This window comes from Streptomyces sp. NBC_01341, from assembly GCF_035946055.1.
Lineage (GTDB): Bacteria > Actinomycetota > Actinomycetes > Streptomycetales > Streptomycetaceae > Streptomyces.
Genome location: NZ_CP108364.1, coordinates 3321040 through 3430922, shown reverse-complemented (window position 1 = coordinate 3430922; position 109883 = coordinate 3321040). Strand labels below are relative to the sequence as shown.

Annotated in this window: 111 protein-coding genes, 1 tRNA gene, 2 pseudogenes and 1 riboswitch (1 of these 115 running past the window's edge); of the genes and pseudogenes, 61 read left to right on the top strand and 53 right to left on the bottom strand. The window is 71.5% G+C overall.

All coding sequences use genetic code 11. From position 1 onward, the window contains the following. The 3 genes from OG206_RS15020 to OG206_RS15010 all read right to left on the bottom strand — a co-directional run. A protein-coding gene (locus tag OG206_RS15020; protein ID WP_327116236.1) for a ferredoxin reductase crosses the window boundary here: on the bottom strand, window positions 1-344 show its start. It extends 361 nt beyond the left edge of the window; only the first 344 of its 705 coding nucleotides appear in the window; it begins with the start codon at window positions 342-344; its stop codon lies beyond the left edge, outside the window. A 3-nt stretch (window positions 345-347) separates the two neighbouring features. Continuing rightward, window positions 348-947, bottom strand: a complete 600-nt coding sequence (locus tag OG206_RS15015; protein WP_327116234.1) for a molybdopterin-dependent oxidoreductase — start codon at window positions 945-947, stop codon at window positions 348-350. Window positions 948-1264: 317 nt separating this feature from the next. Next, on the bottom strand, window positions 1265-1429 hold the full coding sequence (locus OG206_RS15010) for a hypothetical protein (protein WP_327116232.1): 165 nt from the start codon (window positions 1427-1429) through the stop codon (window positions 1265-1267). 259 nt (window positions 1430-1688) lie between these two features. Between OG206_RS15010 and OG206_RS15005 the strand changes: the two genes are divergently transcribed. The 4 genes from OG206_RS15005 to OG206_RS14990 all read left to right on the top strand — a co-directional run bounded on the left by OG206_RS15005 (window position 1689) and on the right by OG206_RS14990 (window position 5469). Beyond that, window positions 1689-2618, top strand: coding sequence for a GntR family transcriptional regulator (locus tag OG206_RS15005; RefSeq protein ID WP_327116230.1), 930 nt, complete (start codon window positions 1689-1691; stop codon window positions 2616-2618). A gap of 51 nt (window positions 2619-2669) precedes the next feature. Continuing rightward, window positions 2670-3449 carry an HAD family hydrolase gene (locus OG206_RS15000; RefSeq protein WP_327116228.1) on the top strand — a complete coding sequence of 260 codons (780 nt, stop codon included), beginning with the start codon at window positions 2670-2672 and terminating at the stop codon, window positions 3447-3449. 67 nt (window positions 3450-3516) lie between these two features. Then, complete coding sequence (locus OG206_RS14995) at window positions 3517-4617, top strand: aminoglycoside phosphotransferase family protein (RefSeq protein WP_327116226.1); 1101 nt, start codon at window positions 3517-3519, stop codon at window positions 4615-4617. A 219-nt stretch (window positions 4618-4836) separates the two neighbouring features. After that, the gene (locus tag OG206_RS14990; protein ID WP_327116224.1) at window positions 4837-5469 is read left to right on the top strand and encodes a TetR/AcrR family transcriptional regulator; all 633 of its coding nucleotides are present in this window, start codon (window positions 4837-4839) and stop codon (window positions 5467-5469) included. A gap of 37 nt (window positions 5470-5506) precedes the next feature. On the opposite strand, the gene OG206_RS14985 is transcribed toward OG206_RS14990, so the two are convergent. Both OG206_RS14985 and OG206_RS14980 read right to left on the bottom strand, forming a co-directional pair. Beyond that, on the bottom strand, window positions 5507-5854 hold the full coding sequence (locus tag OG206_RS14985; RefSeq protein ID WP_327116222.1) for a deoxyxylulose-5-phosphate synthase: 348 nt from the start codon (window positions 5852-5854) through the stop codon (window positions 5507-5509). 263 nt (window positions 5855-6117) lie between these two features. Beyond that, window positions 6118-6711, bottom strand: a complete 594-nt coding sequence (locus OG206_RS14980) for a DinB family protein (RefSeq protein WP_327116220.1) — start codon at window positions 6709-6711, stop codon at window positions 6118-6120. A gap of 165 nt (window positions 6712-6876) precedes the next feature. On the opposite strand from OG206_RS14980, the gene OG206_RS14975 reads away from it, so the two are divergent. The 4 genes from OG206_RS14975 (at window position 6877) to OG206_RS14960 (ending at window position 9288) form a co-directional block, all read left to right on the top strand. Further along, a complete protein-coding gene (locus tag OG206_RS14975; RefSeq protein WP_327116218.1) occupies window positions 6877-7413 on the top strand; it encodes an HAD domain-containing protein in 537 nt (178 codons plus the stop codon). Between the two features lie 145 nt (window positions 7414-7558). Further along, window positions 7559-8062: a helix-turn-helix domain-containing protein gene (locus OG206_RS14970; protein ID WP_327116216.1), complete on the top strand. Its 504-nt coding sequence runs from the start codon at window positions 7559-7561 to the stop codon at window positions 8060-8062. A gap of 27 nt (window positions 8063-8089) precedes the next feature. Further along, window positions 8090-8767, top strand: coding sequence for a hypothetical protein (locus OG206_RS14965; RefSeq protein ID WP_327116214.1), 678 nt, complete (start codon window positions 8090-8092; stop codon window positions 8765-8767). A 188-nt stretch (window positions 8768-8955) separates the two neighbouring features. Beyond that, window positions 8956-9288 carry a DUF2516 family protein gene (locus OG206_RS14960; protein ID WP_327116213.1) on the top strand — a complete coding sequence of 111 codons (333 nt, stop codon included), beginning with the start codon at window positions 8956-8958 and terminating at the stop codon, window positions 9286-9288. Here the strand turns inward: OG206_RS14960 and OG206_RS14955 are convergent. The 3 genes from OG206_RS14955 to OG206_RS14945 form a co-directional block, all read right to left on the bottom strand. Then, window positions 9270-10607, bottom strand: a complete 1338-nt coding sequence (locus tag OG206_RS14955; protein WP_327116211.1) for a PP2C family protein-serine/threonine phosphatase — start codon at window positions 10605-10607, stop codon at window positions 9270-9272. The genes OG206_RS14960 and OG206_RS14955 overlap by 19 nt on opposite strands. 300 nt (window positions 10608-10907) lie before the next feature. Beyond that, on the bottom strand, window positions 10908-11975 hold the full coding sequence (locus tag OG206_RS14950) for a C40 family peptidase (protein ID WP_327116209.1): 1068 nt from the start codon (window positions 11973-11975) through the stop codon (window positions 10908-10910). 261 nt (window positions 11976-12236) lie between these two features. Further along, on the bottom strand, window positions 12237-13022 hold the full coding sequence (locus tag OG206_RS14945; RefSeq protein ID WP_327116207.1) for a class I SAM-dependent methyltransferase: 786 nt from the start codon (window positions 13020-13022) through the stop codon (window positions 12237-12239). 184 nt (window positions 13023-13206) lie between these two features. Between OG206_RS14945 and mshA the strand changes: the two genes are divergently transcribed. The 3 genes from mshA (at window position 13207) to OG206_RS14930 (ending at window position 16158) form a co-directional block, all read left to right on the top strand. Then, window positions 13207-14556 (top strand): D-inositol-3-phosphate glycosyltransferase, encoded by a 1350-nt coding sequence (gene mshA / locus OG206_RS14940; RefSeq protein WP_327116205.1) that lies wholly within the window; start codon window positions 13207-13209, stop codon window positions 14554-14556. 76 nt (window positions 14557-14632) lie between these two features. Beyond that, window positions 14633-15139 (top strand): YbjN domain-containing protein, encoded by a 507-nt coding sequence (locus OG206_RS14935; protein WP_327116203.1) that lies wholly within the window; start codon window positions 14633-14635, stop codon window positions 15137-15139. Window positions 15140-15378: 239 nt separating this feature from the next. Continuing rightward, on the top strand, window positions 15379-16158 hold the full coding sequence (locus OG206_RS14930; protein ID WP_327116201.1) for a hypothetical protein: 780 nt from the start codon (window positions 15379-15381) through the stop codon (window positions 16156-16158). Window positions 16159-16257: 99 nt separating this feature from the next. Here the strand turns inward: OG206_RS14930 and OG206_RS14925 are convergent, their stop codons facing one another. Continuing rightward, window positions 16258-16500 (bottom strand): hypothetical protein, encoded by a 243-nt coding sequence (locus tag OG206_RS14925; RefSeq protein ID WP_327116199.1) that lies wholly within the window; start codon window positions 16498-16500, stop codon window positions 16258-16260. After that, complete coding sequence (locus tag OG206_RS14920; RefSeq protein ID WP_327116197.1) at window positions 16497-16745, bottom strand: hypothetical protein; 249 nt, start codon at window positions 16743-16745, stop codon at window positions 16497-16499. The genes OG206_RS14925 and OG206_RS14920 overlap by 4 nt, the downstream gene beginning before the upstream one ends. Before the next feature lie 399 nt (window positions 16746-17144). Here OG206_RS14920 and OG206_RS14915 point away from each other — a divergent pair, with 399 nt between their 5' ends. Then, on the top strand, window positions 17145-17420 hold the full coding sequence (locus tag OG206_RS14915) for a ribosomal protein L7/L12 (RefSeq protein ID WP_327116195.1): 276 nt from the start codon (window positions 17145-17147) through the stop codon (window positions 17418-17420). Between the two features lie 101 nt (window positions 17421-17521). Here OG206_RS14915 and OG206_RS14910 read toward each other — a convergent pair whose 3' ends face one another. After that, window positions 17522-18283, bottom strand: a complete 762-nt coding sequence (locus tag OG206_RS14910; protein WP_327116193.1) for a phosphoglyceromutase — start codon at window positions 18281-18283, stop codon at window positions 17522-17524. A 197-nt stretch (window positions 18284-18480) separates the two neighbouring features. On the opposite strand from OG206_RS14910, the gene OG206_RS14905 reads away from it, so the two are divergent. Beyond that, window positions 18481-19845: an MDR family MFS transporter gene (locus tag OG206_RS14905; protein WP_327116191.1), complete on the top strand. Its 1365-nt coding sequence runs from the start codon at window positions 18481-18483 to the stop codon at window positions 19843-19845. 75 nt (window positions 19846-19920) lie between these two features. Here the strand turns inward: OG206_RS14905 and OG206_RS14900 are convergent, their stop codons facing one another. Both OG206_RS14900 and phoU read right to left on the bottom strand, forming a co-directional pair. After that, window positions 19921-20061: a hypothetical protein gene (locus OG206_RS14900; protein WP_327116189.1), complete on the bottom strand. Its 141-nt coding sequence runs from the start codon at window positions 20059-20061 to the stop codon at window positions 19921-19923. Between the two features lie 302 nt (window positions 20062-20363). Continuing rightward, window positions 20364-21041, bottom strand: coding sequence for a phosphate signaling complex protein PhoU (phoU, locus tag OG206_RS14895; RefSeq protein WP_327116187.1), 678 nt, complete (start codon window positions 21039-21041; stop codon window positions 20364-20366). 199 nt (window positions 21042-21240) lie between these two features. Here phoU and OG206_RS14890 point away from each other — a divergent pair, with 199 nt between their 5' ends. Both OG206_RS14890 and OG206_RS14885 read left to right on the top strand, forming a co-directional pair. Then, window positions 21241-22509, top strand: a complete 1269-nt coding sequence (locus tag OG206_RS14890) for a sensor histidine kinase (RefSeq protein ID WP_327116185.1) — start codon at window positions 21241-21243, stop codon at window positions 22507-22509. After that, window positions 22506-23186 carry a response regulator transcription factor gene (locus OG206_RS14885; protein ID WP_327116183.1) on the top strand — a complete coding sequence of 227 codons (681 nt, stop codon included), beginning with the start codon at window positions 22506-22508 and terminating at the stop codon, window positions 23184-23186. Before OG206_RS14890 ends, OG206_RS14885 begins: the two co-directional genes overlap by 4 nt. A gap of 93 nt (window positions 23187-23279) precedes the next feature. On the opposite strand, the gene OG206_RS14880 is transcribed toward OG206_RS14885, so the two are convergent. Then, complete coding sequence (locus tag OG206_RS14880) at window positions 23280-23942, bottom strand: DUF461 domain-containing protein (protein ID WP_327116181.1); 663 nt, start codon at window positions 23940-23942, stop codon at window positions 23280-23282. 705 nt (window positions 23943-24647) lie between these two features. Between OG206_RS14880 and OG206_RS14875 the strand changes: the two genes are divergently transcribed. The 6 genes from OG206_RS14875 (at window position 24648) to OG206_RS14850 (ending at window position 31461) form a co-directional block, all read left to right on the top strand. Next, on the top strand, window positions 24648-25130 hold the full coding sequence (locus tag OG206_RS14875) for a CarD family transcriptional regulator (RefSeq protein ID WP_006380568.1): 483 nt from the start codon (window positions 24648-24650) through the stop codon (window positions 25128-25130). A gap of 368 nt (window positions 25131-25498) precedes the next feature. Next, on the top strand, window positions 25499-26263 hold the full coding sequence (gene ispD, locus OG206_RS14870) for a 2-C-methyl-D-erythritol 4-phosphate cytidylyltransferase (protein ID WP_327116179.1): 765 nt from the start codon (window positions 25499-25501) through the stop codon (window positions 26261-26263). After that, the gene (gene ispF, locus OG206_RS14865; protein WP_327116177.1) at window positions 26253-26768 is read left to right on the top strand and encodes a 2-C-methyl-D-erythritol 2,4-cyclodiphosphate synthase; all 516 of its coding nucleotides are present in this window, start codon (window positions 26253-26255) and stop codon (window positions 26766-26768) included. The genes ispD and ispF overlap by 11 nt, the downstream gene beginning before the upstream one ends. A 159-nt stretch (window positions 26769-26927) precedes the next feature. Further along, window positions 26928-28328 carry a cysteine--tRNA ligase gene (gene cysS / locus OG206_RS14860; RefSeq protein ID WP_327116175.1) on the top strand — a complete coding sequence of 467 codons (1401 nt, stop codon included), beginning with the start codon at window positions 26928-26930 and terminating at the stop codon, window positions 28326-28328. Window positions 28329-28434: 106 nt separating this feature from the next. After that, window positions 28435-29391 (top strand): 23S rRNA (guanosine(2251)-2'-O)-methyltransferase RlmB, encoded by a 957-nt coding sequence (gene rlmB / locus OG206_RS14855; RefSeq protein WP_327116173.1) that lies wholly within the window; start codon window positions 28435-28437, stop codon window positions 29389-29391. 429 nt (window positions 29392-29820) lie between these two features. Beyond that, window positions 29821-31461: a DoxX family membrane protein gene (locus OG206_RS14850; RefSeq protein ID WP_327116171.1), complete on the top strand. Its 1641-nt coding sequence runs from the start codon at window positions 29821-29823 to the stop codon at window positions 31459-31461. 79 nt (window positions 31462-31540) lie between these two features. Here OG206_RS14850 and OG206_RS14845 read toward each other — a convergent pair whose 3' ends face one another. The 3 genes from OG206_RS14845 to OG206_RS14835 form a co-directional block, all read right to left on the bottom strand. Further along, on the bottom strand, window positions 31541-32260 hold the full coding sequence (locus OG206_RS14845) for a nucleotidyltransferase family protein (protein ID WP_327116169.1): 720 nt from the start codon (window positions 32258-32260) through the stop codon (window positions 31541-31543). 36 nt (window positions 32261-32296) lie between these two features. Continuing rightward, complete coding sequence (locus tag OG206_RS14840; RefSeq protein ID WP_327116167.1) at window positions 32297-32710, bottom strand: hypothetical protein; 414 nt, start codon at window positions 32708-32710, stop codon at window positions 32297-32299. Between the two features lie 226 nt (window positions 32711-32936). Next, the gene (locus OG206_RS14835) at window positions 32937-34073 is read right to left on the bottom strand and encodes an ABC transporter ATP-binding protein (RefSeq protein WP_327116165.1); all 1137 of its coding nucleotides are present in this window, start codon (window positions 34071-34073) and stop codon (window positions 32937-32939) included. 176 nt (window positions 34074-34249) lie between these two features. Here OG206_RS14835 and OG206_RS14830 point away from each other — a divergent pair. Continuing rightward, window positions 34250-34323, top strand: a tRNA-Thr gene (locus tag OG206_RS14830). Between the two features lie 93 nt (window positions 34324-34416). Here OG206_RS14830 and OG206_RS14825 read toward each other — a convergent pair. From OG206_RS14825 to OG206_RS14815, 3 genes are all read right to left on the bottom strand, one after another. After that, on the bottom strand, window positions 34417-34782 hold the full coding sequence (locus OG206_RS14825; RefSeq protein WP_327116163.1) for a hypothetical protein: 366 nt from the start codon (window positions 34780-34782) through the stop codon (window positions 34417-34419). A gap of 76 nt (window positions 34783-34858) precedes the next feature. Further along, entirely contained in the window at window positions 34859-35545 is a 687-nt protein-coding gene (locus OG206_RS14820; protein WP_327116161.1) for a TNT domain-containing protein, read from the bottom strand. 329 nt (window positions 35546-35874) lie between these two features. Continuing rightward, on the bottom strand, window positions 35875-37284 hold the full coding sequence (locus OG206_RS14815; RefSeq protein WP_327116159.1) for an NAD(P)/FAD-dependent oxidoreductase: 1410 nt from the start codon (window positions 37282-37284) through the stop codon (window positions 35875-35877). Window positions 37285-37347: 63 nt separating this feature from the next. Here OG206_RS14815 and OG206_RS14810 point away from each other — a divergent pair, with 63 nt between their 5' ends. After that, entirely contained in the window at window positions 37348-38256 is a 909-nt protein-coding gene (locus tag OG206_RS14810; protein ID WP_327116157.1) for an aminoglycoside phosphotransferase family protein, read from the top strand. 40 nt (window positions 38257-38296) lie between these two features. Beyond that, window positions 38297-38773 (top strand): GNAT family N-acetyltransferase, encoded by a 477-nt coding sequence (locus tag OG206_RS14805; protein WP_327116155.1) that lies wholly within the window; start codon window positions 38297-38299, stop codon window positions 38771-38773. A 185-nt stretch (window positions 38774-38958) separates the two neighbouring features. Here OG206_RS14805 and OG206_RS14800 read toward each other — a convergent pair whose 3' ends face one another. Then, on the bottom strand, window positions 38959-40158 hold the full coding sequence (locus OG206_RS14800) for an FAD-dependent oxidoreductase (protein ID WP_327116153.1): 1200 nt from the start codon (window positions 40156-40158) through the stop codon (window positions 38959-38961). A gap of 98 nt (window positions 40159-40256) precedes the next feature. Between OG206_RS14800 and OG206_RS14795 the strand changes: the two genes are divergently transcribed. Continuing rightward, a complete protein-coding gene (locus OG206_RS14795) occupies window positions 40257-40952 on the top strand; it encodes a pentapeptide repeat-containing protein (RefSeq protein WP_327116151.1) in 696 nt (231 codons plus the stop codon). A 49-nt stretch (window positions 40953-41001) separates the two neighbouring features. Here OG206_RS14795 and OG206_RS14790 read toward each other — a convergent pair whose 3' ends face one another. From OG206_RS14790 to OG206_RS14780, 3 genes are all read right to left on the bottom strand, one after another. Next, the gene (locus OG206_RS14790) at window positions 41002-41499 is read right to left on the bottom strand and encodes a hypothetical protein (RefSeq protein WP_327116149.1); all 498 of its coding nucleotides are present in this window, start codon (window positions 41497-41499) and stop codon (window positions 41002-41004) included. A gap of 135 nt (window positions 41500-41634) precedes the next feature. Then, window positions 41635-42282, bottom strand: coding sequence for a response regulator transcription factor (locus OG206_RS14785; RefSeq protein ID WP_327116147.1), 648 nt, complete (start codon window positions 42280-42282; stop codon window positions 41635-41637). Then, window positions 42279-43583, bottom strand: a complete 1305-nt coding sequence (locus tag OG206_RS14780; protein WP_327116145.1) for a sensor histidine kinase — start codon at window positions 43581-43583, stop codon at window positions 42279-42281. The genes OG206_RS14785 and OG206_RS14780 overlap by 4 nt, the downstream gene beginning before the upstream one ends. 244 nt (window positions 43584-43827) lie before the next feature. On the opposite strand from OG206_RS14780, the gene OG206_RS14775 reads away from it, so the two are divergent. Further along, window positions 43828-44385 (top strand): GlcG/HbpS family heme-binding protein, encoded by a 558-nt coding sequence (locus OG206_RS14775; protein WP_327116143.1) that lies wholly within the window; start codon window positions 43828-43830, stop codon window positions 44383-44385. A 113-nt stretch (window positions 44386-44498) separates the two neighbouring features. Then, the gene (locus OG206_RS14770) at window positions 44499-45917 is read left to right on the top strand and encodes a M1 family metallopeptidase (RefSeq protein WP_442805846.1); all 1419 of its coding nucleotides are present in this window, start codon (window positions 44499-44501) and stop codon (window positions 45915-45917) included. Between the two features lie 28 nt (window positions 45918-45945). On the opposite strand, the gene OG206_RS14765 is transcribed toward OG206_RS14770, so the two are convergent. Both OG206_RS14765 and OG206_RS14760 read right to left on the bottom strand, forming a co-directional pair. Continuing rightward, window positions 45946-47523: a M4 family metallopeptidase gene (locus OG206_RS14765; protein ID WP_327116141.1), complete on the bottom strand. Its 1578-nt coding sequence runs from the start codon at window positions 47521-47523 to the stop codon at window positions 45946-45948. A 206-nt stretch (window positions 47524-47729) separates the two neighbouring features. After that, window positions 47730-48305, bottom strand: a complete 576-nt coding sequence (locus OG206_RS14760) for a TerD family protein (RefSeq protein WP_327116139.1) — start codon at window positions 48303-48305, stop codon at window positions 47730-47732. Between the two features lie 173 nt (window positions 48306-48478). Here OG206_RS14760 and arfB point away from each other — a divergent pair, with 173 nt between their 5' ends. After that, window positions 48479-48913 carry an alternative ribosome rescue aminoacyl-tRNA hydrolase ArfB gene (gene arfB / locus OG206_RS14755; RefSeq protein WP_147964033.1) on the top strand — a complete coding sequence of 145 codons (435 nt, stop codon included), beginning with the start codon at window positions 48479-48481 and terminating at the stop codon, window positions 48911-48913. A gap of 45 nt (window positions 48914-48958) precedes the next feature. Here arfB and OG206_RS14750 read toward each other — a convergent pair whose 3' ends face one another. Beyond that, window positions 48959-49465, bottom strand: a complete 507-nt coding sequence (locus OG206_RS14750; protein ID WP_327116136.1) for a flavin reductase family protein — start codon at window positions 49463-49465, stop codon at window positions 48959-48961. A gap of 345 nt (window positions 49466-49810) precedes the next feature. Between OG206_RS14750 and cdgB the strand changes: the two genes are divergently transcribed. Then, window positions 49811-51448, top strand: a complete 1638-nt coding sequence (gene cdgB, locus OG206_RS14745) for a diguanylate cyclase CdgB (protein WP_327116134.1) — start codon at window positions 49811-49813, stop codon at window positions 51446-51448. Between the two features lie 132 nt (window positions 51449-51580). Further along, a complete protein-coding gene (locus OG206_RS14740; RefSeq protein ID WP_327116133.1) occupies window positions 51581-52609 on the top strand; it encodes a carbohydrate-binding protein in 1029 nt (342 codons plus the stop codon). Window positions 52610-52768: 159 nt separating this feature from the next. Here the strand turns inward: OG206_RS14740 and OG206_RS14735 are convergent, their stop codons facing one another. The 3 genes from OG206_RS14735 to OG206_RS14725 form a co-directional block, all read right to left on the bottom strand. Beyond that, window positions 52769-53701: a 1-phosphofructokinase family hexose kinase gene (locus OG206_RS14735; protein ID WP_327116131.1), complete on the bottom strand. Its 933-nt coding sequence runs from the start codon at window positions 53699-53701 to the stop codon at window positions 52769-52771. Window positions 53702-53863: 162 nt separating this feature from the next. Beyond that, window positions 53864-55018 (bottom strand): N-acetylglucosamine-6-phosphate deacetylase, encoded by a 1155-nt coding sequence (nagA, locus tag OG206_RS14730; protein WP_327116129.1) that lies wholly within the window; start codon window positions 55016-55018, stop codon window positions 53864-53866. Then, window positions 55018-55950 carry an ROK family protein gene (locus OG206_RS14725; protein ID WP_327116127.1) on the bottom strand — a complete coding sequence of 311 codons (933 nt, stop codon included), beginning with the start codon at window positions 55948-55950 and terminating at the stop codon, window positions 55018-55020. Before OG206_RS14725 ends, nagA begins: the two co-directional genes overlap by 1 nt. Window positions 55951-56193: 243 nt before the next feature. Here OG206_RS14725 and OG206_RS14720 point away from each other — a divergent pair, with 243 nt between their 5' ends. The 4 genes from OG206_RS14720 (at window position 56194) to otsB (ending at window position 59747) form a co-directional block, all read left to right on the top strand. Continuing rightward, window positions 56194-57411 carry an ABC transporter substrate-binding protein gene (locus tag OG206_RS14720; RefSeq protein WP_327116125.1) on the top strand — a complete coding sequence of 406 codons (1218 nt, stop codon included), beginning with the start codon at window positions 56194-56196 and terminating at the stop codon, window positions 57409-57411. 10 nt (window positions 57412-57421) lie between these two features. Next, the gene (locus OG206_RS14715) at window positions 57422-57655 is read left to right on the top strand and encodes a DUF3263 domain-containing protein (protein ID WP_327116123.1); all 234 of its coding nucleotides are present in this window, start codon (window positions 57422-57424) and stop codon (window positions 57653-57655) included. 120 nt (window positions 57656-57775) lie between these two features. Beyond that, window positions 57776-58768, top strand: a complete 993-nt coding sequence (locus OG206_RS14710) for a DUF389 domain-containing protein (protein ID WP_327116121.1) — start codon at window positions 57776-57778, stop codon at window positions 58766-58768. 130 nt (window positions 58769-58898) lie between these two features. Next, window positions 58899-59747, top strand: coding sequence for a trehalose-phosphatase (gene otsB, locus OG206_RS14705; protein WP_327116119.1), 849 nt, complete (start codon window positions 58899-58901; stop codon window positions 59745-59747). Window positions 59748-59799: 52 nt separating this feature from the next. On the opposite strand, the gene OG206_RS14700 is transcribed toward otsB, so the two are convergent. Continuing rightward, window positions 59800-61176: an alpha,alpha-trehalose-phosphate synthase (UDP-forming) gene (locus OG206_RS14700; RefSeq protein ID WP_327116117.1), complete on the bottom strand. Its 1377-nt coding sequence runs from the start codon at window positions 61174-61176 to the stop codon at window positions 59800-59802. Window positions 61177-61261: 85 nt separating this feature from the next. Next, window positions 61262-62212 carry a glucosyl-3-phosphoglycerate synthase gene (locus tag OG206_RS14695; RefSeq protein ID WP_327122275.1) on the bottom strand — a complete coding sequence of 317 codons (951 nt, stop codon included), beginning with the start codon at window positions 62210-62212 and terminating at the stop codon, window positions 61262-61264. Window positions 62213-62365: 153 nt separating this feature from the next. Beyond that, window positions 62366-62493, top strand: a riboswitch (SAM riboswitch). A gap of 18 nt (window positions 62494-62511) precedes the next feature. On the opposite strand from OG206_RS14695, the gene thrC reads away from it, so the two are divergent. From thrC to OG206_RS14665, 6 genes are all read left to right on the top strand, one after another. Further along, entirely contained in the window at window positions 62512-63810 is a 1299-nt protein-coding gene (gene thrC / locus OG206_RS14690; protein WP_327116115.1) for a threonine synthase, read from the top strand. 28 nt (window positions 63811-63838) lie between these two features. After that, complete coding sequence (locus tag OG206_RS14685; protein ID WP_327116113.1) at window positions 63839-64114, top strand: MoaD/ThiS family protein; 276 nt, start codon at window positions 63839-63841, stop codon at window positions 64112-64114. 467 nt (window positions 64115-64581) lie between these two features. Then, window positions 64582-64788 (top strand): cold-shock protein, encoded by a 207-nt coding sequence (locus OG206_RS14680; RefSeq protein ID WP_003967346.1) that lies wholly within the window; start codon window positions 64582-64584, stop codon window positions 64786-64788. 320 nt (window positions 64789-65108) lie between these two features. Beyond that, window positions 65109-66731, top strand: a complete 1623-nt coding sequence (gene groL, locus OG206_RS14675; RefSeq protein ID WP_327116111.1) for a chaperonin GroEL — start codon at window positions 65109-65111, stop codon at window positions 66729-66731. 175 nt (window positions 66732-66906) lie between these two features. After that, window positions 66907-67416 (top strand): DinB family protein, encoded by a 510-nt coding sequence (locus tag OG206_RS14670; RefSeq protein WP_327116109.1) that lies wholly within the window; start codon window positions 66907-66909, stop codon window positions 67414-67416. Between the two features lie 128 nt (window positions 67417-67544). Beyond that, on the top strand, window positions 67545-69569 hold the full coding sequence (locus OG206_RS14665) for a glycosyl hydrolase family 28-related protein (RefSeq protein WP_327116107.1): 2025 nt from the start codon (window positions 67545-67547) through the stop codon (window positions 69567-69569). Between the two features lie 84 nt (window positions 69570-69653). Here the strand turns inward: OG206_RS14665 and OG206_RS14660 are convergent, their stop codons facing one another. From OG206_RS14660 to OG206_RS14645, 4 genes are all read right to left on the bottom strand, one after another. Then, entirely contained in the window at window positions 69654-70211 is a 558-nt protein-coding gene (locus tag OG206_RS14660) for an ATP-binding protein (protein WP_327116105.1), read from the bottom strand. A gap of 170 nt (window positions 70212-70381) precedes the next feature. Next, complete coding sequence (locus OG206_RS14655) at window positions 70382-71152, bottom strand: anti-sigma factor (protein WP_327116103.1); 771 nt, start codon at window positions 71150-71152, stop codon at window positions 70382-70384. Next, window positions 71149-71730: an ECF RNA polymerase sigma factor SigK gene (sigK, locus tag OG206_RS14650; protein WP_327116101.1), complete on the bottom strand. Its 582-nt coding sequence runs from the start codon at window positions 71728-71730 to the stop codon at window positions 71149-71151. The genes OG206_RS14655 and sigK overlap by 4 nt, the downstream gene beginning before the upstream one ends. Window positions 71731-71910: 180 nt before the next feature. Further along, entirely contained in the window at window positions 71911-72900 is a 990-nt protein-coding gene (locus tag OG206_RS14645) for a hypothetical protein (protein ID WP_327116099.1), read from the bottom strand. A gap of 204 nt (window positions 72901-73104) precedes the next feature. On the opposite strand from OG206_RS14645, the gene OG206_RS14640 reads away from it, so the two are divergent. The 3 genes from OG206_RS14640 to OG206_RS14630 all read left to right on the top strand — a co-directional run bounded on the left by OG206_RS14640 (window position 73105) and on the right by OG206_RS14630 (window position 75321). Beyond that, entirely contained in the window at window positions 73105-73236 is a 132-nt protein-coding gene (locus OG206_RS14640) for a hypothetical protein (RefSeq protein WP_327116097.1), read from the top strand. Window positions 73237-73378: 142 nt separating this feature from the next. Beyond that, window positions 73379-74098: a hypothetical protein gene (locus OG206_RS14635; protein WP_327122274.1), complete on the top strand. Its 720-nt coding sequence runs from the start codon at window positions 73379-73381 to the stop codon at window positions 74096-74098. 89 nt (window positions 74099-74187) lie between these two features. Continuing rightward, window positions 74188-75321: a glycosyltransferase gene (locus OG206_RS14630; protein ID WP_327116095.1), complete on the top strand. Its 1134-nt coding sequence runs from the start codon at window positions 74188-74190 to the stop codon at window positions 75319-75321. A 144-nt stretch (window positions 75322-75465) separates the two neighbouring features. Here OG206_RS14630 and OG206_RS14625 read toward each other — a convergent pair. Together OG206_RS14625 and OG206_RS14620 are read right to left on the bottom strand one after the other, a co-directional pair. Next, window positions 75466-75660: pseudogene (locus OG206_RS14625) on the bottom strand (DUF397 domain-containing protein); the annotation flags it as partial. 2 nt (window positions 75661-75662) lie between these two features. Further along, window positions 75663-75940 (bottom strand): annotated as a pseudogene (locus OG206_RS14620) (Scr1 family TA system antitoxin-like transcriptional regulator); the annotation flags it as partial. Window positions 75941-76096: 156 nt separating this feature from the next. On the opposite strand from OG206_RS14620, the gene OG206_RS14615 reads away from it, so the two are divergent. Then, window positions 76097-76297, top strand: a complete 201-nt coding sequence (locus tag OG206_RS14615) for a hypothetical protein (protein ID WP_327116093.1) — start codon at window positions 76097-76099, stop codon at window positions 76295-76297. Then, the gene (locus OG206_RS14610; protein ID WP_327116091.1) at window positions 76287-76523 is read left to right on the top strand and encodes a hypothetical protein; all 237 of its coding nucleotides are present in this window, start codon (window positions 76287-76289) and stop codon (window positions 76521-76523) included. Before OG206_RS14615 ends, OG206_RS14610 begins: the two co-directional genes overlap by 11 nt. Window positions 76524-76931: 408 nt before the next feature. Here the strand turns inward: OG206_RS14610 and OG206_RS14605 are convergent, their stop codons facing one another. Then, window positions 76932-77756: a hypothetical protein gene (locus OG206_RS14605; RefSeq protein ID WP_327116089.1), complete on the bottom strand. Its 825-nt coding sequence runs from the start codon at window positions 77754-77756 to the stop codon at window positions 76932-76934. A 922-nt stretch (window positions 77757-78678) separates the two neighbouring features. Between OG206_RS14605 and OG206_RS14600 the strand changes: the two genes are divergently transcribed. Continuing rightward, complete coding sequence (locus tag OG206_RS14600) at window positions 78679-80760, top strand: TOMM precursor leader peptide-binding protein (protein ID WP_327116087.1); 2082 nt, start codon at window positions 78679-78681, stop codon at window positions 80758-80760. A gap of 103 nt (window positions 80761-80863) precedes the next feature. Next, window positions 80864-81883, top strand: a complete 1020-nt coding sequence (locus OG206_RS14595) for a SagB family peptide dehydrogenase (RefSeq protein WP_327116085.1) — start codon at window positions 80864-80866, stop codon at window positions 81881-81883. A gap of 81 nt (window positions 81884-81964) precedes the next feature. Here the strand turns inward: OG206_RS14595 and OG206_RS14590 are convergent, their stop codons facing one another. From OG206_RS14590 to OG206_RS14570, 5 genes are all read right to left on the bottom strand, one after another. Continuing rightward, window positions 81965-82318 (bottom strand): PRC-barrel domain-containing protein, encoded by a 354-nt coding sequence (locus OG206_RS14590; RefSeq protein WP_327116083.1) that lies wholly within the window; start codon window positions 82316-82318, stop codon window positions 81965-81967. Between the two features lie 189 nt (window positions 82319-82507). Next, complete coding sequence (locus OG206_RS14585; RefSeq protein WP_327116081.1) at window positions 82508-82678, bottom strand: hydrophobic protein; 171 nt, start codon at window positions 82676-82678, stop codon at window positions 82508-82510. A gap of 137 nt (window positions 82679-82815) precedes the next feature. After that, window positions 82816-84330: a PTS transporter subunit EIIC gene (locus OG206_RS14580; protein ID WP_327116079.1), complete on the bottom strand. Its 1515-nt coding sequence runs from the start codon at window positions 84328-84330 to the stop codon at window positions 82816-82818. A 32-nt stretch (window positions 84331-84362) separates the two neighbouring features. Continuing rightward, complete coding sequence (gene murQ, locus OG206_RS14575; protein ID WP_327116077.1) at window positions 84363-85322, bottom strand: N-acetylmuramic acid 6-phosphate etherase; 960 nt, start codon at window positions 85320-85322, stop codon at window positions 84363-84365. A gap of 77 nt (window positions 85323-85399) precedes the next feature. Further along, on the bottom strand, window positions 85400-86317 hold the full coding sequence (locus tag OG206_RS14570) for a MurR/RpiR family transcriptional regulator (RefSeq protein WP_327116075.1): 918 nt from the start codon (window positions 86315-86317) through the stop codon (window positions 85400-85402). Window positions 86318-86418: 101 nt separating this feature from the next. Between OG206_RS14570 and OG206_RS14565 the strand changes: the two genes are divergently transcribed. Then, window positions 86419-86787, top strand: coding sequence for a hypothetical protein (locus OG206_RS14565; protein ID WP_327116073.1), 369 nt, complete (start codon window positions 86419-86421; stop codon window positions 86785-86787). Next, window positions 86784-87056: a DUF4031 domain-containing protein gene (locus OG206_RS14560; protein ID WP_327116071.1), complete on the top strand. Its 273-nt coding sequence runs from the start codon at window positions 86784-86786 to the stop codon at window positions 87054-87056. The genes OG206_RS14565 and OG206_RS14560 overlap by 4 nt, the downstream gene beginning before the upstream one ends. Here OG206_RS14560 and OG206_RS14555 read toward each other — a convergent pair. Beyond that, window positions 87007-88236, bottom strand: a complete 1230-nt coding sequence (locus OG206_RS14555) for a Cmx/CmrA family chloramphenicol efflux MFS transporter (protein ID WP_327122273.1) — start codon at window positions 88234-88236, stop codon at window positions 87007-87009. The two genes, OG206_RS14560 and OG206_RS14555, sit on opposite strands and share 50 nt — an antisense overlap. Before the next feature lie 99 nt (window positions 88237-88335). Next, a complete protein-coding gene (locus tag OG206_RS14550; protein ID WP_327116069.1) occupies window positions 88336-88980 on the bottom strand; it encodes an HD domain-containing protein in 645 nt (214 codons plus the stop codon). Between the two features lie 91 nt (window positions 88981-89071). Here OG206_RS14550 and OG206_RS14545 point away from each other — a divergent pair, with 91 nt between their 5' ends. The 5 genes from OG206_RS14545 (at window position 89072) to OG206_RS14525 (ending at window position 94695) form a co-directional block, all read left to right on the top strand. Next, a complete protein-coding gene (locus OG206_RS14545; protein WP_327122272.1) occupies window positions 89072-89821 on the top strand; it encodes a LamB/YcsF family protein in 750 nt (249 codons plus the stop codon). Continuing rightward, entirely contained in the window at window positions 89818-90453 is a 636-nt protein-coding gene (locus OG206_RS14540) for a 5-oxoprolinase subunit B family protein (RefSeq protein ID WP_327116067.1), read from the top strand. Before OG206_RS14545 ends, OG206_RS14540 begins: the two co-directional genes overlap by 4 nt. Next, window positions 90450-91310 (top strand): biotin-dependent carboxyltransferase family protein, encoded by an 861-nt coding sequence (locus OG206_RS14535; RefSeq protein ID WP_327116065.1) that lies wholly within the window; start codon window positions 90450-90452, stop codon window positions 91308-91310. Before OG206_RS14540 ends, OG206_RS14535 begins: the two co-directional genes overlap by 4 nt. Window positions 91311-91540: 230 nt before the next feature. Continuing rightward, window positions 91541-92230, top strand: a complete 690-nt coding sequence (locus OG206_RS14530) for a copper homeostasis protein CutC (protein ID WP_327116063.1) — start codon at window positions 91541-91543, stop codon at window positions 92228-92230. A 116-nt stretch (window positions 92231-92346) separates the two neighbouring features. Then, window positions 92347-94695, top strand: coding sequence for an MMPL family transporter (locus tag OG206_RS14525; protein ID WP_327116061.1), 2349 nt, complete (start codon window positions 92347-92349; stop codon window positions 94693-94695). Between the two features lie 101 nt (window positions 94696-94796). On the opposite strand, the gene OG206_RS14520 is transcribed toward OG206_RS14525, so the two are convergent. After that, window positions 94797-96779, bottom strand: coding sequence for a HelD family protein (locus OG206_RS14520; protein ID WP_442805949.1), 1983 nt, complete (start codon window positions 96777-96779; stop codon window positions 94797-94799). A gap of 471 nt (window positions 96780-97250) precedes the next feature. Between OG206_RS14520 and OG206_RS14515 the strand changes: the two genes are divergently transcribed. Next, a complete protein-coding gene (locus OG206_RS14515; RefSeq protein ID WP_327116057.1) occupies window positions 97251-97442 on the top strand; it encodes a hypothetical protein in 192 nt (63 codons plus the stop codon). 42 nt (window positions 97443-97484) lie between these two features. On the opposite strand, the gene OG206_RS14510 is transcribed toward OG206_RS14515, so the two are convergent. Then, window positions 97485-99128 (bottom strand): DNA repair helicase XPB, encoded by a 1644-nt coding sequence (locus OG206_RS14510; protein WP_327116055.1) that lies wholly within the window; start codon window positions 99126-99128, stop codon window positions 97485-97487. Window positions 99129-99285: 157 nt separating this feature from the next. Between OG206_RS14510 and OG206_RS14505 the strand changes: the two genes are divergently transcribed. After that, window positions 99286-100083 (top strand): uracil-DNA glycosylase, encoded by a 798-nt coding sequence (locus OG206_RS14505; RefSeq protein WP_327116053.1) that lies wholly within the window; start codon window positions 99286-99288, stop codon window positions 100081-100083. A gap of 148 nt (window positions 100084-100231) precedes the next feature. Here the strand turns inward: OG206_RS14505 and OG206_RS14500 are convergent, their stop codons facing one another. Then, window positions 100232-102706 (bottom strand): helicase C-terminal domain-containing protein, encoded by a 2475-nt coding sequence (locus OG206_RS14500; protein ID WP_327116051.1) that lies wholly within the window; start codon window positions 102704-102706, stop codon window positions 100232-100234. A gap of 64 nt (window positions 102707-102770) precedes the next feature. Here OG206_RS14500 and OG206_RS14495 point away from each other — a divergent pair, with 64 nt between their 5' ends. The 3 genes from OG206_RS14495 (at window position 102771) to OG206_RS14485 (ending at window position 105119) form a co-directional block, all read left to right on the top strand. After that, window positions 102771-103895, top strand: coding sequence for a hypothetical protein (locus OG206_RS14495; protein WP_327116049.1), 1125 nt, complete (start codon window positions 102771-102773; stop codon window positions 103893-103895). Window positions 103896-103984: 89 nt separating this feature from the next. After that, a complete protein-coding gene (locus OG206_RS14490; protein ID WP_327116047.1) occupies window positions 103985-104566 on the top strand; it encodes a sugar O-acetyltransferase in 582 nt (193 codons plus the stop codon). Window positions 104567-104573: 7 nt separating this feature from the next. Then, a complete protein-coding gene (locus OG206_RS14485) occupies window positions 104574-105119 on the top strand; it encodes a TetR/AcrR family transcriptional regulator (RefSeq protein ID WP_327116045.1) in 546 nt (181 codons plus the stop codon). Between the two features lie 98 nt (window positions 105120-105217). Here OG206_RS14485 and OG206_RS14480 read toward each other — a convergent pair whose 3' ends face one another. From OG206_RS14480 to OG206_RS14470, 3 genes are read right to left on the bottom strand one after another with little or no spacing between them, the layout of a single operon-like run. Continuing rightward, entirely contained in the window at window positions 105218-106099 is an 882-nt protein-coding gene (locus tag OG206_RS14480; protein ID WP_327116043.1) for an ABC transporter ATP-binding protein, read from the bottom strand. Beyond that, window positions 106096-107181 carry a FecCD family ABC transporter permease gene (locus tag OG206_RS14475; RefSeq protein WP_327116041.1) on the bottom strand — a complete coding sequence of 362 codons (1086 nt, stop codon included), beginning with the start codon at window positions 107179-107181 and terminating at the stop codon, window positions 106096-106098. Before OG206_RS14475 ends, OG206_RS14480 begins: the two co-directional genes overlap by 4 nt. Continuing rightward, window positions 107178-108188, bottom strand: coding sequence for a FecCD family ABC transporter permease (locus tag OG206_RS14470; protein ID WP_327116039.1), 1011 nt, complete (start codon window positions 108186-108188; stop codon window positions 107178-107180). Before OG206_RS14470 ends, OG206_RS14475 begins: the two co-directional genes overlap by 4 nt. A gap of 177 nt (window positions 108189-108365) precedes the next feature. Here OG206_RS14470 and OG206_RS14465 point away from each other — a divergent pair, with 177 nt between their 5' ends. Beyond that, window positions 108366-108983, top strand: a complete 618-nt coding sequence (locus tag OG206_RS14465; protein ID WP_327116037.1) for an HAD family hydrolase — start codon at window positions 108366-108368, stop codon at window positions 108981-108983. Window positions 108984-109096: 113 nt separating this feature from the next. On the opposite strand, the gene OG206_RS14460 is transcribed toward OG206_RS14465, so the two are convergent. Continuing rightward, window positions 109097-109333, bottom strand: coding sequence for a hypothetical protein (locus OG206_RS14460; RefSeq protein WP_327116035.1), 237 nt, complete (start codon window positions 109331-109333; stop codon window positions 109097-109099). Window positions 109334-109498: 165 nt separating this feature from the next. Here OG206_RS14460 and OG206_RS14455 point away from each other — a divergent pair, with 165 nt between their 5' ends. Further along, entirely contained in the window at window positions 109499-109882 is a 384-nt protein-coding gene (locus OG206_RS14455) for a cold-shock protein (RefSeq protein WP_327116033.1), read from the top strand. Window position 109883: the final 1 nt, after the last annotated feature.

Sequence of the window (109883 nt, the reverse complement as noted above, 5' to 3'; positions counted from 1 at the left end):
GCGACCAGCAGGACGGGATCCTCCTGCTCGGGGCGCCAGACGAACCAGCCGCCGAGCGGCCCCTTGACCTCCACCTCGGCACCCACGGGCAGGTCCCCGGCGAGATAGGGGGACACCTCGCCGCCCGCCGCGGCCTGCACACCCAGCTCGATACGGGTGCCCTTGCTCGGCGCGGCCAGCGAGTAGCTGCGTACCGCCTGGTAGCCGTCGTCCGCGCTCAGGCGGACATCCACGTGCTGGCCGGCGAGGTGGCCGGGCCAGTGGGGCACGTCGAAGTGCAGTGACCGGCCCGTCGTGGTCAGCTCCGCGCGCTCGACGAGCCGGGCGTTCCTCCAGGAGCCCATCGCTCAGTCGCTCCAGGTGCGCTGCTCGCGCCAGGGGTCGCCGTAGTCGTGGTAGCCGACCGATTCCCAGAAGCCTGGCTCGTTCTGCGGCGTGAGGGAGATGCCCTTGACCCACTTCGCGGACTTCCACAGGTAGTGCTGCGGCACGAGCAGCCGCACGGGGCCGCCGTGTTCGGGGGACAGGTCGTACCCGTCGAAGGTGTGCACGAGCCATGCCTTGCCGTCCGTCAGGTCCTCCAGCGGCAGGTTGGTGGTGTACCCGCCCTCGCTGTGCACCAGCGCGAAGTCCGCGGAGGTCTCCACGTCCTCGAGGAAGGCGTCCAGGGAGACCCCGCGCCAGGAGGTGTCGAACTTCGACCACCGCGTCACGCAGTGGATGTCGACGGTCAGGTCCTCCTGGGGCAGCGCCATCATCCGGTCCCAGTCCCAGTAGTGGCGCTGTCCGGTCTCCGTGGTGATGCCGAAGTCCCAGGTCTCCGTGAGCACCTTGGGGGTCGGTCCGGCGGAGAGGACCGGGAAGGACTCGGTGGGGTACTGGCCCGGGGGCAGGCGCCCCTCGAAGCGGTTCGTACGCCCGTGAAAGCCCGGGGAGAAGTTGTCCACGATCTGCTCACCCTCGCGTCGAAGCCCCCCTGCCGGCCGGACCTCGTGACCGTCCTGGGCGGCAGGCCCGCCGTCTCCGGAGGCCCGCCGGGCGGCGGCCGATGCGCGGTGACGCCATCCGGCCCTCACCTGCTTCCATCTTCCACTCCTGCGGGGCACGCGCATCTCGACGCCGCACCCCCGGGGGCCCGGGAACCGGGAGGGGCACCAGCGGGGAGGAATCTGCCCGCGACGCTCCCCGTACCGGGGGCGGTATCGGTATCCGGGACAGTTCGCCGGCGACTCGTTCCGCCGGCCCGACCGCCGGCGGAACGGTGTCAGTCGGCCGGCGCGAACAGCAGGGCCAGGATGAGGGCACCCGCACAGGCGACGTTGGGGTTGCCCGCTTTGAGGCCGAAGCTCAGCAGGGTGACACCGAAGGTCCCCATGACGCCGTACTTCCACTGGATGATCTGCTCGAGGCCCAAGGTGAACAGGGGCATGGCGCTCACTCCTTCCCGGGTGCGGGATCGGCGCGAACGCGCCGCTGGTGGGGGAGGCCGGCTGCTGTGCGCGACGCTGCGCAGTAACCTGACAAGTGCCGTACAAGTCCCCCGTTTTGACTTATCGTACGTATGCCCTGTAGGGGTGACGTCGCAAACTTGTCTGGTTGTTCGGTTAGTTGTAGGTCTTGTGGACATATCGAGGTGCCGCACTGCGTGTCATCTCAACGTGCACCAAAGGAAGTTGTAGGGTTGCAGGGTGACAAGTCATGGATCTGCCCCGCGTGACACCAAGTTCCAGTACAGGTGGGTCGCCGACGAGCTGCGCAAGGAGATCAACAGCGAGTCCCGTCAGCCGGGCGAGCGCCTGCCCACGCAGGAGGATTTGGCCACGCGCTTCGGTGTATCGCGGGCGACGGTCAATCAGGCCCTGTCCCTCCTGCGCAAGGAGGAGCTGATCGTGACCCGGCAGGGCAGCGGTTCCTTCGTGGCGTCGGAGACCGGGGAGAGCCGTCACGTGCCGAGGCCCACCGTTCACCCCGAGGGTGACGTGTGGGCCGTCGTGTCCGAACGCGTGCCGCCCGTGCTGCTCAAGCCGTACCTCGTGGAGGCGTTCGAGGCCAACGTCGTCCGGCTCGACGTCTTCTCGATGACGACGGAGTCCCTGGCCGCACGGGTCGTCGACCAGAAGGACCGGATCGTCGCCGGCGAGATCAGCCCGCCCCGCAGCGTCACCGCCCGTCTGCTCCTCCCGAACACCGAGTCGCCGTCGCTGGCGATCCCCCGGCAGGTGACCGGTGAGGACGACCCGCGGGTACGGGCCCGGCTCGGCGGAATCCTGCACAGCCACGTGACGATGCTGCGGTCCGCGCTCTACGAACTCCGCCGGCTCAAGCTGGTGGAGGAGGTCGACGTACAGGTGCGCCTCGTCCCCTTCTCGCCGCAGATGAAGTTGTACATCCTGAACAACCGGGTGGTGCTCCAGGGCTTCTACATCCCCGAGGAGGGCACCGCGACCCTGCCGGACGGGGAGGACGTCGCGACGTACGACGCCTACGGCACGGGGGCCACGCTGTATCCCTTCCGGGCCTCGGCCGACTCCACCCCCGAACAGGCCGGAGTGGTGCGGGCGGCGCGTAAGTTCTTCGACGCCACGTGGGACAACCTGGCCACGAAGGCGCCCTTCTGACCGTGCCCGGCACGACGACCCGGCGACGGCCCTGGTGAACGGATCGACTGCATGAGTGTTCGGCGCGCTGCCACCCCTGACGGTGCCACGGCGTCCGGCCCCACCGCCCTGCTCGCGGCGGCGGAATGTGTCCTCTTCGACTTCGACGGCCCGCTGTGCGACCTGTTCGCCACCCGCCCGGCGACCGGGGTGGCGACGCGGCTGGCGGCAGAACTGCGCAGGACCGGCTGCGACCCGGAGGTCGCCGCGTCCGGCGGGGGCGACCCGCTGGCCCTGCTCCAGGCGGTCGGCGCGCACTACGGAGCCGGGGAGAGGACCGTGCGGGCCGAGCGCTGCCTCGCCGAGGAGGAGATCGAGGCGGCCACCGGTGCCACACCGACGGAGCACGCGCTGGAACTCATCGGAGCCCTGGACGCCGGCGGCTGGAGACAGGCGGTCACGACGAACAACTCACCCGCCGCGGTCATCCGTTTCTTCGACCGGCACGAGTCCGCGGCACTGACGGGCGAGCACATCCACGGACGCACGCCGGATCTCGCACTTCTCAAGCCCGATCCGCACTGCCTGCTCCGGGCCCTGGAGTCGACCGGCTGCCCGGACCCGGCGGCCGCCGTCATGATCGGGGATTCCCCCGCGGACTGGCTTGCGGCCAGGGCGGTCGGTGTACCGTTCATTGGCTATGCGGTGAACGACCGCAAGCGCCGTGCCCTCGAGGAAGCCGGGTGTCGGTGGGCGGTGCGTTCACTGCGGGGCCTCGTGGAAACGGCACGCGGGCGCGTGCCGTCGAGCGCGCCGGGAATGGGACAACTGACGGCCGGCGTCCGCGGGTAGAGGCAGGCGCCCGCAGAAGGAGCCGCTCGGCGATCGCTCGGGCCCCTCATGGTCGAAGGAGCGGGCGGTGACGGTCGACACCACGGTGGACGTGCGCGGAGTCCCGACGGGCCGCGAGGGCGCGGGTGGTGACGCGACGGTGATCGAAGGGCCTTTCAGAGGCCACTACCGTGAGACGTACGTCTTCGCGCTGCCGGACGGGCCGCTGCGCTGCAAGGTGCACGAACCGCGCTCGGAGCTGTTCAGGTTCGACCGCAGGTGCTTCCTGTCCGAGGACCGGCTGCTCCTGGACCTGCGGGGCCGGGTGAGCCGGATACCGGGGATCCTGGTCCTCGACGAACACGTCCTCCTCCAGGGGTTCATCGAGGGGCGCACGCTCGGGCGCGGCACGGCGGGGGCCCTGTCGGAGCGGCACGCCGCACAGTTGGGCCGGCTCTTCGGTGAACTCGTGGCGCTGGACACCGCCTCCATCGGCGCGCCGCGGCTCTGTGCCCCGGCGGACCATCCGGGCGACGGTGACTCCGCGGCCTTCCTGGAGAGCCTGATCGACTTCACCGAGCACGAGGTCCACGGCCGGCACGCCGGCCGTTTCGGCTCGCTGCTGCGCGAACTCGGTGTGCGGGACGGTGCGCTGGACGGCATCAGACGCCGGGCACGGGGGCTGACGGACCGGCCCTTCACACTCGTCCACGGCGACCTGCACCGGCTGAACTTCATCGTGGACGGGGTTGGCGACCTCTGGACCATCGACTGGGAGCTGTCCATGATCGGTGATCCGCTCTACGACCTCGCCACGCACCTGCACCTGATGCGGTACTCCGCCCGGGAGACCGCGCGGACCGCCCGACTCTGGGCGGCGGCGGTGCGGGCCGTGCGCCCCGAGTGCGCGAAGGGCTGGCGCGAGGACCTGGACGTGCTCCTGGCGTACAAGCGCGCCCAGTCGGTCTACACCGATGTGATCCGCGGCGCCATCGCGCTGGAGCAGCCGGGTGCGGGACCCGCCTGGAGCAGGCTGCCGGTGACCGCGCACCGCGTGCGGGAGGTGCTGGAGCGGGCGCGGGAACCTCTCGGTCTCGACGCCGTCCCGTCGCTGCGCGAGGTCATGGCGGCCTACACGAGGTGGCTCCGGGGCCGGGAGGCGGCCGGCGTCACCGCGTCGGTGTCCTGAGACCGTCCGGGCGCGCGGGCCGGGCGTCGGGCATCCCGTGGGCGCGGCCGGGATGTGTGCTTCGGCCGTGACGCCATGGCGGAGCCCTTCTGCGTATGTTGTACGCGCGAGCCGGACGAACCCGACCACGCGTTCGTGTTCGGCGGCGAACGACTGCCGGACGGGGGTCGAGGCACTGATCGGCGGGCACGGAGTCGTGAACACACGGGAAGCGGAGTCATGAGCACGGAGCAGCCCGGACTGCGTGAGCGCAAGAAGCGGCAGACCTACCAGGCCGTCTCCGACGCGGCGATCTCGATGTTCCTCGAGCGCGGCTTCGACAAGGTCTCGGTCGCCGAGGTGGCCGCCGCGGCGGAGATCTCCAAGCCGACGCTGTTCCGCTACTTCCCGGCCAAGGAGGACTTGGTCCTGCACCGGTTCGCGGACCACGAGGACGAGCCGGCCCGCGTGGTCTCCGGCCGGCCGGCCGGCACGACCCCGCTGGACGCCCTGCGCCGCCACCACCTGGACGGCCTGGAGCGCCGCGACCCGGTGACCGGCCTGTGCGACGTCCCCGCCGTGCTGGACTTCCACCGGCTGCTGTACGGGACCCCGTCGCTCGTCGCCCGCCTCTACGGATACCAGAGCCGGTCCGAGGTGGCGCTCGCCCGTGCGCTCGACCCCGCGACCCCGGTTGCGGCGAGGCTCGCGGCGGGCCAGATCGTCGCCGTACTGCGCATCCTGGCCGAGGAGAACTGGCGGCGGATCGACGCGGGTGAGAGCGCCGGGCAGGTGTACGACGACGCGGTGGCGGCAGCCGGGACCGCCTTCGCGCAGCTGGCGGACGGCCTCGGCGGACCTGCGCCACGATGAGGCCGAGCGGCCGGTGCGGATCGCGGGGGAGGGGACGTCACCGGGGCAGCTCCGCCCTGACCAGGGCGTGCGCGAACGGCTCACCGGTGGCTTCCGCGTACACCATCCGCTCCTTCACCTCGCGCAGGGTGCGCGGCCGGTAGCCGGGGCCGCCGCAACAGCTCTTGTGGAAGCGGATGCCCGCGTGGAGCAACACCGCGAGTGTGCGCCACGCAGCGGTGTCCCGGCGGCGCGGAGCGGCGAACGCCGACCCGACGTGGATCAGCGCACCCGCGCACCGGGGGCACACAGGCCGGTGCGGGACCCTCTCGTGGTGCGGCTCGTAGCGACGCTTGTACGAGGCGCGGCACGGCAGGCACACGTACGAGGTGTTGGCGTGGGACATGGAGGCAGGGTAGGGGTGCGCAGGGCGCCTGTTCGACCGGATTTACGGGTACGGGGCCGGGTCCGACGCCGTGGCTCCAGGGATGCACCTGCCGGGTCAGGCCGCTCGGACCCGGCACTCGCGAAAGCGGCGGCCACGGACGAGGCGCTGGGCCTTCCGCGCAGGGCGCCGCAGACAGTGCTTCCCGTCTCCGACCATTCCGGAGCCGGACCCTGGCCGGTTGTCGAGAGGTCCGTTCCAGCGGTCCCTCCGTCCGGCATCCGCTATGCCTTCCCGTCGGCTTCCCGGGCGACGTGCTCCAGGCGGTCCCGGTGCTTCTCCCAGTAGGCGGGGCCGCCCGGCGCCATGCTGTCGTTGCCCTCGCCCATTCCGACCGCACCGTCCAGGAGCTCGCGGACGATGTCGGCGTGCCCGGCGTGCCGGTGCGTGTCCGCGATCACGCGGATCACGGCATGATGCAGCGTCACTTCGGCACGATGGCTCGGCCACCAGGGCACCCTGCCGACCGTGTCCAGCGCGAGCGCCTCGATCGTCGCGTCGGCGTGCGCCCACGCCCGGTGGTAGAGCGCCACGATCTGTTCCCGTGACTCGTCGGGGGTGGCCCACATGTCCGCGTTGGGCTCGGCGTCCGGCTCGACCCAGGGCTGTGCTTCACCGGATGGGCGTCCGAAGGTGTCGCCCAGGTAACCCAGTTCGATGCTCGCCGTGTGTTTCACCAGCCCCAGGAGGTTGGTCCCGGTGGGCGTCAGCGGGCGGCGGGCGTCGTACTCCGACAGGCCGACGAGTTTCCACAGCAGCGCGTCGCGCGCCGACTGCAGGTAGAAGTGGAGGTCGGCCTTGGCATCCGGTGAGGTCATGGCGGCCAGTCTGCCGCCCGCGCGACCTCCGGCGTGGGCTTTTCCGTGCCGCTCCTGCCGCCCTGGCGTGCGACCGGGGCGGGCACCGTTCCGGCAGGCCCGCTCAATCCCACGGGCGGCCGTCACCGGAGCGGCAATCCGGCCGAGGGCGGTTACCGTGCACGCGTGACCGGTCCGCATCAGCGCCCTCTTCTCTTCCTCGACGTCGACGGCCCTCTCATCCCGTTCGGGGCGACGCCGCAGCAGCTCCCCCGGGGCTACCCGAGGTACCGCCCGGCCTCCGGCAGGCCGTCGGCGGGGAGGAATCCGCTGGTCGCCAGGATCGATCCGGCGCTGGGGCCGAAGCTGACGGCGCTGGGGTGCGAACTGGTGTGGGCGACGACGTGGCTGGACAGTGCGAACGAGTGCGTCGCGCCGTGGCTCGGGCTGCCGGCCCTCGCGGTGGTGGAGTGGCCGGAGGATCCGGCGGACATGATCAGCGGCCTGCACTGGAAGACGCCTCCCCTCGTCGACCGGGCCGCCGGGCGCCCCTTCGTCTGGGTGGACGACGAGATCTCCGCCGTCGACCGGGCGTGGGTGGGCCGCCATCACGGGGGCAGGGCGCTTCTCCAGCGGGTCGACCCTCGTATCGGCCTCACGGACGCGGACTTCGCGGCCATCCGGGCGTGGCTGCGCGCGGGGGAGAGCCGCTCGGGCGGATGAGGCCGGGGGGCGGGGCTCTTGGACCCTTTGACAGCGCGCGGGAAGTGACAGTTGTCGACGCGAGTGACATCCGCCCCGGCATGAGGCGGAACACTTTTGCAAGCAGGCGCTTGCAAAAGTTAGCAACGGTCGGCAGTATCGAGGCATGGCATCACTCAACGTCGGCAATCTCGGCGAGTACCTGCGTGAGCAGCGGCGTACCGCGCAGCTCTCCCTGCGGCAGCTCGCCGACGCCGCCGGAGTGTCCAATCCGTATCTCAGCCAGATCGAGCGAGGTCTGCGCAAGCCGAGTGCCGAGGTGCTGCAGCAGGTCGCCAAGGCCCTGCGGATCTCGGCCGAGACGCTGTACGTGCGGGCCGGGATCCTCGATGAGCGGGAGCGGGAGGAACTGGAGACGCGGGCGGTCATATTGGCCGATCCGTCGATCAACGAGCGGCAGAAGAACGTTCTTCTGCAGATCTACGACTCCTTCCGCCGAGAGAACGGATTCGATGTCGCGTCCGACACCGACGCCGGGATCCACGGTGCCGCCGCCGCGGAGAGCAGAATCGACGCGGAGAGCGGCGCCGGCGACGCGACCGACGCCGGCACGGACGACCGCGGCCCCCGCACGGCCGGCGGCAGTGATGCAGACCCACCCCTCAACTGACTTCGATGTTCCGGGAGGACCACAGTCATGGCCATCACCGATGACCTGCGCAAGACCCTCACCGACCCGACCCCCCTCTACTTCGCCGCCGGCACGGCCGATCTCGCCGTCGAGCAGGCGCGCAAGGTCCCGGCCCTGATCGACCAGCTGCGGGCCGAGGCGCCCGAGCGGATCGAGGCCGTGCGCAACACCGACCCCAAGGCCGTCCAGGAGCGGGTCACCACGCAGGCCAGGGAGGCCCAGGCCACCGTCCAGGCGAAGGTGAGCGAGGTCTTCGGGTCGCTGGACACCGACCTGAAGAAGTGGGGCGAGAGCGCTCAGGACCTGGCGCTGCGGAGCGTGGGTGTGGCCGCCGAGTACGCGGTCCGTGCCCGTGAGACGTACGAGAAGGTCGCCGAGCGCGGCGAGCTCACCGTGCGCACCTGGCGCGGCGAGACGGCCGACGAGATCGTGGAGATCGCCGCCGTCGTCGAGGCGGAGCCGAAGGCGGTGCCGAAGCAGAAGTCCGAGACCGCCGTGAAGGCGACGCCCGTGAAGGCGACGCCCGTCAAGCCCGCGACGCAGGCGAAGCCGGCGACCCCCGCCGCGAAGAAGCCCGCGCCGAAGGCCGCCGAGTCGAAGGCGGCGCCCGTCGCGTCGGCGAAGAAGCCCGCGCCCGTGCGCAAGCCCGCGGCGAAGAAGACCACCCCGCCGTCCGCGAAGTAGCGGAAGCGGTCCCTGGCTGCCGACGGACGGGCTGTCGAAGACGACTGCCGAGAGACGGCTGCCGGAAGAACGGGCTGCCGGAAGAACGGGCCGCCGGAAGAACGGGCCGGGCACCTTTGAGGGTGCCCGGGTCGTTGTCCCGGTACCTTGGCCGCGAGGGCTCATCCATTGATTAGGCGGTGCTCACCGTGTTGCTCGAAGCATTCGGCTCGATCCTCCAGATGCTGTACCTGGCCATGCTCGTCCTGGCCGTGGTCGCGCTGGTCTTCGCGGTGACGGCGCGCGAGGACGCCTACCGCGCCGCGGACAAGCAGAAGAAGTCCTTCTGGCTGATCATCCTCGGGATCACCGTGTTCGTGAACCTGGTCATCCCGATCCTCTTCCTGCAGATCGCGGGCGTGGTCGCGTCCATCGTCTTCATGGTGGACGTGCGGCCGGCGATCAAGGCCGTGTCGGGCGGCGGCCGTCGCGGCGGTTCGAGCAGCGACGGGCCGTACGGTCCCTACAACGGCGGGCGCTGAGCGCGCGCGGGCGAAGCCGTACCGGGGCGGGAGCGCACGGCGCTCCTGCCCTTCCGGCGTATCAGGGCCTCGTCGCGTTCCAGCAGCAGGACCGCCACGTCGTCGGTCAGCTCGCCGCCGTTCAGTTCCTGCACCTGGGTGACGGCGGCCTCCAGCAGCGCCTCGCCGCCGAGTCCCTGGTCCAGCCGCCCGTTGATCATCGCGACCATGCCGTCCTGGCCGAGCCGCTGGGTCCTTTCGAGCCCGACGCGGCCCTCGATCAGCCCGTCGGTGTACATCATGAGGCTCCAGGAGCCGCCGAGCTCGACCTGCCGGCGAGGCCAGCGGGCGTGCGGCAGCAGCCCGAGCGCGGGGCCGCCGTCCTCGTAGGGGAGCAGGTGGGCCGCCCTGCCCTGGCGGGCGATCAGCGGCGCGGGGTGGCCCGCGATGCACAGTCCGGCGCGGCGGCCGTCGGGGGCGATGTCGACGGTGCAGAGCGTCGCGAAGATCTCCTCGCTCTGCCGCTCGTGCTCCAGCACCTGCTGCATCGTGGACAGCAGGGCGTCGCCGCAGAGCCCGGCCAGGGTCAGCGCACGCCAGGCGATGCGCAGTTCGACGCCGAGCGCCGCCTCGTCCGGGCCGTGTCCGCAGACGTCGCCGATCATCGCGTGGACCGTGCCGTCGGGGGTGCGCACCGTGTCGTAGAAGTCGCCGCCGAGCAGGGCGCGGCTGCGGCCCGGACGGTAATGGGCGGCGAAGGCGAGGTCGGAGCCGTCGAGAAGCGGGGTGGGCAGCAGTCCACGTTCCAGCCGGGCGTTCTCCTGGGCCCGCAGCCGGGACTCGGTCAGCTGGTGCTGCGCGATGTCCGCCCGCTTGCGCTCGACGGCGTACCGGATGGCGCGGCTGAGGAGGCGGCCGTCGAGCTCGCCGCGGAAGAGGTAGTCCTGGGCGCCGACGCGCACGGCCTCGGCGGCCCGCTCCGCGTCGTCCTCCGCGGTGAGTGCGAGGACGGCGTGGCGCGGTGCGATGCGCAGGACGTGCTTGAGCGTGGCCAGCCCGTCGGGCTGGGTGCCGGTGCCCTCGCGTGCGCCGACGGGCAGTGTCGCCGACTCCAGCTCCAGGTCGAGCAGGATGCAGTCGACGTCGTCCGTGAGCAGTCGTCCGGCCTCGGTGAGGTTGCGGGCGGTCCGGACTCGGATCCGTGCCCCGGTGGTCGACGACAGCTCGGGGACGGTGAAGGTGCCCGCAGGGTCGTCCTCGATCACCAGCAGTGTGAGGTCGGCGCCGTGAGTGGTCTCCGCAGCGGGAACGGCACGTTGCTGCGGTACGGGTACGGGCATCGGTTCGGGTTTCCTTCCCTCCCCCCGAGGGCGCGGCGGGACGACGATCGACGACCCGCCGACGGGGACGATAGCGGTCCGCGGCCGGTGAACGGAATGCCGCAGGGTGATCTTCGGGTGTCATATGCGCGGCCATAAGCCGCGTCCCACCACGGATCCGGCGTGATGGGCGCACATGAAACGGACATGAGGTCATGACGAACATCACGCCTCGCACACACGATCCACGCGCGGTCGTGCGGCTGGGATGCGGTGTGCGTCACGCGGTCCCCGGCACGGGCGGTCTCCCGCGCCGGGCGCCTACTTGTCGGGGCGGACCACGCCGAGGATCTGCATCGAGCCGGCGCCCGCGAGCGTGACGTTCCTGCCGGGCCGCGGGGCGTGCACGATCGAGCCGTCGCCGACGTACATCCCGACGTGGCTGGCGTCGCTGTGGTAGATGATCAGGTCGCCCGGGCGCATGTCGTGGATGGGAATGCGGGGCAGCCGGCGCCACTGCTCCTGGGACGTCCGGGGGATCGGCCGCTTCGCCGCCGCCCAGGCCTGCGAGGTCAGCCCCGAGCAGTCGTACGATCCCGGGCCCTCGGCTCCCCATACGTACGGCTTGCCGATCTGGGCGGTGGCGAAGGCGAGCGCCGCCTTTCCGCTCGCGCTCGCCTCACGGTTGATGTCGTCGAGCGCGCCGGAGGAGAGCCAGGCCGCCTGCGCCGTCGACGCGGCGTCCTTCTCCAGCTGGAGGAGCCTGGCCTGCTCCTCCTTCGCGAGCTGCGACTCGATCTTCTTCGCGGCCGCTATCTGCGCGTTGATGCTCTTCTTCGCCTTGGCCTGCTTGAGGCGACCGGCTTCGAGCTTCTCCCAGTTGAGGTTCGCGTCCTGGGTGTACGTCTCCAAGTCCTCCTGGGCCTGCTCCAGTTCGGTGAGCATGCCCTTGGTGGCCTGCTGGCCCTGCCTCGCCTGGTTGATGCCGTCCAGGAAGAAGTACGGGTCGCCGCTCAGCACGAGCTGCGCGCCCGGGGGGAGTCCGCCGCTGCGGTACTGCTCGCGGGCCTGCGCTCCGGCCCTGTCCTTCAGCTCGGCGATCTTCGTCCGGCCTTCGGTGATCGACTTGGTCAGCCGGACGATCTCACCGGACTGCTTCTCGGCCTGCTCCTCGGCGAGGTTGTACGCGTCCGTGGCCGCCCCGGCCTTGCGGTAGAGGGTGTCGATCTCCTGCCGCACCTCTTCGAGGGTCTTCCCTCCGGCGGTGGGTGCCGTGGCGGTCGGCGTGGGCTCGGGTACGGGGGCGGCCATGGCCTGGACCGGCGCGGTCAGCAGGGCCAGTGCGCAGACCAGAGTGATCGCGGCAGCGGCACAGTGGCGTCGGTTCACGAGCTCCCCCTCCGGGCGAATGGCAACGAAAGCCATATCGCGTACATGTGACTTACCGTCAGTAACGTTTGAGTGACGACGCGATCGTGCCATGTTGCCCCGTAAAGCAACAGAGGTCCGCCGCGCCGGGCCCGTCACACTGGTGACGAACGGTGATCCACCGGGGTTCCCGGATCCGGCCGGTTTCCGCCGGTTGCCGCCCTCCGTGCGCGCCGGTTCGTCTGCACCCGGCCAGGCGTCCTGCCGGCATTCAGCCGGAGTTCAAGGTGGCCCGGGACGCAGTGCCGACCAGAGGACCGTGATCTCTCCCTGCCGCCATCGGCGTACTCCGTCCGTCAGGGGCCAGTCGGCGGACACGGTGCGGGCGGCCGCGATCCAGCGCTGCCGCGCGCCGAGCGACGCGTAGGGAGACGCGGTGGCCCACGCCCGGTCGAGGTCGCGCAGGAAGGCGTGGACCGGCTCTCCCGGGACGTTGCGGTGGATCAGGGCCTTGGGCAGGCGCTCGGCGAGGTCGGAAGGGCGGTCCAGGGAACCGAGGCGCGTGGCGAAGGTGACCGTGCGCGGCCCCTCGGGTCCGAGTGCGACCCACACGTGGCGGCGGCCGATCTCGTCGCAGGTGCCCTCGACCAGCAGGCCGTCCGGGGCGAGCCGGGCGCACAGCCGCCGCCAGACGGCGGCGACCTCGCCCTCGTCGTACTGGCGGAGCACGTTCGCCGCCCGGATGAGGGTGGGGCGGCCGGGCAGGGGGATCTCGAAACCGCCGTGGACGAAGGTGAGGCCCTCGCGCTCGTAGGGCCGCGCCGCGGCGACCCGCTCCGGGTCGATCTCGATGCCGGTGACAGTGGTGCGGGGTTCGGCGGTACGCAGCCGCTCCAGCAGTTCGACCGCGGTCCAGGGGGCTGCCCCGTAGCCGAGGTCGACCGCGGCCGGGGCGTCGCTGCGGCGCAGGGCGGGGCCGTGGGTGGCGGCAATCCAGCGGTCCATACGGCGGAGCCGATTGGGGTTGGTGGTCCCGCGTGTCGCGGTGCCGATGGGGCGCTGGTGCATGACAGGGAGCGTATGCGAAGCGCCGACGGGCAGGTGTGGCGACGAGTGGCGGGCGGCGAGGCGCGCCGAGCGAATCGTAATGATTCGGCAAAGCGGAAATGAACGAGCCAGTTCCGCTGTTCTGGTCCCCGAAGGGGTCGTGTGCCCCGTACGTGTCATGCCCCGAGCGAGGAGGAGCGGGACCGTGAGCCAGTACGTCTCCCGGCTCGGCAGCGGCCGTGCGGCACCCCGGATCCGCTTTCCGGGCGGTTTCGCGGGCGGCCACCGCAAGCCGCGCCGCGTCGCCATGCTCTCCGTCCACACCTCGCCCCTGCACCAGCCCGGCACGGGCGACGCGGGCGGCATGAACGTCTACATCGTCGAGCTGGCCAGGCGTCTCGCCGCGATCGGCATCGAGGTCGAGATCTTCACGCGTGCCACCACCGGCGGGCTGGCGCCGACGGTCGAGATGGCGCCCGGCGTCCTGGTCCGCCACATCGACGCCGGGCCGTACGAGGGCCTCGCCAAGGAGGAGCTGCCTGCCCAGCTCTGCGCCTTCACACACGGCGTGATGCAGGCATGGGCCGGCCAGCGCCCCGGCTACTACGACCTCGTCCACTCGCACTACTGGCTCTCCGGACAGGTCGGCTGGCTCGCAGCCCAGCGCTGGGGCGTGCCCCTCGTCCACGCCATGCACACCATGGCGAAGGTCAAGAACGCCGCACTCGCCGAGGGCGACACCCCCGAGCCCGCCGCGCGTGTCATCGGCGAGACCCAGATCGTCCACGCCTCCGACCGCCTCATCGCCAACACGGCGGGTGAAGCGGACGAACTCATCCGCTTCTACGACGCGGATCCGGCCTCGGTCGCCGTCGTGCACCCCGGGGTGAACCTGGAACGTTTCTGCCCCGCCGACGGTCGCGCCGCCGCCCGGGCCCGGCTGGGGCTGCCCCAGGACGCCCTGATCCCGCTGTTCGCCGGGCGCATCCAGCCGTTGAAGGCGCCGGACGTGCTGTTGCGAGCGGTGGCCGTGCTCCTCGACCGCGACCCCTCGCTGCGCTCGCGCATCGTCGTCCCCGTCGTCGGAGGCCCCAGCGGCAGCGGTCTCGCCAAGCCCGAGGGCCTGCAGAAGCTGGCCGCACGCCTGGGTATCGCGGATGTCGTCCGCTTCCACCCGCCGGTCTGCCAGGACCAGCTCGCCGACTGGTTCAGGGCGGCGTCCGTGCTGGTCATGCCCTCCTACAGCGAGTCCTTCGGACTCGTCGCCATAGAGGCACAGGCGACCGGTACGCCGGTGCTCGCAGCGGCCGTCGGCGGCCTGCCGGTGGCGGTCCAGGACGGCACCAGCGGTTTCCTCATCCCCGGCCACGACCCGGAGGCGTACGCCCAGGCGCTGGGCCGGTTCGCCGGAAGCCCCGAGCTTGCCGGACGGATGGGGGCCGCGGCCGCCGCCCACGCCCAGTCGTTCGGCTGGGACGCGGCGGCGTCGGCCACCGCCGACGTCTACACGGCCGCGATGCAGCACCGACGTCGCGCCCGCTCGCACCACCACTGAGCCGTCGCCCCGCCGAGCAGCCCGGCCGTCGCACCGCGGCCGGGGCTCGCGGGGCACCCTGTCGTACGCTCGGACCATGGCTGACGTATCCGGTGGGACAGCAGCGGCGCAGGTCGTCGAGGCGACGCTGAACGACGCGGAACTCGAATGGGAGAGCCCCGAGCCCGGCACCTACGTCGTGAAGCTCCCGGGCACGCGAAAGCTGTCCACGACCTGTTCCCTGCGCGTCGGGCAGCACTCCCTCTCCCTCAACGCGTTCGTCATCCGCCACCCGGACGAGAACGACGCCGCCGTGCACCGCTGGCTCCTGGAGCACAACCTCCGTCTCTTCGGCGTGAGTTACGCGATCGACCAGCTCGGCGACATCTACCTGACCGGCCGGCTCCCGCTGTCGGTCGTCACCCCCGCAGAGCTCGACCGGCTGCTCGGCGCGGTCCTCGAAGCGGCGGACGGCGCGTTCAACCCGCTGCTCGAACTGGGCTTCGCGAGCGCGATCCGCAAGGAGTACGCCTGGCGGGTGGAGCGGGGGGAGTCCACCCGCAACCTGGACGCCTTCACACACCTCACGCGGCGCCCCTCCTGAGTGGATGTCGTCGAGCAAGCCGACGGCTCCTGGCTTTTGCACGGCATCCACGGGCCCCGCGGCGCCTTCACAGGCTGATCACAGCAGAATCACGATCACATCCCGTGGCCAGGCGGAACGGCTGCCGGACTGGTGTCCGATCGTAGAGTGTTCCGCACCGCGACAACCCTCCTGAGAAGGTCCTGAATACCTGCTTCGGGGAGGGGTGTTGCTCCTTCGTACCGAGAGTTGAACGAACCATGCGCGCCACCGCCGTACGCCGTACCGCCCTCGCCGCCTCCGCCGCGTGCCTCGCCCTGCTCGCCACCGCCTGCGGCGGCTCGGACTCCGGCGGCAAGGGTGACAGCGCCGCGCCGGGTGCCAAGGACGACGCGGGCACGTCCGCGGTCAAGGCCCTCACGACGGCCGAACTGGAGAAGGTGTCGCTGGAGCAGGGCGACGTCGACGGATACAAGATCTCCAAGACGGGACCGGAGGACATCGTCGCGCCCGAGGCCGTCACCGTGGACAAGAAGGAGTGCCAGCCGATCGGGTTCGCGTTCTACGGCGTGAAGCGAGGCACCCCGGTGGGCAACTCCGGGCGCAAGGCCGTCGAGGAGCCCAAGAAGAAGAAGTCCGCCCCCGGGGACCTGAAGGACGCCATGAACGGCGCGCTCGACATGACGTCGTCCCTGGTCACGCTGGCCTCGTACGACGGTGACGGTGCCGAGAAGAACCTGGCCGAACTGAGGGAGTCCGCAGCCAAGTGCGCGACGGGCGGGTTCACTCTGACGATGAAGGACACGAGGCAGACGATCACCTCGCTGACCGAGGAGAAGGTGGCCGGTGGTGACGAGGCCGTCGCCTGGAGGGTGCAGATGGGGAAGGGCGAGTCCGCGGTCCCCTTCAAGCTCGTGAGCCTCCGCAAGGGCGGCACGGTCGCCACGTTCTTCTCCTTCAACCTCGGCGCGACGGGCGAGAAGTCCGACTTCGACAAGCCGACCGCCGTCATCGACGCGCAGGCCGGGAAGCTCGGCTGATCCTCGGGCTGTCAGGGCCGGGCAGGCGGGGCGGGGGCGGGCAGGACGGCTCCCGCCCCTGCGCAGTCCAGGAGGGTGCGTCCCAGGGGAGCGGCCGCCCTACGGCAGGGGGACGAGCCTGACGACGGTGACCGTCAGCACGGTTCCGGAGACGTAGTAGAGGACGATGGCCCCGCCCACGGTCGCCTCGCGCCGGTCGCGTTCGAGCTTGACGGCGCTGGAGGCGTGTCCGTAGGGATCGAGGCCGAGGGTGCGCGCCATCTCGCCGCGGAACGCGTCACCGTCGCGCATCTTGGCCAACGTGTCGTCGGCGGGCGGGGCGTAGGAGATGCGGAAACTCAAGCGACGTTCCGCCTCTCGGCCTCGTCCTGGGCCAGCCGGTCAAGAATCTTCTCGGCCTCGGGATCGGGCACGGCCTCGAGCATCCAGTGACGCATCACCGCCTGGATCTCGTGCACCCCGGCCTCGTTGATCGCGCTGTCGAACTCCTCGCGTCTCTCGTCGGGGAGCGCGGCGCGGATCGCTGGGATGCTGTTGGGAACCTCGACCTCGGTCCCGCCGACGAAGGTCCTCAGAGACTCGCCCATGATGGTTCTCCCCGATCTCCTTGCTCTCCGCGCCCCGCCTGCCCGTACGGCGCGGGGTGTGCACCTGGGTAACGGGCAGGTGTGGGGGTCAGGTTAGCGGGTGCGGCCACGGGCGCAGCGTACGCAGAACGGCCCCACGCCGGCCGGGCCGTCCCCCAACGCGGCTGCTGTGAACGGTTGATGAAGGAGCGAACTCGGGTATCGGCTGTCCGGCCCGGAACCACGGCGCCCTGCCGTTCGGCACCTGCCTCAGCGAGTCGCCGCCGGTCAAGCGGCTTCCCCCGAGCTCGGGGCGCCGCGCTCTCCTATGGCCGCGGCCGCTGTCTTCGGGTCCACCAAATCGGCACGACACGGCGGTTGAGGGATCGTACGCTCCGAGTTCGAGAGAGGGGGAGGGCCATGGCGGACGACTACTTCTTGCTGGTGTGCGACGGCATCCCCCATGACGTCGTGCTCACCGATCCCGGCATCCGCGTGCTGGACGTCGCGCAGGTCGTGCGCCGACTGACCGGCCTGAGTCTCTGGCGTAGCAAAGCCCTGGCCGTGCAGGTTCCCGCTCTGATCCTCGACGGCGTATCTCAGGAAGACGCTGAGGCGGCTGTCACGGCCCTCCTTGCTGCGGGAGCACTGGCGCAGATGAGGGAACAGCCGGGGCCGGACTTCCTCAAGTCCTGAGATGAAGCGATCGACCGGCTGACGGCCCACAGTCGCCCAACACACCGAAAAGCCCCCCACCACGCGGAAAACCCGCAGGTGGGGGGCTTCTTCAGCTCTGCTTACTTCTTCTTGCCCTGGTTCTTCACAGCCTCGATCGCAGCCTTCGCCGCGTCCGGGTCCAGGTAGGTGCCGCCCGGCTTCAGGGGGCGGAAGTCGGCGTCCAGCTCGTAGGAGAGCGGGATGCCGGTCGGGATGTTGAGGCCCGAGATGGCGTCGTCGGAGATGCCGTCCAGGTGCTTCACCAGGCCGCGGAGGCTGTTGCCGTGGGCGGCGACCAGGACGGTCTTGCCGTCGAGGAGGTCCGGGACGATGCCGTCGTACCAGTACGGCAGCATGCGCTCGACGACGTCCTTGAGGCACTCCGTGCGCGGGCGCAGTTCCGTCGGGATCGTCGCGTAGCGCGGGTCGGCGCTCTGCGAGAACTCCGCGCCGTCTTCGAGCGCCGGCGGCGGGGTGTCGTAGGAGCGGCGCCACAGCATGAACTGCTCCTCGCCGAACTCGGCGAGCGTCTGGGCCTTGTCCTTGCCCTGCAGCGCGCCGTAGTGGCGCTCGTTCAGCCGCCAGGAGCGGTGGACGGGGATCCAGTGGCGGTCCGCTGCCTCGAGCCCGAGCTGGGCGGTGCGGATCGCGCGCTTCTGGAGGGAGGTGTGCACGACGTCGGGGAGCAGGCCGGCGTCCTTGAGCAGCTCACCGCCGCGTACCGCCTCCTTCTCGCCCTTGTCGGTGAGGTCTACGTCCACCCATCCGGTGAACAGGTTCTTCGCGTTCCATTCGCTCTCGCCGTGGCGGAGGAGGATCAGCTTGTACGGTGCGTCGGCCATGGGTCCGAGCGTAATCGAACCCGAACGGGCTCCGCGCGCCCGGCCAAGGGGCGGACCGCGGCCGCCGCGGGGGCCTGGCGATTGACGGGCGGCGTCAATTGAGTGGCGGTCGGAGATTTCACCTTCGTAATGTTCGGACAGCTGCGGTACCGCTTACAGGTCCGCGTCCATTCCTTACGTCCCTGGGGGAAGTTTTTATGTCCGTCGCCGGTCTCAGAAAGGCGGCACACGAGACGGTCGCCGGCTTCCCCCGGGAGTTCTGGTGGCTGTGGACCAGCACACTGGTCAACCGTCTCGGGGCCTTCGTCGCCACGTTCATGGCGCTCTACCTGACCCTGGACCGGGGCTACTCGGCCTCGTACGCCGGTCTCGTCGCCGCGCTCCACGGGCTCGGCGGGGTCGTCTCGTCGCTGGGTGCCGGGGTGATGACGGACCGGATCGGCCGCCGGCCGACGATGCTGATCGCGCAGTTGTCGACCGCGGTGTCCGTCGCCGTGCTCGGGTTCATGGTGCACCCGGTGGCGATCGCGGGCGTGGCGTTCGTCGTCGGCATGGCGAGCAACGCCTCGCGCCCCGCCGTGCAGGCGATGATGGCCGACATCGTCCGCCCCGAGGACCGGGTGCGGGCCTTCTCGCTCAACTACTGGGCCGTCAACCTGGGGTTCGCCGTCTCATCGGCAGGTGCGGGGTTCATCGCCGAGTACAGCTACCTCGCCGGCTTCATGGGCGAAGCCGCCCTGACCCTGGTGTGCGCCGTCGTCGTCTTCCTCAAGGTGCCGGAGTCCAGGCCGGAGCAGGCGCCCCGGGTCGCCGGGGTCCGCCCGCCGGACGACGTGCGGCTGAGCACGGTCCTGCGCGACGGGCGCTACATGGGCGTCGTCGGGCTGTCGTTCCTTGTCGCGCTGATCTTCCAGCAGGGGTACGTCGGGCTGCCGGTGGCCATGGGCGCGGACGGGCTGTCCGCTTCGGACTTCGGTACGGCCATCGCCGTCAACGGGGTACTGATCGTGGTCCTCCAGATCCCCGTGACCCGCTTCATCCAGCACCGCGATCCGCGCCGGCTGCTGATCATCTCGTCCTTGCTCGCCGGGTACGGGTTCGGGCTGACCGCCTTCGCCGGATCCGTCGGGGTGTACGCGCTGACGGTCTGCGTATGGACCCTCGCGGAGATCGTCAACGCGCCGACGCAGACGGGCATCGTCGTACAGCTGTCCCCGTCGCACGGCCGTGGCCGCTACCAGGGGATGTACACGATGTCCTGGTCGGTGGCGGCGCTGGTCGCCCCGCTGATGTCCGGCTTCGTGATCGACCACTACGGCGCGGCCTGGCTCTGGGGGACCTGCGCGGTATTGGGCACCGTCACTGCCGCCGGCTACTGGCTGCTGATGCGGAAGCTCGAACTGCCGGGTGCGGTGAAGGCCGCGCAGGCGGCTCCCGTCGCACCCGCGGCGCCCGCGACCCAGGCGTCACTGGCCGCACCGGCCGTCGTGGTCGCGCACGAGGCGGCGCCTGCCGACCGGGCCGTCGCTGCGGGGCCCGGGGGCACCGGCTCGTCCCTCTGAGAGCGCGCGACGGCGGTGCCCCGCAGCGGACAGGTGTCCTCTGCGGGGCACCGCCGTCGCGTTGCCGGGCCGGGGTCAGCCGCCGCACTGGCAGGGAGCGCCGGACTGGCAGCCGCACCCGCAGCCCGAGCCGCAGCCGCAGGCCCCCAGCACGGTGAGATGCACCACTTCGGTCGGGGGCTCCTGCTGGGGTTCGGTCACGGGGGAATCGGCCATGGTCCCTCCTCAGGGAGTACGACTCGACGGCGTACGGCACATGCGCGCTGTGCGTCGTGCACGGCGCGAACATGACGACGGCGGGGGATGTACGGCATGGCGCGCCGCCCCCGCACCCATTGCATGCCCCGTCAGGAGGGCGCATCAACGGCGCACGTAGGGGAACAGACGTACGGGCGCGGTGGTCGTCGCGCCCTTCGCGCCCCCTTCACCGAGGCCGGAGCCCCCGACGGGCCCCCGCCGGTGGCGGGGCCCCCGACCGCCCCCCACGAGGCAGGAGCCCCGTCGCCGGGGCCGGAGCCCTACGCCCCGTCCACCGAGGCCGGAGCCTGCATCTCGTCCGCGTGCTCACCCGTGACCAGGTAGACGACGCGCTTGGCGACCGATACGGCGTGGTCGGCGAAGCGCTCGTAGTACCGGCCGAGCAGCGTCACGTCGACGGCCGTCTCGATGCCGTGCTTCCAGCGGTCGTCCATCAGGTGCTGGAACAGCGTGCGGTGCAGCAGATCCATCTCGTCGTCGTCCTGCTCCAGCTGGAGTGCCAGGTCGACGTCCTTGGTGATGATGACCTCGGCGGACTTCGCCATCAGCCGCTGGGCGAGCTGGCCCATCTCCAGGATGGTGGCGTGCAGGTCGTTGGGCACCGCGGTCGCCGGGAAGCGGAGCCGCGCGAGCTTGGCGACGTGCTGGGCGAGGTCGCCCGACCGCTCCAGGTCGGCGCTCATCCGCAGCGAGGTCACCACGATCCGCAGATCCGTGGCGACCGGCTGCTGGCGCGCGAGCAGTGCGATGGCGCGCGCCTCCAGGTCGTGCTGCAGGTCGTCGACCTTCTGGTCCGCGGCGATCACGCTCTCGGCGAGCTTGAGATCGGCGTCGAGCATGGACGTCGTCGCCCGTCCGATGGCCGAGCCGACGAGGCGGGCCATCTCGACCAGGCCCTCGCCGATCGAATCGAGTTCCTCGTGATAAGCGTCGCGCATGGAAGTCCCTCTCCAGATCCTTGCTGAGGCCGGGGTCACTGGGCCGACCCCCACGCTGCCACGGTGCGGCCCCAACGCGTCGGGATCCGGCCTCCTAAGTGAACCGTCACTATCCCCTTGGTGAACTCTGGGCGACGAGTGTTCGAGATGGCACTCGGATGGCTGGGAGAGTGTCGGCGACCCCGCATAACCTTGAAGCATGGACGTGAACGCGGCGGTCGCCGCAGCTGCCGCGATCGCCGGGCTCTGTACCGGTGTGATCGCTGTGCTGGCGTTCCGCTGGAGCGAGCGCGAGCAGAAGCGGCCGACGCGCACGTCCCTGCGGCCCGACAGCAACGCCCCGCTGCCCCCGGGGGTCGACACCGTCCTCTCCGTACTCAGCTCGTCCGCGGTCGTGCTCGACGAGAGCGACAGCGTGGTCAAAGCCAGCTCCGCCGCGTATGCGCTGGGCCTGGTCAGGGGCGGTCGCCTGGCCGTGGAGCCGATGCTCCACATGGCCAGGGACACCCGCCGGGACGGCGAGATACGTCAGGGGGAGCTGGACCTGCCGCGCCGGGGCACGGGCCGCGGCGAGGCCTTGGCCGTTTCCGCCAGGGTGGCTCCGCTGGGGTCACGCCTGGTCCTGCTCCTGGTCGAGGACCTCACGGAGGCGCGCCGCATAGAAGCGGTCCGGCGCGACTTCGTCGCCAACGTCAGCCATGAGCTCAAGACCCCGGTGGGTGCGCTCTCGCTGCTCTCCGAGGCCGTCATGGACGCCTCCGACGATCCGGAGGCGGTGGAGAGGTTCGCCGGCCGCATGCAGATCGAGGCGACCCGGCTGACCAACCTCGTGCAGGAGCTCATCGACCTCTCCCGGGTGCAGAACGACGACCCGCTGGAGGACGCCGAACCCGTACGCGTGGAGGAGTTGGTCGTCGAGGCCATCGACCGGTGCCGCCAGCAGGCGGGCTCCAAGCAGATCACCATGGCCTCGGGCGGCACGGAGGAGCTCTTCGTCTGGGGCAACCGCGGCCAGCTCGCGGCCGCACTCGGCAATCTCGTGGAGAACGCCGTCAACTACAGCCCCGCCCGTACGCGCGTCGGTATCGCCGCTCGTCGGCTCGCCGCGCCCGGCGGGGATCTCATCGAGATAGCCGTGACCGACCAGGGCATCGGCATCTCCGAGAAGGACCGCGAGCGGGTCTTCGAGCGGTTCTACCGCGTCGATCCGGCCCGATCGAGGGCCACCGGTGGCACCGGTCTCGGCCTCGCCATCGTCAAGCATGTGGCCGCCTCGCACGGCGGGGAGGTCACCGTCTGGAGCTCCGAGGGACAGGGCTCCACGTTCACCCTGCGACTGCCCGAGTCGGGCGTCGTGAGGGGTCGTACCAACGGCGGACCGTTCGTCCTCGACGACGCAGTCGACGACGAGGGGCCGTACGAGACCGATACTTTTGAACCATTTCCTGCCCCGGAGGCTCTTCCGTGACCCGAGTGCTTGTCGTCGAGGATGAGGAATCCTTCAGCGACGCCCTGTCCTACATGCTGCGCAAGGAAGGTTTCGAGGTGGCCATCGCGGCCACCGGCCCGGACGGCCTCGACGAGTTCGAGCGCAACGGCGCCGATCTCGTGCTCCTCGACCTGATGCTGCCGGGCCTGCCCGGTACGGAGGTCTGCCGTCAGCTCCGCGTGCGGTCGAACGTCCCGGTGATCATGGTCACCGCCAAGGACAGCGAGATCGACAAGGTCGTCGGCCTGGAGATAGGAGCCGACGACTACGTGACCAAGCCGTTCTCCTCGCGGGAGCTGGTGGCACGCATCCGCGCCGTCCTGCGCCGCCGCGGCGAGCCCGAGGAGATCACGCCGGCGGCCCTGGAGGCCGGTCCGGTCCGGATGGACGTGGACCGTCACGTCGTCACCGTCTCCGGCGGCAAGGTGGACCTCCCGCTGAAGGAGTTCGACCTGCTCGAGATGCTCCTGCGCAACGCCGGGCGCGTACTGACACGTATGCAGCTGATCGACCGGGTGTGGGGCGCGGACTACGTCGGGGACACCAAGACCCTGGACGTCCACGTCAAGCGGCTCCGGGCGAAGATCGAGCCCGATCCGGGGGCGCCGCGTTATCTCGTGACCGTGCGCGGCCTGGGCTACAAGTTCGAGCCGTAAACCGGGCACTGACAGCGTTGTGGGGGGTGTCTCCGGCCGGAGACACCCCCCACACGCGCGTGCGTCCGCCCGCGACGGGCGGGCGCGTACGTGTCACTCGGAGGCGGAGGCCTCGTCCGACGGGGTGGCCGATCCGTCCGCAGGCGTCGACGGTTCGCCGGACGCGGACGGGCTGCCGGATTCGGCACCCGGAGTCTCGGACGCGTCGCCCGAGGGGGTGGCCGTGGGCTTCGGAGTCGGCAGCGTGCTGGGGCCGAACTTCTCGAAGAAGCTGGTCGCCGGCACGACGGAGGCGCCGAGCTCGATGTCCCCGGTCTCGCTGAACGTGAAGGCCACGTTCTGCACGCTTCCGTCCGCACCGACCTGACGGCCGTTCTCGATCACGGCGGAGGCGTTGTTCTTGCCGCCGAGCACGAGCCGTCCGCCGGCCGGGAGCACGAGCGGGCCCTTGCCCTTGGCGGGATGGAGCTTCACCGTGGCGTTTCCGCCGGGCAGAGTGATCTTCTCCAGGACCTCACGCTTCGTGGTGTCGTTGAAGAGGGTGGCGCTGATGACGGCCGGGCCCTCGGCCTCGTGATCCGGCTGCGTGATCACGTTGAGGTTCTGGATCTTGATGCCGTCGACAGCGGTGGCTGCGTTGTCCGGCCTGACCTGGAGCGTCTGCGCGTTGTTGCCGGCACCGCAGGCGGACAGGGTGGCGATCGAGAACACGAGGGCAGTGGCGGCGAGGGCGCCGTGTCGAAGGCTGCGGCTCACGGCGGCGGCAACTCCTTGAACGTTCGGACTGCGGACTTCGGACTCTGCGGACAGGAAGGCCCGAGCGGCCGTAAAGCCGCCCTAAGTGTGTGTCAGCGGGCTTCAGGTTACCGAGCCGTCGTCCCGGGCCCGCACCCGACCCGCCCCCCGGGACGGTCGGACTGCGGACCGTGCACGCCGACGCGGAGGTGTCCGGCGGCCGACGCGCCCGGCCCGCGGCCCGCCGGGGTGGATGCGTGAGGTGTTCCGTGCGGTCCGGCGGCCCGCGGCCGCGTGGATTCGCACCGCGTTCACATAAGGCGGTCCGGCGGCGTGTTGAGCGCGCGGTGATCCAATTCCCCGGGGCGGCGCATTTCGCGCGCATAATCCACCCGGCCTGCAACCGTTGATCAATTTCATTGACCATGGAGCTAAGGCCCGTACGAGTGATCGATGTTCGAACGGGGCAGGGAAAGTTCACCATCCGGAACGCGACAAAACGGGATGTTCGTCCCCTTCTGGAGGACTTCCGGGCCGTGTGACGGGTGCGTTTCGGCTCGCCCGTACGCCCGCTCCGACCTGCGAATATCGCCTTCCGGAAGGCCTCCGCAGCACGTTCGTGTTGCAGTTGTCAAGCCCTGAGATATGCCCTGACCTGCGAAAACGCCATTCAGGAGAAGCTGTTCTCGTGTTACTCTGGATAGCCACGGAAGGGGTACCTGTCACATGACGTTCAAGGTTGGCGACACCGTGGTCTATCCCCATCACGGGGCCGCGCTGATCGAGGCTATCGAAACTCGCCAGATCAAAGGCGTGGACAAGACCTACTTGGTGCTCAAGGTCGCCCAGGGCGACCTGACGGTTCGTGTGCCGGCGGACAACGCGGAGTTCGTCGGTGTGCGTGACGTGGTCGGGCAGGAAGGCCTGGACCGGGTCTTCGAGGTGCTGCGCGCACCGTACGCCGAAGAGCCGACGAACTGGTCCCGACGCTACAAGGCAAATCTCGAGAAGCTCGCCTCCGGCGATGTCATCAAGGTCGCCGAAGTGGTTCGTGACCTGTGGCGTCGCGAGCGCGAGCGTGGTCTCTCCGCAGGTGAGAAGCGCATGCTCGCCAAGGCCCGCCAGATCCTGGTGAGCGAGCTCGCCCTCGCGGAGAACACGAACGAGGACAAGGCCGAGGCCCTTCTCGACGAGGTTCTCGCGTCCTGATCCGGACGACACCGATGACCGGATGACACCGGCGAGAAGTGTCCGGTCTGTGTACATATGCCGCGGTGCCTGCTGACGAGCCGTTTTTACGGCGAGTCATCAGGCACCGCGGCATGTTTCGTCTCCCGGGCAGCGCGGAGCCGACGGGGGCAGCCTCCGGTGGCGGGATCCGGGAGACCTACCCCGGCCGCGTCCCGGTGTCGCGTCCCTCGATAACCTCGCACCCTCTTCAAGCCCTGTCGGCGGCTCGGCCGACCAGGGGTCACGGAAGGGGTCCCGGTCAGGTCGAGGCGTCGCGCCCGGCTCACTGGGCCCACTACCCATGTCGGCCGTGGAAACAAACCTGCCGAAGCTTCGGAGTGCAACCGATGTCACCGATGTCCCCGACGCCCGCTGAACCGAGTACCGGCCGCACCGCAGCGGTGATCCCCGCGGCCGGCCGCGGGGTGCGGCTCGGCCCGGGTACTCCCAAGGCGCTGCGCGCCCTCGGCGGTACCCCGATGCTCATCCACGCGGTACGGGCGATGGCCGCGTCCCGCGCCGTCTCGCTCGTCGTCGTGGTCGCGCCCCCGGACGGCGCGCCCGAGGTCAAGAACCTCATCGACGGCCACGCGCTGCCCGAGCGCACCGATTACGTCGTCGTCCCCGGCGGCGCCACACGCCAGGAGTCCGTGAGGCTGGGCATCGACGCCCTGCCGGACGACGTCTCCGTCGTGCTGGTCCACGACGCCGCGCGGCCGCTCGTGCCCGTCGACACAGTGGACGCCGTCATCGAGGCCGTGCGTGACGGGGCACCCGCGGTCGTCCCCGCGCTGCCGCTCGCCGACACGGTCAAGGAGGTCGAGCCGGGGGAGCCGGGCGCTCCCGAGCCGGTGCTCTCGACCCCCGTACGGGCGCGACTGCGGGCCGTGCAGACGCCTCAGGGTTTCGACCGGGCCACGCTGGTCCGGGCGCACGAGCGTGTGGCCGTCGACGGGGACGGGGCGACGGACGACGCGGGCATGGTCGAGCGGCTGGGCGGGACCGTCGTCGTCGTGCCCGGCCACGAAGAGGCATTCAAGGTGACCCGGCCGCTGGACCTGGTCCTGGCCGAGGCCGTTCTCGCACGCCGGAGGGCGAACGATGGGTTCTGAAACAGCACGTGAGCAGTCCGTGCCCGTGATTCCGCTCGTCGGGATCGGGACCGACATCCACGCGTTCGAGGAGGGCCGCGACCTCTGGTGCGCGGGTCTGCTCTGGGAGGGCGAGGGGCCCGGTCTGGCCGGGCACTCCGACGCGGACGTCGTGGCCCACGCTGCCTGCAACGCCCTGTTCTCGGCCGCCGGACTCGGCGACCTGGGGCAGCACTTCGGCACCGGCCGTCCCGAGTGGTCCGGAGCCTCCGGGGTCACCCTCCTCACCGAGGCCGCGCGGATCGTGCGGTCCGAGGGCTTCGGGATCGGCAATGTCGCCGTGCAGGTCGTCGGTCTGCGCCCGAAGATCGGCAAGCGCCGGGAGGAGGCGCAGAAGGTGCTCTCCGACGCGGTCGGCGCCCCCGTCTCCCTGTCCGCTGCCACCTCCGACGGCCTCGGGTTCACCGGCCGGGGCGAGGGCGTCGCGGGCATCGCGACCGCGCTGGTCTACCGCGCCACGGGCTGACCCGGGAGCCCGGGCCCGCAGCCGCGGCGGGCCCGGGGCGCCCTGACGCTGCCCGCGGGAGGGGCCGCGCGGGCGCCCGGCGCCACCGTCATCGATTAGTTGTGACACGTTTTCCACAGGGGGCGCTGGGCACTGGTGCGGGCCCACTACCCTTGAGGCGTGACTATTCGCCTGCACGACACCAACGCCCGGCAGATCCGTGACTTCACCCCGCTCACAGCGGGCTGCGTCTCGATCTACCTCTGTGGCGCGACTGTCCAGGCCGCCCCGCACATCGGTCACATCCGGTCGGGGCTGAACTTCGACATCATGCGCCGCTGGTTCGAGTACCGCGGTTACGACGTCACGTTCATCAGGAACGTCACCGACATCGACGACAAAATCATCAAGAAGTCGGCCGAGCAGGGGCGCCCCTGGTGGGCCATCGGCTACGAGAACGAGCGGGCGTTCAACGCCGGTTACGACACCCTGGGCTGCCTCCCGCCGACGTACGAGCCGCGCGCCACCGGCCACATCACCGAGATGGTCGAGATGATGCGCGGCCTCATCGAGCGCGGCCACGCCTACGAGGCCGACGGCAACGTCTACTTCGACGTGCGCTCGTACGAGGGATATCTCGAGCTGTCCAACCAGGACCTGGACGACCTGCGCCAGCCCTCGGGCGACAACGAGACCGGCAAGCGCGACCTGCGGGACTTCGCCATGTGGAAGGCCGCCAAGCCCGGCGAGCCGAGCTGGGAGACCCCGTGGGGCCGCGGCCGGCCCGGCTGGCACCTGGAGTGCTCGGCGATGGCCCACAAGTACCTCGGCAGCGCCTTCGACATCCACGGCGGCGGCATCGACCTGATCTTCCCGCACCACGAGAACGAGATCGCCCAGGCCAAGGCCTTCGGCGACGAGTTCGCGAAGTACTGGGTGCACAACGGCTGGGTCACGATGTCCGGCGAGAAGATGTCGAAGTCCCTCGGCAACTCCGTCCTGGTCAGCGAGATGGTGAAGGCCTGGCGCCCCATCGTCCTGCGGTACTACCTCGGCACCCCGCACTACCGTTCCATGATCGAGTACAGCGAGGACTCCCTGCGCGAGGCCGAGTCGGCCTTCGCGCGGATCGAGGGCTTCGTCCAGCGCGTGGTGGAGAAGGCCGGGGGTCCGGTCGCGGCCGCCGCCGAGGTGCCGCCCGCGTTCGCCGAGGCGATGGACGACGACCTGGGCGTCCCGCAGGCGCTCGCGATCGTCCACACCACGGTCCGGCAGGGCAACTCCGCTCTCGCGGCCGACGACAAGGAGGCCGCGGTCGCGCGTCTCGCCGAGGTGCGCGCCATGCTCGGCGTCCTCGGTCTGGACCCGCTCGACCCGCACTGGGCGGGCGAGAGCGACCGCGGTGAGGATCTGCACGGCGTGGTCGACACCCTCGTACGGCTGGTCCTCGACCAGCGGCAGTCGGCACGCGAGCGGAAGGACTGGCCCGCCGCCGATGCCATCCGCGACCAGCTCAACCAGTCCGGCATCGTCATCGAGGACGGCCCCACGGGGCCCCGGTGGACGCTCGGGCCGCGCTGAGCGGGTCCTCGCACCATGCGTGAGCAGCGCAAATGTGCCGCCCGGCCGTCCGGGCGGCACACTTTCACTTGACGACGTTTTTCTGAAGCAACGAAACAGGTAGGTCATGGCCGGGAACAGCCAGCGCAGGAACCGCCGCACGTCCAACAAGAAGGGCATGCAGGTCGGCAGCGGTGGCCAGCGACGCCGTGGTCTCGAAGGCAAGGGACCGACGCCGCCCGCCTCCGTCCGTAAGGGACACAAGAAGAACAGGGTGGCGAACGCCCAGGCCAAGCAGGCCGCGGCCCGCCGTCCCGCCCCGCGCCGTGGTGGCGCCAAGGGCACCTCGGAGATGGTCGTCGGCCGTAACCCGGTCTTCGAGGCGCTGCGCGACGGTGTCCCCGCGACCACGCTCTACGTCCAGCAGTACATCGACAACGACGAGCGGGTCCGCGAGGCGCTGCAGCTCGCCGGTGAGCGCGGCAACATCCACCTCATGGAGGCCCCGCGCCCCGAGCTCGACCGGATGACGAACGGCCTGAACCACCAGGGCCTCGTCCTCCAGGTCCCGCCCTACGAGTACGCGCACCCGGAGGACCTCACCGCCGCCGCGTACGACAACAACGAGGACCCGCTGATCGTCGCGCTCGACGGCGTCACCGACCCCCGTAACCTCGGCGCGATCGTGCGCTCCGTCTCCGCCTTCGGCGGTCACGGCGTGGTCGTCCCCGAGCGCCGGGCGGCCGGCATGACGGCCGGGGCCTGGAAGTCCTCGGCCGGCACCGCGGCTCGTACTCCCGTCTCGCGCGTCACCAATCTGACCCGCGCCCTTGAGGGCTACCAGAAGGCGGGCCTCACCGTGGTCGGCCTCGCCGCCGACGGCGAGCACACCGTCGAGGACCTGCAGGAGCTGGCGGGCCCCGTCGTCATCGTCATCGGCAGCGAGGGCAAGGGGCTCGGCCGCCTCGTCGGCGAGACGTGCGACTACCGGGTCCGGATCTCGATGCCGGGCGGCGCCGAATCGCTGAACGCCGGTGTGGCCGCGGGCATCGTGCTCTACGAGGTGGCCCGCCGCCGGGCGTGAGCCGCGGTGGCGGGGCGGGGCGGCCGGGATTCTCCTCGACGCCGCGCCCCGTGCGTCCCGCCGGTACCCCGGCGAGGCGCGTTACGCGTAATCCATGACGCCGGGTCGTCGCCAGTTCAGGCGGAGTACGCCACCTGTCCGCGCGGCGCTGCACCCGCTGTGGTGGCGGATCTCCGTACGGGCTCGCCCTCCTGCGGCCGTGGGAGACAAAGACCCTGGGCCAAGGGCTCGCCCCGGGCCGTCCGGTGCCGTTCGCCTGCCGCTGTCCCGCAGGACGTCGCCGCTCCGCCGGGACGTCCGCACCGGCGTCTGGCATCGCGCTCCGCGTGCCGGGATTCGGCCGACTCGCCAGGTGTGGACGGATGTTGACGGGTCTCGGACACTTCCGATGCGTCAAGGCAGTGTCCTAATCACACATCACTCGGTTAGATGAGTGTGGACACCAGAACGCCGCGGTTCGACGACCAACCCGCCCTGAGCATGACGAAGGTGGACAGCGACCCCGCGCAGGTCATCGTCAGCCACGCCAGCTTCCGGGTGCAGCTCGCCCCGGGTCAGCGCACACGTCTGCGCCCCCTGGGCTCCGCCGGGCCGGCGCGGATCCCCGCCATGAGCGGAGCGGGAGCCCGCAGGCGGGCTCCCGTCGTCTGGAGCGGCAGGTCCGAGCCGGGCGACCCCGGTGCGAGCGGACTCCTGCAGGCCGTACGGAACTCCACCGTCGGCCACCTCGACACCCGCCCCGGCGGCGACTTCGGCGCGGGCTACGACGACGCGGGCGGTGGCACCCAGGTCATCCCGCGCCTCGACGAGACCCAGCCCAACCCCGTGGTCCCCGCACCCCACCGGCACGGTGGCGGCCGCAGCGGCCCCCTGCTGCCCCCCATGCGGCAGGCCGTCGGCGCCTACGACTCCGCGGGCACACCGCCGCACGACGGATACGACACCGGCTACGCCGACGATTCCGGGGACGGCGAGGGCCGTGACGGAGCCACCGCCGGGGAGCGCCGTCACGCCGCCGACAACGTCCGGCACGCCTACTACCCCGACCGCAGGATGAACCTCGGGGTCGTGCTCCTCCCGTTGCGCGTCCTGCTCGGTTTCATCTCGATCTACGCCGGCATGGGCAAGCTCTGCGACCCCGCCTACTTCGAGGGCGGCGACCGGGGCTCCATGGTCAAGTGGCTGACCTCGCTGCACCCGTGGTCCGCCGCGGAGCCGCTGCGCGACTTCGCGCTGTCCCACCCTGTCGGCGCCGGGCTCCTGGTCGCCTTCCTCCAGGTCGTCGTGGGCGTCCTGACGGTCCTCGGCCTGTGGCAGCGGGTCGCCGCCGCCTTCGGCGCCCTGCTCTCGGCAGCCCTCCTGGTGACGGTCAGCTGGCGCAGCGTCGCCACGTACGGCGTCTCGGACATCATCTTCCTGGCAGCCTGGAGCCCGCTCGTCATCGCGGGTGCCCCCGTCTACTCCCTGGACGGGCGGCTCGCGGGCGAGGCCTGGCGCACACTGGGCCCGCGGTCGGAGATCGGGGACCTCCGCCGCCGGGTGCTGCGCCGGGGCAGTGCGGTGGCCACCGTGGTCGTCGGTCTGACGCTGCTCGTCGGTTCCATGCTGGGCGGAGCGGTCCGTTCCAGCGAGGTCGTCACGGTGCCGGGCCCCGACAGCTACCCGACCAACCAGCTGCCCGGCTCTCCGCTCCCCGGCGAGCCCAAGGCGAAGAAGCGCAAGCCTTCCAGCAGCCCTGAGGGCCGCCGTCCGGAGACGTCTCCCTCCAGTGCCCCCGGTACCCCGTCGGCCAAGGAGTCCACCCCGGGTTCCGACTCCTCACGTGAGTCCGGCCCGACCGCGGGGGCGAGCACGGGGCAGCCCAGCCAGACGCAGGGCACCGGGCAGGCTCCGCCGCAGGAGCCGGAGCCGCAGGAGCCGCCGGCCGGGGACCCGGGCCCCAGCTCCTCGGGTTCCAGCAGTTCCGGCGGTGCCACCGGTGGTTCGGACGGCGGCGGTTCGGACGGGGGCTCCGGGGGCGGTTCGTCCGGTGGCGCCGGCCAGAACCCGATCGGCGGTCTGCTCGGCTGACGGCCGCGCCCCACGTCGTGAGGGCGGCCACCGGACATCCGGTGGCCGCCCTCACGCATGGGCCGGGGGTGCGAGGGCCTCAGCCGTCCACGTGGGCGCCCAGTTCCTTCGCGGCCTCGGTGAGGTCCTTCGCGGTGTCGATGGCCCGCCAGTAGGCGCCCTGCGGCAGCGGGTATCCGGCCAGCCGGCGCTCGCGGGCCAGCCGGGGGAACGTCGTACGCTCGTGGTCGCCCCGGTCCGGCAGCAGCGCCGTGAAGGAGGGAGCGAAGACGTACACGCCCGCGTTGATCAGGTACGGCGACGGCGGAGACTCGATGAAGTCGGTGATGTGCCCGAAGGCGTCCGTCTCCACGGCGCCCCACGGAATCCGCGGGCGGGCCAGCGCGAGCGTCGCGGTGGCGTCCCGCTCCGCGTGGAAGGCGGCCATCTCCCGCAGGGAGAAGCGGGTCCAGATGTCGCCGTTCGTGGCGTACCAGGGTTCCGACGGATCGGGGAGCCGCGTGGCGGCGTGCTTGAGACCGCCGCCCCGGCCGAGAGGCTCTGTCTCGACGACGGTCGTGACGCGCAGAGGAAGTGCGGCGGAGTCCAGCCATTCCTGCAGGACACCGGCGAGATGGCCGCACGAGATCACGGCATCGGTGACGCCCTCGGAGGCCAGCCAGGACAGCTGATGGCCGATGATCGGCGTCCCGGTTCCCGGGATCTCGACCATCGGCTTGGGGCGGTCATCGGTGTACGGGCGCAGCCGTGACCCCTGGCCACCCGCCAGGATCACGGCCTGCGTCGGATACGTATGCATGCCAGGCACGATATGCCGTGCCCGGACATGCCCGGCTCAGCTGAACTGTGCGACCCCCGAGGCGAACGAGGTGTCGCAGACCGGACGGGAGAAGCGGTGGGCGCGGGTCGGGCCGTACTGGTCGACGGCCGCCTTGCCCAGGGCCCTGGCGAGTGACATGCAGTGCCTGGCGAGCGACGGACGCCCCTCGACGGCACGCTGGAGGCTCGTGAGGGCGACGCCCGGGTCCTCCTCCCGGAGTTCCAGGAGGAGCTTGTCCCGCAGGATGTCCTGCGGTGTCCGTGCCTTGGCCTGCTTGGACACGGTCTCCGAGGCGGCGGTCAGCAACTGGGTCTCGGTGTCCTGCCCCGACCACTGCACACGGGTGACCGCGAGGGTCCCGGACAGGACCATGACGACGGGCAGTACGAGAGCTAGGGTTCGGCCGATTCGGCGCGCGGTGTGGGTCACGCAGGCGAGCGTAGCGGGCAGTGATGACTCGGCGACATTTCGTCACCCTTGCGAGGGATGGTTCGACGAGGCTTTTCGAATCGCACGTTGACGTGTCGAGGTGAATTGCCCCTTCTGTCGGGGTATTTGATGCCTGGCCGACGTGAAACCCGAATCCGCGACACGACACGCGAACGGCCCCGGTTCCTCGGAGGGAACACGGGGCCGCAGCGGGATGATCAGGTGATCAGTCGGTCAGGCGCTCACCGGTCGAGGTGGCGAAGACGTGCAGCTCGTCCGGGCGCGGCACGACGTGCAGCTCGGTGCCCTTCTCCGGGACGGCGCGGCCGCCGACACGAACGACCAGGTCCTTGTGCTCGCCACCGACCTGCGCGGCACCGTAGACGAAGCCGTCGGCGCCGAGCTCCTCGACGACGTTGACGGAGACGGCCAGGCCGGCCGGGGCGTCGGCGGTGCCCTTGGACAGGCCGTGCGCGGCGGCGCCACCGTGCTCGACGATGTCGAAGTGCTCCGGGCGGATGCCGACCGTGACGGTGCGGTCACCTCGGTCGGCGGCGGCGGAGAGCGCGGCGCGGGAGACCGGGACGACGCTGTTGCCGAACTTCACGCCACCGTCGGTGATCGGGACCTCGACGAGGTTCATCGCCGGGGAGCCGATGAAGCCGGCCACGAAGAGGTTCGCCGGGCGGTCGTACATGTTGCGCGGCGAGTCGACCTGCTGGAGCAGACCGTCCTTGAGGACTGCCACGCGGTCGCCCATGGTGAGGGCCTCGACCTGGTCGTGGGTCACGTAGACGGTGGTGATGCCGAGGCGGCGCTGCAGCGAGGCGATCTGCGTACGCGTCGACACGCGGAGCTTGGCGTCGAGGTTCGACAGCGGCTCGTCCATGAGGAAGACCTGGGGCTCACGCACGATGGCGCGGCCCATGGCCACACGCTGGCGCTGACCACCGGAGAGCGCCTTCGGCTTGCGGTCCAGGTAGTCGGTGAGGTCCAGCATCTTGGCGGCCTCTTCGACCTTCGCCCGGATCTCGGTCTTGTTCACACCGGCGATCTTGAGGGCGAAGCCCATGTTGTCCGCGACGGACATGTGCGGGTAGAGCGCGTAGTTCTGGAACACCATGGCGATGTCCCGGTCCTTCGGGGGCAGGTGCGTGACGTCGCGGTCACCGATGCGGATGGCGCCGCCGTTGACGTCCTCGAGACCCGCGAGCATGCGCAGGGAGGTCGACTTGCCGCAACCGGAAGGACCGACGAGGACGAGGAACTCGCCGTCCTCGATGTCGATCTCGAGCTGGTCCACAGCCGGCTTCGTGGAGCCGGGGTAGACGCGGGACGCCTTGTCGAACGTGACACTGGCCATGGCGATGTCTCTCCTCACCGGCAGGAACGTGCCGGACGATCCGAGTAATGGAGTGGTGTGGTCCACCGGAGTGAACCTGGAGTGACGCTACCTGGCGATTTCGGATCTGTCAGTAGTCCAAGGTCCCGAATATTGGGCGTGACCAGGCCGTGAGGTTGGTTAGACTGCTCCGGCACGCCTCCTTAGCTCAGCTGGCCAGAGCAACGCACTTGTAATGCGTAGGTCATCGGTTCGAATCCGATAGGGGGCTCGGAGAGAACCCCAGGTCACACAGCCCGTGACCTGGGGTTCTCTGCTGTCCGGGGGTGTGAGACGGAGGTGCCTGGGCTGACACGGACCGGGTTCAGGTCCCTGCCGGGCTGTCGCCGTCGCGGCCGGGGGCCCGTTCGAAGTCCTCCTCCGCCCGGCGCTGGATCTCGTCGGCGTCGGCCAGGAGCCGGTCGACCCGTTCCGCGCCGCCGGGTACGGGCGGCGGCACGTCCGTGAGGGTGGCGTACAGGTAGCGGCACGCCTCGGCCTCCGTGCCGAAGCGCTCGATGACGCTGTCCTCGCCGCGCTGGCGCATGAGCACCGGCCACGCGCCCGCCTCCTGGCGCAGGACGTAGTAGGCGTCCAGCTGGAAGGGGACGCCGTGGACGCCCGGGATCTCGTACAGCGCGTCCGGGACCCCCTCGCGGCGGAGGCGTTCGGTGAGCTCGGTCCTGTTCATCGGGTCGGTTCCCCCCTGCATGCGCCCGGGCGGGCTCCGGCCGTGCCGGAACCCGCCCGGGGGAGTGCGGCTGCGATCAGTTCAGGGCTTCGAGCTTCTGGGCGGTGACCAGCTCCGAGACCCGTTCGGCCGTCTTGTACTGGATCCCCAGACCGGGCTGCCCGAACCAGGGCCGGATGCGGCCGGCCTGCACCGTGAACGCTTCCGTCACCCGGTACAGGTGGTAGCTGTAGGGGTAGTCGTCGGTGTACCTGACGAGGTTGCTCGGCGGGATGGCGCGCTTGGCGTACGGCGTGCCGGCGGGGGCGAGGAAGTTGCCGCGTCCGCTGCCGAAGAGGTCGACCAGCTGGCCCACGCGGAGCGTCAGCGGCTTCTGCACCGGGTCGCCCGCACGGTCGAGGACGAAGCCGTCGTGGTCCGGGTACCACCAACCGGACTCGCCGGTCAGGGGGTTGGTCTGCCAGTAGCACCCGAGGAACCAGTACGCCGACGTCGGACCCGTGCGGTCGTAGCCGCGCAGCATCCTGCCGATGGCGCCGGTCTTCGGCAGGACGCGGGGGCCGAGCCGCCAGTCACCGAGGTAGTACTGCTCCAGGGCCGGGTTGGGCGCTCCGGCCGTGCCGCGCGTCCGGCCCTCGGTCGGACACTGGGCCTGGGGGCGGACCCTGTCACCGGTGTCGGCGTGGGCGGCCGCCGGTGCCGGGCCGACGAGGAGGAGCAGCGAGGCGATCGCACTCCAGGCGATATTCCGCAGCACCCGCATAGAGATGGTCCCTTCCCATGGCCCGCGCAGGCCGGGGGGCAGGCGGGCGTCGAGGTCGCGCGGAGGCGCCCCCGGAGGAGGGCGCCCGCGATGTGGTGACCCTCAGTCAATTCCGCTTGCGGTGCCGGGTGCGGGCAAGGATGCTCGCCATCACCCGTACGGAGCCGGACGTTCTCCTGATCGGCCTAAGGGCTGTCCCGGTGCGGTACGGGAGCCGGAGTTCGGCTGCGGTGGGGCGGCGGCCGGCCGTCGCCTCCGGGACCGCCCGGCCCGCCCGCGGTGGCGGGGACGGCCGGGCGTCCTGGCAGGTCGGGGGTGGCTCGCGGCGCTCAGTGGCGGCCGACGATGCGGTCCGCCACCTTCGCGATCCGGTCGGTGGCGGCCCGGGACGAGGTGGCCTCGCGGCGGTCGGCGGCGCGGTAGGCGGCGTAGAGGGTGTGGACGCCCAGCCAGCGGAAGGGTTCGGGTTCCCACCGGCGCACCTTGTGGTTCACCCAGGGCAGGGCGGTCAGTTCGGTCGGGCCGGCCTGGCCGGAGTCCTGCTGGATCAGGTCACGCAGGGTGCGCGCGGCGAGGTTGGCGGTGGCGACGCCCGAGCCGACGTAGCCGCCGGCCCAGCCGAGGCCGGTGCTGCGGTCCAGGGTGACGGTGGCGCACCAGTCGCGGGGTACGCCGAGCACACCGGACCAGGCGTGGTCGATGCGGGTGCCCGCCGTGGTGGGGAAGAAGCGGACCAGCAGGTCGCGCAGGGCCTCGATCGTGGCGGGCTGTGTGCGGGCCGTTGTGTTGACGTTGGCGGCGGCGGAGCCGTAGCGGTAGGGGACACCACGACCGCCGAGGGCGATGCGGTCGTCGGCCGTGCGCTGGGCGTACATGTAGGCGTGGGCCATGTCGCCGAGGGTCTCGCGGCCGTCCCAGCCGATGGTGTCCCACACCGCCTCGGGGAGGGGCTCCGTGACGATCATCGAGGAGTTCATGGGGAGCCAGGTGCGGGTGTGGCCCTTGATGCCTGCGGTGAAGCCCTCGGTGCAGCGCAGGACATAAGGGGCGCGCACCGTGCCGTACGGGGTGACGGCGTGCTTGGGCCTGATCTCGGTGACGGGGGTGGACTCGTGGATCGTGACGCCGAGGGCTTCCACGACGTCGGCGAGGCCCTTGACGAGCTTGGCCGGGTGCAGTCGCGCACCGTGCGGCGTCCAGCTGGAGCCGACGGCCCCGCTGACGCGGATGCGTTCGGCGGTCTCACGGGCGCCCCGGAGCACACGGTCCGTCTCGCCGAACGCGATCTCGACGGAGTGGAAGTCCTTGAGGCGTGCCAGCTGGGCCGGGGTGTGGGCGACTTCGAGGACACCGCCGTGGTGGATGTCGGCCTCGATGCCCTCCTCCCCGGCGGTGCGGACGACCTCGCCGACGGTGTCGTTCATGGCTCGCTGGAGGCGTACGGCGGCGTCGTGGCCGTGGAGTTTCGCGTAGCGGTCGCGGCCCGCGATGCCGTTGTAGAGCCAGCCGCCGTTGCGTCCGGAGGCGCCGAAACCGCAGAACTTGGCTTCCAGGACGGTGATGTTGAGGAAGGGCACCGCCTTCTTCAGGTAGTACGCCGTCCAGAGCCCGGTGTAGCCGCCGCCGACGATGCAGACGTCGGCGGTGCCGTCGCCGGGCAGGGGCTCGCGGGGGGAGGGGGTGCCCTCGTGGGCGTACCAGAACGAAATGCCGCCGTTGACGGTACTGACGGTGCTCATGAGTTCCCTGCTTGTCCGTGTGCAGCCGAGTCGCTGGAGGGACGGTACCTCTAGGGTCGGGATGTGATCGAGGTTCCGGGCGAGCTGGTCGAGAGTCTGCGGGTCCATGGCGGAGCGAGGGGGCGGGATTTCGCGGACGCGCTGCCCGGGCTGGCCGCGCGGTTCCTCGAGGAGTGGGGGCTGCGGCTCGACGGCCGCGCGATGTACGGGATGTGCGCGCTGGTGCTTCCCGTGGCGCGGGAGAACGGCACGCGGTCGGCGCTGAAGCTCCAGGCGATCGACGAGGAGACCGCGGGGGAACCCGTCGCGCTGCGGGCCTGGAGCGCCGCGGGCGCCGGTGCGGTGGGTGTTCTGGAGTACGACGGGGCCACCGGGTCGATGCTGCTGGAACGGCTCGACGAGCGACGCCCGTTGGCCGGTGTCGCCGATGTCCGCGAGTCCGTGCGGATCCTCGCGGAGGCCCTGGCCGGGCTCGTCGCCGTACCGGCTCCGGCAGGGATGCGGCGGCTGGGCGACCTGGCCTCCCGGATGCTGGACGCGGCCCCCGGGACGGTCGCCGGGCTGGCCGCGGAGCACGAGCGGCGGCTGCTGCTGGACTGCGCGGCGGCGGTACGGGAGGTGGCCGGGGAGCCCGGGGACAGGCTGCTGCACTGGGACCTGCACTACGACAACATCCTCGCCGGCCGCGCGGAGGACGGGCGGGCCGGCGAGTGGGTCGTGCTGGACCCGAAGCCGCTGGCGGGCGACCCGGGGTTCGAGCTGTTCCCGGCGCTGGACAACAGGTTCGACGCCGCAGAGGTGCTGTGGAGGTTCGACCTGCTGACGGGCGTGCTGGGCCTCGACCGGGAACGCGCCCGGGCGTGGACGCTGGGGCGGGTGCTGCAGAACGGGTTGTGGGCGGTCGGTGAGGGGCGGACGCGGCTTTCGCCGGACCACGCGGAGATCGCCCGCCGGCTGCTGGGGCGGGGGTGAGGCGCGAGGGCACCTGGGAGGGCTTGTCTACGCTGCCGTCATGATTCGTGAAGCAACTCCCGCCGACGTCCCCGCGATCCACGCCATGATCCGTGAGCTGGCCGACTACGAGAAGGCGCTGGACGAGGCGAAGGCCACCGAGGAGCAGCTGCGTGAGGCGCTCTTCGGGGGACGGCCCGCCGCCTACGCGCACATCGCGGTGTCGGACGAGGACGGCGAGGTGGTCGGCTTCGCGCTGTGGTTCCTCAACTTCTCGACGTGGCGCGGGGTCCACGGCGTGTATCTGGAAGATCTGTATGTGCGCCCGGAGCGGCGCGGCGGAGGCCATGGCAAGGCGCTGCTCGCCGAACTGGCGCGGATCTGCGTGGAGCGCGGGTACGGGCGCCTGGAGTGGTCGGTGCTGGACTGGAACGCCCCGTCCATCGCCTTCTACGAGTCGCTCGGCGCGCGTCCGCAGGACGGGTGGACCGTGTACCGGCTTGACGACAGCGCGCTGGGACGGCTCGGCGCGGCCTGACGCGCGCACCTTCGCGTACATCTCTCAGGCACCCGTGCGGGACAGACCTCGGTGCGTGCGGGATCCGGGTCCTCGGTCCGCTCGTAGGTGAGGTTCTCCGCTGGGCCGAAGGCATGGAGGCGGATGGCGTGCATGGCGGGGCTCCCTGGGAGGTGGGTGATCACCGACCCGCCCGGCCTGGGACCTCAAGTGCTGTTGAGGTCACGCCCGGTGGTGGCGCGTCCGTCCCTTCCCAGCTGCCGTACGGCCAGGACCGCGGCGGCGATGCCGCTGTTGAACGAGACCTCGCTGAGGAGCCCCGGGGCGGCGACCATGTCCCCCGCGAGCAGGAACCCGTTCCCGCGGTCGACGGCCGGACGGTCCCGCCAGGTCGTGCCCGGCGGGTCGACGGCGCCCGTGCGCCCGGAGGCCAGCGCTTCCCGGCGCCAGGTGGTGCGTTCCCGCCAGCCGGGGAAGCCGAGGTCCAGCATGTCCTCGGCCCGGCGGACGGCTTCGCCACGAGGAGCACCGGGGGCGAGGGGGATCTGCGCCTGCACGAGCTGTTCGCCGGCCGGTGCGAGGGTGTGGTCCTGAGCGGTGAACCGTTCGATCCAGCCGGGGGCGTCGAGGTCGGACACGACGAACGGGTCGCCCCGGCGGGTCCTCACGGCCAGGTCGAGGAGCGCGGTACGGCCGCCGGTCCAGGTCAGGGAGGGGTCGTCGAGGAGGGACCGGGCCGACTCCAGGTGCGTGGCGACGATCACCGGCCCGCCGCTCCGCAGCCCGGCCAGGTCGCCGGGGCCGACACGGGCGCCGGTCTCGATGCCTACGCCGAGGTCCCAGGCCCGCGAGGCCATCCGGCCGACGAGTTGGCCCCAGCCCCCGACGGGGTAGCGGGCTTCGGGCGGCAGCGCGGCGGCCCGGCGGAGCCGTTCCTGCACGAAGGCGGCGGACAGCGATCCAGGGTCGTGGTGGAAGAGGGCCACCCCCATGTAGTGCGCCGCCGCCCGGGCACCGTCCTCCCCCACCTGCCCGGCGGCCCAGGCGAGGAAGTCGGTGCCGACGGGGGCCCGGCGGGCGCTGCGGCGGGCGAGGCGGAGCATGGCGAGGGGCGGGGTCCTGCGCAGTACGCCGCTCCGGCGGAAGAAGAAGCGGGTGCCTTCGAGCGGTGGCACGGAGGCCTGCGGGCCGAGGAGACCACGCTGTTCGAGCCAGGTCCGGTGCGGGCCGCGGTGGTAGAGCGCGTGGGGTCCCTCGTTGGTGAGGTAGGGGCCTTGAGCGGTCCTCGCCCGTCCGCCGAGGGTGTCGTGCGCCTCGTGGAGGGTGACGGGGGCCCCGGATTCGGCGGCGGTGATGGCGGCGGTGAGTCCGGCGAGCCCGCCGCCGACGACATGGATGCGCTGCATGGCTGGTCTCCTTGCGATCGGCGCTTCTACGGGGATGACGGAGCGGAGGGCCTGTCCTGTGACATCGGGCCGGGGCGTTGTCAGTGGTGTGCGTCACGATGGGGGGCATGGCACGTACAGGCAACAGGAGCAGGGGCGCGAGGGACGGGGTGGCGGAGGCGAGGCGGCCGGAGGTGCGGCTGCCCCCGCTCGTGGAGTACGACGGGGGCCTGGAGCCGGACGGGGATTACGACGGGGTGCGGTTCGACGGGACCGACCTCGCCGACGCCTCGGGTCCCGGTGCCCGCTTCATGGACTGTGAGTTGCGTGGGTGCGCCCTGGACCGGACGGAGCTGGTGCGTGCCCGGTTCATCGACTCGGTGCTGACGGGCGTGCGGGGCGTGGGTACCGATCTCGCGGGGGCGTCGCTGCGTGACGTGGAGGTCGTGGACGCGCGGCTGGGCGGGGTGCAGCTGCACGGTGCGGTGCTGGAGCGGGTGCTCGTGCGCGGCGGGAAGATCGACTACCTGAATCTGCGCAAGGCGCGGCTCAAGGACGTCGTGTTCGAGGGCTGTGTGCTCTCGGAGCCGGATTTCGGTGAGGCCCACCTGGTGCGGGTGGAGTTCCGTGACTGCGTGCTCAAGCGGGCGGACTTCTCCGCCGTGCGCATGGAGTCCGTCGATCTGCGGACGGTCGCGGAGCTGGACATCGCGCGGGGCGTCGAGCGGCTGGCGGGGGCGGTGATCAGCCCGGCGCAGCTGATGGAGCTGGCCCCGGCGTTCGCCGCGCAGATCGGGGTGCGGGTGGAGGCGTAGCCAGGGCGCCGTGGGGCGGTTCGAGGCCCGGCGGAGCCCCGCCGGTTGCTCAGAGGCGGGGGAAGCGGGCCTGCAGGTCCCAGATGACGGGGTTGTCGGCGAGGCCCTCGTGCATGTCGGCCAGGTCCGCGACGAGGTCGTGGAGGAAGTCGCGGGCTTCGCGGCGGAGCAGGGAGTGGCTGAAGGTCAACGGGGGCTCGTCGCCGGGCATCCAGTCGGCCTCGACGTCGACCCAGCCGAAGCGGCGCTCGAACAGCATGCGGTCGGAGGACTCGGTGAAGTCGAGTTCGGCGTACTGCTGGCGGTGCGAGCGGTTGCCGCGGGGGTCGCGGTCGATCTGCTCGACGATGTCGCAGAGTGCCCAGGCGAAGTCGAGCACGGGGACCCATCCCCAGGCTGTGGACAGTTCCCGGTCGGCCTTGGTGTCGGCCAGGTAGACGTCCCCGGAGAACAGGTCGTGCCGCAGCGCCCGGACGTCCGCGCGGCGGTAGTCGGTCTGCGGGGGGTCCGGGAAGCGCCGGGAGAGGGAGTAGCCGATGTCGAGCACGGTTCGATGGTGTCATGCCGCGCGGACGCCCTGCGCCGGGCGGCCAGGACGGTCCGGGCGGGTGGGCCGGTCCGGTCGGGTGTCGAGGTCCGCGAGCAAGGGCCGGGCCGTTCGCGCGGTGACGGCGGGCGGACCTCAGAGGAGCAGTCGTTGTTCCTTGGCGACGGCGACCGCGCCCGAACGGGTGTCGACCCCGAGCTTGTCGTAGATCCGGCCCAGGTGGGTCTTGACCGTCGCCTCGCTGATGAAGAGGGCGCGGGCGATGTCACGGTTGCCGAGCCCCTGGGACAGCTGGCCGAGGATGTCGAGCTCGCGTTCGGTGAGGGCGGGCCGGGGGCTGCGCAACCGGGCCATGACCCGGCCGGCGACCGGTGCCGAGAGCGTCGTGCGGCCCTGCGCGGCCGCGCGGATGGCGGCGAACAGTTCCTCCGGGCGTTCCGCCTTCAGCAGGTAGCCGGTGGCCCCCGCCTCGATGGCGCGGGTGATGTCGGCGTCTGTGTCGTACGTCGTGAGGACCAGGACGTGAACGGCGGGGCCGGTGGTGCCGGTCCCGACTGCGGCCGCGATGCGGCGGGTCGCCTCGACCCCGTCGATACCGGGGCCCAGCTGGAGGTCCATCAGCACGACGTCGGGGGTGAGCCGGGCGGCGAGGGCGACGGCCTCCTCGCCGCTGCCGGCCTCGCCCACCACCTCGATGTCCGGTTCACCGCCGAGGAGGGCGAGCAGACCGGCGCGCACGACCGCGTGGTCGTCGCAGAGCAGGATCCGTACGTTCGTGGTCATGCGCGGTCCTCCGGGACGGGTGGCGCGGTGGTGTGGGGCAGGGGCACGGCGGCGGACAGGACCGTCCCCTCGCCCGGTGCCGACTCGACGGTCAGTGTCCCGCCGAGCTGCCGCATCCGGGCGCGCATCGCGGGTAGCCCGTGTCCCCGCACCCCCTCGGGCGCACGCTCCGTAGGTCCGAAGCCCCGGCCGTTGTCGGCGATGTCGAGGACCACGCGGTCGTCCAGGTGAGTCAGGGTCAGCGCGGCGACGCCGGCCCCGGCGTGCTCGGTCACGTTCGCCAGGGCCCCCTGGGCGATCCGCAGCAGCGCCGACTGCACCCGGTCGGGAAGGGCGGCGGCGGGGACGCCCTCCACGTGGCAGCGGACGGTGAGGCGGCCGCGCGACTGGGCGGTCTCGCGGTCCGCGAGGGTCCGCAGGGCAGCCTCCAGGCCGCCGCCCTCCGCCAGGTCGGCCGGGGCCAGGTCGTGCACGAAGCGGCGGGCCTCGGCGAGGTTGCGTTCCGCGATGCCGGTCGCCGTCAGGACGTGCCGGCGCGCGGTGGCGGGGTCGGAGCCCCAGGACCGGTCGGCCGCCTGGAGCAGCATCTGCTGGCTGGAGAGCCCCTGGGCCAGGGTGTCGTGGATCTCCATGGACAGCCGCTGACGCTCGGCGAGGGTCCCTTCCCTGCGTTCGGTGGCGGCCAGTTCCCGCCGCGTGCGCAGCAGGTCGTCGATCAGCTCGCGCTGGCGCACGGCCTGGCGCTGCATGTGGACGAAGACGGCGGTGGCGATGGCTGCGACCGCGGGCGGGGCCAGGACGAGATTGGGGTCGAAGCCGGTCGCGAGCCGGAGTTGCGCGGCCACGACGAACACGGTCAGCAGGGCGACCAGCGCGAGGGCCGCGCGCGGCGGCAGGATCCGCAGGCCCGTGTAGAAGAGCGGGACGGCACACCAGGCGAAGCTGGGCGCGAGGACGACCAGGACCATCCAGACCACGACGAGGACGCCGAGCCATGTGAGCCGGCGCGGTGTCGGCCGGGAGCCGAGCACCGGGCCGAGGAGGTGGAGGACGGCGAGCAGGGCGGACAGCGCGATGATCCACGGCGTGCGGGTCTCGCCGGGGTGGCGCATCAGGAAGCGTGCGAGCGAGGCGCCGAGCAGCAGGAAGAAGGCTGCGTGCATGAGCAGGGACAGCCGGCGGTCGTCCGGGCCGTCCGCCGCCGGGCCCGGACCGGTGCTCCCGGCCGGGCCGGGCCGGTCCGCGTCCGGCCGGTCCGGGCTCGTCCGCTCCGCGTCCGGTCCGGTTCCGTTCCGCCGCACCTCGCACCTCGCGTTTCCCTCGACCCGTGTACCCGCCCTGTCGCGCCGCCGCTGACCTGCGCGGACATCCCATGGTCACCCCGCCGGGCCACCCCCGCATCAACCGATCGGCCGACAGGGCGGTCAGCCGGCGGGCATGCCGCTTCCATCCGGTACGCCGACGGTACGGCCCCGGATCCGGCCGGAGGATCGACAACGGAAGCAGAACGGTTCGATCCGAGCCGAAACGATCCGAGGAGTCACTATGAAGAAGATGTCCCTGCGCACCCGAGTCCTGACCGGTGCCGTCGTCGCCGCCGCCCTGGGTGCCGGGACCTTCGGCGCGATGTCCGCGAACGCCTCGACTCCCGCCGCCGCGCCGGCCGCAGCCGTCAAGGCCGACACCGCCGACCGGAACCTCCAGCGGACCACCCACCTGACCGTCTCCGCCGCCACGAAGGCCGCACAGGCCGCCCTGGACGCGGCGAAGAAGGACAACCAGCGCGTGTCGGTCGCTGTCGTCGACCGCGACGGCAACACCGTCGTCACGCTGCGCGGCGACGGCGCGGGCCCGCAGTCCCCCGAGTCCGCCGTGAAGAAGGCGTACACGGCCGTCTCCTGGAACGCGCCGACCTCCGAACTGGTGAAGCGTCTGCAGCAGGCCCCGAACCTCAAGGACATCCCCGGCACCCTGTTCCTGGCCGGTGGTGCACCGGTGCAGGTCAAGGGCGCCCCGGTGGCGGGCATCGGCGTGGCCGGAGCACCGAGCGGCGACCTCGACGAGAAGTTCGCGGCGGCGGGTGTGGCGACCCTCGGCAGGTAACCGGTCCGGTCCCGCCCGCGGCCCTCTCGCGAGGAGGCCACCCGGCGACGCGGGACCGGCGGCGCGCCCCGGCGCGGCGCCCGGTCCCGACCGCGCGTATCTAGGATCGCGGGGTGGACCAGCGAACCGTGCCCCGGCGCCGTACCGTGCCCGGCGCCGCCCTCCTGCTGGCGGCGGTCGTGCTGGTCACCGCCTGCACGGACGGCCGGGGCGCGGTCGTGGGGACGCCGGGCGCGGCGGGTGTGCGCGACCCCTACTTCCCCCGCCTCGGCAACGGCGGGTACGACGTCACCCACTACGACCTGTCGGTGGCGACGGACGCCGGCGCGGGGCACCTCAGCGGCACTGCGGTGATCACGGCCCGGGCGACCCAGGACCTCAGCGCGTTCAACCTGGACCTCGCCGGGCTGGAGGTCCGCTCGGCCACCGTCGAGGGGCGTCCTGCCGCGGTGAACCGGGCGGGGTGGGAACTGACGCTGCGTCCGGCAGTCGCGGTCGCGGACCGGCTCCGCGCGGGCCGGACGTTCCGCACGGTCGTGCGCTACTCCGGTTCGCCCCGCACCGTCACCGATGCGGACGGCTCCGACGAGGGCTGGCTGCGGACCGCGTACGGGGCGGTGGCGCTCGGGGAGCCGGCCGGCTCCATGACCTGGTTCCCAGGGAACCACCATCCGGGCGACAAGGCGTCGTACGACATCCGGGTCACCGTTCCCGAGGGGCGGAGTGCCGTCTCCAACGGTGAGCCGGCGTCCCGCCGCACGGCTGGGGGCCGCACCACGTACCACTGGCGTGTCCGGGAGCCGATGGCGAGCTACCTCGCGACCGTCGCCGTCGGCCGCTTCACCGTGCGGCGGACCGTCACAGGGGCCGGCCTTCCGGTGGTCACCGCGGTCGATCCGGACTCCGACCGGGCGAGCGCGCGTGTGCTGGCCCGGATTCCCGAGGTGGTCTCGTGGGGCGAGGAGAAGTTCGGGCCGTACCCCTTCTCGTCGGCCGGGGCGATCGTGGGCCGGCCCGACGACGCCGGCTACGCGCTGGAGACACAGACCCGGCCGTTCTTTCCCGGCCCGCCCGGTCTGGTGCTGCTCGTCCACGAACTGGCGCACCAGTGGTTCGGGAACTCCGTCACGCCCGCGAGCTGGCGCGACATGTGGCTCAACGAGGGCTTCGCGACCTACGCGGAGTGGCTGTGGAGCGAGGACCACTCCGGCCCCACCGTCCAGGAGAGTTTCGAGAAGGCCTACGCCGACGAGGCGAACTGGGCCTTCCCGCCGTCCCGTCCGCCGGGCGCCGCCGATCTGTCCCGGCCCCCGGTGTACGGACGCGGGGCGATGGTCGTCCACCGTATCCGCCAGGAGATGCACGACGACGGGGCCTTCTTCGGTCTCGTCAGGGGCTGGCTGAAGGAGCACCGGCACGGCAACGCCTCGACCGCCGACTTCACCGCGTACGCCGAGAAGGCGTCCGGCAGGGACCTGACGGAGGTCTGGGACACCTGGCTCGACGGCAGGAGCCGGCCGGCCCTAGGCTGACCGGCTCCCGTGCTGTGGTGTGCGGGGGTTAGTTGACGTTGACCCCGGTCCAGGCGGCGTCGACGGCCGCGAGTTCGGTGCTGCCGGCCCCGAACAGGTCGGTGGCCGCCTTCTCGGTCGCGACGCGGGCTCCGGCGTAGTCGGTGCTCGACGTCATGTAGACGGAGAGCGCCTTGTACCAGATCTGGTAGGCCTTCTGGCGGCCGATACCGGTGACCTTCGAGCCGTCGGAGGTCGGGGAGTCGTAGTCGACGCCGCCGATGGTCTTCGCGCCACTGCCCTCGGCCAGCAGATAGAAGAAGTGGTTGGCGACACCGGAGGAGTAGTGCACGTCCAGGCCGCCGACGCCGGTGTCCCAGTAGTCCGCCGAGCCGCCGTCCTTGCTGGGCTTGTCCATGTACCGCAACGGGGTTCCGTCGCCGTTGATGTCGATCTTCTCGCCGATGAGGTAGTCCCCGGCGTCGGTGGTGTTGTCGGCGTAGAACTCGACGGAGGTGCCGAGGATGTCGCTGGTCGCCTCGTTGAGACCGCCGGACTCACCGGCGTAGTCGAGGTTGGCGGTCGCGGCGGTCAGGCCGTGGCTCATTTCGTGGCCCGCGACGTCGATCGCGGTGAGCGCGCTCTTGTCGTCGGCTCCGTCGCCGTAGGTCATGCAGAAGCAGCTGTCGTCCCAGAACGCGTTGACGTAGGCGTTGCCGAAGTGGACACGGGAGTAGGCGGCCCGGCCGTCCCCGGCTATCCCGTCGCGGCCGAGCTCGGACTTGTAGAAGTCCCAGGTCTTGGCCGCGCCGTAGTGGGCGTCGACGGCGGCGGTCTGGCGGTCGTTGCCGGTGCCGTCGCCCCAGGTGTCGTCGGCGTCGGTGACGAGGTCGCCGGTGCCTGCCTGGCCCTGGTTGAGGTCGTACGTCTTGTGGCCGCCGCGCTCACCGTCGGTCAGCTCGAAGCCCGAGGCGCCCTTGGTGGTCGAGAGGGCCACCTCCCCGCTGTACTGGCTGTTGCCCGTCCCGGTCTCCACGGCCTCGAAGCTGTGCAGCTTCTTGCCGGTCGTGGCGTCGGTGATGACGTGCAGCCTGCTGGGCGTGCCGTCCTTCCGCAGTCCCTTCCGCACGGTCTCGAAGGCGAGGACCGGCTTGCCGCCGCCCGCCCAGACGACCTTGCGGGCGCTCGCCGCCGACTTCACCTTCGGCTGGGTCGACGGGACGGAGATGCGCGCGGTGCTGGCCTTGTCCACACCCTTGGACGAGCCGTCGGCAGCGGTGTGGGTGACCAGGTCGCCGCCGAGGACCGGCAGTCCGGCGTAGGTGCGCTCGTAGCGGGTGTGCACGGTGCCGTGGGCGTCCTTGATCACGTCACGGACGATGAGCTTCTCCTGGCTGCCGAGTCCGAGGGCGGCCGCGGCGGCCGGTGCGTCGCCCTGTGCGGCGCGGAGAGCGGCGGTGCGCAGTGCCGCCGTGTTCGCGCCGAGGGCGGTGGCACCGGACGAAGAGGCGGTGCTGTCACCTGCGTGGGGACCGGCCGAGGCGGTGCCGGTCTGCACGCCGACGACGACCATCGCGGCAACTGCGGCCAGGGCGGCGGCGCGACGGGTGTTCATGTGGGGGGTCATGCCTTCTCCGTTGCTCGTTCCTGTGGGGGGTACGAGCGGAGAGCGTGCCATCGAACGATCCTTATTGACGGGACGCCGACAATTACCTCACAAGTTTTTGACCACTTCTTGTCCGACTGGAGTTCGCGCGTGTCCGCTGTCCGGCGCACGGGAGCCCCCGTCCGAACGTGCTCGGACGGGGGCTCCCGAGGGCGGACCGTGCTGCGTCAGAGGTTGACGCCGAAGTCCTGGGCGATGCCGCGGAGGCCCGAGGCGTAGCCCTGGCCGACCGCGCGGAACTTCCACTCGGCGCCGTTGCGGTAGAGCTCGCCGAAGACCATGGCGGTCTCGGTGGCGGCGTCCTCGCTCAGGTCGTAGCGGGCGATCTCGGTGCCGCCGGCCTGGTTGATGATGCGGATGAAGGCGTTCCGCACCTGGCCGAAGTTCTGGCTGCGCGCCTCGGCGTCGTAGATGGAGACCGGGAACACGATCTTGTCGATGTCCGCCGGGAGGCCCGCGAGGTTGACGTTGATCTGCTCGTCGTCGCCCTCACCCTGGCCCGTGATGTTGTCACCGGTGTGGACGATGGTCTGGTCCGGCGTCTGCTTGTTGTTGAAGAAGACGAAGTGGCCGTCGGAGTAGACCTTGCCCGCGCCGTTGACCGCGATCGCCGAAGCGTCGAGGTCGAAGTCGGTGCCGGTGGTGGTGCGGACGTCCCAGCCGAGGCCGACCGTGACGGCGGTCAGGCCCGGGGCCTCCTTGGTGAGCGAGACGTTGCCGCCCTTGGACAGGCTTACAGCCATGGGAAGTCCCTTTCCTCGTCGTGTGCGGGCTTTCGTGCCATCACGAAAGCTACCGTCACCCGTCCTAACGCAGACAAGAGACCACGAGGTTCCTGCTCGCTTTACTTTCTTTGCCGAACTTCTGGCCGAACGCTCGCAAAACAAGGTGACGGACGGGCCGTGGGCCAGGGAACATGGGTGTCATGTCCGGGCCCTATGTCATCCGCGGTTCGGTCTCCCTTCCGGAGGCCGAACTCATGTGGCGTTTCTCGCGGTCCTCGGGGCCCGGCGGGCAGCACGTCAACACCAGCGACTCCCAGGTGGAGCTCAGGTTCGACCTCGCCGCCACCGAGTCGCTGCCCGAGGTGTGGAAGGCGCGCGCGCTCGAACGTCTCGCGGGCAGGCTGGTGGGCGGGGTCGTGTCCGTACGGGCCTCGGAACACCGCTCGCAGTGGCGCAACAGGGAGACGGCCGCCGTGCGGCTGGCCGCTCTGCTGGCGGAGGCCACCGCGCCGCCGCCCAAGCCGCGCCTGAAGAAGAAGATCCCGCGCGGCATCAACGAGCGGCGCCTGCGGGAGAAGAAGCAGCGCGGCGACACGAAGCGCGGGCGCTCGGGCCGCGACTGGTAGACGGCGGCCGGGGCCCGTCCGGTTCGGCAGGGGAAGGCGTGCCGGTCAGGCCAGTTTGCGGTAGCGGCCCTTGAAGTAGGCGAGGGGCTCGGCGTCCGCGTTCGGCAGGGACGCCGTCAGCACCCGTCCGATCACCAGTGTGTGGTCGCCGGCGACGACGCTCTGCTCGGTGCGGCACTCCAGGATGGCCAGCGCTCCGGAGATCAGGGGCGCGCCCGTGATCCCGCCCCGTATGAAGGGCAGGTCCTCGAACAGGAGCCGGTCGCTGATCCTGCCCTTCATGGCGAACCGGCCCGCGATCTGCCGTTGGCTCTCCGCCAGCACCGACACCGACCACAGGGGCTGCTCGGCCAGCAGGTCGTCCATCCGCGAGTCGTTGCGCAGGCTCACCATCACCAGCGGCGGGTCCAGGGAGACCGAGACGAACGAGGTCGCCGTCATGCCGACGTCCTCGCCGCGGCCGTGCTCGTCGAGCGGCGGTTCCTGGGCGGTGATGAGCACCACCCCCGCGGCCAGACGGGACAGGGCGGCGCGGAATTCGTCGTTGCTCACCCCCTCAGCATGGGGGACGGTCTCGGGGCGTGGGGCGGGGGGAGTCTTCTGCGGCACACCGGGCACGCTAACGCCGCGGGAAGGGCTCCCGCATCGGGCCAGGGGACCAGCCGGGTCCTAGGACCGGGGGCCGTCTGCGCGGATTTGCGTTCCGCAAGGAAGGGGTATCGGAGGGCGTTCTCGGGCGGCCTTTGCCATGTGCTGTGACTTAAGTCACAGAGAGCAATATTTGTTGACCCTGTGTACCGGGTGCGCAGCTCACTGTGATTCAGTGGCGGTGACACTGCGATAAGTACGTCGATATGAAACCTGGAGTTGCAGTCGAGGTCTCAGGGAGTGCGAGCAATGGAGGCCGAGTCGGAGCCGTACGTCCGTCTTGCGACCATGCGGCAGCTGCACCAGGCCGTCGCTGATCTCAACACGGCGCGGAGCCTGGCGGACACGCTGCAGAGTGTGGCCGACGGCATCGTCGCCGGGCTCGGCTACGAACTGGGCTGCGTGAACCTCGTCCGCCCCGACGGCGATCTCGTGGTCGCCGCGTTCGCCGGCAACACCGCCGCGGAAGCCCTGATCACCGGCCGCGTCGGCTCCCGCGATTCGTGGGAGCGCAGGCTGTCGATGGGTGAGGCCTGGGACGACCTGCGCTTCATACCCCACACCGAGGGCTGGGTGCTCCTCGACGACGACGTGCCGCAGTGGCACACCGAAGGGCCCGAGCCCCGCTTCGAGGACGAGTGGCACCCCCTCGACCGCCTCTACGCCCCCATGTACGCCTCCGGCGGAGGTCTGGACCTCCTGGGAGTCATATCCGTCGACCGGCCGCGCAACGGCCGCCGTCCGGGCGCCTGGGGCCGTGAAGCACTCCAGATGTACGCCTCCCAGGCGGCCATTGCGATCAGCAACGCCCGCCTCCGGGCGAACATGCAGCGCGCCCTGGTCCGGCTCGAACGCGAACAGCAGGCGCTGCGGGCCAGCGAGGAATCCTTCCGCCAGGCCTTCGAGTACGCGCCCAGCGGTATGGCCATCGCCGAGATGGGCGGTGACCAGCACGGCAGGCTGCTCCGCACCAACGACGCGCTCTGCCGCCTCCTTGGCCGCCCGGCCTCCGTCCTGCGCCGTTACTCCTTCGCCGACCTCGTCCATCCGGAGGACATCGGCACCCTGCTCCGCACGTCCGCCGAGGGCGGCCGTGCCGAACTGCGTCTGGGCCGCAGGGACGGCACGCATCTCTGGGTCTCGCTGCGCAACTCGGTCGTCGCCGACACCACTGACGGCCCCCGCTTCCTGCTGACCCACGTCGAGGACATCGAGGAGCGCAAGCGCAACGAGCTGCACCTCGCGCACCGGGCCTCGCACGACGCGCTGACCGGTCTGCCCAACAGTGCGGAGCTGCGCTCACGGCTCGGTGCGCGGCTGTGTGAGAGGCCTCACTCCTCGGCCACCTCCAGCGCGGTCGAGGCCCTCGACGCGGCGTACGGCGACGGCTCACCGGTGCACGGGTACGAGCCCGAGACGGTGGCGGGCGTCGGCCCGTACGACCACCACGTGCACACCGTGGCGCCCGACCCGGACCGCGACGACGGCACCAAGGGGCTCGCGGTGCTCTTCTGCGACCTCGACGGTTTCAAGTCCATCAACGACCGCTTCGGGCACCACGCGGGTGACGCGGTTCTCATCGAGGTCGCCCGGCGGCTCACGACCTGCGTCCGGGACGGCGACACCGTCGCGCGGCTCGGGGGTGACGAATTCGTCGTCCTCGCGGACGGTCTCGGGGCCGCAGATGCCGCGGACCTGGCCGTACGCTTGCGTAACGCCATCATTCCGCCCATCCGGGTGGACGGCAGGGCCGTCAGGGTCGGGGCGAGTTTCGGGATCGGCTGGGCCGAGTGCGGCATGACCGGGGAAGAGGTCCTGCACTCCGCCGACCAGCGGATGTACATGGAGAAGCGGTCCCGTTCGAAGGTTCACCGCAGGGCCGGCTGACGTTCACGCCCCGGCGCTTCCCGTACCCCGTACGGGTTTCCGCGCGGCCGGCGGCAATTCGACGTGTGCTCCGTTCGGGGTAGGCTCGGCCGGTCGGCGACGGCTGGCGACATGGTGAGGAGTGACCCAGGGATGACGGCCGGAAACAACGGCGCGAGCAAGCCCGAGGACGACGATCCGTTCGGCTATCTGTACGCGGACGGGCAGGCGGCGGGCGCACAGCCGCCCGGGCAGGGCGGCTACGGCTACCCGGGTCCTGCCGCACAGCCCGGCAGGCCGAGAACGTCGTACAACCAGGTGCGAGCGGTGGGCGAGCGCCAGTACGGGCAGGTCCCGCCGCAGCAGGCGTACGGCCAGCAGTACGGCCAGCAGAACCAGCAGTACGGCCAGCAGAACCAGCAGTACGGCCAGCAGAACCAGCAGTACGGCCAGCCCAGCGCGCAGTACGCGGCCCCGGAGACCTACCCCGGTGGCGCGGTCACCGCGCAGCACGGGTCCGTGCCGCACGGCGGCGGCAGGAACGGCGGCCCCGGACGTGGCGGCCCCAACACGAAGGCGCTGCTGATCGCGGCCGTCGCCGTGGTCGCGGTCGTGCTCATCGGCATCGGCGCGGCGCTGATGACGGGTGACGACAGCGACAAGAAGAAGGACCAGGCGGGTACGTCGACGGGTGCGGCCGGCGAGGTGTCGGAGTCCCCGAAGCCGGACAAGACGGAGAAGCCGTCCAAGGAGCCCGTCGATCTGCCCGAGCAGGACGCGGCGACGCTGACACTGGGCGGCACGGCCTCGCTGGACAACACCGTGAAGGGTGCCAAGGGCGCCAACGGCCAGTACATCAGTCTCAACGAGGTCGGCCGGTCGGCGACCTGGACGGTGGACGTGCCCGACGGAGGCGCGTACACGCTGTTCGTGACCTACGGCGTGCCCGGCAGGGACGCGAAGACCTCCCTGACGGTCAACGACGAGGCCCCGCGGTCCATCAACATGAAGAACTTCGCGAACGCCGCGGAGGGGGACCTCGAGAAGGGCTGGACGACGACGTTCGCCTACGTCCAGCTCAAGAAGGGGTCGAACACCCTGATGCTCTCGTGCAACGAGGGTGACTCCTGCGACGCCAACCTCGACCAGCTGTCGCTGAAGTCGGGCCACGTCAAGGACTAGGACCTCTCGTGAGGATCTTGCTGGGTTCGCGCCTGATCCAAACGAAAGACCCTGGTCACCACGTCGCCCCCGACCCGATCCACCGTCCCGGTCCTCGCCACGGCGATGACCGGGACGCGGCGTTTACCCGGGCTGTCTTCTCCGGCTCCGCGCGGTGCGTCAGGCCGCCGGCGGGTGCTGTTCGACGGCGACCCGGGTCAGCAGGTCCTCGTAGGCGGCGCGGTCGAACTCGCCGGCCGCCGGGGCCATGACGGTCGCGGTCGACAGGGCCACCGCCCGCGTCAGCCTCTCCTGCCAGCCCAGCCCTTCCGCGAGGGCGGACAGCAGCCCGGCCACGGCGGAGTCGCCCGCCCCTGTCGGGTTGCCCCGCACCGCCGAGGGCGGCGTCGCGCGCCAGATGCCGTCCGGGGTCACGGCGAGGAGGCCGTCCGGGCCGAGCGACGCGACGACGCTGCGCGCCCCTCGGCGGCGGGCGTCGCGGGTCGCGCGCAGGGGTTCGCGGGCTCCGGTGAGGCGGGCGAGTTCGTCGGCGTTGGGCTTGACGAGGTCGGGGCGGGCGGCGACGCCGCGCCGCAGGGGCTCCCCGTCGGTGTCCAGCAGCACGGGCACGCCGGCCGCGCGGGCGAGCCGGATCAGCTCCGCGTACGCGCCGACGTGGATACCGGGCGGGAGGCTGCCGCAGAGGGCGACGGCGTCGGCACCGGTCAGCAGGTCGCGGTAGGTCCCCAGGAGGGCGGCCCACTCGTCGGGGCCGATGTGCGGCCCCGGTTCGTTGAGCTGGGTGGTGTCCCCGGCGGTGCCGTCGACGACGGCGAGTGTGCGGCGGGTGTTCCCGGCGACGGTCACGAGCGCGTCGGTGGGGCGGCTCGGGAGCGCGCCGAGGAGTTCGCGCAGCACGGTCCCGTTCGAGCCGCCGGCGAAGCCGGTGACCACGGTGTCGTGGCCGAGTGAGGAGAGGACCCTGGCCACGTTGACGCCCTTGCCGCCGGGCCGCTCGGTCACCTCGCCGACGCGGTGGGTGGTGTGCGGGACGAGGGCGGGGACCGCGTACGTCAGGTCGAGTGCCGTGTTCAGCGTGACGGTCAGTATCACCTGTACCGGCCCCCGGTTCCTTCGTCGTCCGTTCCCGCGCGCCGTCCCCCTGCGGCACTGTCCCGGTGATCATGCCAAAGAGGCGGCGGCCGTCCCAGGTCTCCGGGACAACCGCCGTCTCTTCGTTACGTGTTCAACCTGCCGTCGGCCGGTGACGGGCCGTCACCCCTCGCGGGGGTCGACGATCCACTCGCCGCGGCGCATGACGCCCCTGAGCGCGAATCCCGCGTCCAGGACCACGATGTCGGCGTCCTTGCCCGGGTCCAGGGAGCCGACCCGGTCGTACATGCCGAGGAGCCTCGCCGGGGTGGCGGAGATGGACTGGACGACGTGCTCGACGGGGATCCTGTCGATCGTGACGGCCCTGCGGAACGCGGTGTCCAGGGTGAGGGTGGAGCCCGCGATGGACCCGCCCTCCACGAGACGGGCGACCCCGTCCCTGACCTCGACGGCGAGCGGGCCGAGCTCGTAGTGGCCGTCGCCCGCGCCGGCCGCGTCCATGGCGTCGGTGATCAGCGCGACCCGGTCCGCGCCCGCGTGGTGGTAGGCGAGTTCGAAGGCGGCGGGGTGCAGGTGCGTGCCGTCGTTGATCAGCTCGACGGTGACGCGCTCGTCCTCCAGGAGGGCCGATACGGGGCCCGGTGTGCGGTGGCCGATGGCGGGCATCGCGTTGTAGAGGTGCGTGGCGACGGTGGCGCCGGCGTCGATCGCCTCGACGGTCTGCTCGTACGACGCGTCGGTGTGGCCGACGGCGGCGATCACGCCGTGCTCGGCGAGCAGCCGTACGGACTCGATGCCGCCGGGGAGTTCGGTGGCCAGCGTGACCATCCTGGCGGTCCCGCGGGCCGCTTCGAGCAGCTTGCGCACCTCTGCCGGGTCGGGGTCGCGGAGCAGTCCCTCGCTGTGGGCGCCCTTGCGGCACGGCGAGATGAAGGGACCCTCGAAGTGGATGCCGGCGAGCTCGCCCTGCTCGACCAGTTCGGAGAGCATGCCGGCCTGCCGGGCCAGGAAGTCCATCTCGCCGGTGACGGTGGAGGCGACGACGGTCGTCGTGCCGTGTGCGCGGTGTGCCCGTGCCCCGGCCAGGACGTCCTCGGCGGAGCCGGTCGCGAAGGACGTGCCGCCGCCGCCGTGGTTGTGGATGTCCACGAACCCGGGGACCACCCAGTGGCCGGAGAGGTCGACGGTCCGGGCGCCCTCCGGCGTGCTGCCGGCGATCCGGGTGCCCTCGATGATCACCCGGCCGTTCTCGACGGTCCCGGTGGGAAGCACCACCCGGGCACCTGCGAGGACTGTGCTGTCTGCGCGTCCGGCCATCAGGCGGATACCTCCGTGGAGAGTAGATCCCAGGCGAGCAGCCCTGCGCCCAGGCATCCGGCGGTGTCCCCGAGGGCCGCCGGGACGATGTGGGGCAGCTTCTGGAACGTGACCCGTTCCTCGACGGCCGCACGCAGTGGTGTGAACAAGGTTTCCCCTGCCTCGGCGAGACCGCCACCGATGATGAGCGTGCGGGGGTCCAGCAGAGTGAGCGCCGTGACCAGTCCGGCGGCGAGCGCGTCGACGGCGTCCTGCCACACGCGCAGGGCCGCCGGGTCCCCCGAGGCCACCGCTTTCGCGCAGTCGGCGGCGTCGGCGTCGGGGTCGCCGGAAGCGGCGGCCCAGGCCCTGGACACCGCGGAGGCGGAGGCGAGGGTCTCCAGACAGCCGCGCTGTCCGCAACCGCAGTCCGGGCCGTCGGGCCGGACGACGACGTGGCCGATCTCGCCGGCGTAGCCGTGGGCGCCCGCTTCGATGCTGCCCGCGATGCCGATGGCGCCGGCGATCCCGGTGCCCAGCGGGACGAAGAGGAAGCGGTCGGCGCCCCGGCCCGCGCCGATCCGGCCTTCCGCGAGGCCGCCGGTCCTGACGTCGTGGCCGAGCGCGACCGGTATGCCGCCGAGCCGCTCGCCGAGCAGCTTCCGCAGGGGTACGTCGCGCCAGCCCAGATTGGCGGCGTACACGGCGATGCCGCGTTCGGCGTCGACGATGCCGGGCACCGCTACGCCGGCGGCCACGGCGCCTTCGCCGAACTGCTCCCGGCCGTGGGCGTGCAGGTCCGCGGCGAAGCCGAGGATCGTCTCCACGACGGCTTCGGCACCGCGCTCCCTGCCGGTCGCCCGGCGTGCCTCGTGGAGGAGGGTGCCGTCGGCCCCGACCAGGGCGGCCTTCATTCCTGTGCCGCCCACATCGAGGGCGATGACGTGTCTCACGGAAGACAGTTTCGCCCGCAGACCCCTAAAAGGTCTAGTCCACTATCGCGGTTTGTTGACCACCCATACAAAACGGCCCTGCTAGATTGCCGCATCGATACTCCGGGTGGTGTAGACCTCCATGCCGGACCTGAGGCAGGATCGCGGGTCCGCTCGTGCGGCGGGCCCGGCAACCAATGTAGGGATGGACAGGCTGTGCAGCGGCGCTTTGTGGGTCTGACCGCGGCGGTTGCCGCACTCGGTATGACGGCAACGTTGTCGGGATGCGGTTCGGACACGGGTGGCGGTGACGTCACTCTGAAGCTGGTCGCGGCCGACTACGGCACCGACGCGAAGAGCAGCTCCCAGCACTACTGGGACGACGTCGCGGCGAAGTTCACGCAGGAGAACCCCGGCATCAAGGTCGATGTGGCCGTCTACTCCTGGAAGGACGTCGACCGCAAGGTCGCCGAGATGGTCAAGGCCGGCGACGCCCCCGACATCGCGCAGATCGGGGCGTACGCCGACTACGCCAAGGCGGGCAAGCTCTACACCGCCGACGAGATGATCACGATCCGTACGGGGGCCAACTTCCTTCCCTCGCTCACCGACGCGGGCAGGGTCGACGACAAGCTCTACGGCCTTCCGTTCGTGGCCAGCACCCGCCTGCTCTTCTACAACAAGAAGATGTTCACCCAGGCCGGCATCACGGCCCCGCAGACATGGGACGACATCCGCAGTGACGCCTCGGCCCTCAAGCAGCGCGGGGTGAGCTACCCCTTCGCGCTGCCCCTCGGCGAGGAGGAGTCCCAGGCCGAGACCCTGATGTGGCTCCTCAGCGGGGGCGGCGGGTACACCGACGAGGTCGGCAACTACGACATCGACTCCCCGGCGAACATAGCCACCTTCAAGTGGCTGAAGGCCAACCTCGTCGACAAGGGCCTCACCGGCCCCGTATCGCCCGGCAAGCTGGACAGGGCGCAGGCCTTCGAAGCCTTCACCAAGGGCGATGTGGGCATGCTCAACGGCCACCCGACGCTCATGCAGGAGGCCGAGAAGAAGGGCGTCGACGTCGGTATGGTCCCGCTCCCGGGTGCCGACGGGCCCACCGAGGGCTCGATGGGCGTGGCCGACTGGATGATGGGCTTCAAGGAGCACGGCAACCGGGTGGCGATAGGGAAGTTCCTCAACTTCGCCTACGAGGACGAGAACGTGCTCTCGTTCGCGGACCAGTACGACCTGCTGCCCGTCACCGGCTCGGCCTCCGAGGTGATGGAGGCCGACGACAAGCACAAGCCGCTCCGCGCGTTCCTGGAAGCGCTGCCCAACTCGCAGCTGCCCCCCTTCGGCAAGACGTCCTGGGCGAAGGCCAGCGAGACGATCAAGAAGAAGATCGGCACCGCGGTCGAGCCCGGCGCCAATCCGGAGACCGTGCTCGTGGACATCGCGACCCAGGCCCGGCAGGCGGAGAGCACGGAGTAGGTTGGCCGACATGACCGCCGACCCGCTCTCCGACCAGGCGCGCGCGGTGCTGGCCATGGAGCGCCGCTCCTGGCCCGGCCCCGGGGCGAAGGAACGGGCGATCCGCGAAGAGCTCGACATGTCTCCGGTCCGCTACTACCAGCTGCTCAACGCGCTCCTGGACGACCGTCGCGCGCTCGCGGAGGACCCGGTGACGGTCAACCGGCTCAGGCGGGTCCGCGACGCGAGGCGCGGTCGCCGCTGATCGGCCCTCGGGGGCGGGGCCACCGGCACCGGACGTCCCTGCGGGATCCCGGGCGGTGCCCGGGCCGCGCCCGCCGTGTCCTGTCACGGCCGGATCATCCCGCCGTGATACTTGGAGGGCATGCTCAGCACCCTCCGTGCCCGTGTCCTCCCCGCCGCCCAGCGCCGCTCGCTGGACGAACTGGCGCAGGACCTGGACCTGTCCAGCGGGGACACCGGCGCCAAGCACTCGGCCTTCTGGACGATGCTCGTGCTGTCGGCGGTCATCGCGGCCGGCGGAGTGCTCACGGACTCGACGGCCACCGTGATCGGGGCGATGATCATCGCCCCGCTGTCCACACCGATCATGGGCATCGCGCTGGGCTCGGTGCAGCGGCGCAGGACCGGATCCGCCCTGGTCGTCCTCCTCGCCGGCCTGCTGGTGATCGCGGTCGGGGCGTTGATGTCACAGGTACTCCCCGGTGACTACGACCTGCTGTCCAACAGTCAGATCGCGGGCCGTACGTCGCCCGACCTGATGGACCTGATCGCCGCCCTGGCCACCGGCCTCGCGGGTGCGGTGGCACTGGCCCGGCGCGATGTCGGCGCCGTGCTGCCCGGTGTCGCGATCGCCATCTCCCTCGTACCGCCCCTGGTGGTGGTCGGGGTGTGCCTCGGGAGTCTGGCGGGATGGCCGGCACTGGGCGCCCTGGTCCTGTTCGTGTCCAACCTCTTCGCCTTGGTGTTCGGAGGCATGGTGGTCTTCGCCACCCTCGGTCACAGCCCTCTGCGGCGCGGGGCGCCGGGGCGGCCCGCCCGCTCGGCCTACGCCGCCATGGCCGCGCTGTTCGTGGCCGTGTTCGTGCCGCTGGCCGCCAACACCGCGCTCACGCTCGTGCTCGAGGTCTGGACGGGCCGGGTCGAGGACGCCGCGAGACAGTGGCTGGCCGATGATCCCGGAGCATCCGTCACGGGCGTGGACGCGGTGTCCAGGACGCTGCACGTCCACGTGCGTGTTCCCGGCGACCTGCCACCGGTGGAGGGCCTGCTCGACCTGATCGAGGGACAGGTCCCGGACGGCGTACCGGTCGTGGTGGACGCGACACGCGGCGTACGGGTCGAGCTGCGTCGTTGAGATGCACCCCGGCGGCGCGTCCGAGCTCCCGGCGGGTGGTCCGTCGCGCAGCCGCTCCCGACGCTTCCCCGCGCGGGCGGCCCCGAGGGGGGCCGCGCGGCCGGGGGGCCCGCCCGCTACGCTCGGCCGCATGGGCAATCAGGACCACCCCCTCCCGACCCCCTCCACCCCGGCCGGCCGTGACGGTCTCGCCGCGCTGCTGGCCCGGCCCGGACGTGCCGTGATCGCGCTCGACTTCGACGGCACGCTCGCCGACATCGTCCCGGACCCCGAGCGGTCCCGCGCCCACCCTGACGTCGTCCCTGCCCTGTCGGCGCTGGCGCCGCGGGTCGCCGCCGTCGCGGTGATCACCGGGCGTCCGGCCGGCACGGCGGTGCGCCTCGGCGGCTTCGCCGGGGCGCCCGGCCTGGACCACCTCGTCGTGCTCGGGCACTACGGTGCCGAACGCTGGGACGCCGTCAGCGGCAGCGTCCACGCACCACCCCCGGACCCCGGCGTCGAGGCCGTGCGCGCGGAACTTCCCCGGGTGATCGAGGAGGCCGGGGCGGGCGACGGCACCTGGATCGAGGAGAAGGGTCGTGCGGTCGCCGTGCACACCCGCCGCGCCGCCGACCCACAGGCCTCCTTCGAGGCGCTGCGGGCGCCCCTGAACAGCCTCGCGGCCCGTCACGGCCTGATCGTCGAACCCGGCCGCCTCGTCCTGGAACTGCGCCCCGCGGGCATGGACAAGGGCGTGGCGCTGGAGGAGTTCGTACGCGAGACGGGGGCGGAGACCGTCCTCTACGCGGGCGACGACCTGGGCGACCTCGCCGCCTACGCCGCCGTGGAGAAGCTGAGGGCCCGGGGCACCCAGGGCCTGCTGGTGTGCAGCGGCTCGGGGGTGCCCGAACTCGCGGAGCGCGCCGACTTGTTGCTGCCGGGCCCGGCAGCGGTGGCCGGCCTGCTGCGATCACTGGCCGGACAGGTCGCCGAGGGCTGACTCCGCCGGCTCCGCGACGAGGGCCGGGCCGGCGGGCCCGGCCCTCCGGCGGTCAGGCCCGCAGCGCTTCCAGCTGGTCCAGGAACCACTGCTGCGGCGGCAGCGCGGTCGCCGCGGCGGCGAGGCGCTTCGAGCGCGCCGACCGCTCGCCGGACTCCATCGTCAGCGCCTCGTGCAGCGCCCGCGCCGTGGACGACACGTCGTACGGGTTGACCACGATCGCGTCCTCGCCCAGTTCCTCGTAGGCGCCCGCCTCCCGGGAGAGCACCAGCGCGCAGCCGTCGTCGGAGACGACGGGGACCTCCTTGGCGACCAGGTTCATGCCGTCGCGGATCGGGTTGACGAGGGCGACGTCGGCCAGCCGGTACGCGGCGAGTGAGCGGGCGAAGTCGTCGTCGACGTGGAGCAGGACCGGGGTCCAGCCCTCCGTGCCGAAGTCCGCGTTGATGGTGTCGGCGACCCGCTGGACCTCGGCCGTGTACTCCCGGTACACCGTGAGGTCCTGCCGGGAGGGGTAGGCGAAGGCGACGTGCACCACGCGCTCGCGCCACTCGGGGCGCTCCTCCAGCAGTGCACGGTATGCATGCAGCCCGCGGACGATGTTCTTGGAGAGCTCGGTGCGGTCCACGCGCACGATCGTGCGCCGGCCGGCGCCCACCTGCTCCCGCAGCGTCTCCATGCGCTCGTCCACGTCCGCCTCACGGGAGCGGCGGCGCAGGAAGTCCGCGTCGGCCCCGAGCCCGTGCACCCCGATCCGGGTGTGTCCGGTGCCACCGAGGATCTCCGTGCAGCAGCCGATGAAGGCGTCCGCCCAGCGCCGCGTCAGGAACGCGGCGCGGTCGGCCCCGAGGATGCCGTTGAGGAGCTGCTCGCCGATGTCGTCGGGCAGCAGGCGGAAGTAGTCGACGGGCGCCCATGGGGTGTGGGAGAAGTGCCCGATCCGCAGGTCGGGGCGCAGCTCGCGGAGCATTCCGGGGACCAGAGAGAGGTGGTAGTCCTGCACGAGGACCGCCGCGCCCTCGCCCGCCTCCTCGGCCAGGGCCTGGGCGAAGGCCCGGTTGTACGCCTCGTAGGAGGCCCACTGCCGGCGGAACTCCGCGTCGAAGACGGGCTCCACCGGCGTCTGGTAGATCATGTGGTGGACGAACCAGAGCACGGAGTTCGCGACGCCGTTGTACGCGTCCTCGTGGACCCCGGCGTCGATGTCGAGCATGCGCACGCCGGGCTCGGACACGCCCCTGCGGACCGCTTCCCGGTCGCCGTCGCTGAGAGCGGCGCACACCCACAGTTTGTCGTCGACGGCGCTGAGGCCGGAGACGAGCCCGCCGCCACCGCGCTTCGAGTCGAGCGTGCCGTCCTCCCGCTCGGCGTACGACACCGGGCCGCGGTTGGACGCGACGAGGACCTGGGCAGCGTGCTCGGAGACCATGTACCCGAACCTAGCCCGTGAGGGAAGGTGCCAAACGTGAGGGACGGCTGGAGATCCGGAGTGGAGAGCCGGTGGCCCGAAACCGCTACGCGGCGTCGCGGGACGCGTACTCCGCGATCTCCCGCATCGGCGGCCGCTCCTCCGTGTCCACCGCGTGGGTGCGCGGCACGAACCCGTCGGGTCCCCGCTCGAACTGCGTGATCTCGGGCCGTACGAGCGGGCCCCGGGACAGCCTCAGCTGTGCGGTCCGGTAGATCGCCGCCGCCATCCGGCCGAGCGCCTGACCGTCCTGGTGGCGGTGTTTGCGTACGCCGACGTCGACCTGGGCGAGCGCGTCCAGGCCCACGGTGTGCAGCGCGTCGATCAGCAGGCCCAGCTCCACTCCGTAGCCGACCGGGAAGGGGAGCCGCTCCAGCAGGGAGCGGCGCACCGCGTATTCGCCGCCCAGCGGCTGCACGAATCCGGCCAGCCGGGGCCAGTGGAGGTTGAGCAGCGGGCGGGCCACCAGCTCGGTCACGCGTCCGCCCTGGCCCGCGGCCTCGCCCAGCGGCCTGTCGTACATCGCCTTGACGAACTGCACCGAGGGGTCGGTCAGCAGGGGGCCGACGATTCCGGACACGAAGTCGGCGGAGAAGTCCCTGAGGTCGGCGTCGACGAAGCAGACGATGTCGCCGTGCGTCACCAGCAGCGACCGCCAGAGGACCTCGCCCTTGCCGGGCAGGGCGGGGATCCGGGGGAGGACGGAGTCCCGGTGCACGACCCGGGCGCCCGCCCGCCGCGCGACCTCGGCCGTGGCGTCGGTGGAACCGGAGTCGATGACCACCAGCTCGTCGACGAGCCGGACCTTCTCCATCAGCTCGCGCCGGATCTCCGCGACGATCGTGCCGACCGTCGCCTCCTCGTTCAGCGCGGGCAGGACGACGCTCACGCGCGCACCGCGCGGATCCCTCGCCCGCGCGGCCGTGAGGCGGTCGAGCGGGCGGTCGTCGGCCGACCAGGAACGCCTGGTCAGCCAGCGTTCCACCTCTTCCAGCACGGTCGATACTCCCTGTGTGTGATCCATCTCGCGGTTCGGACGACTCATCCGATCGTCCGGCCCTTCGGTTACAGTCTTGAACAACGCGGACGACCCTCGCATGTCGGGGTCGGTCCACGGACAAACGCCCGGATCGATGGTCCGGTGCCATAGCGCTCATCCAGAGGGACTGAGGGAACGGCCCGTTGAAGTCCCGGCAACCCTCCTGCCGACCGCGAGGTCACGGTGGGGAAGGTGCCAATTCCGTCTTGTGGCGAAATACGTCGCAAGGAAGATGAGGAGAAAGGGCCTCCGCCATCATGGCCGTGCAGACAGTTGCAGCCAACACCGATTCTTCCGCCGTGGATCTCGGTCCCGCCGCGGCGCTTTCCTGCCGCGAATGCGGCGAGCGTTTCGAACTCGGCCCCCTTTTCGCCTGCGCGTCCTGTTTCGGGCCGCTCGAAGTGGCGTACGACCTGCCGAGCGGCTCCCCCGAAGAGCTGAAGAAGCGCATCGCCGAGGGACCGGACAACATCTGGCGTTACGCGCCGCTGCTCCCCGTCCCCGCCGATGTCGCGGACAAGCCCAACATCAACCCCGGTTTCACGAAGCTGGTCAAGGCCGACAACCTCGCCCGCGAGCTGGGCGTGACCGGCGGCCTGTACGTCAAGGACGACTCCGGCAACCCGACGCACTCCTTCAAGGACCGTGTCGTCGCCATCGCCGTCGAGGCCGCCCGCGCCTTCGGGTTCACCACGCTCTCCTGCTCCTCCACCGGCAACCTCGCCGGTGCGGTCGGTGCCGCCGCGGCCCGCGCCGGCTTCCGCTCGTGCGTGTTCATCCCGCACGACCTGGAGCAGGGCAAGGTCGTCATGGCCGCGGTGTACGGCGGCGAACTGGTCGGCATCGAGGGCAACTACGACGACGTCAACCGCTTCTGCTCGGAGCTCATCGGCGACCCGCTCGGCGAGGGCTGGGGCTTCGTCAACGTCAACCTGCGGCCGTACTACGGCGAGGGGTCCAAGACCCTTGCGTACGAGATCTGCGAGCAGCTGGGCTGGCGGCTGCCCGACCAGCTCGTCATCCCCATCGCGTCCGGTTCGCAGCTCACGAAGATCGACAAGGGGCTCCAGGAGCTGATCAAGCTCGGCCTCGTCGAGGACAAGCCGTACAAGATCTTCGGCGCTCAGGCCGAGGGCTGCTCCCCGGTCTCCACCGCCTTCAAGGCCGGCCACGACGTGGTGAGGCCGCAGAAGCCGAAGACCATCGCGAAGTCCCTGGCGATCGGGAACCCGGCCGACGGCCCGTACGTGCTGGACATCGCCCGCCGCACCGGCGGTGCGGTGGAGGACGTCGACGACGAGCAGATCGTCGACGCCATCAAGCTGCTGGCCCGCACCGAGGGCATCTTCGCGGAGACCGCGGGCGGTGTGACGGTCGGCGTGACGAAGAAGCTGATCGAGGCCGGTCTGCTGGACCCGGCCCTGACCACCGTCGTCCTGAACACCGGGGACGGACTGAAGACGCTGGACGCGGTCGCCCCGACGACCGGCCTGTCGGCGACGATCCGGCCCAGCCTGGACGCGTTCCGCGACGCGGGCCTCGCCGCCGCCAACTGACCACCCGAGACCCGAAGGAAGGCACGACATGAGCGTCAAGGTCCGTATCCCCACCATCCTCCGCACCTACACGGGCGGTCAGGCCGAGGTCCCGGCCGAGGGCGCGATCCTCTCCGAAGTCATCGCGTCGCTGGAGCAGAACCACCCGGGCATCGGTGCCCGCGTCCTGGACGACCAGGGCAAGCTGCGCCGTTTCGTCAACGTGTACGTCAACGACGACGACGTGCGCTTCGAGGGCGGCCTGGACGCGGTGACGCCGGACGGCGCCGGCGTCTCGATCATCCCGGCCGTCGCCGGAGGCTGATCCCCGGCACGGTGCGCGGACCGGGGAGTGACGGCCCCCGGCCGTGCGTCCGGAGACTTCGCAGCGTGACCACGATGGCCCTCTCCGCAAGAGAAGCGGAGGGGGCCATTCTGCATGGTTGAGCGGGGTACAGTTGGGGAAGTCCCCGCCGCTGCCCGTGCCGCCCGCATATGAGAATGCGCCCGGCCACGACAAGAAGCAGCCAAAGTACGTGAACCTCTTGAGGCGTAAGTGGCCTTTGTCAGGCCCGACTTGCCCTGGAATCCTCCCGATCGTCCCTATCCGGGTGTTCCCGCATGCCCAGAATTCTCGTCCGATTGACCTGTTGCAGAGGGCAGTTGGGCAGATACATTCGGCCGCGGTCGACGCGTTCCGGCGCACGCCACCCTCTCCTGTCGGAGGGTGAGTTCTGACCCGGGCCCGCGAAGTGCGGTCTCGTGCAAGGGCCAGTAATAGGGGAGTTGGGCATGGCTCAGGGCACCGTCAAGTGGTTCAACGCGGAGAAGGGGTACGGCTTCATCGCGGTCGACGGTGGTGCGGATGTTTTCGTCCACTACAGCGCGATCCAGATGGACGGGTACCGCACCCTCGAAGAGGGTCAGCGAGTTGAATTCGAGATCTCGCAGGGCCAGAAGGGGCCGCAGGCGGACATGGTCAAGCTCGCCGTCGGCTGAGTTCGGCGCGGTCGGCCAACGACACCACTCACGCGCGTAGGGCCCGTTCCTCCACAGGGGGACGGGCCCTACGTGCGCCCGCGTGCGCCCCGGCCGGGGCGCGCCCCTCAGCGAGCCCCGGCCTGAGGCGCTTGCACTCGAGGGGGTCGAGTGCTAATCATTGGCGTTAGCACTCTCCAGGTGAGAGTGACAGAAACTTGGACCGGGCCGGTGAGGCCCGCAGGCTCAGCGGGGCAAGGAACCACTGAGCAGGCAGGCCGTCCGTCGCGGGCGCCTCTCGGTCCGGAGCAATCCACCCCTGTCCGGGAGGACCACTTCACATGGCCAAGATCATCGCGTTCGACGAGGAGGCACGGCGCGGTCTCGAGCGCGGGATGAACCAGCTCGCCGACGCCGTCAAGGTCACCCTCGGCCCCAAGGGCCGTAACGTCGTCCTCGAGAAGAAGTGGGGCGCGCCCACGATCACCAACGATGGTGTTTCCATCGCCAAGGAGATCGAGCTCGAGGACCCGTACGAGAAGATCGGTGCGGAGCTGGTCAAGGAGGTCGCCAAGAAGACGGACGACGTCGCCGGCGACGGTACGACCACCGCCACCGTTCTCGCTCAGGCGCTCGTCCGCGAGGGCCTGCGCAACGTCGCCGCGGGTGCGAACCCGATGGCTCTGAAGCGTGGCATCGAGAAGGCCGTCGAGGCCGTCTCCGCCGCTCTTCTGGAGCAGGCGAAGGACGTGGAGACCAAGGAGCAGATCGCTTCGACGGCCTCCATCTCCGCTGCTGACACCGAGATCGGCGCCAAGATCGCCGAGGCTATGGACAAGGTCGGCAAGGAAGGCGTCATCACCGTCGAGGAGTCCCAGACCTTCGGTCTGGAGCTCGAGCTCACCGAGGGTATGCGCTTCGACAAGGGCTACATCTCGGCGTACTTCGCCACCGACATGGAGCGTATGGAGTCGTCGTTCGACGACCCGTACATCCTGATCGTCAACTCCAAGATCAGCAACGTGAAGGACCTCCTTCCGCTGCTCGAGAAGGTCATGCAGTCGGGCAAGCCCCTGCTGATCATCGCGGAGGACGTCGAGGGCGAGGCCCTGTCGACCCTGGTCGTCAACAAGATCCGTGGCACCTTCAAGTCCGTCGCCGTCAAGGCTCCGGGCTTCGGTGACCGCCGCAAGGCCATGCTCGGCGACATCGCCATCCTCACCGGTGGCACCGTCATCTCCGAGGAGGTCGGTCTCAAGCTGGAGAACGCCGGCCTGGACCTGCTCGGCACCGCCCGCAAGGTCGTCATCACCAAGGACGAGACCACGATCGTCGACGGCGGCGGTGACAGCGACCAGGTTCAGGGTCGTGTCAAGCAGATCCGCGCCGAGATCGAGAACTCCGACTCGGACTACGACCGCGAGAAGCTCCAGGAGCGCCTCGCGAAGCTGGCCGGCGGCGTGGCCGTCATCAAGGCCGGCGCCGCCACCGAGGTGGAGCTCAAGGAGCGCAAGCACCGCATCGAGGACGCGGTGCGCAACGCCAAGGCCGCCGTCGAGGAGGGCATCGTCGCCGGTGGTGGCGTGGCTCTGCTCCAGGCCTCGGCCGTCTTCGAGAAGCTCGACCTCACGGGCGACGAGGCCACGGGCGCCAACGCCGTGAAGCTCGCGCTGGAGGCCCCGCTCAAGCAGATCGCCGTCAACGGTGGTCTCGAGGGTGGAGTCGTCGTCGAGAAGGTGCGCAACCTGCCGATCGGTCACGGCCTGAACGCCGCGACCGGCGAGTACGTCGACATGATCGCCGAGGGAATCATCGACCCGGCGAAGGTCACGCGCTCCGCCCTGCAGAACGCCGCGTCCATCGCCGCGCTCTTCCTCACCACCGAGGCCGTCATCGCCGACAAGCCGGAGAAGGCCTCTGCGGCCGCTCCGGGCGGCATGCCGGGCGGTGACATGGACTTCTGATCCCCGGATCAGCAGCTCCTGGCAGTACCCGCAGTATCCGTACGACGCCGGCCCCCGGGATTCGTCCCGGGGGCCGGCGTCGTATCTCTGTCGCGGCCCCCGGGGGCTGCTCCCGGGGCCGCGAGACGGAGCCGGATACTGAGCACTTCTTCCCCCTCGTGAAGGAGTGCGACCGGTGACCACCGACGTGCGTACAGGACCGCCCGCCGCGGGCGGCGAGCGCGAGACGCTGCGGGCCTTTCTCGACTACCAGCGCGCCACCCTCGCCATGAAGTGCGAAGGGCTGGACGACGAGCAGTTGCGGCAGCGGTCGATGCCCCCCTCGACGCTCTCGCTGCTGGGTCTGGTGCGGCACATGGCCGAAGTGGAACGGGCCTGGTTCCGCCGCGTGTTCGACGACAACGACGCCCCGATGGTGTGGTCGGACCGGATCGACTTCCAGGCCGCGTACGACGCGAGCGCCTCGAACCGGGCGGAGGCGTTCGGCGCCTGGGAGGCAGAGGTCGAGAACTCTCGCCGCATCGAGCGGCAGGCCGCGTCGCTGGACCTGACGGGGCTTCAGCCGCGCTGGGAGCGGGAGGTGTCCCTGCGCATGGTGATGGTGCACGTGCTGCTCGAATACGGCCGCCACAACGGCCACGCGGACTTTCTGCGCGAGGGTGTCGACGGGACCGTGGGCGCGTGAGGAACGCAAAAAAGTGACGTCATCTTGCATGCACTGAGCAGCGAGGCGAAATGTTCTCGCACGACTCTTGTGGTGGTGGTTCCGCGCGCCCTAACGTCGCCTCACCTTCCGAGAGAAACGGGCATGCGATGTCACGTCACATCACGGTCGCCGCGCTGACGGCCGCCGTTGTCGGACTGGGGGCGCTGACCGGCGCTCCCGCGGCCCAGGGTGCGCAGGAGAACCCCTCCGCGCCGTCGGCGCCGGTGGTGACGCGCGCGGGTCTCGACCCCGCGCTGGTCGCCGGCCGTGGTGCGGAGGTCCCGTTCGCCGAGCAGGAGGCGGAGAACGCCGCGACGAACGGCACGGTCATAGGCCCCGACCGTGCCGCGTACTCCCTGCCTGCCGAGGCCTCGGGCCGTAAGGCGGTCCGGCTGGTGCCGGGCGAACACGTCGAGTTCAGGCTGCCGAAGGCCGCCGACGCGATCACGGTGCGGTACAGCATCCCGGACGCCCCGGGCGGGGGTGGCATCACCGCGCCGCTGGATGTCGCGGTCAACGGCAAGAGGCGTTCGACGATGACGCTGACCTCGCAGTACTCCTGGCTGTACAACCAGTACCCCTTCACCAACGATCCCGATGCCGGGCTGCTCCAGCCCGGCTGGTGGATCACCGAGTGCGCATGCGTGCCCAGCGAGACGACACCCGCGCCGGTGATCTCGAAGCCGTTCAGGCCGAGCCACTTCTACGACGAGCAGCGCCTGCTGCTCGGCAAGCGGTACGGCGCGGGCGACACCGTCCGCCTGACGGTTCCGGCCGGCAGCCGGGCGGCGTGGACGGTCATCGACGTGCTCGACTCCGAGCTCGTGGGTCTTCCCCACGTCGAGCTGAAGGCGGCCAACGTGCTGCTGTTCGGGGCCGATCCCTCGGGACGCCGGGACTCGGCGGGCGCCCTGGACCGGGCGATCGCCTTCGCCAAGCGCAAGAACCTGCCGGTGTACGTCCCGCCGGGCACCTACCAGGTCAACCGCCACATCGTCGTCGACGACGTCACGATCCGGGGCGCCGGCAGCTGGTACACGAAGTTCAAGGGCCGGGAGATCGCGCTCGAAACCCCTGCGGCGGACGGCTCGGTGCACACGGGAGTGGGCTTCTACGGCAAGGACGCGGCGGACGGCGGCAGCCGCAACGTCCACCTGTCCGGCTTCGCCGTCGAGGGGGACGTCCGCGAACGCGTCGACACGGACCAGGTGAACGGCATCGGCGGGGCGATGAGCGACTCCTCCGTCGAGGGCCTGCACATCCGCCACACCAAGGTGGGCATGTGGTTCGACGGCCCGATGTCGAACCTGAGGATCACGGGCAACGTCATCGTCGACCAGATCGCCGACGCCATCAACTTCCACGGCGGAGTGACCGGTTCGACCGTCGCGCACACCTTCGTCCGGAACTCGGGTGACGACGGCCTGGCGATGTGGTCGGAGAAGCGCGCCAACACGGGCAACACCTTCGCCCGCAACACCGTGCAGAGTCCGGTGCTGGCCAACGGCATCGCGATCTACGGCGGTACGGACAACACGGTGTCCGGCAACCTCGTGGCCGACCCCGTCCGCGAGGGCAGCGCGCTGCACGTGGGCGCGCGCTTCGGCGCGGAGGCGTTCCGGGGGCGGCTCGACCTCACCGGCAACACGACGGTCCGGGCGGGGACGTACGAACTCAACTGGAGGATCGGGCTCGGAGCCATCTGGTTCTTCGCCCTGGACCGGGACATCGACGCCGACATCCGGGTGACCGGGAACCACTTCCTGGACAACACGTACAACGCGATCATGCTGGTCACGGACTGGCCCGTGAAGGACACGTACAAGATCCGGGGCGTGCAATTCAAGGACATCAGGGTGGACGGCACGGGGACGTCCGTGGTGAGTGCCCGCGCGGCGGGGTCGGCGACCTTCGAGAACGTGGACGCGCGCAACGTCGGTGCCGTGGGCGTCAACAACTGCGGGTCCTTCAACTTCACCGCGGCCGGTTCGGAGTTCACCCTGGTCGACCTCGGTGGCAACGACGGCGGTGGTACGACGGGGGACTGGCTGGCTCCCTGGCTGCTGCCGAACACGATCACCTGTGACGACCGCCCGCCGGTCGTCGCCCCGCCCGCGCCGGGAGCCTGGTGACGGGAGGGCCCGGCAGGCCGTGAGACGACCGGAGCCGGTACCCGGGGCGCATCCCCGGATACCGGCCGCCCGTGGGGCCGCGGGTCAGGCCACGGCGAACGCCGCGTGTACGCACTTGCCCCCGGACAGCGCCTCCGTGAAGACCCGGCCCCCGAGATCCTCGGCGATGTGCAGGCCCATGCCGCCGGTGCCGTCGCGGAGGTCCGGCGTCCGAGGGGCGGGAAGTGCGCGGGAGCGGTCGGTCACCGCGATGTCCAGGGCGCCGGATGCGGTGGTCAGGGTCAGCGTGCTCGGCCCGCGTGCGTGCCGGACGGCGTTGGTGACGAGCTCGGACACGATCAGCAGGAAGTCGTCGCAGCGCTCCTGCGTGAGGGACGGCCAGGACCTGTGGAGGAACCCGGCCGTCGCACGCCGCGCGTGCGAGGGCGCCTGGGGCCCGGTGGGGAGTGGGATCGAGAGCCGGCCCGCCGCGACGGGCGGCGGTGCGGGCGAGGGCGGTGGTGTGGTCACGGTGGTCATGGGATGTCCCGGCGAGGCGGCGCCGTGGCAGGCGCCGGAGGGTGTGGTGCCTGAGGTGACGACGGGGGTGTCCCGGGCCTGTGCCCGGAAGTCCCGTGTACGGCCGGGACGACGGTCGATCATCCCGGGCTCCTGCCCCGGATGCGGATCGGGGTCGTGAGCGGTGTTGCACAAGGGATTCGGAGGCACCCGGGGGAAGGTTTGGGGTGAATGAGAGAAAAAGGAGAGAAAGCTCGATCGGCAGGCCGATGGGAACCCCCTGCCCCCGGCCTGTGCGCGGCAGCGGGCTCGCCTCAGGTCGGCAGGGGGATCGCGCCCAGCGGGACCGTGGTGGGCCGGGTGGAGCCCCCGGCGGGCTCGATGGACAGGGCGACGGCCGAAGCGTTGTCCAACGTCCCCTTCAGAAAGGTCACTTGACGCCCCGGGTCCCGGCTGAGCAGCCCGGCCGGGACAGGGGTCCCGTCCTCCATGAACCAGGCTTCGTAGGTCCGTCCGGCCGGAAGCCGTGGCAGGCCGGAGACAGCGAGTGTGGCCGTGTCCTCGCTCCGGGAGAAGGTGACGGAGGCTGTGGCACCCTCGACCAGCCCTTGTGACGCCAGGCGTACGTCCGGCGCCGTGAGCACCTTCGTGAGGTTCGCCTGCCGCTGTTCGGCGTGCTGCGCGGCCGCTCTGGCGTCCGATGCCTCTTGGCGCTGCCACCCGGCGAGCCCCAGACAGGCGAGGATGGCGGCCACCGATGCCGCGAGCGCCAGGCGCAGGGCACGTGCCGGGCTGCGGCGGCCGCGCCGCAACCCGGCACGTGGAGCGGTGGCCTGCGGACCGTCGCCCGGATCAGGGTCCTGCGGTGTGGCGGCCAGCATGCCCAGGACGCGCTCACGCAGCGCGTCCGGCGGTGTCTCGGCGGTCGCCCGGCCCAGCAGCGCGGCTGTCCTCCGCAGGCCGGCGACCTCCTGGCGGCAGGACTCGCACCCTGCCATGTGCGCCTCGAACGCGCGGCGCTCCTCCTCGGGCAGCGCGTGCAGGACGTAGGCGCCCGAGGACTCATGGGGGTCGGTGGTGATCACGCCTTCACTCCCAGGCAGTCGCGGAGCCGGATCATTCCGTCTCGCAGGCGGGTTTTGACCGTGCCCAGCGGCAGGGAGAGCGACTGGGCGATCTCCTTGTAGGTGAACCCTCCGTAGTAGGCGAGGACGACCGACTCGCGCTGGATGTCGGTGAGTCCGCGGATGCAGCGGCGCACGCGCTGCCACTCCATGCGGGCCTCCACCTGCTCGCTCACCTCGTCGAAGGGGGTGGCCGTGCCCAGGGCCGCGGCTCTGCGCTCGCGGTCCTGGCTCGCCTGCGAGGCGCGCACCCGGTCGACGGCCCGGCGGTGGGCCAGGGTCATGATCCATGTCATCGCGCTGCCACGGTCGGGCCTGAAGCGCTTGGACGTGCGCCACACCTCCAGCAGCACGTCCTGGGTGACCTCCTCCGACTGCGCGGAGTCCCGCAGGACCCGGTGGACCAGGCCCATGACCGGACCGGCGACGGTGTCGTACACCTTCGCGAAGTCGTCCCGGTTGCCCGCGGCGGCGGAGACCATCAGCTGGTCCAGGTCCGGCTGATGCCGGACGTCCTCTCCGCGATCGACGGAACGCACCCGGGGTCCTCGCTGACTTCTCGACGTTGCGGGCGCCGCGACAGGCCAGGCCGCGGCGCGGAGCACTGATCACACGGCCGAAGCGCTGGGCCGTCTGTCGAATGTAGGCACCGCGCCGGTGACCGGGCCTCATATGGGCAGCCAAACGGTCGATACCGGCCGGTGAGCGGGCTGGTGCGGTCAGGACCGGTCGGCGCCCGGTCCCGTCGCGTCTGCGTCTGCCGGGGTACGGCCGGTGTCGGCCCCCGCACCTGCCCGGACCCCGCCTTCGGACGGCCGCGTGATCCCGCGCGCATGAACCGTGCGCCCCGACCGTGGTACGAGACCAGCCCGGACACTCGCCATCCGCTGCGGCACCCCGTCCATGGGGACGGTGCCGGGCGGCCGGGCCACGACACCCGCGCCCGCCTCCCCCCGGCAGACCCCGCAGAGCCCTCCGCGCAACGCCTCGGGGCTTCCGGGGGCACGGCACTCGCCGCATTCCAGCGCACGCAGCACGACGGCGCTCGGCCCCGGCACGTGGCGTTCCGGGGGCAGCTTGTCGACGAGCCGCCGACGGACGAGGGAGGCCGCGTGATGCACGGGGGACGGCAGGCCGTGGGTGAGGGCCCGCAGGGTCTCCGTCTCGGTGGCGCCCCGCTCGAACCATTCGGCGACCAGCGGTTCCAGGCTCAGGCAGTCCGCCGCCGACAGGCTCAGCGACGGCGCGGTGCGGCCGAGGGCCGCCAGCAGGACGAAGGCCCTTGAGCGCGTGGGGCGTTGGGGCTCCTGGGGTACGTCACCCCGGGTGAACGCGGCCCACCAGTCGTCGTCCCGCGCGGTGCGGGAGAAGAACGTCCGGGTCACCCAGAGCATGACGGTGTCGGTCGCGAGACACTCGCCGCCGCGGCGCAGGTGCCCGGCCGCCTGCAGGCGGTTGAGCGAGGTCCGCAGGGCGCACTGCCCGTACGGCAGCCACTTGGCCAGTGTCTTCACGGAGATGTCCGAGCCGTCCGGCAGCCGGTCGATGTAGGCGGCGACGGCGGCCTCGCGGGGCGGCAGGTGCGAGAAGTCGCGGGCGTCGCGCGGACGCTGGTCCGGGGCGGAACGCTTGCCGTAGCCCGGGTTCGCCATGGGGTGCGGGGGCTCGTACGGGGCGCAGGGGGCAGCACTAAGCTGTTCGACAGCCATCAGATCGGGTCCTTCGTCGATCTCGTTGGTCAGACCCTCGTCCGGTGTTGGCGCACCGACGGGGGTCGTCTGTTGTCCGGCACGCTAGAGCGTCACGACGCTCCGTTGCAAATCGCTCACGTGGGGTCAACTTTCCAGGTAGGGAGGGTGGGTGGGCACAGGCCCTCCACCCATTCCTCTGAAAGAGCGCTCGGACTCCAAGGCTTGAGCTCCGGGTCCTGCCCCGCAGTCCTTGGCCCGCTCGACCAGCGGGGCGAGGCCCTGCTCGGCCCGGCCGCGTTCCTCGGCGTGCTCGGTGTGGTCGGGGAACTGGGAGTCGGACGCGGACATCTCTGATGGATGCAACTCGGCGTCGATTCGTGGAACCGATTCGCTGATACAGGACCTGGACATTCAGGGCACCATTTGAAGATCGACCCGGCTCTAGAGTCCGGTGTGTCAGCAGGAAGCACCGCACCGACAGCCGCTGGAGATCATGATGCGCTCGCGACTCGCCGCCCGTTCCACCCGTCTCGTCCTGGCCGCCGCGGTCATGACGGCCCTTGCCGCCACCACCGCCTGCGGGTCCCAGAAGCCGACGGCGACGGGTGACTCCACCGCGCTCGCCGCCTCCTCCTCGTCCGCCCGCAGCGGGAGCGAGGCACCCTCCGGTGACGGCCCCTCCAACGACGGCCCGTCGACCGGCGGCGTCACTCCCGCCCAGGGGTCCAGCGGCGGCGGCTCCAGCGAAAAGAGCGGCTCCGGCTCCGCCGGCAAGGGCGGCTCGGGCGGCAGGAGCGGCTACGGGCAGTCCTGCGGCACCAACGACCTGGACTTCACGGTCACCTGGGAGTCCGAGCCCGAGGTCGACGGCTACTACCTCGTCGCTGCCAAGGCCAAGTCCGGCATCACCTGCTTCCTGGACGTCAACACCCCCAGCGTTTCCTTCGGCTCCGGCGTCGAGGGCGTCGCCTCCCCCGTCGGACAGGGCGGCGAAGACCCCATCAAGCTCGGCGGTTCCGCCGTCGCCTACACCGGCATCGACGCCAAGACCACCGACGGCGACGCCGGCGCGGAGTTCGGAAACGTCATCATCGCGGTCACCGAGGACGACCCCAACCCTGCCGAAGTCGAGCTCCCCGATACGGCCACCGTGGACAAGCCCGTCGTCACCAACTGGTCCACCCGGCGCGACGAGACCGTTCCGCGCATCATCTGAGTGCCGCGAGGGGCCGCCGGGTAGGCGAAGGCCTGTCCGCTCACCGGACACCGGATCGGGCGCCCCACGCGACGTCTAAACTGCTTGCCATGCGCATCATTTTTTACAACAACCCGCTGACCGGACACTTCCTGCCGCTGGTCCCGCTGGCACGTGCCATGCGAAAGCAGGGACACGCCGTGGCCTTCTGCTCCGCAGCCGGCATGGCCTCCGCCGTCGAGGCGCAGGGCTTCGAGCTGATCCCGGCCGGCCCCGCGACCGAGGTCACCCTGGCCGAGGTCACCCGCCGTACCGGGATCAACATGCTGGCGGCACCCACGCCCGAACTGGTCGGAGAGTTCTTCGCCGGAGCGCGTGTCGATCTCAGCGTGGAGGAGGCTCTGGCCGGGGCGAGGGAGTGGGCGCCCGACCTGATCGTCTCCGAGCACCTGGACTTCGTGGGTCCGCTCGTCGCCGCCGTTCTCAAGGTCCCGTCCGCCGTGGCCGCCGTGGACCCCGCGCTGGAGCCGGAGCTCCTGGCGGCCCTGGCATCGGCGGCGAGCTCGCGGTACCTCGAACGCGGTCTGCAGGCACCGGGCCACGCACAGTCCGGCGACTGGCTGCTGGACCTCTGCCCTCCCAGCCTCCAGCGCGACGGTGCACCGCAGGTCCTGGAGCGCATCCCGCTGAGGCCGGAGGCGCACAGCGCCCCTGAGGGCACGCCGCTCACGCCCCGCGTCCCGGGCACGGGCAGGCCTCGGGTGCTGGTCAGTTTCACCACCACCGGAGCGTCGGAACTCGGCCCCGTGCTCCAGTCGCTGAGTGCCCTCGACATCGACCTGGTCGCGACGACAGGTGGTGCCCCGACCGACGGCCTCGGACTGACTCCGGGACGGGTGGAACTGGTCTCCTTCATGCCGGCGGTCGAGTTGCTCGAAGGCGTCTCCGCCGTGGTGCACCACGGAGGTTCCGGCTCCACCTTCGGCACAGCGGCCCACGGCGTGCCGGCCGTCGTCGTCCCCGGAACGGCGGGGCAACAGCGCCAGGCGATGCGTGTCGAGGCAGCGGGGGCCGGACTGGCACTGCCCATCGGGAAGCAGGAGCCCGGGGCGATCGCAGCCGCTCTCGTCCGGGTGCTCGCCGAGCCCTCGTTCACCACCGGGGCACAGCGCCTCCGTGACGAGATCGCCGCCATGCCCTCGGCCTCCGAGGTGGCCGCACGCCTCATCGCCTCCCTGTCCTGAGCCGGCGCACCCACCGGCGTTCGTAGGCCGGGCCGGGGCTTGCCCGCTTTCCTCCCCGGCGTCCGGACCCCGCCCACCCGCTCTCCGAGATCGCCGCCGCGCACCGGGCGCTGGGAGCGGGGGTGTGCGGCCGACGTCCTGGCGGCGCTTGAGGTCCGCGACGAAGGCAGACCAGGCGGCGGTCCGGAACACGAGCGCCGGGCCGCCGGTCACTTTGGAGTCGCGGACGGGGACGGCGTCGGGGTGATCGGTGCTGATTTCGAGGCAGTCCCCGCCGTCCCCGCCGCTGTACGAGGACTTCTGCCACGTGGCGACTTCGAGGCAGTCCCCGCCGCTGGCTCCGCCTCCGTCTGAAGGAGTCCTGGGATCAGCAGAGGCGCGTACTCGCGGATCGTGATCGCCAGTGTCTCCGCCTCTGCCGCCTCCGGGTACTTCGACTGCTTCGGGGCCGCACAGTTCCGTACGAAGAAACCCTCCGCAGCCAGCACCTCGTTCGGCCTCTGCGAGGCGCACCCAGGTCGTCCTGCGCCAGACCTGCGGCCTCCCTGCGGTGGCGGATTTCGGCCCCGAGGAGGGCGCGAGGAGAGGACGCGGGGTCGAGCTTCTTGGGTCCTGGCACGGCGCTCCCGGTGGCACACGTGTGGGTGTTGGATCTGCGCGTCTTCCACGGTAGTCGCGAATTGGACACGCTGAGTAGGCATAGCCACTACTCAGCGTGGAAATGGGGAAGATCATGATGACGGCTACGGAACGGCGCAAAGAAGCAGCGGGCAGGGTGCGTGCTGCCGAGGACGCGGTGGTGCGGCTGAAGGCCGGCCTCGCGGGGGTCGGCGTGAAACTGCCGTCGCTGCGCATCGACCCGGTGTCGTGCGCGGGTGAGGAACCGGTTCCGCTCGTCGATCTCGGCCGGTGCACGCTCGACGTGGCGCTGCGGCTGAGCGCGCAGCTCGAAGCGGCGGCGGTTCATGAGCGTTGAAGGACTGGAGCCGTGTACGCCGGAGCCCGGAACGTTCGCTGTGGACAGCCGTGACGGCCGGGTGGGCCGGGTGATGGGCCGCGTCGGGCCGTACGTGCAGCTGCGTCCACCGGGCGGCGGGGCGGAGTGGGACTGTCCACCGGACGTCGTCCGGCCGGCCTCTCCGGGGCTCGTGCTGCGGGCCCGGGTGACGGAGATCAACCGGGAGGGCCAGCTGCCGCGATGACGGGGTGCCATCGGCGGTGCCCTCTCGCTCCAGGGTTCCGATCACCCGCCCGATCCATCCTGCGGGGACACTCTGCTCGGGCGCGTCAACTGGCGCACCTCACCTGAGTGGACGCAGCTCCCGACTCCCGTCAAGGCGGCGGCCATGCTGGGGGTCGCTCTCGCGGCGGGCGTCGTCGTCCTGGTGGTCGCAGGCTTGCTGTCCGACGCCCTGAACTGAGTGACTGATCCAGCCGCGGAGGCGCAGTAACTCGGTGAGGGGTGTCCGGGTCGAGCACCCGCTGGAGCGGCCTGCGACGCAGACCGCCGAAGTCCCGTACGTCGGACCGTGGCTGCGTAGTCGTGGGCCGCAGGATCTGGGATCGCCGCTTGCAACCCCGTCAAGCCGGGGTTGCAAGCGGACGAGTCGTCAGCGGACGTCGACGTAGTCGCCCGCGGCGCTGGTCGCCGACGTGGTGGAGGTGCCCGCGAAGGACCAGCGCCAGTAACCGTCGGCAGAGGCGGTGACCTTCGTCGACAGGTCCCCGTAGCTGTTGGTGTTGACCGTTTTGACGGTCTTGTATGTGTGGGTGCCCGCCTTGCGGAACTGCAGCTTCACCGGCTTTTCGGCGTAACCCGCGTAGGTGCGCTTGTCCCAGTTCGCGCGGGTCAGCTTGCCTGTGACCTTGAGGGGCTTGCCCTTGTGCACCGGCTCCGGTGAGGCGTTGACGGTGAGCTTGCCGCGCCTCAGGACGGGGTGCTTGGGCTCGCCGCCGTTGTTGTAGAGGTCCCCGTCCTTGGCCTCTAGCTGGACGGTCACGTCCCACGGGCCCGCGAGGGCGTTACGGGGCACGCCCCAGCCCGGATCGAGCTTGAAATTGAGCTTGCAGGTGGAGGTGGTGGCACTGGCCTTGGTGCACGTCGGGCGGCCGTGGAACGACCAGTAGTCGTCCCCGACCTCGCGGTCGATCCCCAGGAACGCCAGGTGACTGCTGATACCCGAGTTGTCCGAGGCGGTCACCGAGATGGTGAACGACTCGGTCAGGGAGGTGCCGAGGACGAGGGGCTTACCACCGTTCACGGACAGATTCTTGATCACCACGCCGGTCTCCGCCGCGTACGCGGCCGGGGCGGTGAGGGCGGAAGCGGAAAGTACCAGGACGCCGGTGAGAATGGCGTTTAAAGATCTTGTGCGCATGAATCCCCAGACGGTCTGAGCCGGCCGCAGACCGTGATTCCCCCCGGTCGCGGGCATGGCGGGTCGGCTGAGGGTACGTCACGCCCGAACGGCTCGGCCATCGGGGTACGGCCGTCAAGTCCCCACGCCTGGTGCACCGCGTCCGCGCCTTCCGCCAGGGCGTGAACGGCGGAGTCCTGTGAGACCGACCCGCCTCCGCGCGAAGGGCCGTCTCCCTTCAGTACGTGCGCGCTGCGATCGGGAAGCGCGCGGGTGAGGAACCGGTTCCGCTCGTCGATCTCGGCCGGTGCACGCCCGACATGGCGCTGCGGCTGAGCGCGCGGCTCGAAGCGACGGTGCGCTCGCAGCACCCGCGGACGCGGTCCTGCTGCCTGCCGGTGCCGACCGGCGCCACCACAGCGCGGATGAAGGCGCCGCTGCCGGGCCGCTGTTGTCGGCGGGCCAGTGAGGGTGAAGCGGGTCGTCCCGCCGGGCTCGACGGCTCCCCGAAGGGGGAAGTAGGCGGCCGCGTCAAGGAATCATCATGCCTTCAGCTGTTTCGTTGACCAGGTGGATCTCCGCTGGATGAATGGGTTTCGCGCCGGTTCCGATACGAGCCGGCGAATTCTTCAGCGAAAGAGAGAAAGTCATGAACAACGCACCTGTCGACATCTTCGAGGAGATCGTGACCGAGAACGCGGAGATGTCCCGCGTGGCGTGCTACTGCGTGCTCACTTCTGTCGCCATGGACGACGAAGACCAGGCCTGACCTTGTGTTTCCCGGCATGCCCAGCAGGCCGGGAAACGGGCGGGCCGACGGGCGACGTTCGGCGGCCCGCCCGCCGGCATTTCCTGATTCGGCGACGGTGTGCCACTTTTCTGAAAGGGCGCCGCGCGCCACAGATTTCATCCCACATGCGAGGCAGTAATGGCGATCCCTCACTCCCCCCTTATGGCGCGCGAGGACGTCCGAATATGGCGGAGCGGGAATCAGGTATTCGTGTGCAGCAGTGACACACCGCCCCTTCGGCTGCGCTCGGCGGTGGGGGCAGCCGAGGCCACGGCCGACGGCAGGGCATCGCTCGACGAGTTGTCTGACGAAGCCGTGGCGTCGCTCGTGCGCAGAGGCCTCGTGGTTCCGGCCGACGACCGTATGGCCCGGCATCGTGCGTACCGGGCGACGGCCGCCGGAACCCGGCGAGTCCATGTGGTCAGTGGCGACGAACTCGCCGGAGCCGTCAGCGCGGCGCTGTCCGAACTGGTCGCCCCGGCGCCCGCCGAGGATGCCGATGCCCTGGTGGTGTCCTTGGGAGCACCCGAGGACACCCTGACGAGGGTGACGACCCTGGCTGTCGCCGGGAACGCACCGGTCGTGGCGTACGCGGCCGGAGGCAGCCGACTGTTCCTTACCGTTCTGCGTCCGCCGCACACCGCGTGTCCCCTGTGTGTGGCGCTGCGCCTGCGGGCCACCCGCCCCGACCCGGCGTTGGGCGACCTCCCGATCGACGTACTGCTCGGCACCGGCGGCGGCGGACCGTGGCCCAGTGCCTCGGCGAGCGCAGGCATCATCGCGCACCGCGCGCTGCGCGCGGCCGGACGGGCGGCGCCCGAGGCGGAGCCGGCGGAGCTGCTGGAGCTCGACCTCGACTCCCTGGAGCGGATCAAGCATCCGTTGCTGCACACGCCGTTGTGCCCGGCCTGCCGGGAGCACATCGAGGCACCCGCACCGCCGGTACTGCCGGGCCCCCACGACGAGCCGGCCGACCTGTCCCCGGCGCTCAGCGCGGTCCGGATGGAACGGGCCCTCGACCCGCTGACCGGGATCTACGCCGGGGTGCACGTCGTCGCGCACGACACCACCGAACCCGTGTCCGGCCAGTTCACGGCCTGGGTCACAGGAGGAACCGACACGCGCCGGTTCTCGCCGGTCCGTTCCGGTGCCACGGGAAGCGCCACCAAGCGCAGCGAGGTGTCCGCCAGGGTGTGTGCGATCGGCGAGGGTCTGGAGCGCTACTCCGCAGGCATCTATGACCGTGCGCGTTTCATCCGTGGCTCGTTCGACGCGCTCGGGCCGATGGCTCTGGACCCGCGGACCCTGCCCCTGGGTTCGGCCGCTGAGTACGCGGCGGGGGCAGCCGGGACTCCCGCACCCTTCGCCCCCGACCGGGAACTCGACTGGGTGGTCGGCGGCGAACTCGCCACCGGGCGGCACCGTCTGGTCCCGGCCGCGGCGGTGTATCTGCCGTACCGGGCGCCCGGACCCGGCGAGCGGCTGCTGCACCCGATCTCCACCGGGTGGGCGGCGGGCAGCAGCCTCGCCCAGGCGCTGCGTGGCGGGCTCCTCGAAGTCGTCGAGCGGGACGCCGCGGCCGTCTTCTGGCTGAACCGGCTCCGCGTCCCTACCGTCGACTGGCGCCAACTGCCGCCGGGGCCCGCCCGCACCCAGCTCGACAGGATGGCGGATCAGGGTATCGACGTCCTCGTCAAGGACGTCACCACCGATCTCGGCATCCCGTCCGTGATAGCGCTGGCCCGCTTCGACACGGGCGCGGGACCGGCGGCACTCTGCGGATTCCGCGCCGACGTCGACGATCAGGCCTGCATCCTGGGTGCCGTACAGGAACTGGGGCAGATAGTTTCGGCGTACCTGCGCCGGCCCGAGGGCGGCTACACCTCCGAGACCGGAGACATGCGCCTGCTGTGGGCTCACGCCACCCACTACTGCCACCCCGACCGGGTCCGCCTGCTCGACTTCATGGCGGAAGGCCCGGTGCGCGCCCCTCTCCCCGCATCCACCGACGGGCCGGTCACGGACGACGCGGCAGCCGCGCGGTGGATCGTGCGGCGCCTGGCCGAGGCCGGCCACCAGCCCATCGCCGTGGACGCGACACCGGTCGACGTCGCGGAGTGCGGGGTGACGGTCGTGAAGGCTGTGGTGCCGGGCTTGCAGCCCCTGTCCTTCTCGCCGACGTTCAGGTACCTCGGCGGCCCCCGGCTCTTCGAGGCTCCGGTCCGGATGGGTCTGCTCTCCGGACCACTCACCGAGGACAGCCTCAACCCGCACCCGTTCCCGATCGGTTGAGCGGTCCGTGCTCGCGGCACTCCGTCCGATCACGGCCGTACGTACAGCGGCCCGCGTCCCCTCCCGCCGCGCCTTCCCCGCGCCCATCCCCTGGAGGCAGTCCATGCCCGTCCCCATCCACTATCGGCGCAACCCCTGGCTCCTGCCGGAGTGGAGTGACGACGAGCGGCTGGTGGTCAACGATCCCCGTGCGGAGCGCACGTTCACCGTGGACTCCTTCCTCCTGCGCCTGCTCAACCGGCTGTCCGTGCCGGCACCGGCCCGCGACCTGGACCACGGGGGACGTTCACCGGACGAGTTCGACGCTCTCCTGCAACGCCTGGTCGACGCCGGGCTGCTCCGTGCGCAGGCGACTGCCGGGGAAGGGGACGGGGACGACCCGCTGAAGGACTGGTCCGACGGAGAGATCGCCATGCTCGCCCGAGGGGCGTACGCCGGACGACCGGACGGGCCGGTCGAGACAGTTCCTCCCCAGCCGCTCGTGCACCCGGAGAGCAGAGGGACCGTCAAGCTGCCGGTCGACTGCCGGAGAGCCAGCAGGCCGCTCGCCGAGGTGCTCTCGGACCGGCGGAGTGTCCGGACCTACGGACCCGAGCCTCTGACCCTGGCCGAACTGGGAACCTTCCTGCACCGGGCCGCGCGGGTACGCGCGTACACCGGGCCGGCCGAATGGCAGATGACCACCAGGCCGAGCCCGGCAGGCGGGGGCCTGCACAGTCTGGAGCTGTACCTGATAGCGCGTGACGTCGAGGGCCTGGAGGCCGGCAGTTACCACTACGACCCGGTCGCGCATGTCCTGGAACGCCTCACGGACTGGACCGGGCGACTCGCGGCCATGCAGCGCGAACTCGTCTGCGAACCGATGCGCATGACCGACCCGCCACAGGTCAGCTTCTACATCGCCTCGCACCACGCGCGTACGCGGAAGTACTACGGCCCGATGGCGCTGCGCCTGATCCACCAGAACACGGGATGCCTGCTCCAGACGCTCTACCTGACGGCTGCCGACCTCGGCCTCGCTCCGTGCGCCACCGGACTGCTGGAACCCGAGCCGGGAGCCGAGTTCCTGCCCGAACCGAAGTCCGCGTTCGTGCACACCGGCAACTTCGCGCTGGGCCGGTGACCGGAATGACCGCATCACACGAACAGCGGGGCCGGCTCCGTATGAGGAGCCGGCCCCGCCTCTGATCGCGGTGCGCGGGGATCACATGATCCGGTAGCTGTCGTAGTAGCCGCCTATCTGGGCGTGATAGGCAGGATCACCCGCGTGCTTGTGCTTGTCGAACTCGGGGGAGTCCTTGATCTGGTCCTTGGTCAGGTCGACGAACACCGTGCGGTGTTCCGTGTCGATGCCCTTGACGGTGCCTGCCGGAAGCAGGACGTCCTTGCCGAAGATCCAGACACCGGTGTCGACGACCAGATAGGCGGAGCCCACCTCGTCGGAATGCTTGTCGACCTTCCCGATGCTCCCGTCCGTCGCCTCGACCGAGTATCCGGTCAGGTCGGCGCCCGCGGTGTGCCCGGTCGAAGGCTGGTAGCCCCACAGGTTGTCGCTCATCATTGGCTCCTTCCTCGACGGTTCGTCCGGCGCGGCGCATCTCATCGAAATGGGGATGAGAGCCGCTCAACATATCGGCTGCCCGCGCTTTTCCGGTCCACACATCGAATGTGCGACGCATGCGGAAAACGCGGGTGGCGCGGGACCAGAAGGTCCCGCGCCACCCGCGTCAGTGCTGGTAGAAGGCGTCTACCAGCGGTACCAGCGGCCACGCTTGCCGCCGCCGGAAGCCGGTCGGACAAAGAATCCGACAAGCCACACCACAAGTACGATCACCGCGATCCACCACAGTGCCTTGAGTGCGAAACCGGCACCGAAAAGGATCAGGGCGAGAAGAAGAACGAGAAGCAGGGGAACCATTGTTATCAACCTCCGAAGCCTCTGGTGCCCGGCAATCCCCTGCCTACACACAGATGTTCGTACGGAAAAAATCTTCGGCACTTCTCGTGGGCACCGGAGTTCCGGGCGCCCCTGCCGGTCCTCTGCGGAAGGGACGCTCAGACTCCGGCGGGTTCCTTCTCCGGGCTGCCGCCCGCACCGGTCGCCGTGCCCTTGCCGGTGGCCGCGACGGTCGACGGGGCCGGTTCCTGGGAGACGTTGAACTCCGCGAGCAGGGACGTGCTGAACCCGAAGAAGTACGTCGCCACGAAGCCCGCGACGTAACCGGCCAGCAGGCCGCCCGCGTAGATCGCGATCGTGGAACCGAGGCCGTGGTTGCCGTCCAGGAGCGGGAACAGCGCCCAGCCGGACGGGCCGATGGCCGTGGAGCCCACGGAGTCGCCGAGCTGGTTGAACAGGCCCACGAAGCCACCGCCGAACGCGCCGCCGACGCAGGCCGTGATGAAGGGGCGGCCCAGGGGCAGTGAGACGCCGTAGATCAGGGGCTCGCCGACGCCCAGCAGGCCGGCCGGGAGGGCCGACCTGATGGTCCGGCGGATCGACTCGTTGCGGGGCAGGCGGAGGTAGACCGCGGCTGCCGCGCCGACCTGGCCGGCTCCGGCCATCGCGAGGATCGGGAGCAGGACGGTGAAGCCCTGCTGTTCGATCAGCGTGGTGTGAATGGGGATCAGGGCCTGGTGCAGGCCCAGCATCACCAGCGGCAGGAAGAGGCCGCCCAGCAGGAAGCCCGCGCCGGCGCCACCCGTGGAGAGCAGCCAGTCGGCGAACGTACCGATGGCGGTGGACACCTCACCGGCGACGTACATCAGGCCGAAGATCGTGACGAGGCCGGAGATCAGCACCGTGAGCGTCGGAGTGACGAGGACGTCCAGGGCCTCCGGTACCCAGCGGCGGCACCACTTCTCGACGTACACCGCGAGGACCGCCGCACCGAGCGCGCCCAGGACACCGCCCTGGCCGGGGGAGAGGGTCTGGCCGAAGGCGTGGATGTTCGCCACACCGGGGAAGACGATGATCGCCGCCACCGCGCCGCCGAGGATCGGGGTACCGCCGAACTCCTTCGCCGTGTTGTAGCCGACGAACACCGCGATCAGCGCCATGAAACCGGAGGCCATCGCCGCCAGGGCGGGGGTCACGGACGGCAGCCAGCCGAGGTTCACCAGCAGGCCGTTGAGCCCGGCGATGATGCCGCAGCCGATCAGGGCGGGGATCAGCGGCACGAAGATGTTCGCGATCCTGCGCAGGAACATCTTGAACGGGGTGGCGTTCCTGGCCTTCTGCTGTGCCTTGAGCGCCGCACCCTTGTCCGCCAGCTCCTCGGCCGTGTGGACGGCGGGCGCCTCGGAGGCGCGGCCCTCCTCGACCAGCTGCTCGAACTCCGGCGTGACCCGGGCGACCGTGCCCGGGCCGAGGACGATCTGGTAGGTGTCGTCCTCGACCACGCCCATGACCGCGGGGACGGCCTTCAGGGCCTCGTCGTCGACGAGGGAACGGTCGTGCAGACCCAGCCGGAGCCGGGTCATGCAGTGGGCGATCGAGCTGACGTTCGCAGCGCCACCGACGAGCGGCAGGATCGCGGCGGCTGTGGCGCGGTTCTTGTCTTCAGTGGTCATGGTGGTGCCTTGCTGTGCGGGGAAGTGGTGCGTCAGGTGGTGCGGACGGCCGCGAGGGCGGCGCGGAGGTGGCCGTCGGACTCGGCCAGGAGCGTGCCGGCGGTGGGGCCGTCGACGTCGCCGAGGATGGTGAGGATGGCGTTCTTCACCTCGCCGTCGGTGGCGGCGAGCGCCGCCTCGATCTCCTCGTCGGAGGCGCCGGTGGCCAGGGAGACGATCCGTCGGGAGCGGGCGCGCAGCTTCTCGTTCGACGCGCGTACGTCGACCATCAGATTCCCGTACGTCTTGCCGAGCCGGATCATCGTGATGGTCGAGAGCATGTTGAGGACGAGCTTCTGCGCGGTGCCCGCCTTGAGGCGGGTGGAGCCGGTGAGCAGTTCGGGGCCGACGACGATCTCCAGGCCGTGCTCGGCGGCCGCGGCGAGCGCCGAGTCCGCGTTGCAGGAGAGGCCGAGGGTGAGAGCCCCCTTGCCGCGGGCGTGCTCGACGGCGCCGATGGCGTAGGGCGTGCGGCCGGACGCGGAGATCCCGACCACCGTGTCGTCGGCGGTGAGGCCCAGTGCGTCGAGGTCGGCGGCGGCAAGTTCCTTGCTGTCCTCGGCACCCTCGACGGCCTTGACCATGGCGGAGGGGCCGCCCGCGATCAGGCCGATGACCTCGGACGGGTCGGTGTTGAAGGTGGGCGGGCACTCGCTGGCGTCGAGCACACCGAGGCGGCCCGCGGTGCCGGCGCCCGCGTAGATCAGCCGGCCGCCGCGCCCCATGCGCTCGGCGGTGGCGTCGATCGCGGCGGCGATCTGCGGGAGCTTCTCGGCGACGGCGGCGGGGACGGTGGTGTCCTCGCCGTTCATGATGCGGGCTATCTCCTGCGTCGGGAGCTGGTCGATCTCGGCGAGCTCCGGGCGGTAGGCCTCGGTGGTGAGGGTGGCGAGCTGGGCGCGCAGCTCGCCGTAGCCGTCGGCGGCGGCGTTCGCGTCGGTGGTGGAGGTCATGGACAGCGGCTCTGCTTTCTCGTTCTCGTACGGTTCCGCGGGTGCGGGTGCGGGTGCGGGTGCGGGTGCCGGACGGGTCAGCGGGTGCGCGGGGTGTGTCGGTGGGCGAGCGCCTCGTAGGAGGCCGACAGTGCGGGCGCGGCCGTCTCGTACGTGCGCTGGGCGACGCCTATGAACAGGCAGTCCACGACCAGCAGCTGGCTCGTGCGGCTCGACATGGCGGCGGGCCGCAGCTCGCTCTCACGGGCGGTGGAGGTGGTCAGCACGTGGTCGGCGTACTGCGAGACGGGGCCGTCCGGACGGCCGGTGATCGCGATCGTGGTCGCACCGCGGTCGAAGGCCACGCGCAGCGGCTCGATGACGTCGCCCGTGGATCCGGAGTGCGTGATCGCGATGGCCACATCGCCGGAGCGGAGCTGCACCGCGTTGGTCACCGCGAGGTGCGGGTCCATGTGGGCGTGGGCTATCAGACCGATGCGCAGCAGCTTCTGGGCCAGGTCCTGACCGACGAGCGAGGAGGCCCCGATGCCGTAGATGTCGATGCGGCGGGCGGTCGCGGCGGCGGCGACGGCCGCACCGAGCTGTACGGTGTCGAGACCGGCCGCCGTGTCCGCGAGGGTCTGCTGCTCGTCGTAGGCGAGCTTCGTGACGACGTCCGCGATGGGGTCGTCGACCGCGATGTCGGCCGTGACGGCGGGCGCCCGGCCGGACTGCTGGTGCGCGGCGAGCCCCGCGAGTGCCAGGCGCAGGTCCCGGTATCCGGGGTATCCGAGGAGACGGGCCGTGCGGACGACGGTGGCCTCACTCGTGCCGGTGAGCTCGGCGAGACCGGTGACGGTGAGGGCGGCGCACCCGGCGGGGTCCCCCGCGACGGCTTCGGCGACCCGCTGCATGGAACGGGTCATGGACGGGGCGAGGGTCCGCACCTTGGCCGCGAGGGCCGCGGGCGCGGGCGGAGATTCGCCGGTGAAACTTTCCTTCACGTCATGGGTCACATTTGAAAGATATTTTCAGGACGGAATCCCGTCAACCCCCCATTTCGTCCCCGCTTCGGAAGGACCAAGGGCGGGTTTGCGCGGCGGGGGACAATGGGTGCATGGAGTTGAACAGCCTGGAGCAGGAGCTGCACACCGCGCGTGCGCTCGTGATGGCCGATCTGGTCGCCGGTGACGTCGCCGAGGCGCAGATGGTCTCGATGGTCGAGGACGCGGTGACCCACCGGCGCTGGTGGGTGGAGCAGTGGCCCGAGGGGGCGTCCTTCGTCACCGGGCTGGTGGCCCAGGACGTCCAGGACGCGCTCCTCGAACAGTACGGCCGCTGGCCGTTGTGCCCCGTGTGCACGGGGGAGGCCCCGCACGCGCTGGACGTCGAGCCCGAACTGGGCCCCGATCCGCACTGGGTCTGCACGAAGGCGACCGTGTCCGTCGCGCCGGTGGGCAATCTCGCCGGGGTGTTCGGCCGGTGACGGTCTACATCGACCCGCCGACCTGGCCCGGCCACGGACGGCTGTGGTCCCACCTGGTCAGCGACGTCTCGTTCGAGGAACTGCACGCGTTCGCCGCGTCGATCGGCTGCCCGCCGCGCGCGTTCGAGCGGGACCACTACGACGTGCCCGAGGCGCGCTACGCGGACGCGGTGCGCGCCGGGGCGCGGGAGGTCGGGTCGAAGGAGATCGTGCGCCGCATCACCGAAGCGGGCCTGCGGAGGCCGAAGGGGCGTCCTGCTCCGGGCTGACGTGCGCCGGTGCGCCCGCGATCCGCTTGGAAGGCGTACCGCTGTGGAGCCGCATCGAGACCACCACGGTCACCAGGCCGGCCACCAGCATCGCGGCACCCGCCCAGGCCGTGGCGCGGAACCCGAAGTCGGCGTCGATCACCGTGCCGCCCAGCCACGGCCCGCTCGTGTTGCCCAGGTTGAAGGCCGCCGTGGTCGTCGCCCCGGCGAGCGTGGGTGCGACACCGGCCACGTTGAACATCCGGGCGTTGAGCGCCGGGGCCGTGTAGAACGCCGACAGGCCCAGCAGGAACGCGAGGACGACCACGGCGACCTGGTTCGACGCGAAGAGGGCGAGCGCGGCCAGGAAGACCGTCGAGGCCGTGATCCCGCTCAGCAGTACACCGAAGAGGTGGGCGTCCGCGACGCGGCCGCCGATCGTCGTGCCGATCAGCGCGCCGAGACCGAACAGGGCGAGCACCCACGGCACCCAGCCCGAACCGAGCCCCGCCACGTCCGTCAGGAGCGGCGCCAGGTAGCTGAACGCGCAGAACACGCCGCCCGCCGCGAGCGCCGTGATCACGATCGACAGCCAGACCTGACGGTCCCGGTAGATCGCTACCTCCCGCCTGAGCTGCGGCTTCTCGTCCGGCAGCGGAATGCGCGGAATGCGGGTCACGACACCGGCCAGGGCGACGGCGGATGCGGCGCCCACGGCCCAGAACGCCGACCGCCAGCCGAGGTTCTCCCCGAGGAACGCGCCCAGCGGCACGCCCAGCACATTGGCGATCGACAGCCCGCCGATCATGACGGCCATCGCTCTGGCGCGGGCGTTCACCGGCACCATCGCGATCGCGACCGCCGCGCCCACCGCCCAGAAACCGGCGCACGCCAGCGCGCTCACCACGCGGGAGACGAACAGCACCTCGTACGTCGGTGCCAGCGCGCCGGCGATCTGGCCCAGCCCGAAGACCGAGATGAGCGCGACGAGGGTCGTCCGACGGGGCAGCCGCAGCGTGGCGACCGCCAGCAGAGGGGCGCCGACCACCATGCCGATCGCGAAGGCGGATATGAGGAGCCCGGCCTTCGGGATCGACACGTTCATGTCGTCGGCGATGGGCGGCAACAGCCCGGACAGCATGAACTCGCTGGTACCGAGAGCGAACACCGAGAGGCCGAGGATGTAGACGGCCATGGGCATGCGGGGACGGCTGGAGACGGAGTCGGGCATGACAGTGGCCAACGGTGTTCTCGTCCCTGACATTCCCCTGTCCCAGTGGGCGGGCAAGCCCCCTCCGCTTCACCGCGTGAGCAGCTCCAGCTCGGTCGTCAGGTTCTGCCGGGCCCTCGGCTCCCACTCCGCCGCCCCCAGCGGGGTGCGGAACAGCCGGGGCAGTCCCAGCAGTTGCCGCAGGACGGCGGCCCTCCCCGCGCGGAACGCCTCGTCCGGGACGAAGCCGTACTCCTCCCGGACCTGGGCCGCGTACGCCGCGTACTCCTTGGGGGCCGCCGCCAGGATCGCGAGGTCCGCGTCGCACAGCGCCTCGCCGTTCGTGTCACCCGGGGCCGGGTCGTGCGTGACCGTGAGCCGGACCAGGCGGGCGACCTCCGCCGTCACCGCGTCCGGGAGCCCGGCCTCGGGCAGGGCGCGCTCGGCGAGGGCCGCGCTGCGTTCCTCGTTCTCCGAGCGGTCGGGCCGGTAGACCGCGTCGTGGAACCAGACGGCGAGGCGCACCACATCCGGGTCGGCGGCATGGCCGGCCAGGGCGTCGACCCGGTCCAGGACCTGCGTCAGGTGGGCGGTGGTGTGGTAGCGCCGCTGGGGCTCCGCCCAGCGGCCCAGGAGGTTGTCGGCGTACGGCAGGGGGTCGGGGCCGGGAGCGGCGCCCCGGACGGCGACGAGGGCGTCCTGCCAGCGGGTGCGGAGCGCGGTGGCGTCGGTCATACGGCGACTGTAGAGCGGCCGGACCTTGTCGCGCTGGGCGGCCGGTCGCTAGCGTGCGGCCGTGACGGAACGGGCGGAACCCACCTATCCCATCGACCTCAACGCGGACCTGGGCGAGGGCTTCGGCCGCTGGACCCTCACCGAGGACGAGGCGCTGCTGACGTGTGTCACCAGCGCCAACGTCGCGTGCGGCTTCCACGCGGGCGACGCGTCCGTGATGCGGCGGGTCTGCGACACGGCGACCGAGCGGGGCGTACGCATCGGCGCCCAGGTCTCCTACCGCGACCTGGCCGGATTCGGGCGGCGCGCCATGGACGTGCCGGCGGCCGAGCTCACCGCCGAGATCGCCTACCAGATCGGCGCCCTGCGGGTCTTCGCGGAAGCGGCCGGCTCCTCGGTGTCGTACGTCAAACCGCACGGGGCCCTCTACAACCGCGTGGTCCGGGACGACACCCAGGCAGCCGCCGTCGTCGCGGGCGTGGTGCTCGCGGGCGGCTCCCCGGCGGTGCTCGGACTGCCCGGTTCGCGGCTCCTCGCGCACGCCGGGGCGGCAGGCCTGACCCCCGTCCCGGAAGCCTTCGCCGATCGCGCGTACACCCCGCAGGGCACGCTCGTCCCGCGCGGTGAGGACGGCGCCGTGGTGCACGACGCGGACGAGGTGGTGCGCCGGAGTGTCCGCATGGCCGTGGAGCGGGCCGTCACCGGGGTGGACGGCAGTCGCATAGCGGTCGCCGCGCGGTCGCTGTGCGTCCACGGGGACACCCCGGGGGCGGCGGCGCTCGCCCGGCGGGTCAGGGCGGCGCTGGAGGAAGCGGGCGTCCCCGTCCGGGCGTTCGCGTGAGCGGCGTCCGGGTGCTGGCCGCCGGCCCCCGCGCCCTGCTCGTGGAGCTCGCCTCCGGCGAGGACGCGGAGGCCTTCCACGCGGAACTGCTGCGCCGCAGGTCCGCGGGGGAGCTCCCCGACGTGCGCGAGATCGTCCCCGGCGCGCGGACCGTGCTCCTGGACGGGGTCGACGACCCGCACCTGGCCGGGCGGCTGCGCTCGTGGACCGTGCCCCCGCTGCACCTGAGCGCCGCCGGGGCCGTAGGGATACCCGTCGTCTACGACGGCCCGGACCTCGCCGACGTGGCCGAGGCGTGGGGTGTGGCCGTCGAGGAGGTGCCGCGCATCCACGCCGGTACGGAGTTCCGGGTCGCCTTCTGCGGTTTCGCGCCCGGCTTCGGATACCTCACGGGGCTGCCCGGACACCTGGCCGTCCCGCGCCGCGCCACGCCCCGCACCCGGGTGCCGGCCGGGGCGCTGGCCCTCGCCGGGCCGTACACCGGGGTCTATCCGCGCCCGTCGCCCGGCGGCTGGCAGCTCATCGGGCGGATGCCCGGACCGGAGGCGCTCTGGGACCCGGGACGCGAACCGGCGGCGCTGTTCCGGCCCGGGACCCGGGTGCGTTTCGTGGCGGCCGGGGCGGGCGGATGAGCCCGGGGCTCGAAGTGGTGCGGGCCGGTGTGCTGACCACGGTGCAGGACGAGGGCCGCGCCGGCTGGGCGCACCTCGGAGTGCCCCGGGCCGGGGCGCTGGACGGGCCCGCCCGGCGGCTGGCCAACAGGCTCGTCGGCAACACCCCCGACGCGGCGGTGCTGGAGACCACGCTCACGGGGTGCGCGGTCCGGCCGGCCGGTGTGCGGTCGGTGCTCGCCGTCGTCGGCGGCGCGGGCTGCGCGGTCACCGTGGACGGACATCCCGCACCCTGGGGCGCGCCGGTGCGCGTGCCCCAGGGTGCGGTGCTGGAGGCCGGTCCCGCGCTCCACGGTCTGCGCTCCTACCTGGCGTTCGCCGGCGGCCTGGTGCCCGAACCCGTTCTCGGCAGCAGGTCCACCGACCTGCTCTCGGGGCTCGGGCCGCCGGTCCTGTGCGAGGGCGACCTCCTGCCGCTCGGTTCCCCGCACGGCGCGCCGGCGGCCGACACCGTGCCCTGGCCCGGCGCCCCCGCCGAACTGGTCCTGCCGCTGCACCCGGGCCCGCGCGACGACTGGTTCACGGGACCGGCCCTTCGCACGCTCACCACGGCCGCCTACCGCGTGTCGGAGCGCAGCAACCGCATCGGGCTGCGCCTGGAGGGTCCCGTGCTGCGGCGCGCGCGGGACGGCGAACTCCCCAGCGAGGGGATGGTGCTGGGTGCCGTCCAGGTGCCGCCGGACGGACGGCCCGTGGTGTTCCTCAACGACCATCCGACGACGGGGGGTTACCCGGTCGTCGGCGTGGTCACGGAAGCGGCGCTGGCGGGGGCGGCGCAGGCGGTCCCGGGGACACCGGTGCGGTTCGTGCGCGCGTGACGGGAACCGGGACGCGGGCGCCGGCCGCCGGGGGGTGACCGGTGAGCCCGGCCCCGCTCTTGCCCCGGGAGCGCGTGGCCGCGGCGCGTCGGCTCCGCGGATGCCGTCTCTCTCTCGCGTATCTTCACGCTTGCGTCCACATGGGGAGCTGCGCCGCCGGGTGGCTGACCCGTAGTCTGGTTATTGGACTAGACCTGTAGTCCGTAGCCGCTCCGAGGGAATGGAACACCATGAGCAACCGTGCAGTCCTGGAGGTGATCGCCCTCGACGCCGAGGACGCGGTCGCGGCGCAGGCGGGTGGTGCGGACCGCCTCGAACTGGTCACCGACATGGCGGCCGACGGCCTCACACCGTCCCTGGAGACCTTCACGGCGATCAGGGACGCCGTCGGAATCCCGCTGCGGGTCATGCTCAGGGTGGCCGACGGATTCGCCGCCGGTGATGTCGACGTCCTGGTGGAGAAGGCCCGCGCCATGCGGGCGGCAGGCGCCGAGGAGTTCGTCCTCGGCTTCCTCGACCAGGACGGGCACGTCGACCTGGTGGCCGTCGAGCGGATCGTCGCCGAGCTGAACGGCTGCTCCTGGACCTTCCACCGCGCCATCGACCGGGCGTCCGACCGTGACGCGCTGCGCAAGCACCTCGCGGACCTGCCCGGCCTGGACACGTACCTCACGGCGGGCTCGCCGAGCGGGGTCGACGCCGGCATGGACGTCCTGCTGGCCGAGGCGGGGCGGTCGGACCTGCCCGGCTACGAGCCGCAGATCATGGTCGGCGGCGGCCTGCGCCTGGACCACCTGGCCCGGCTGCGGGAGGCGGGCATCGAGGCCTTCCACATCGGGGGCGCGGCACGACCGGGCGGCTGGGACGGCCCGGTGGACGCGGCCGCCGTACGGCAGTGGCGTGAGGCGCTCGACGCCTGACGGCCCTGGACGGACCGGGCCCGGCGTCACCCGTTCCCCCCATTCCGGAGTGCCGGGGGCGGGGGGCCGATCCATGCTGAACTCCCTGAGGTGTCCGGCCCAGCCGCGGAGTCCACATGCCATTGCCGCAGCCTGATCGCGCCTCCGGCACGGCACATCACCGTCCGGGGACGCTGCACAGGACCGGGGCCTGGTGCGCGCGCCACTTCGTGACCGTCATCGTCCTGTGGCTGGTCGCGCTCGCAGCCCTCCAGGTCCTGCACCACGCCTACGGGGGCGACTACTCCGACGACTTCTCCCTCTCCGGAACGCAGTCGCAGGACGGTCTCGACGTGCTGCAGGCCCACGCCCCCTCGGCCGGCGGCTACAGCAGCAACGTGGTGGTGCACGACTCGGACGGCTCGCTCACCGCACTGAGCAGCCAGATGTCGACGGTCGTCGGCAGCCTCCAGAAACTGCCGGACGTGCTGTCCGTGACGAACCCCCTGACGTCCGACACCGGCACCAGCACCCCGGACGTGGGGCCGCTCTCCACGGACGGGAAGACGGCCTACATCACCGTCCGGTTCAGCGTCCAGCCCTCCACGCTCGAGTCCGGCTACCTCGACGGGGTGGACTCGGCGGTCAAGCCGCTGAGGTCCGCCGGTGCCGAGGTCGAATACGGCGGATCGCTGGGTGAACTGGCCAGGCCGTCGGCGAACGACCGCATCAGCGAGGCCATCGGGTTCGGCGTGGCGATCCTGGTGCTGCTCATCGGGTTCGGCAGCCTGGTGGCCGCGGTGCTGCCGCTGGTCACCGCCCTGATCTGCGTCATCTGCGGACTGGGCCTGCTGGCGCTGCTGGCCGCCGCCACCACCTTCGCGACGGTCTCGCCGACGCTCGCCACGATGATCGGGCTCGGCGTCGGCATCGACTACGCCCTGTTCCTGGTCACCCGGCACCGGCAGAGCCTCATGGACGGCAAGGACCCCGTCGCCGCCGCCGGTTCGGCCACGGCGACGAGCGGGCGGGCCGTGCTGCTCTCGGGCTGCACCGTGATCATCGCCCTCTGCGGGCTGTGGGTGTCCGGGATCGGCTTCATCGGAAAGCTCGGCGTCGCTGCCGCGGTCACCGTCGTCACCGCTGTGCTCGGGGCGCTCACGCTGGTGCCGGCGATGCTGGGACTGGTGGGCAGGCACATCGACCGGATCCACGTCCGTACCCCGATCGCGGAGGTCGAGGGCGGCCCGTCGGACGCGGGCGGCACGGGGGGTCCGCCGGACCCGGTGGGCGCGAGCGGCGGCTCGCGGGCCGTACCGGGGGACGCGGCGCACGGCACCTGGCACCGGTACGCCCGGCGGGTGGAGCGCCGGCCGTGGTGGTTCCTGGGCGGCGGCGTCGTCGTGCTGGCCGTCCTCGCGTTCCCGCTCTTCTTCATCCAGCTCGGGCACATCGGGGACGGGGCCGACCCGAAGTCCTTCACCGACCGCCGGGCCTACGACCTCATGTCGTCGGCCTTCGGGCCGGGTTCGAACGGGCCGCTGACCCTCGTCATCGACCAGAGCGCGGTACCGCAGAGCGACCGGTCCGACCTGCAGAGCAAGGCCCAGCAGTCCCTGACCGAGGTGCCGGACGCGGCCGTCGTCACCCCGCTCACGGCCACCTCGGACGGGGACGTCCTCACGGCCACCGCGTACTCGGTCGCCGCGCCGCAGGACGAGCGGACGACGAGCCTGGACAACCGCCTGAAGGACGACGTCCTGCCCGGCGCGGTCTCCGGCACCGCCGCGCGGACCTATGTGACCGGGACGACGGCCGCCCAGGTCGACTTCCTCGACATCGTGTCGAGCAGGCTGCCGCTGATCATCGCGGTGGTCGTAGGGCTCGCCTTCCTCGTGATCCTGGCCGTGTTCCGAGGGGTGCTCGTCGCCGTCAAGGCAGCCCTGCTCAACGTCCTGTCGATCGCGGCCTCGTACGGCGTCGTGGTGGCCGTCTTCCAGTGGGGCTGGGGAGGGCCCGCGCTCGGGGTCTCGGGCAAGGTCCCGATCGAGAGCTACGTGCCGATGATGATGTTCGCCATCGTCTTCGGCCTCAGCATGGACTACGAGATCTTCCTCCTGTCGCGCATCCACGAGGCGTGGCTGGCCACCAGGGACCCCAAGGCGAGCGTCGCGCACGCCCTGGAGATCACCGCGCGGGTCATCACCTGTGCCGCGCTCATCATGGTCAGCGTCTTCGCCGCGTTCATCATCAGCGACAACATCGTGGTCAAGATGCTGGGGCTCGGCCTCGCCGCCAGCGTGCTGATCGACGCCACCGTCGTACGGCTGCTGCTCGTGCCCGCCGTGATGACCCTGCTCGGACGCGCCGCGTGGTGGACGCCGCGGTGGCTGGACCGGATCCTTCCCCATCTCGATCCGGAGGGATCGGAGGGGCGGGAAGGACCGGCGGGACGGGAACCCCCGGCCACCGCCGTTCGTCACTGAGAGTAAGCGGAGAGTGTGGCGACGACGGTGGCGTGATCGCCCGAGCCGAGCCGAGCCGGCCGTGTCGGCCCGGCCCGGCGGGGCCCGGCCCGTCGGTCACCTCACCGGCCGAGTTGCTCCGGGAGGGGGGCCGCATGCAGGACGACGAGGCCGGAGACGGCTCGGGTGAGGGCGACGTACAGGCGGCGCAGGCCGGTGCGTTCGTCGGGTTCGCCGTCGACCACCGCCGCGGGTTCGTCCAGCACGACGTAGTCGTACTCCAGACCCTTGGCCAGGGAGGCCGGGACCAGGGTCAGGCGGGAGTCCGCCGTCGTCTCCTCACCGGGGGAGAGGCAGCTGTGGCCCGCTTCGGCGAGGGCGGTCGCGAGGGCCGGGATGCGGGCGTCGGCGGCGATCAGGCCGATGGAGCCCTCGTGGCGCAGCGATTCCTCGCACGCCGCGATCACCGCCGCGTCCAGCTCACCCGCGCCGGACACCTCGCGCACCGCGAGCGATCCCGCCGCCTCTCGGACCGACTCGACCGGGGCGAGGCCGGGGGAGATCGCGGGGAGCAGCCGGGAAGCGTAGGCGATCACCTCGCGCGGCACGCGGAAGCCGGCCGTCAACTCCTCCACCACCGCGTCCGCCTTGCCCAGATGGAAGAGCGCCTGCTCCCAGCTCTGCGTCGACCACGGGGTCGTGCCCTGGGCCAGGTCACCGAGGACCGTCGCCGAACCGGTCGAACAGCGGCGCCCCACCGCGCGGTACTGCATGGGGGACAGGTCCTGGGCCTCGTCGATGACGACGTGTCCCAGCGAGTGCGTCCGCTCCACCAGGTCGGCGGCCTCGTCGATCAGGACCGCGTCCGCCGCCGTCCACCTCGCCGACTTCACGCTGCGCGCGGGCTTCTCCATCAGGATCCGCTTCTGCTCCTCGTCGGTGAGCGTCCCCGCCGCGTGGGCGGCAAGGAACTCCGCGTCGGTCAGCAGCCGCAGCACCAGCTTCGCCGGATCGACCGCCGGCCAGATCGCCTTCACGGCAGCCTTCACCGCCGGATTGCGGGCCACCGCGTTCTGCACCCGGTCGTCGGGGGCCTCGCCCGCCTCCTCCATCCGGACGAGGACGGCGTGCGCGATGCGCTGCGGCAGGGCCTCGTGCGCGGCGCCGTAACGCATGTCGCGGGCCATCAGCTCGGTGACCATCTCGGCGACTTCGTAGGCCGGGATCCGCCAGCGGCGCGAGCCCCGCACCACCATGACCGACTCGGTGGGAGGGGTGACGTGCGAGCGGATCGCACGTCGCAGGACCTCCGCCATCCGGGCATCGCCCTTGATCACGGCCGCAGGGGCCTCGTCCGTGCCGCGCACCTCGACCCGGGCCGTCACGAGATCCTCGACGGTGGCCTGCTTCACCTCCAGCTCGCCGAGTGCCGGCAGGACCTGCTCGATGTAGTGCAGGAACGACCGGTTCGGGCCGACGACGAGGGTGCCGGTGCGGGCCAGCCGCTCGCGGTGCGCGTACAGGAGGAAGGCGACCCGGTGCAGGCCCACGGCCGTCTTTCCGGTGCCGGGGCCGCCCTGGACGCAGACCGTCCCGCCGAGCCCGCTGCGGACGATCTCGTCCTGCTCGGGCTGGATCGTCGCCACGATGTCGCGCATCGGACCGACACGGGGCCGTTCGATCTCGGCCTGGAGGAGCTTGCTGGTCTGCTCGGCCTCCGACGGGTCGTCGAGGTGCTCGTCCTCGTACGCGGTCAGCTCGCCGCCCGTGTAGCCGAAGCGCCGGCGGCGGCCGACGTCCAGCGGGTTGTTCTTGGAAGCCTGGTAGAAGGGCTGCGAGACCGGGGCGCGCCAGTCGATGACCATCGGATCACCGTGGGCGTCGTGGACGTGGCGGCGCCCGATGTAGAACTGTTCTCCCTCCGAACCCTCCGCCTTCTCGGCGCCCACTTCGTGCAGGTAGTCGAGGCGGCCGAAGAAGAGCGGGGTGTGGGTGAGATCGGCGAGCGCCTTGATGCGGTCGTCGATCTGGGCCTGCAGGACGGCGGCGTTGACCCAGTTCGCCGTGACGTCGCGGATGTCGAGTGCCTGCACGTCCTCACGCATGGCACGCAGCGCGGCACGGGACGCGGCGAGGTGCGCCCGCTCCCTGACCAGTGGATTGCTTGACTCTTCGTGCGCGGGCACGGTGTTGCCTCCGGCTTTTCGACGCAGGACGGCGGGCAGGGCCGGCTGCCCTGTCCGCTCGGGGACGTACACACAGGAATGCGCACGCGGATGGGCGCGTGCGGCTGTTGTCGGCCGGTTTCCGTCCGGTCGGCGGCGCTCCCCCGGCTGCCGGCCGCCCGGAGGGGCGGCCCGGTACCACGGTGCGGGAGGCGGGCAGACCGGCGAGTGTATCGAGCGTTTCCCGCGGGAGCGAACGAATTCGGGGAACGTCACCCGGTGGCCCGGGGCCCCGTACGCCCCGTAGGGGACGGCATGTGACGGCGTGCGACCTGCGGCCGACGGGTGTTCGCCGGGACTTCCGTCCGTGGGCCGATGCCCGGGCGGGGCGGGCGGAGCACCATGGAATGCATGAGCACCGTTTATCTGGACCCACGCAGGACCGGCCCCGCGCACGGCGCGACCGCGGCGACCGGCCACCCCCGCGGTCACCGCGTCGGGAACGCGGTGCGGGCCGTCTCGGTCTACGTGCGCGCAGCGTTCGGCGTGGCCGTGCTCGGTGAGTACGCGGAGGAGGCCGGCGTCGTCCGCCGCCGCCGCTGAGAGCCTGTCGGCACCGCGCCGCACCGGAGCCGACAGGCGCCGTCAGCTCTCGGTGAGCAGCTCGTCCGCGTCGACGATCCGGTACGCGTAGCCCTGCTCGGCCAGGAACCGCTGGCGGTGCGCCGCGAAGTCCTGGTCGATCGTGTCGCGGGCGACCACCGAGTAGAACCTGGCCTCGTGCCCGTCCGCCTTCGGCCGCAGCACCCGGCCGAGCCGCTGTGCCTCCTCCTGCCGCGAGCCGAACGTCCCCGAGACCTGGATCGCGACGGTCGCCTCGGGCAGGTCGATCGAGAAGTTCGCGACCTTCGACACGACCAGCACGCTGATCTCGCCCTCGCGGAACGCGTTGAACAGCTTCTCGCGCTGCGCGTTGCTCGTCTCGCCCTTGATCACCGGCGCGTTCAGGTGCTCACCGAGTTCGTCGAGCTGGTCGATGTACTGACCGATGACGAGGGTCTGCTCGCCCTGGTGCTTGCGGACGAGTGCCTCGGTGACCTTCCGCTTCGTCGCGGTCGTCGCGCAGAACCGGTACTTCTCCTCGGCCTCGGCCGTCGCGTACGCGAGGCGCTCCGAGTCCGTGAGATTCACGCGGACCTCGACACAGTCGGCGGGCGCGATGTAACCCTGCGCCTCGATCTCCTTCCACGGCGCGTCGAACCGCTTGGGGCCGATGAGCGAGAAGACGTCGGACTCGCGCCCGTCCTCACGCACCAGCGTCGCGGTGAGCCCGAGGCGGCGGCGGGCCTGGAGGTCGGCGGTGAACTTGAAGACCGGTGCGGGCAGCAGGTGCACCTCGTCGTAGATCACGAGCCCCCAGTCGCGGGAGTCGAACAGCTCCAGGTGCGGGTAGATCCCCTTACGCCGGGTGGTCAGCACCTGGTAGGTGGCGATCGTGACCGGCCGGATCTCCTTGCGCGTGCCGCTGTACTCGCCGATCTCGTCCTCGGTCAGCGAGGTCCGCTTCACCAGCTCGCTCTTCCACTGCCGGGCCGAGACGGTGTTCGTGACCAGGATGAGCGTGGTCGCCTTGGCCTCGGCCATCGCGCCGGCCCCGACCAGCGTCTTCCCGGCGCCGCAGGGGAGCACGACGACTCCGGAGCCGCCGTGCCAGAACCCCTCGACGGCCTGCTTCTGGTACGGGCGGAGCGCCCAGCCCTCCTGGTCGAGCTCGATCGGGTGCGCCTCGCCGTCGACGTATCCGGCGAGGTCCTCGGCCGGCCAGCCCAGCTTCAGCAGCGTCTGCTTGATCTGCCCGCGCTCGGACGGGTGCACGGCCACGGTGTCCGGGTCGAGGCGTGCCCCGACCAGCGGCTGGACCTTCTTCGAGCGGAGGATCTCCTCCAGCACGGGCCGGTCGTTGGAGGTCAGCACCAGGCCGTGGACGGGGTGCTTGGAGAGGGTGAGACGGCCGTACCGCGCCATCGTCTCGGCGATGTCGACGAGCAGCGCGTGCGGCACCGGGTAGCGCGAGTACTCCACGAGGGCGTCGACGACCTGCTCGGCGTCGTGTCCCGCGGCGCGGGCGTTCCACAGGCCCAGCGGGGTCAGCCGGTAGGTGTGGATGTGCTCGGGCGCACGCTCCAGCTCGGCGAAGGGTGCGATGGCACGACGGCAGGCGTCGGCCTGGTCGTGGTCGACTTCGAGGAGCAGAGTTTTGTCGCTCTGGACGATGAGAGGCCCATTCACGCGCGTCGGCCCTTTCTGTTCCGCTTCTGCCCTGCCGCTCGGATGTGCCGCCGGGACGGCCGCGAGCGGCCAAACGTCCAGTGTGCCGCATCCGCGCCCCAACCGGGCGGGCGCGCGGGGGCAGGGTCCGGGCCCGTCGGGCCCGTAGCGTGGGCGGATGGACGAGACGGAGCCGCCGGGCCGGGTGCCCGGACCCGATGACGCCGGGTTCCCGGCGCACCACGCGCCGCGGTGCGCCGGGATCGCTGAGCTGGACGACCTCGTCACCCGGTGCCGCGCCTGCCCCCGGCTGGTGGCCTGGCGGGAGGAGGTCGCCGCGGTCAAGCGGGCGGCCTTCCAGGAGTGGGACTACTGGGGCCGGCCCGTGCCCGGCTTCGGGCCGCCGGACGCGTCGGTGGCGGTGGTGGGACTCGCGCCCGCCGCACACGGTGGGAACAGGACGGGCCGGATGTTCACCGGCGACGCGACGGGCGACTTCCTCTTCAGGGCCCTCCACGAGGTGGGCCTGGCCTCGCAGCCCACCTCCGCGCACGCCGATGACGGGCTCGTCCTGCGTGGCGTACGGCTCACCTCGCCCGTGCACTGCGCGCCGCCGGCCAACAAGCCGACACCGCGGGAGCGCGACACCTGCCGGGCGTGGCTGACCAGGGAGCTGACCCTGCTGGGCCCCGGGCTGCGCGCGATCGTGGTCCTGGGGGCCTTCGGCTGGCAGGCCCTGCTGCCGGTACTCGCCGAGTGCGGCCGGCCGCTTCCCCGCCCGCGTCCCGTGTTCGGTCACGGTGCGCACGTCGTGCTCCCGGCGACCGAGCACGGCCAGGAGCTGCATCTGCTCGGCAGCTACCACCCGAGCCAGCGCAATACGTTCACGGGCCGGCTCACCATGCCCATGCTTACCGACGTACTCCGGGAGGCAGCCGTCCTCGGCGGGATCGGGCCGGTCGCCCCCGAGGAGTGACGCCCTCGGCACGGACCCACGGCACCCACGGACCCTCGGCACCCACGGACCCTCGGCACCCACGGACCCTCGGACCGCCGGACCGACGGGCGGGCAGCCGGTGCGGACCGGCGGGCCCCGGTGGCCGACCCGGCGGCGGGACGGTTCGTCAGGTCGCCTGTTCGTCCGCGAGTTCCGCGACGCCCGTGATGCGGTGCAGCGGGTAGGTGCGTACCTCGTCGGCGGTGTGGTCGTATCCCGTGACGTAGCCGCCCTCGACCTTCACCGGGGCGATCACGCGCTGGCTGGCCGCGCCGTCCGCGTTGACGTAGCCGATCCAGACGGCGGAGCCGGTCATCGCTGCCGCCTGCACCGTGGCCAGCGTCTCGGCGGGTGCCGTGCGGGGGAGCGAGCCGGACGCGGTCGTGTCCGGCGTCTCCTTGCGCACGGCTCTCGCGGCTGTGTCGCCGGCCCTGATGGCCCGTACCGCGGCGGTCAGCAGAGTGCTGTCCGGGACCGGCGGGCCTTCGGGCACGGGCACGGGGGGTGTGCGGGGCGGCGTGCGGCGTGCCCCGGCCCGGGTGATCAGCACGTCGCCCTCGGCGGACTCCGCGGCAGGGGCGTATCCCATCTCGCGCAGCCCTTCGAGCAGCGAGCCCGGGTCCGCCTGCGCGGCCAGCACGGTCGGGGCGAGGCGGCGCAGACGCAGGGTCGCCGAGCGCTTGTCGGCCAGGATCTCGTTGAGTACGGCCTCGTCGTCGCAGCGTACGTATGCGGACGCGGCCCCGACGCGGAGGTGGCCGTGGCGGCGGGCGACGTCGTCGATGAGGTAGCTCAGCGGCTGGGGCACCGGGGTCCGGCTGTGCGTGGCCAGGAACGCGTGCAGGTCGGACGCGGCCCGGCCGGCGTCCAGTGCGCGGCGTACGGAGCCGGGGGTGAAGCGGTAGACCGTCGCGCCGCCCTTGGACTCGATGTCGGCGAGCACCGAGAGCATGTCGGCGAGCGGGCGTTCCAGCGGGCCGGGGGCGACGGCGGTCAGGTCGGCCTGCAACAGCACGTGGTCCAGGGGCTCGGGGATCAGCGGGGCGAGCCGGGCCGCCGCCGCTGCGGGGCCCTCGTCGAGCAGCGCGCGGGCCTGGGAGGAGAGGGCCCCGCGCCCGGTGATCCCGATGAGTTCCGCTTCGTTGGCGGTCCACAGCGCGATGCGGGACCGCAGGTCGGTGGCGTCGCCGGACGGCTGCCCCGTGGTGGGCACGCCGGGTCTGGACGTCCGCGGCGGCCGCTCCCAGCGGAGGCGGGCCAGCAGGGTCTGCGGATCGGGCGCCGTGCCCGGGGGCAGCGAGGCGAACAGCTCCAGGACGCGGTGGCGGACCTCGGGCGCGGCCGAACGGTCCAGGTCGGGGCCGAGTGCGGACAGGGCCCTGCCCTTCGCGTCCTGGCCGCCGATCAGGCCTGCGGTGCGGGTGGCGGCGAGCCAGGCGGTGGCGAGGTGGGTCCAGCGGTCCTGGGCAGGGAGGTCGAGCCACTCGTCGGCCGCGGGGGTGGGGGCGTAACGCTCGTCCGTCTCGCCGTCGGAGGCCAGCAGGCCCGCCGCGTAGGCGAGTTCGATCCAGAAGGCCGCGGTGTTCTCGGGGACGTCCAGGGCGTTGGCGGCGCGCTTCAGCTCGCGCACGCTCAGCCCGCCGGCCCGCAGGATGGCCGGGCCGCCGTTGTTCCAGAGCTTCAGCAGTTCCTCGACGGTGGACAGGGCCATGAAGCCCTGGCCGGCCGCCGCCCTGTCCACAGCCTGGGGGTCACGCTCGGCCGCCGCGACGAGCGCGGGTGCCACCGGCTCGGGCACGCGGTGGGCGCGCCCGGCCCGCAGATGCAGCGCCGCCTCGCGCGGCAGGACGACGGTGCGGGTCGACACGGGCAGCAGCAGCCCGCGGTCGCGCAGCCACTGGACCGGCGGTGCGGGGTTCGGGGTGACCTCACCGTACGGCGGGCCCCACACCAGCCGGTCGAGGACGGACAGCGCCTCGACCGGGGCGGTGTCCAGGAGTTCCGCCATCCTCGTCCGGTCCGTGAAGAGTCCGGCCAGCGCGGCGACGGCGGACACGGGGTCGTGGGTGGCCGGGAGCCCGGCAGCCGTCAGGATCTCCTGCAGCCGGCCCGGTGACATGCCGGCCGTGGCTTCCGCGACCGTCGGCCCGAGACCGGTGGGGGAGGGGTGCTGCGGCGACGGAGCGAGGAGTTCGCGCGCGGTGCGTGTGAGGTGCAGGCGGGCGTCCTCGCCCCAGACGAGGGCCTGTTCGCGCAGCGTCGTGAGCGCCGCGGGCAGCGCGGCGGTGATGGCGGCGCCCGCGCCGTCCCGCCTGTCGCCGTCACCCTCGCCGTCACCGGTGAGCAGCGCGAGCAGCGTGTCGTACGGGGCCGGGTCCGGCGCCACCGCCAGTGCCTCCGCGGTCTGCAGCGCGAAGCGGTCGAGGTGCTCCAGCGCGCGGATGACGGAGGCGCGGGTACCGGCCCGCGTGGCCAGCTGGGTGATGTCGTTCGGCACGGGGCTGAGCAGGTCGGGGCGGGCACGCAGAAGCCCTGCCAGCGATTCGTCGCCCCGTGCGCGCAGAGCTTCGGCGAGCGTGCGCGGTGGTGTGGTCGTCCCCATCCGTCCCACGGTAGCCCCTGGAACGCTACCGTCGGGGCAGGGCGGGTAGAGGGAGAACCATCGCGTGGGGATCGAGAGCGACCAGCTTGTCTACGACTTTCTCAGCCGGGTCGGTGACCTGGCCCAGCAGCAACAGCTGTCGTCGGGTGCCCGGATGAGGCTCGTGTCGACGCTGCGCGGAGAGATCGACCGGCAGCGCGGTACGGACGGTGCGGACTCTCCCGCAGCGGTCCGGCGCATCCTGGGGCGGCTCGGGGCCCCGGACGAACTCGTCGCGGCTGCGGCCGGATCGGCCGACGGGACGGTGCCGCTGCCGTCGCCCGGGGAAGCGGCGGGCACGGGTGACGAGCGGCCGGCCGCGGTGCCGCGAGCGCGGCGGGGAGTGCTGCGGAAAGACGCGTTCCGCAAGGGCGCGTCGCAGGGGCCGGCGGAGCCCGTGGCGGAGGAGCCGAGGCTCCTGGGGGCTCCGGCTCCGGGCTGGCCCTCCGCGGCCGCGCCGCACATGACGGGGCTGGACCGGGCGCCGTCCGAAGGCGAGCCGGAGTGGTGGCGGATCGAACCGGGGCCCTTCGGCGAGGGCGCGCGGGGTCCGGTCGCGCCCGGAACCGACGTGCCGGGGTTCGTCGGCGGTCTGGAGAGCCCGGAGCTGTTCCGTCCCACCGGGCCGCCCGTGGCGGTCACCCCGGAGGAGGCGGAGGCGGCGAAGGCGGCCGAAGCGCTGAAGGCCGCACAGGAGAAGGCCGCCCAGGGAAAGCCCGCGCCCGCGGCGGCCGTACCGGCGCCCCGCAGGGGGCTTCGGCTGCGCCGGCCCAGGCCGGCCGTCGTGGACGCGGACGCGGTCAGGAGGCCCCGCCTCGCGAACCCGCTGCTGCTGCTCGCCGCCGCGTTGCTGGTGGCGGGCGCCGTGCTGGGTTCGTGGCTGGCGCTCGCGGGTGGCTGGCTCCTCGCGTACAGCTCGCGCAGGATCTCGCGCGCGGAGGCGAAGTGGGTCGCGATGGGGCTTCCCGGCGCGGTCGTGGCCGGTGCCTTCGTCTGGCTCTGGGGCCGGATGGAGGGCCGTTGGGGCACGCCCATCGCCGAGGACGCGATGGGTGACGCGATGACGGACGTCTGGCCGGTGGTGGTGCGCGTGGCGGCGGTGGCGTCGGCGCTGTACCTCGTCTGGCGCGCGCGGAGGCTGCCCGGCTGACGGCCGGGGCGACGGGCCGGGGCAAAGGCGCAGGGCCGGCGGCCGATGGAGCGTACGTTCGTACGCCTCGGGGGTGTACCGTCGTCCGCATGCCCACGGACTACTTCGCCGACGATCCGCGCACCCACATGGAGCGCATGCGCGCGGGCGACCTCTACATCGCCGACGACCCCGAGATCGTCCGTGAGCAGCAGCGGGCGATGCGGCTCGCGGCCCGCTACCAGGCACTCCACACCGAGGACGCCGACGCCGCCCGGACGGTCCTGGCCGAACTCCTGGGCTCCGTGGGGGAGGGCGTCGAGCTCAGACCGCCGCTCTACGTCGACTACGGCAGCAACATCCACATCGGGGCCCGTACGTTCGTCAACTACCACCTGACGGCGCTGGACGTCGCGCCGGTCACCATCGGCGAGGACTGCCAGATCGGCCCCAACGTGCAGCTGCTGACGCCGACACACCCCGTGGAGCCGCAGCCCCGCCGGGACAAGCTGGAGGCCGCGCTGCCCATCACCATCGGCGACAACGTGTGGCTGGGCGGCGGAGTCATCGTGTGCCCCGGCGTGACCATCGGGGACAACTCCGTCATCGGTGCCGGGGCCGTGGTCACCAGGGACATTCCCGCCGGTGTGGTGGCGGTGGGCAATCCGGCCCGCGTCGTCCGGGACGTCTGAGCGCCCCGTGGCCACCGGACGCACGGACCCGCAGCGGCGCGAGCGCATCCTCGCCGCCACGCTCGACCACATCGCCGAGGAGGGGGTAGCGGGTGTCTCGCACCGCAAGATCGCGGTCCGCGCCGATGTGCCCCTCGGCTCGATGACGTACCACTTCACCGGCATCGACGACCTGTTGCGCGAGGCCTTCACCCGGTTCGCCGACCACATCGTGGCCGTGTTCGAGATGCACCTGGGCCGCGCCGGCAGCCCGGAGGAGGCGCGTGAAGCCGTCACCGATCTGATCCACGAGCTCTCCGAAGGGCCCCGCCGGGACCTCGTCCTCACCCAGGAGCTCTACACGCTGGCGGCCCGGCGCGACGAGTACCGCGAGCTCACCCACGCCTGGATGAACCGCAGCCGTCGCCTGCTGGAGCAGCACTTCGACCCGGACACCGCGCGGCAGCTGGACGCCCTGATCGAGGGGACCGCCCTGCACCGGTCCCTCGACACCGAACCGCAGGGCCGCGATCTGACGCGGCAGGCCGTGGGGCGCATGACGTCCGGCGCCTGAGGGCTGTCCCGCCCGGGACCGCGGACGGCCCTCAGCGCGGTGTACGGCACCGGAACGGCCTGTGGGGCGCGGACCTGACACCGCGCCCCACAGGCATGTCAGAGCGCCTTGTCGGGGGCGGCCGGAGCGGGAGTCCAGGGCGCGCCCGGTACGACGAGCGGTGAACCCGTGACGGGGTCGGGGACGATGACCGCTTCCAGCCCGAAGACCTCGCGGACGAGGTCCGCCGTGACGACATCCCCGGGCCTGCCCTCGGCGACGATCCGGCCCGCCTTCATGGCGACGAGATGATCGGCGTAGCGGGCGGCCTGGTTGAGGTCGTGGAGCACGGTGACGACGGTGCGCCCCCGGGTGCCGTCCGCCGCGGGTGTGGCGAGCCGCCGCACCAGGTCGAGGACCTCGACCTGGTGCGCGATGTCGAGATACGTCGTCGGCTCGTCGAGCAGCAGCAGATCCGTGTCCTGGGCGAGTGCCATCGCGATCCACACGCGCTGGCGCTGACCGCCGGACAGCTCGTCCACCGGCCGGTCACCGAGCGCGGTGACGTCCGTGCGCTCCATGGCCTCCGCGACCGCCCGCTCGTCCGCCTCCGACCACTGCTGCCACCACCGCTGGTGCGGCTGCCGGCCACGGGCCACCAGGTCGGAGACGGTGATCGCCTCGGGTGCGACGGGCGTCTGCGGAAGCAGCCCCACCGACTGCGCGATGGTGCGCGTCGGTATGCGGGAGAGTTCCGTGCCGTCCAGGAGCACCGCCCCGCCGGCCGGCTTCAGCAGCCGCCCCATCGCCCTCAGCGTCGTCGACTTGCCACAGGCGTTGGGCCCGACGATGACCGTCACCCGGCCGTCCGGAACGGCCAGGTCCAGCTCGTGCACGACGGTGCGGTCCTCGTACGCGAGCGTCAGGGACCGCGCGGTGAGCCTGGACGTGGACGGGGGCGCGTCTGTGGCGGTGGCGTCCCTGTGGCCGGTCGTGGTCATGCGTTGCCTCCATTACGGCCGCGGTGACCGCGGATGATCAGCCAGATCAGATACGGGGCGCCGACCGCCGCGGTCAGCACGCCCACGGGGAGTTCGGTGGGGGAGAAGAGCCTGCGCGCCAGCAGGTCGGCGAAGACGACGATCACAGCGCCCAGCAGCGCCGAGGACAGCAGCGGGATCTGCGCCGTACGCGTCATCCGGCGGGCGATCTGAGGCGCGAGCAGGGCCACGAAGTCGACCGGCCCCGCGGTCCCCGTGGCCACGGACGCCAGGACGACCCCCAGGGCGACGAGCCCCAGGCGCACGCGGCCCAGGCGTACACCCAGCGCCGTCGCGGTGTCGTCGTCCATCGACACGGTGCGCTGCGCCCGCGCCGCCCACAGCACGGCGGGCAGGAGGGTCAGCAGCGCCCAGCCGATCGGCGCCGCCTCGTGCCAGCCGCGGCCGTTCAGGGAACCCGTCATCCAGATCTGCGCCTGCTGGGCGACCAGGTAGTCGCCCTTCGTCAGGAAGAGGGTCGTCACGGAACGCAGGGCGATCGCGAAGCCGATGCCGATGAGGACGAAACGGGTCGCGTGGAGCCCGCCGCGCCAGGCGAAGACGTACACCAGCGCCGCCGCGGCGATCCCGCCCGCGACGGACAGGTAGGGCAGGACGCTGTAGGAGGTGAGGCCGAAGGTCATGGCGCCGACCGTGAGCGCGCTCGCGCCCTGGCTGATGCCGATGATGTCGGGGCTGGCGAGCGGGTTGCGGGCCACCGTCTGGATCAGCGCGCCGGCGATCCCGAACGCCGCGCCGACGAGCAGCCCGACCACCATCCTGGGCATCCGCAGCGTGCCCACGACCAGCTCGTCGGGCGACGGCCTGCCGAGGACGACCTTCACGACCTCGCCCGGCGCGACGAAGCTCTCGCCGACGCAGAGGTACGCGACACAGACGGCCGCCAGCACGACGACGAGGGCCGCCGCGACGAGCGATGCCCGCCGGTGGACCAGGAAACGGGCCCGCTTCCCGATCCGTACGACGCCGTAACCGGCCGGGCGTACCGGGGGGCGTACGGGTACTGCCGTGTCCGCGCTCATGCGGGGGCCGCCTTCCGGCGTACGAGGGTGACGAGGAAGGGCACGCCGATCAGCGCCGTCATGACGCCGGCCGGGACCTCGCCCGGCGGTAGCAGCACCCGGCCGACGACATCGGAGACGAGGAGCATCACGGGGCCCAGGAGGGCCGCCATCGGCAGCACCCAGCGGTGTCCGCCGCCCACGATCGCGCGGGCGATGTGCGGCACCGCGAGGCCGACGAAGGCGATCGGCCCGGCTGCCGCGACACCCGCGCCGGTGAGCACGGTCGCCCCGATACCGCCGACGATGCGGACGGCCGCCACGTTCTGTCCCAGGCCCTTCGCGACGTCGTCGCCGAGAGCCAGCGCGTCGAGACCCCGAGCCACGGACACCACCAGGACGGTGCCGACCAGCAGGAACGGCCAGATCCGCTCCGCGACCTCGGCCTCGCGGCCGGAGATCGACCCCACCTGCCAGAAGCGGAACTCCTCCAGCGCCGACGCCTTCGTGGTCAGCACCGCCATGGTCACGGACACCAGCAGCGCGTTGATCGCGGCCCCGCCGAGCGCCAGCTTGACGGGGGTCGCGCCGCCGCGCCCGCGTGAGGCGATGGCGTAGACGGCGACCGACGCGACGGCGGCACCCGCGAACGCGAACCACACGTAGCCGGTGAGGGTGTGGACTCCGGCGTACGCGATGGCCAGGACGACCGCGACCGAGGCGCCCTGGCTGATGCCGAGGATGCCCGGATCTGCGATGGGGTTGCGGGTGATGCCCTGGAGCACCGTCCCGGCGAGGGCCAGGGCGGCGCCGACCATCAGGCCGATCAGGGTGCGCGGCAGCCTCAACTGCCGGATGACGTCGGCGGCCTCCGTGTGCCCGCCGTGCAGGAGGGCGTCCACGACGGCGGACGGCGCGATGGTCCGCGCCCCCACGGCGAGGCTGAGCAGGACGGACAACAGGAGTGCGAGGACTGCCACGGCTATCGCGAGCGCGCGTCGGGACAGGCGGGGTGCTGCGGCGGCCATCGGAACCAATCGGGGGAGCGGGCCAGGGGGGGGAGGAGCGGCATTACGAGGTAAGGCTTGGCTAAGTCTATGTGTGGCTCCTACACCCGGACAGCGCGCCTCCGACCTTTGCGGTGGGCGGCAGGGGCAGGCGGGGCTTTCGGCCGGGGTGTTCGGGGCACTCGGCACAATGGCCTCATGCCCTCACACACCTTGACGGTCGGCTTCGACCTCGACATGACGCTCATCGACTCCCGGCCCGGGATCAGGGCCGCCTACGAGACCCTGGCGGCCGAGACGGGTGTGTACATCGACACCGACCTGGTCGTCAGCCGGCTCGGGCCGCCCCTCGAGGACGAGATGGCCAACTGGTTCCCGGCCGGGGCGATCGCGGAAGCCTGCGACCGCTACCGCGCGGTCTACCCGGACCGGGCGATCACCCCGACCACGGCGATGCCCGGTGCCCGGGAGGCGGTCGAGGCGGTCCAGGCGCTCGGAGGGCGGGCCATGGTCGTGACCGCCAAGTACGAGCCGAACGCCAAGCTGCACCTCGCGCACCTCGGCATCGGTGCCGACCTGCTGATCGGCGGGCTCTGGGCCGAGGGCAAGGCGGCCGCGCTCCTGGAGCACGGGGCCCGGATATACGTCGGCGACCACATCGGGGACGTGCGTGGGGCGCATGCCGCGAGCGCCCTGTCGGTGGGTGTCACGACCGGGCCGTGCGACGAGAAGGAGCTGCGGGAGGCCGGGGCCGAGGTGATCCTGCCGGACCTCACGGCGTTCCCCGACTGGCTGCGGACCTTCGCGGCGTCCTGACGGCCGCCGGTGGGACGGGCCACCGAAGGGCCGGGGGACGGCCCGATTCGCGCCAATGTCCGGCAGGTGCGCGGACCCCTCCCGGAGCCGGTCCCCCGTCGGGTTCCGGCCCGCTACCTCGCTGTGGCGCGCTTCGGTGAGTTCTTCCACACCGACCGCACCACCCCCGCGGCGGCGATCAGGAAGCCCAGTCCCATCAGCATGCACACCGCGTAGGCGGCGGACGGGAAGGGGTCGGTGCCGAGGAACAGCGGGGCCACGGTGACCAGTGTGGCCAGCGCGCCGATGAAGAAGACGATCGCGCCGACCTGTACGAGCCGGTCGCCTGCGCCGGAAGGAGTAGTAGTCACCCGGCCAGGGTAGTTCCCAGCTCGGTGGAACCGTTCGGCGACGCCTTGTGTCCGGCCCCAGGGCCACTAGCCTTGGACATGGCGGGTCGGAGACCCGCCGTACCGCTATTCGGAGCCGGTTCGCGGCTCTCCCGCACAACGACGAGTACGAGGACGAGGACAGACGTGCCCACGGGTAAGGTCAAATGGTTCAATTCGGAAAAGGGCTTCGGCTTCCTTTCGCGCGACGACGGCGCGGACGTGTTCGTCCACTCCTCCGTACTCCCGGCCGGCGTCGAGGCCCTCAAGCCCGGTCAGCGCGTCGAGTTCGGCGTGGTCGCCGGACAGCGCGGTGATCAGGCGCTCTCCGTGGTGATCCTCGACCCCACCCCGTCCGTGGCCGCCGCACAGCGGCGCAGCCCCGACGAACTCGCCTCCATCGTGCAGGACCTGACGACGGTCCTGGAGAACATCACGCCGATGCTGGAGCGGGGCCGCTACCCCGACAAGGCATCGGGGGCGAAGATCGCGGGTCTGCTGCGGGCGGTCGCCGACCAGCTCGACGTCTGAC

Bases quoted from the DNA above. Each gene is read 5' to 3' on its own strand.
- OG206_RS14930 (WP_327116201.1), top strand. From the start codon at position 15,379: ATGCGCGCCACCGCCGTACGCCGTACCGCCCTCGCCGCCTCCGCCGCG.
- OG206_RS14795 (WP_327116151.1), top strand. From the start codon at position 40,257: ATGGGGGGCATGGCACGTACAGGCAACAGGAGCAGGGGCGCGAGGGAC.
- OG206_RS14820 (WP_327116161.1), bottom strand. From the start codon at position 35,545: ATGCGGGTGCTGCGGAATATCGCCTGGAGTGCGATCGCCTCGCTGCTC.
- OG206_RS14490 (WP_327116047.1), top strand. From the start codon at position 103,985: ATGCCCACGGACTACTTCGCCGACGATCCGCGCACCCACATGGAGCGC.
- OG206_RS14700 (WP_327116117.1), bottom strand. From the start codon at position 61,176: ATGGTCTCCGAGCACGCTGCCCAGGTCCTCGTCGCGTCCAACCGCGGC.
- thrC (WP_327116115.1), top strand. From the start codon at position 62,512: ATGGCCGTGCAGACAGTTGCAGCCAACACCGATTCTTCCGCCGTGGAT.
- otsB (WP_327116119.1), top strand. From the start codon at position 58,899: ATGGGCAATCAGGACCACCCCCTCCCGACCCCCTCCACCCCGGCCGGC.
- OG206_RS14635 (WP_327122274.1), top strand. From the start codon at position 73,379: ATGCGCTCGCGACTCGCCGCCCGTTCCACCCGTCTCGTCCTGGCCGCC.
- OG206_RS14965 (WP_327116214.1), top strand. From the start codon at position 8,090: ATGGCCATCACCGATGACCTGCGCAAGACCCTCACCGACCCGACCCCC.
- OG206_RS14935 (WP_327116203.1), top strand. From the start codon at position 14,633: ATGGCTGACGTATCCGGTGGGACAGCAGCGGCGCAGGTCGTCGAGGCG.
- OG206_RS14910 (WP_327116193.1), bottom strand. From the start codon at position 18,283: ATGGCCGACGCACCGTACAAGCTGATCCTCCTCCGCCACGGCGAGAGC.
- OG206_RS14740 (WP_327116133.1), top strand. From the start codon at position 51,581: ATGACGGCCGGAAACAACGGCGCGAGCAAGCCCGAGGACGACGATCCG.
- OG206_RS14800 (WP_327116153.1), bottom strand. From the start codon at position 40,158: ATGCAGCGCATCCATGTCGTCGGCGGCGGGCTCGCCGGACTCACCGCC.
- OG206_RS14590 (WP_327116083.1), bottom strand. From the start codon at position 82,318: ATGAGCGACAACCTGTGGGGCTACCAGCCTTCGACCGGGCACACCGCG.
- OG206_RS14605 (WP_327116089.1), bottom strand. From the start codon at position 77,756: ATGCCCGCGACCGGGGGGAATCACGGTCTGCGGCCGGCTCAGACCGTC.
- OG206_RS14815 (WP_327116159.1), bottom strand. From the start codon at position 37,284: ATGAGCACCGTCAGTACCGTCAACGGCGGCATTTCGTTCTGGTACGCC.
- OG206_RS15010 (WP_327116232.1), bottom strand. From the start codon at position 1,429: ATGCCCCTGTTCACCTTGGGCCTCGAGCAGATCATCCAGTGGAAGTAC.
- OG206_RS14710 (WP_327116121.1), top strand. From the start codon at position 57,776: ATGCTCAGCACCCTCCGTGCCCGTGTCCTCCCCGCCGCCCAGCGCCGC.
- OG206_RS14825 (WP_327116163.1), bottom strand. From the start codon at position 34,782: ATGAACAGGACCGAGCTCACCGAACGCCTCCGCCGCGAGGGGGTCCCG.
- OG206_RS14775 (WP_327116143.1), top strand. From the start codon at position 43,828: ATGAAGAAGATGTCCCTGCGCACCCGAGTCCTGACCGGTGCCGTCGTC.
- OG206_RS14555 (WP_327122273.1), bottom strand. From the start codon at position 88,236: ATGCCCATGGCCGTCTACATCCTCGGCCTCTCGGTGTTCGCTCTCGGT.
- OG206_RS14765 (WP_327116141.1), bottom strand. From the start codon at position 47,523: ATGACCCCCCACATGAACACCCGTCGCGCCGCCGCCCTGGCCGCAGTT.
- OG206_RS14595 (WP_327116085.1), top strand. From the start codon at position 80,864: ATGCCCGTCCCCATCCACTATCGGCGCAACCCCTGGCTCCTGCCGGAG.
- OG206_RS14665 (WP_327116107.1), top strand. From the start codon at position 67,545: ATGTCACGTCACATCACGGTCGCCGCGCTGACGGCCGCCGTTGTCGGA.
- OG206_RS14985 (WP_327116222.1), bottom strand. From the start codon at position 5,854: ATGTCCCACGCCAACACCTCGTACGTGTGCCTGCCGTGCCGCGCCTCG.
- OG206_RS14580 (WP_327116079.1), bottom strand. From the start codon at position 84,330: ATGACCACTGAAGACAAGAACCGCGCCACAGCCGCCGCGATCCTGCCG.
- OG206_RS14845 (WP_327116169.1), bottom strand. From the start codon at position 32,260: ATGCATACGTATCCGACGCAGGCCGTGATCCTGGCGGGTGGCCAGGGG.
- OG206_RS14630 (WP_327116095.1), top strand. From the start codon at position 74,188: ATGCGCATCATTTTTTACAACAACCCGCTGACCGGACACTTCCTGCCG.
- OG206_RS14920 (WP_327116197.1), bottom strand. From the start codon at position 16,745: ATGGGCGAGTCTCTGAGGACCTTCGTCGGCGGGACCGAGGTCGAGGTT.
- OG206_RS14715 (WP_327116123.1), top strand. From the start codon at position 57,422: ATGACCGCCGACCCGCTCTCCGACCAGGCGCGCGCGGTGCTGGCCATG.
- OG206_RS14470 (WP_327116039.1), bottom strand. From the start codon at position 108,188: ATGGCCGCCGCAGCACCCCGCCTGTCCCGACGCGCGCTCGCGATAGCC.
- OG206_RS14465 (WP_327116037.1), top strand. From the start codon at position 108,366: ATGCCCTCACACACCTTGACGGTCGGCTTCGACCTCGACATGACGCTC.
- rlmB (WP_327116173.1), top strand. From the start codon at position 28,435: ATGGCCGGGAACAGCCAGCGCAGGAACCGCCGCACGTCCAACAAGAAG.
- OG206_RS14505 (WP_327116053.1), top strand. From the start codon at position 99,286: ATGGACGAGACGGAGCCGCCGGGCCGGGTGCCCGGACCCGATGACGCC.
- OG206_RS14785 (WP_327116147.1), bottom strand. From the start codon at position 42,282: ATGACCACGAACGTACGGATCCTGCTCTGCGACGACCACGCGGTCGTG.
- OG206_RS14980 (WP_327116220.1), bottom strand. From the start codon at position 6,711: ATGACCTCACCGGATGCCAAGGCCGACCTCCACTTCTACCTGCAGTCG.
- OG206_RS14610 (WP_327116091.1), top strand. From the start codon at position 76,287: ATGAGCGTTGAAGGACTGGAGCCGTGTACGCCGGAGCCCGGAACGTTC.
- OG206_RS14530 (WP_327116063.1), top strand. From the start codon at position 91,541: ATGAGCAACCGTGCAGTCCTGGAGGTGATCGCCCTCGACGCCGAGGAC.
- OG206_RS14565 (WP_327116073.1), top strand. From the start codon at position 86,419: ATGGAGTTGAACAGCCTGGAGCAGGAGCTGCACACCGCGCGTGCGCTC.
- OG206_RS14520 (WP_442805949.1), bottom strand. From the start codon at position 96,779: ATGCGTGAGGACGTGCAGGCACTCGACATCCGCGACGTCACGGCGAAC.
- OG206_RS15000 (WP_327116228.1), top strand. From the start codon at position 2,670: ATGAGTGTTCGGCGCGCTGCCACCCCTGACGGTGCCACGGCGTCCGGC.
- phoU (WP_327116187.1), bottom strand. From the start codon at position 21,041: ATGCGCGACGCTTATCACGAGGAACTCGATTCGATCGGCGAGGGCCTG.
- OG206_RS14890 (WP_327116185.1), top strand. From the start codon at position 21,241: ATGGACGTGAACGCGGCGGTCGCCGCAGCTGCCGCGATCGCCGGGCTC.
- OG206_RS14850 (WP_327116171.1), top strand. From the start codon at position 29,821: ATGAGTGTGGACACCAGAACGCCGCGGTTCGACGACCAACCCGCCCTG.
- OG206_RS14945 (WP_327116207.1), bottom strand. From the start codon at position 13,022: ATGCACCAGCGCCCCATCGGCACCGCGACACGCGGGACCACCAACCCC.
- OG206_RS14645 (WP_327116099.1), bottom strand. From the start codon at position 72,900: ATGGCTGTCGAACAGCTTAGTGCTGCCCCCTGCGCCCCGTACGAGCCC.
- OG206_RS14835 (WP_327116165.1), bottom strand. From the start codon at position 34,073: ATGGCCAGTGTCACGTTCGACAAGGCGTCCCGCGTCTACCCCGGCTCC.
- OG206_RS14685 (WP_327116113.1), top strand. From the start codon at position 63,839: ATGAGCGTCAAGGTCCGTATCCCCACCATCCTCCGCACCTACACGGGC.
- OG206_RS14500 (WP_327116051.1), bottom strand. From the start codon at position 102,706: ATGGGGACGACCACACCACCGCGCACGCTCGCCGAAGCTCTGCGCGCA.
- OG206_RS14805 (WP_327116155.1), top strand. From the start codon at position 38,297: ATGATTCGTGAAGCAACTCCCGCCGACGTCCCCGCGATCCACGCCATG.
- OG206_RS14680 (WP_003967346.1), top strand. From the start codon at position 64,582: ATGGCTCAGGGCACCGTCAAGTGGTTCAACGCGGAGAAGGGGTACGGC.
- OG206_RS14535 (WP_327116065.1), top strand. From the start codon at position 90,450: ATGAGCCCGGGGCTCGAAGTGGTGCGGGCCGGTGTGCTGACCACGGTG.
- OG206_RS14585 (WP_327116081.1), bottom strand. From the start codon at position 82,678: ATGGTTCCCCTGCTTCTCGTTCTTCTTCTCGCCCTGATCCTTTTCGGT.
- OG206_RS14915 (WP_327116195.1), top strand. From the start codon at position 17,145: ATGGCGGACGACTACTTCTTGCTGGTGTGCGACGGCATCCCCCATGAC.
- OG206_RS14480 (WP_327116043.1), bottom strand. From the start codon at position 106,099: ATGACCACGACCGGCCACAGGGACGCCACCGCCACAGACGCGCCCCCG.
- groL (WP_327116111.1), top strand. From the start codon at position 65,109: ATGGCCAAGATCATCGCGTTCGACGAGGAGGCACGGCGCGGTCTCGAG.
- arfB (WP_147964033.1), top strand. From the start codon at position 48,479: ATGGGTGTCATGTCCGGGCCCTATGTCATCCGCGGTTCGGTCTCCCTT.
- nagA (WP_327116129.1), bottom strand. From the start codon at position 55,018: ATGGCCGGACGCGCAGACAGCACAGTCCTCGCAGGTGCCCGGGTGGTG.
- OG206_RS14515 (WP_327116057.1), top strand. From the start codon at position 97,251: ATGAGCACCGTTTATCTGGACCCACGCAGGACCGGCCCCGCGCACGGC.
- OG206_RS14760 (WP_327116139.1), bottom strand. From the start codon at position 48,305: ATGGCTGTAAGCCTGTCCAAGGGCGGCAACGTCTCGCTCACCAAGGAG.
- OG206_RS14525 (WP_327116061.1), top strand. From the start codon at position 92,347: ATGCCATTGCCGCAGCCTGATCGCGCCTCCGGCACGGCACATCACCGT.
- murQ (WP_327116077.1), bottom strand. From the start codon at position 85,322: ATGACCTCCACCACCGACGCGAACGCCGCCGCCGACGGCTACGGCGAG.
- cdgB (WP_327116134.1), top strand. From the start codon at position 49,811: ATGGAGGCCGAGTCGGAGCCGTACGTCCGTCTTGCGACCATGCGGCAG.
- OG206_RS14905 (WP_327116191.1), top strand. From the start codon at position 18,481: ATGTCCGTCGCCGGTCTCAGAAAGGCGGCACACGAGACGGTCGCCGGC.
- OG206_RS14970 (WP_327116216.1), top strand. From the start codon at position 7,559: ATGGCATCACTCAACGTCGGCAATCTCGGCGAGTACCTGCGTGAGCAG.
- OG206_RS14955 (WP_327116211.1), bottom strand. From the start codon at position 10,607: ATGCCCGTACCCGTACCGCAGCAACGTGCCGTTCCCGCTGCGGAGACC.
- OG206_RS14900 (WP_327116189.1), bottom strand. From the start codon at position 20,061: ATGGCCGATTCCCCCGTGACCGAACCCCAGCAGGAGCCCCCGACCGAA.
- OG206_RS14875 (WP_006380568.1), top strand. From the start codon at position 24,648: ATGACGTTCAAGGTTGGCGACACCGTGGTCTATCCCCATCACGGGGCC.
- ispF (WP_327116177.1), top strand. From the start codon at position 26,253: ATGGGTTCTGAAACAGCACGTGAGCAGTCCGTGCCCGTGATTCCGCTC.
- OG206_RS14550 (WP_327116069.1), bottom strand. From the start codon at position 88,980: ATGACCGACGCCACCGCGCTCCGCACCCGCTGGCAGGACGCCCTCGTC.
- OG206_RS14475 (WP_327116041.1), bottom strand. From the start codon at position 107,181: ATGAGCGCGGACACGGCAGTACCCGTACGCCCCCCGGTACGCCCGGCC.
- OG206_RS14990 (WP_327116224.1), top strand. From the start codon at position 4,837: ATGAGCACGGAGCAGCCCGGACTGCGTGAGCGCAAGAAGCGGCAGACC.
- OG206_RS14660 (WP_327116105.1), bottom strand. From the start codon at position 70,211: ATGATCGACCGTCGTCCCGGCCGTACACGGGACTTCCGGGCACAGGCC.
- ispD (WP_327116179.1), top strand. From the start codon at position 25,499: ATGTCACCGATGTCCCCGACGCCCGCTGAACCGAGTACCGGCCGCACC.
- OG206_RS14720 (WP_327116125.1), top strand. From the start codon at position 56,194: ATGACGGCAACGTTGTCGGGATGCGGTTCGGACACGGGTGGCGGTGAC.